This window comes from Proteus sp. STS61-E, from assembly GCF_040932335.1.
GTDB lineage: Bacteria > Pseudomonadota > Gammaproteobacteria > Enterobacterales > Enterobacteriaceae > Proteus > Proteus mirabilis_B.
The window spans coordinates 519,045-634,387 of record NZ_JBFQGE010000001.1; the positions used below are offsets into that span (position 1 = coordinate 519,045).

General features: G+C 36.6%; 103 protein-coding genes, 2 tRNA genes and 1 pseudogene (1 of these 106 only partly in view). 60 read left to right on the top strand and 46 right to left on the bottom strand.

All coding sequences use genetic code 11. The annotated features are described in order from the left end of the window. Positions 1 to 45 precede the first annotated feature (45 nt). From AB4J89_RS02455 to AB4J89_RS02465, 3 genes are read left to right on the top strand one after another with little or no spacing between them, the layout of a single operon-like run. The gene (locus tag AB4J89_RS02455; RefSeq protein ID WP_368467937.1) at positions 46 to 597 is read left to right on the top strand and encodes an NAD(P)H nitroreductase; all 552 of its coding nucleotides are present in this window, start codon (positions 46 to 48) and stop codon (positions 595 to 597) included. Between the two features lie 15 nt (positions 598 to 612). Continuing rightward, positions 613 to 1,656 carry a selenide, water dikinase SelD gene (selD, locus tag AB4J89_RS02460; protein ID WP_088495360.1) on the top strand — a complete coding sequence of 348 codons (1,044 nt, stop codon included), beginning with the start codon at positions 613 to 615 and terminating at the stop codon, positions 1,654 to 1,656. Between the two features lie 4 nt (positions 1,657 to 1,660). After that, positions 1,661 to 3,622: a DNA topoisomerase III gene (locus AB4J89_RS02465; RefSeq protein WP_088495361.1), complete on the top strand. Its 1,962-nt coding sequence runs from the start codon at positions 1,661 to 1,663 to the stop codon at positions 3,620 to 3,622. 63 nt (positions 3,623 to 3,685) lie between these two features. Here the strand turns inward: AB4J89_RS02465 and xthA are convergent, their stop codons facing one another. Next, the gene (gene xthA, locus AB4J89_RS02470) at positions 3,686 to 4,492 is read right to left on the bottom strand and encodes an exodeoxyribonuclease III (RefSeq protein ID WP_088495362.1); all 807 of its coding nucleotides are present in this window, start codon (positions 4,490 to 4,492) and stop codon (positions 3,686 to 3,688) included. 447 nt (positions 4,493 to 4,939) lie between these two features. On the opposite strand from xthA, the gene AB4J89_RS02475 reads away from it, so the two are divergent. Beyond that, a complete protein-coding gene (locus AB4J89_RS02475; protein ID WP_311754920.1) occupies positions 4,940 to 5,803 on the top strand; it encodes a LysR family transcriptional regulator in 864 nt (287 codons plus the stop codon). A gap of 33 nt (positions 5,804 to 5,836) precedes the next feature. Here AB4J89_RS02475 and AB4J89_RS02480 read toward each other — a convergent pair. The 3 genes from AB4J89_RS02480 to AB4J89_RS02490 all read right to left on the bottom strand — a co-directional run bounded on the left by AB4J89_RS02480 (position 5,837) and on the right by AB4J89_RS02490 (position 7,537). After that, a tRNA-Tyr gene (locus tag AB4J89_RS02480) sits at positions 5,837 to 5,921 on the bottom strand. A 255-nt stretch (positions 5,922 to 6,176) separates the two neighbouring features. Beyond that, positions 6,177 to 7,025 (bottom strand): formyltetrahydrofolate deformylase, encoded by an 849-nt coding sequence (gene purU / locus AB4J89_RS02485; protein WP_069368973.1) that lies wholly within the window; start codon positions 7,023 to 7,025, stop codon positions 6,177 to 6,179. Positions 7,026 to 7,063: 38 nt separating this feature from the next. Continuing rightward, positions 7,064 to 7,537 carry a YchJ family protein gene (locus AB4J89_RS02490; RefSeq protein WP_194950643.1) on the bottom strand — a complete coding sequence of 158 codons (474 nt, stop codon included), beginning with the start codon at positions 7,535 to 7,537 and terminating at the stop codon, positions 7,064 to 7,066. 149 nt (positions 7,538 to 7,686) lie between these two features. Between AB4J89_RS02490 and rssB the strand changes: the two genes are divergently transcribed. The 3 genes from rssB (at position 7,687) to AB4J89_RS02505 (ending at position 11,069) form a co-directional block, all read left to right on the top strand. Then, positions 7,687 to 8,706, top strand: a complete 1,020-nt coding sequence (gene rssB, locus AB4J89_RS02495; protein WP_088495364.1) for a two-component system response regulator RssB — start codon at positions 7,687 to 7,689, stop codon at positions 8,704 to 8,706. A 179-nt stretch (positions 8,707 to 8,885) separates the two neighbouring features. Beyond that, positions 8,886 to 9,794, top strand: coding sequence for a UTP--glucose-1-phosphate uridylyltransferase GalU (gene galU / locus AB4J89_RS02500; protein WP_088495365.1), 909 nt, complete (start codon positions 8,886 to 8,888; stop codon positions 9,792 to 9,794). Positions 9,795 to 10,061: 267 nt separating this feature from the next. Beyond that, positions 10,062 to 11,069 carry an NAD-dependent epimerase gene (locus tag AB4J89_RS02505; protein ID WP_368467941.1) on the top strand — a complete coding sequence of 336 codons (1,008 nt, stop codon included), beginning with the start codon at positions 10,062 to 10,064 and terminating at the stop codon, positions 11,067 to 11,069. A 231-nt stretch (positions 11,070 to 11,300) separates the two neighbouring features. On the opposite strand, the gene hns is transcribed toward AB4J89_RS02505, so the two are convergent. After that, on the bottom strand, positions 11,301 to 11,705 hold the full coding sequence (gene hns / locus AB4J89_RS02510; RefSeq protein ID WP_088495367.1) for a histone-like nucleoid-structuring protein H-NS: 405 nt from the start codon (positions 11,703 to 11,705) through the stop codon (positions 11,301 to 11,303). A 509-nt stretch (positions 11,706 to 12,214) separates the two neighbouring features. Between hns and AB4J89_RS02515 the strand changes: the two genes are divergently transcribed. Further along, positions 12,215 to 12,811, top strand: a complete 597-nt coding sequence (locus AB4J89_RS02515; RefSeq protein ID WP_023581977.1) for a thymidine kinase — start codon at positions 12,215 to 12,217, stop codon at positions 12,809 to 12,811. Positions 12,812 to 14,038: 1,227 nt separating this feature from the next. Here AB4J89_RS02515 and adhE read toward each other — a convergent pair. Next, complete coding sequence (adhE, locus tag AB4J89_RS02520) at positions 14,039 to 16,705, bottom strand: bifunctional acetaldehyde-CoA/alcohol dehydrogenase (RefSeq protein ID WP_368467944.1); 2,667 nt, start codon at positions 16,703 to 16,705, stop codon at positions 14,039 to 14,041. 514 nt (positions 16,706 to 17,219) lie between these two features. Here adhE and AB4J89_RS02525 point away from each other — a divergent pair. Further along, positions 17,220 to 17,864 (top strand): YchE family NAAT transporter, encoded by a 645-nt coding sequence (locus AB4J89_RS02525; RefSeq protein WP_088495370.1) that lies wholly within the window; start codon positions 17,220 to 17,222, stop codon positions 17,862 to 17,864. Between the two features lie 112 nt (positions 17,865 to 17,976). Here the strand turns inward: AB4J89_RS02525 and AB4J89_RS02530 are convergent, their stop codons facing one another. The 5 genes from AB4J89_RS02530 to AB4J89_RS02550 all read right to left on the bottom strand — a co-directional run bounded on the left by AB4J89_RS02530 (position 17,977) and on the right by AB4J89_RS02550 (position 23,025). Continuing rightward, positions 17,977 to 18,693: an ABC transporter ATP-binding protein gene (locus AB4J89_RS02530; protein WP_193775188.1), complete on the bottom strand. Its 717-nt coding sequence runs from the start codon at positions 18,691 to 18,693 to the stop codon at positions 17,977 to 17,979. Further along, a complete protein-coding gene (locus AB4J89_RS02535) occupies positions 18,680 to 19,516 on the bottom strand; it encodes an ABC transporter ATP-binding protein (protein WP_368467946.1) in 837 nt (278 codons plus the stop codon). The genes AB4J89_RS02530 and AB4J89_RS02535 overlap by 14 nt, the downstream gene beginning before the upstream one ends. Continuing rightward, a complete protein-coding gene (locus AB4J89_RS02540) occupies positions 19,509 to 20,339 on the bottom strand; it encodes an ABC transporter permease (protein WP_088495373.1) in 831 nt (276 codons plus the stop codon). Before AB4J89_RS02540 ends, AB4J89_RS02535 begins: the two co-directional genes overlap by 8 nt. Beyond that, positions 20,339 to 21,382, bottom strand: coding sequence for an ABC transporter permease (locus tag AB4J89_RS02545; protein ID WP_368467948.1), 1,044 nt, complete (start codon positions 21,380 to 21,382; stop codon positions 20,339 to 20,341). Before AB4J89_RS02545 ends, AB4J89_RS02540 begins: the two co-directional genes overlap by 1 nt. A 77-nt stretch (positions 21,383 to 21,459) precedes the next feature. Beyond that, positions 21,460 to 23,025, bottom strand: a complete 1,566-nt coding sequence (locus AB4J89_RS02550; RefSeq protein ID WP_088495375.1) for an ABC transporter substrate-binding protein — start codon at positions 23,023 to 23,025, stop codon at positions 21,460 to 21,462. A gap of 604 nt (positions 23,026 to 23,629) precedes the next feature. Here AB4J89_RS02550 and nirB point away from each other — a divergent pair. The 10 genes from nirB (at position 23,630) to AB4J89_RS02600 (ending at position 36,303) form a co-directional block, all read left to right on the top strand. Next, positions 23,630 to 26,176: a nitrite reductase large subunit NirB gene (nirB, locus tag AB4J89_RS02555; RefSeq protein ID WP_368467950.1), complete on the top strand. Its 2,547-nt coding sequence runs from the start codon at positions 23,630 to 23,632 to the stop codon at positions 26,174 to 26,176. Then, positions 26,173 to 26,517 carry a nitrite reductase small subunit NirD gene (gene nirD / locus AB4J89_RS02560; protein ID WP_368467952.1) on the top strand — a complete coding sequence of 115 codons (345 nt, stop codon included), beginning with the start codon at positions 26,173 to 26,175 and terminating at the stop codon, positions 26,515 to 26,517. The genes nirB and nirD overlap by 4 nt, the downstream gene beginning before the upstream one ends. Before the next feature lie 14 nt (positions 26,518 to 26,531). Next, positions 26,532 to 27,914, top strand: coding sequence for a siroheme synthase CysG (gene cysG, locus AB4J89_RS02565; RefSeq protein WP_368467954.1), 1,383 nt, complete (start codon positions 26,532 to 26,534; stop codon positions 27,912 to 27,914). A 651-nt stretch (positions 27,915 to 28,565) separates the two neighbouring features. Continuing rightward, positions 28,566 to 30,203 (top strand): ABC transporter substrate-binding protein, encoded by a 1,638-nt coding sequence (locus AB4J89_RS02570; RefSeq protein WP_088495379.1) that lies wholly within the window; start codon positions 28,566 to 28,568, stop codon positions 30,201 to 30,203. A gap of 270 nt (positions 30,204 to 30,473) precedes the next feature. Further along, entirely contained in the window at positions 30,474 to 32,111 is a 1,638-nt protein-coding gene (gene oppA / locus AB4J89_RS02575; protein WP_088495380.1) for an oligopeptide ABC transporter substrate-binding protein OppA, read from the top strand. Between the two features lie 79 nt (positions 32,112 to 32,190). Further along, a complete protein-coding gene (oppB, locus tag AB4J89_RS02580; RefSeq protein ID WP_069368989.1) occupies positions 32,191 to 33,111 on the top strand; it encodes an oligopeptide ABC transporter permease OppB in 921 nt (306 codons plus the stop codon). A gap of 18 nt (positions 33,112 to 33,129) precedes the next feature. Then, on the top strand, positions 33,130 to 34,038 hold the full coding sequence (oppC, locus tag AB4J89_RS02585) for an oligopeptide ABC transporter permease OppC (RefSeq protein ID WP_023581989.1): 909 nt from the start codon (positions 33,130 to 33,132) through the stop codon (positions 34,036 to 34,038). A 10-nt stretch (positions 34,039 to 34,048) separates the two neighbouring features. Further along, complete coding sequence (locus AB4J89_RS02590) at positions 34,049 to 35,035, top strand: ABC transporter ATP-binding protein (RefSeq protein WP_088495381.1); 987 nt, start codon at positions 34,049 to 34,051, stop codon at positions 35,033 to 35,035. Continuing rightward, positions 35,032 to 36,039, top strand: coding sequence for a murein tripeptide/oligopeptide ABC transporter ATP binding protein OppF (gene oppF, locus AB4J89_RS02595; RefSeq protein ID WP_088495382.1), 1,008 nt, complete (start codon positions 35,032 to 35,034; stop codon positions 36,037 to 36,039). The genes AB4J89_RS02590 and oppF overlap by 4 nt, the downstream gene beginning before the upstream one ends. Before the next feature lie 93 nt (positions 36,040 to 36,132). Beyond that, on the top strand, positions 36,133 to 36,303 hold the full coding sequence (locus tag AB4J89_RS02600) for a hypothetical protein (RefSeq protein WP_227719000.1): 171 nt from the start codon (positions 36,133 to 36,135) through the stop codon (positions 36,301 to 36,303). Between the two features lie 98 nt (positions 36,304 to 36,401). On the opposite strand, the gene AB4J89_RS02605 is transcribed toward AB4J89_RS02600, so the two are convergent. Next, positions 36,402 to 37,559 carry an aminotransferase class I/II-fold pyridoxal phosphate-dependent enzyme gene (locus AB4J89_RS02605; protein WP_311754911.1) on the bottom strand — a complete coding sequence of 386 codons (1,158 nt, stop codon included), beginning with the start codon at positions 37,557 to 37,559 and terminating at the stop codon, positions 36,402 to 36,404. A 159-nt stretch (positions 37,560 to 37,718) separates the two neighbouring features. Next, on the bottom strand, positions 37,719 to 38,594 hold the full coding sequence (locus AB4J89_RS02610; RefSeq protein ID WP_368467958.1) for a LysR family transcriptional regulator: 876 nt from the start codon (positions 38,592 to 38,594) through the stop codon (positions 37,719 to 37,721). Between the two features lie 205 nt (positions 38,595 to 38,799). Between AB4J89_RS02610 and AB4J89_RS02615 the strand changes: the two genes are divergently transcribed. Further along, on the top strand, positions 38,800 to 39,414 hold the full coding sequence (locus AB4J89_RS02615) for a LysE family translocator (RefSeq protein WP_088496022.1): 615 nt from the start codon (positions 38,800 to 38,802) through the stop codon (positions 39,412 to 39,414). 63 nt (positions 39,415 to 39,477) lie between these two features. Here the strand turns inward: AB4J89_RS02615 and AB4J89_RS02620 are convergent, their stop codons facing one another. Continuing rightward, positions 39,478 to 41,520 (bottom strand): choline transporter, encoded by a 2,043-nt coding sequence (locus tag AB4J89_RS02620; RefSeq protein ID WP_088495385.1) that lies wholly within the window; start codon positions 41,518 to 41,520, stop codon positions 39,478 to 39,480. A 209-nt stretch (positions 41,521 to 41,729) separates the two neighbouring features. Between AB4J89_RS02620 and betI the strand changes: the two genes are divergently transcribed. From betI to AB4J89_RS02670, 10 genes are all read left to right on the top strand, one after another. Further along, positions 41,730 to 42,332 carry a transcriptional regulator BetI gene (gene betI / locus AB4J89_RS02625; protein ID WP_194950621.1) on the top strand — a complete coding sequence of 201 codons (603 nt, stop codon included), beginning with the start codon at positions 41,730 to 41,732 and terminating at the stop codon, positions 42,330 to 42,332. A 24-nt stretch (positions 42,333 to 42,356) separates the two neighbouring features. Beyond that, positions 42,357 to 43,832, top strand: coding sequence for a betaine-aldehyde dehydrogenase (gene betB / locus AB4J89_RS02630; RefSeq protein ID WP_368467961.1), 1,476 nt, complete (start codon positions 42,357 to 42,359; stop codon positions 43,830 to 43,832). A gap of 39 nt (positions 43,833 to 43,871) precedes the next feature. Further along, positions 43,872 to 45,551 (top strand): choline dehydrogenase, encoded by a 1,680-nt coding sequence (betA, locus tag AB4J89_RS02635; protein WP_368467963.1) that lies wholly within the window; start codon positions 43,872 to 43,874, stop codon positions 45,549 to 45,551. A 367-nt stretch (positions 45,552 to 45,918) separates the two neighbouring features. Then, positions 45,919 to 47,169, top strand: coding sequence for a cytosine permease (gene codB / locus AB4J89_RS02640; RefSeq protein ID WP_088495389.1), 1,251 nt, complete (start codon positions 45,919 to 45,921; stop codon positions 47,167 to 47,169). Beyond that, the gene (locus tag AB4J89_RS02645) at positions 47,159 to 48,436 is read left to right on the top strand and encodes a cytosine deaminase (protein ID WP_311754906.1); all 1,278 of its coding nucleotides are present in this window, start codon (positions 47,159 to 47,161) and stop codon (positions 48,434 to 48,436) included. The genes codB and AB4J89_RS02645 overlap by 11 nt, the downstream gene beginning before the upstream one ends. Before the next feature lie 384 nt (positions 48,437 to 48,820). Then, positions 48,821 to 50,941, top strand: coding sequence for a hypothetical protein (locus AB4J89_RS02650; RefSeq protein WP_368467965.1), 2,121 nt, complete (start codon positions 48,821 to 48,823; stop codon positions 50,939 to 50,941). After that, entirely contained in the window at positions 50,919 to 52,841 is a 1,923-nt protein-coding gene (locus AB4J89_RS02655; protein ID WP_368467967.1) for a dynamin family protein, read from the top strand. Before AB4J89_RS02650 ends, AB4J89_RS02655 begins: the two co-directional genes overlap by 23 nt. Before the next feature lie 14 nt (positions 52,842 to 52,855). After that, on the top strand, positions 52,856 to 53,776 hold the full coding sequence (locus AB4J89_RS02660; protein ID WP_368467969.1) for a hypothetical protein: 921 nt from the start codon (positions 52,856 to 52,858) through the stop codon (positions 53,774 to 53,776). Positions 53,777 to 53,917: 141 nt separating this feature from the next. After that, entirely contained in the window at positions 53,918 to 54,136 is a 219-nt protein-coding gene (locus AB4J89_RS02665; protein ID WP_036912865.1) for a hypothetical protein, read from the top strand. A gap of 2 nt (positions 54,137 to 54,138) precedes the next feature. Beyond that, positions 54,139 to 54,483, top strand: coding sequence for a low molecular weight protein tyrosine phosphatase family protein (locus AB4J89_RS02670; RefSeq protein WP_088495392.1), 345 nt, complete (start codon positions 54,139 to 54,141; stop codon positions 54,481 to 54,483). 105 nt (positions 54,484 to 54,588) lie between these two features. On the opposite strand, the gene AB4J89_RS02675 is transcribed toward AB4J89_RS02670, so the two are convergent. The 4 genes from AB4J89_RS02675 to AB4J89_RS02690 all read right to left on the bottom strand — a co-directional run bounded on the left by AB4J89_RS02675 (position 54,589) and on the right by AB4J89_RS02690 (position 57,917). Next, positions 54,589 to 55,053 (bottom strand): HIT family protein, encoded by a 465-nt coding sequence (locus AB4J89_RS02675; protein WP_109393889.1) that lies wholly within the window; start codon positions 55,051 to 55,053, stop codon positions 54,589 to 54,591. A gap of 149 nt (positions 55,054 to 55,202) precedes the next feature. After that, positions 55,203 to 56,180 carry a porphobilinogen synthase gene (hemB, locus tag AB4J89_RS02680; RefSeq protein ID WP_072064069.1) on the bottom strand — a complete coding sequence of 326 codons (978 nt, stop codon included), beginning with the start codon at positions 56,178 to 56,180 and terminating at the stop codon, positions 55,203 to 55,205. A 401-nt stretch (positions 56,181 to 56,581) separates the two neighbouring features. After that, positions 56,582 to 56,944 carry a hypothetical protein gene (locus AB4J89_RS02685; RefSeq protein ID WP_088495394.1) on the bottom strand — a complete coding sequence of 121 codons (363 nt, stop codon included), beginning with the start codon at positions 56,942 to 56,944 and terminating at the stop codon, positions 56,582 to 56,584. Positions 56,945 to 57,692: 748 nt separating this feature from the next. Continuing rightward, positions 57,693 to 57,917, bottom strand: a complete 225-nt coding sequence (locus AB4J89_RS02690; RefSeq protein ID WP_269669713.1) for a DUF2594 family protein — start codon at positions 57,915 to 57,917, stop codon at positions 57,693 to 57,695. 276 nt (positions 57,918 to 58,193) lie between these two features. Here AB4J89_RS02690 and AB4J89_RS02695 point away from each other — a divergent pair, with 276 nt between their 5' ends. The 7 genes from AB4J89_RS02695 to AB4J89_RS02725 all read left to right on the top strand — a co-directional run bounded on the left by AB4J89_RS02695 (position 58,194) and on the right by AB4J89_RS02725 (position 62,803). After that, complete coding sequence (locus tag AB4J89_RS02695) at positions 58,194 to 59,078, top strand: NAD(P)H-hydrate dehydratase (protein WP_311754905.1); 885 nt, start codon at positions 58,194 to 58,196, stop codon at positions 59,076 to 59,078. A 142-nt stretch (positions 59,079 to 59,220) separates the two neighbouring features. Then, positions 59,221 to 59,649 carry a universal stress protein gene (locus AB4J89_RS02700; RefSeq protein WP_075674297.1) on the top strand — a complete coding sequence of 143 codons (429 nt, stop codon included), beginning with the start codon at positions 59,221 to 59,223 and terminating at the stop codon, positions 59,647 to 59,649. Positions 59,650 to 59,766: 117 nt separating this feature from the next. Then, positions 59,767 to 60,105, top strand: a complete 339-nt coding sequence (locus AB4J89_RS02705; protein WP_088495396.1) for a hypothetical protein — start codon at positions 59,767 to 59,769, stop codon at positions 60,103 to 60,105. A 66-nt stretch (positions 60,106 to 60,171) separates the two neighbouring features. Continuing rightward, positions 60,172 to 60,609, top strand: coding sequence for a universal stress protein (locus AB4J89_RS02710; RefSeq protein WP_088495397.1), 438 nt, complete (start codon positions 60,172 to 60,174; stop codon positions 60,607 to 60,609). A gap of 210 nt (positions 60,610 to 60,819) precedes the next feature. Further along, the gene (locus tag AB4J89_RS02715; RefSeq protein WP_368467974.1) at positions 60,820 to 61,233 is read left to right on the top strand and encodes a hypothetical protein; all 414 of its coding nucleotides are present in this window, start codon (positions 60,820 to 60,822) and stop codon (positions 61,231 to 61,233) included. A 302-nt stretch (positions 61,234 to 61,535) separates the two neighbouring features. Continuing rightward, entirely contained in the window at positions 61,536 to 62,339 is an 804-nt protein-coding gene (locus tag AB4J89_RS02720) for a threonine/serine exporter ThrE family protein (RefSeq protein WP_088495399.1), read from the top strand. Further along, the gene (locus tag AB4J89_RS02725; protein ID WP_088495400.1) at positions 62,330 to 62,803 is read left to right on the top strand and encodes a threonine/serine exporter; all 474 of its coding nucleotides are present in this window, start codon (positions 62,330 to 62,332) and stop codon (positions 62,801 to 62,803) included. Before AB4J89_RS02720 ends, AB4J89_RS02725 begins: the two co-directional genes overlap by 10 nt. A 4-nt stretch (positions 62,804 to 62,807) precedes the next feature. Here AB4J89_RS02725 and AB4J89_RS02730 read toward each other — a convergent pair whose 3' ends face one another. Further along, positions 62,808 to 62,990 (bottom strand): hypothetical protein, encoded by a 183-nt coding sequence (locus tag AB4J89_RS02730; protein WP_036912881.1) that lies wholly within the window; start codon positions 62,988 to 62,990, stop codon positions 62,808 to 62,810. 253 nt (positions 62,991 to 63,243) lie between these two features. Between AB4J89_RS02730 and AB4J89_RS02735 the strand changes: the two genes are divergently transcribed. Next, complete coding sequence (locus tag AB4J89_RS02735) at positions 63,244 to 64,227, top strand: endonuclease (RefSeq protein ID WP_088495401.1); 984 nt, start codon at positions 63,244 to 63,246, stop codon at positions 64,225 to 64,227. Between the two features lie 15 nt (positions 64,228 to 64,242). Here AB4J89_RS02735 and AB4J89_RS02740 read toward each other — a convergent pair whose 3' ends face one another. Further along, positions 64,243 to 64,686 (bottom strand): isoprenylcysteine carboxylmethyltransferase family protein, encoded by a 444-nt coding sequence (locus AB4J89_RS02740; protein WP_088495402.1) that lies wholly within the window; start codon positions 64,684 to 64,686, stop codon positions 64,243 to 64,245. A gap of 350 nt (positions 64,687 to 65,036) precedes the next feature. Here AB4J89_RS02740 and phoH point away from each other — a divergent pair, with 350 nt between their 5' ends. From phoH to AB4J89_RS02770, 6 genes are all read left to right on the top strand, one after another. After that, entirely contained in the window at positions 65,037 to 65,822 is a 786-nt protein-coding gene (gene phoH, locus AB4J89_RS02745; protein WP_088495403.1) for a phosphate starvation-inducible protein PhoH, read from the top strand. 478 nt (positions 65,823 to 66,300) lie between these two features. Further along, on the top strand, positions 66,301 to 66,891 hold the full coding sequence (locus AB4J89_RS02750; RefSeq protein ID WP_075670953.1) for a fimbrial protein: 591 nt from the start codon (positions 66,301 to 66,303) through the stop codon (positions 66,889 to 66,891). Positions 66,892 to 66,938: 47 nt separating this feature from the next. After that, on the top strand, positions 66,939 to 67,631 hold the full coding sequence (locus AB4J89_RS02755; protein ID WP_088495404.1) for a molecular chaperone: 693 nt from the start codon (positions 66,939 to 66,941) through the stop codon (positions 67,629 to 67,631). A gap of 13 nt (positions 67,632 to 67,644) precedes the next feature. After that, the gene (locus AB4J89_RS02760) at positions 67,645 to 70,155 is read left to right on the top strand and encodes a fimbria/pilus outer membrane usher protein (RefSeq protein ID WP_368467979.1); all 2,511 of its coding nucleotides are present in this window, start codon (positions 67,645 to 67,647) and stop codon (positions 70,153 to 70,155) included. Between the two features lie 11 nt (positions 70,156 to 70,166). Then, positions 70,167 to 71,246 (top strand): fimbrial protein, encoded by a 1,080-nt coding sequence (locus tag AB4J89_RS02765; protein ID WP_368467981.1) that lies wholly within the window; start codon positions 70,167 to 70,169, stop codon positions 71,244 to 71,246. Between the two features lie 12 nt (positions 71,247 to 71,258). Continuing rightward, positions 71,259 to 71,966, top strand: a complete 708-nt coding sequence (locus AB4J89_RS02770; RefSeq protein ID WP_127913592.1) for a molecular chaperone — start codon at positions 71,259 to 71,261, stop codon at positions 71,964 to 71,966. A gap of 88 nt (positions 71,967 to 72,054) precedes the next feature. On the opposite strand, the gene AB4J89_RS02775 is transcribed toward AB4J89_RS02770, so the two are convergent. The 5 genes from AB4J89_RS02775 to AB4J89_RS02795 all read right to left on the bottom strand — a co-directional run bounded on the left by AB4J89_RS02775 (position 72,055) and on the right by AB4J89_RS02795 (position 76,829). Continuing rightward, positions 72,055 to 72,900 (bottom strand): siderophore-interacting protein, encoded by an 846-nt coding sequence (locus AB4J89_RS02775; protein WP_088495406.1) that lies wholly within the window; start codon positions 72,898 to 72,900, stop codon positions 72,055 to 72,057. A 391-nt stretch (positions 72,901 to 73,291) separates the two neighbouring features. Next, entirely contained in the window at positions 73,292 to 73,675 is a 384-nt protein-coding gene (locus tag AB4J89_RS02780) for a DUF805 domain-containing protein (RefSeq protein WP_088495407.1), read from the bottom strand. Between the two features lie 680 nt (positions 73,676 to 74,355). After that, a complete protein-coding gene (locus tag AB4J89_RS02785) occupies positions 74,356 to 74,517 on the bottom strand; it encodes a DUF2474 domain-containing protein (RefSeq protein WP_088495408.1) in 162 nt (53 codons plus the stop codon). Further along, the gene (gene cydB, locus AB4J89_RS02790) at positions 74,498 to 75,505 is read right to left on the bottom strand and encodes a cytochrome d ubiquinol oxidase subunit II (RefSeq protein ID WP_088495409.1); all 1,008 of its coding nucleotides are present in this window, start codon (positions 75,503 to 75,505) and stop codon (positions 74,498 to 74,500) included. Before cydB ends, AB4J89_RS02785 begins: the two co-directional genes overlap by 20 nt. Continuing rightward, a complete protein-coding gene (locus AB4J89_RS02795) occupies positions 75,495 to 76,829 on the bottom strand; it encodes a cytochrome ubiquinol oxidase subunit I (protein ID WP_088495410.1) in 1,335 nt (444 codons plus the stop codon). The genes cydB and AB4J89_RS02795 overlap by 11 nt, the downstream gene beginning before the upstream one ends. 136 nt (positions 76,830 to 76,965) lie before the next feature. Here AB4J89_RS02795 and AB4J89_RS02800 point away from each other — a divergent pair, with 136 nt between their 5' ends. Beyond that, a complete protein-coding gene (locus tag AB4J89_RS02800; protein WP_088495411.1) occupies positions 76,966 to 78,381 on the top strand; it encodes a PLP-dependent aminotransferase family protein in 1,416 nt (471 codons plus the stop codon). Positions 78,382 to 78,495: 114 nt separating this feature from the next. Further along, positions 78,496 to 79,065: a HutD family protein gene (locus AB4J89_RS02805; protein ID WP_088495412.1), complete on the top strand. Its 570-nt coding sequence runs from the start codon at positions 78,496 to 78,498 to the stop codon at positions 79,063 to 79,065. Positions 79,066 to 79,121: 56 nt separating this feature from the next. Here the strand turns inward: AB4J89_RS02805 and AB4J89_RS02810 are convergent, their stop codons facing one another. Then, the gene (locus AB4J89_RS02810) at positions 79,122 to 79,733 is read right to left on the bottom strand and encodes a LysE family translocator (protein WP_088495413.1); all 612 of its coding nucleotides are present in this window, start codon (positions 79,731 to 79,733) and stop codon (positions 79,122 to 79,124) included. Between the two features lie 161 nt (positions 79,734 to 79,894). On the opposite strand from AB4J89_RS02810, the gene AB4J89_RS02815 reads away from it, so the two are divergent. Then, the gene (locus AB4J89_RS02815; protein WP_023582027.1) at positions 79,895 to 80,359 is read left to right on the top strand and encodes an Lrp/AsnC family transcriptional regulator; all 465 of its coding nucleotides are present in this window, start codon (positions 79,895 to 79,897) and stop codon (positions 80,357 to 80,359) included. Positions 80,360 to 80,612: 253 nt separating this feature from the next. Here AB4J89_RS02815 and bla read toward each other — a convergent pair whose 3' ends face one another. After that, entirely contained in the window at positions 80,613 to 81,509 is an 897-nt protein-coding gene (gene bla, locus AB4J89_RS02820) for a class A beta-lactamase (protein WP_368468423.1), read from the bottom strand. Positions 81,510 to 81,680: 171 nt separating this feature from the next. On the opposite strand from bla, the gene AB4J89_RS02825 reads away from it, so the two are divergent. Then, positions 81,681 to 82,559, top strand: coding sequence for a LysR substrate-binding domain-containing protein (locus tag AB4J89_RS02825; RefSeq protein WP_368468425.1), 879 nt, complete (start codon positions 81,681 to 81,683; stop codon positions 82,557 to 82,559). Between the two features lie 69 nt (positions 82,560 to 82,628). On the opposite strand, the gene lhgO is transcribed toward AB4J89_RS02825, so the two are convergent. The 10 genes and pseudogenes from lhgO to AB4J89_RS02875 all read right to left on the bottom strand — a co-directional run bounded on the left by lhgO (position 82,629) and on the right by AB4J89_RS02875 (position 92,005). After that, positions 82,629 to 83,831, bottom strand: coding sequence for an L-2-hydroxyglutarate oxidase (gene lhgO, locus AB4J89_RS02830; RefSeq protein ID WP_311754901.1), 1,203 nt, complete (start codon positions 83,829 to 83,831; stop codon positions 82,629 to 82,631). Between the two features lie 15 nt (positions 83,832 to 83,846). Next, complete coding sequence (locus AB4J89_RS02835) at positions 83,847 to 84,560, bottom strand: FadR/GntR family transcriptional regulator (protein ID WP_088495416.1); 714 nt, start codon at positions 84,558 to 84,560, stop codon at positions 83,847 to 83,849. Continuing rightward, positions 84,561 to 86,528, bottom strand: a complete 1,968-nt coding sequence (locus AB4J89_RS02840) for a TRAP transporter permease (RefSeq protein ID WP_102949495.1) — start codon at positions 86,526 to 86,528, stop codon at positions 84,561 to 84,563. A gap of 12 nt (positions 86,529 to 86,540) precedes the next feature. Further along, complete coding sequence (locus AB4J89_RS02845) at positions 86,541 to 87,575, bottom strand: TAXI family TRAP transporter solute-binding subunit (RefSeq protein ID WP_088495417.1); 1,035 nt, start codon at positions 87,573 to 87,575, stop codon at positions 86,541 to 86,543. 415 nt (positions 87,576 to 87,990) lie between these two features. Continuing rightward, positions 87,991 to 88,503, bottom strand: a complete 513-nt coding sequence (locus AB4J89_RS02850) for a DedA family protein (protein WP_088495418.1) — start codon at positions 88,501 to 88,503, stop codon at positions 87,991 to 87,993. Positions 88,504 to 88,751: 248 nt separating this feature from the next. After that, positions 88,752 to 89,393, bottom strand: a pseudogene (locus AB4J89_RS02855) (energy-coupling factor ABC transporter ATP-binding protein); the annotation flags it as partial. Further along, a complete protein-coding gene (locus AB4J89_RS02860) occupies positions 89,377 to 90,222 on the bottom strand; it encodes an energy-coupling factor ABC transporter ATP-binding protein (protein ID WP_311754900.1) in 846 nt (281 codons plus the stop codon). The pseudogene AB4J89_RS02855 and the gene AB4J89_RS02860, both read right to left, overlap by 17 nt. After that, complete coding sequence (locus AB4J89_RS02865; protein WP_193775157.1) at positions 90,213 to 90,917, bottom strand: energy-coupling factor transporter transmembrane component T; 705 nt, start codon at positions 90,915 to 90,917, stop codon at positions 90,213 to 90,215. The genes AB4J89_RS02860 and AB4J89_RS02865 overlap by 10 nt, the downstream gene beginning before the upstream one ends. 2 nt (positions 90,918 to 90,919) lie before the next feature. Continuing rightward, entirely contained in the window at positions 90,920 to 91,501 is a 582-nt protein-coding gene (locus AB4J89_RS02870; protein ID WP_368467989.1) for an ECF transporter S component, read from the bottom strand. 75 nt (positions 91,502 to 91,576) lie between these two features. Further along, positions 91,577 to 92,005, bottom strand: a complete 429-nt coding sequence (locus AB4J89_RS02875; RefSeq protein ID WP_075670997.1) for a PPC domain-containing DNA-binding protein — start codon at positions 92,003 to 92,005, stop codon at positions 91,577 to 91,579. 301 nt (positions 92,006 to 92,306) lie between these two features. Between AB4J89_RS02875 and AB4J89_RS02880 the strand changes: the two genes are divergently transcribed. Further along, entirely contained in the window at positions 92,307 to 94,802 is a 2,496-nt protein-coding gene (locus tag AB4J89_RS02880; RefSeq protein ID WP_368467991.1) for a sel1 repeat family protein, read from the top strand. Between the two features lie 70 nt (positions 94,803 to 94,872). Here the strand turns inward: AB4J89_RS02880 and alsS are convergent, their stop codons facing one another. From alsS to pth, 4 genes are all read right to left on the bottom strand, one after another. After that, complete coding sequence (gene alsS, locus AB4J89_RS02885; RefSeq protein WP_368467993.1) at positions 94,873 to 96,552, bottom strand: acetolactate synthase AlsS; 1,680 nt, start codon at positions 96,550 to 96,552, stop codon at positions 94,873 to 94,875. A 67-nt stretch (positions 96,553 to 96,619) separates the two neighbouring features. Beyond that, the gene (gene budA, locus AB4J89_RS02890; RefSeq protein WP_368467995.1) at positions 96,620 to 97,447 is read right to left on the bottom strand and encodes an acetolactate decarboxylase; all 828 of its coding nucleotides are present in this window, start codon (positions 97,445 to 97,447) and stop codon (positions 96,620 to 96,622) included. Positions 97,448 to 97,934: 487 nt separating this feature from the next. Then, a complete protein-coding gene (ychF, locus tag AB4J89_RS02895; protein ID WP_023582042.1) occupies positions 97,935 to 99,026 on the bottom strand; it encodes a redox-regulated ATPase YchF in 1,092 nt (363 codons plus the stop codon). A gap of 183 nt (positions 99,027 to 99,209) precedes the next feature. After that, the gene (gene pth / locus AB4J89_RS02900; protein ID WP_088495424.1) at positions 99,210 to 99,794 is read right to left on the bottom strand and encodes an aminoacyl-tRNA hydrolase; all 585 of its coding nucleotides are present in this window, start codon (positions 99,792 to 99,794) and stop codon (positions 99,210 to 99,212) included. 345 nt (positions 99,795 to 100,139) lie between these two features. Here pth and ychH point away from each other — a divergent pair, with 345 nt between their 5' ends. Then, on the top strand, positions 100,140 to 100,418 hold the full coding sequence (ychH, locus tag AB4J89_RS02905; RefSeq protein WP_088495425.1) for a stress-induced protein YchH: 279 nt from the start codon (positions 100,140 to 100,142) through the stop codon (positions 100,416 to 100,418). A 237-nt stretch (positions 100,419 to 100,655) separates the two neighbouring features. On the opposite strand, the gene prs is transcribed toward ychH, so the two are convergent. The 3 genes from prs to lolB all read right to left on the bottom strand — a co-directional run bounded on the left by prs (position 100,656) and on the right by lolB (position 103,201). After that, positions 100,656 to 101,603, bottom strand: a complete 948-nt coding sequence (gene prs / locus AB4J89_RS02910; protein ID WP_036912921.1) for a ribose-phosphate diphosphokinase — start codon at positions 101,601 to 101,603, stop codon at positions 100,656 to 100,658. A gap of 87 nt (positions 101,604 to 101,690) precedes the next feature. Then, positions 101,691 to 102,566, bottom strand: coding sequence for a 4-(cytidine 5'-diphospho)-2-C-methyl-D-erythritol kinase (gene ispE / locus AB4J89_RS02915; protein WP_088495426.1), 876 nt, complete (start codon positions 102,564 to 102,566; stop codon positions 101,691 to 101,693). Further along, a complete protein-coding gene (gene lolB, locus AB4J89_RS02920) occupies positions 102,563 to 103,201 on the bottom strand; it encodes a lipoprotein insertase outer membrane protein LolB (RefSeq protein ID WP_088495427.1) in 639 nt (212 codons plus the stop codon). Before lolB ends, ispE begins: the two co-directional genes overlap by 4 nt. Before the next feature lie 240 nt (positions 103,202 to 103,441). On the opposite strand from lolB, the gene hemA reads away from it, so the two are divergent. The 8 genes from hemA to AB4J89_RS02960 all read left to right on the top strand — a co-directional run bounded on the left by hemA (position 103,442) and on the right by AB4J89_RS02960 (position 109,977). Further along, positions 103,442 to 104,704, top strand: a complete 1,263-nt coding sequence (hemA, locus tag AB4J89_RS02925; protein WP_088495428.1) for a glutamyl-tRNA reductase — start codon at positions 103,442 to 103,444, stop codon at positions 104,702 to 104,704. A 28-nt stretch (positions 104,705 to 104,732) separates the two neighbouring features. Next, positions 104,733 to 105,815, top strand: a complete 1,083-nt coding sequence (prfA, locus tag AB4J89_RS02930) for a peptide chain release factor 1 (protein WP_088495429.1) — start codon at positions 104,733 to 104,735, stop codon at positions 105,813 to 105,815. Continuing rightward, positions 105,815 to 106,663, top strand: coding sequence for a peptide chain release factor N(5)-glutamine methyltransferase (gene prmC / locus AB4J89_RS02935; RefSeq protein WP_088495430.1), 849 nt, complete (start codon positions 105,815 to 105,817; stop codon positions 106,661 to 106,663). Before prfA ends, prmC begins: the two co-directional genes overlap by 1 nt. Next, positions 106,647 to 107,456 (top strand): invasion regulator SirB1, encoded by an 810-nt coding sequence (sirB1, locus tag AB4J89_RS02940; protein WP_193775190.1) that lies wholly within the window; start codon positions 106,647 to 106,649, stop codon positions 107,454 to 107,456. Before prmC ends, sirB1 begins: the two co-directional genes overlap by 17 nt. 57 nt (positions 107,457 to 107,513) lie before the next feature. After that, positions 107,514 to 108,368 carry a 3-deoxy-8-phosphooctulonate synthase gene (kdsA, locus tag AB4J89_RS02945; protein ID WP_088495432.1) on the top strand — a complete coding sequence of 285 codons (855 nt, stop codon included), beginning with the start codon at positions 107,514 to 107,516 and terminating at the stop codon, positions 108,366 to 108,368. A 7-nt stretch (positions 108,369 to 108,375) separates the two neighbouring features. Continuing rightward, entirely contained in the window at positions 108,376 to 109,305 is a 930-nt protein-coding gene (locus AB4J89_RS02950; protein ID WP_088495433.1) for a TIGR01212 family radical SAM protein, read from the top strand. 154 nt (positions 109,306 to 109,459) lie between these two features. After that, positions 109,460 to 109,597, top strand: coding sequence for a hypothetical protein (locus AB4J89_RS02955; protein ID WP_368468001.1), 138 nt, complete (start codon positions 109,460 to 109,462; stop codon positions 109,595 to 109,597). Between the two features lie 41 nt (positions 109,598 to 109,638). Further along, complete coding sequence (locus tag AB4J89_RS02960) at positions 109,639 to 109,977, top strand: hypothetical protein (RefSeq protein WP_368468003.1); 339 nt, start codon at positions 109,639 to 109,641, stop codon at positions 109,975 to 109,977. An 81-nt stretch (positions 109,978 to 110,058) separates the two neighbouring features. On the opposite strand, the gene dauA is transcribed toward AB4J89_RS02960, so the two are convergent. Both dauA and AB4J89_RS02970 read right to left on the bottom strand, forming a co-directional pair. Then, positions 110,059 to 111,759 (bottom strand): C4-dicarboxylic acid transporter DauA, encoded by a 1,701-nt coding sequence (gene dauA, locus AB4J89_RS02965; RefSeq protein ID WP_088495436.1) that lies wholly within the window; start codon positions 111,757 to 111,759, stop codon positions 110,059 to 110,061. A 580-nt stretch (positions 111,760 to 112,339) separates the two neighbouring features. Continuing rightward, positions 112,340 to 112,427, bottom strand: a tRNA-Ser gene (locus AB4J89_RS02970). A 316-nt stretch (positions 112,428 to 112,743) separates the two neighbouring features. On the opposite strand from AB4J89_RS02970, the gene ghrA reads away from it, so the two are divergent. Both ghrA and AB4J89_RS02980 read left to right on the top strand, forming a co-directional pair. Further along, positions 112,744 to 113,685, top strand: a complete 942-nt coding sequence (gene ghrA / locus AB4J89_RS02975) for a glyoxylate/hydroxypyruvate reductase GhrA (protein ID WP_311754895.1) — start codon at positions 112,744 to 112,746, stop codon at positions 113,683 to 113,685. Positions 113,686 to 113,886: 201 nt separating this feature from the next. Further along, on the top strand, positions 113,887 to 115,343 hold the 5' portion of the coding sequence (locus AB4J89_RS02980; protein WP_368468006.1) for a hypothetical protein. 1,432 nt of this gene lie beyond the right edge of the window; the window shows 1,457 of its 2,889 coding nt (coding positions 1-1,457); it begins with the start codon at positions 113,887 to 113,889; its stop codon lies beyond the right edge, outside the window.

Here is a 115,343-nt window from a genome sequence, read left to right on the forward strand (position 1 = left end):
AAGAATGGGATCTTGCTAAAATAAAATGCTGACAGGAGAATAAAAATGGATGCATTAACACTGCTTTTGAACCGCCGTTCAGCTTCCCGACTGACTACTCCAGCCCCTGATAGTGAAGCCCTCAATACTATTTTACAAGCCGGCATGCGCGCGCCTGATCATGGTGCACTTAAGCCTTGGCACTTTGTTGTGATGCAAAATGAAGGTATTGAGCGTTTTAGCCAATTACTGCATAAAGCGGCGGTGGTGGGTAATTTAGGGCCAGAAGTTGAAGAAAAAGCAAAAAATGCACCTTTTCGTGCCCCATTGATCATCACTGTTATTGCGAAAGTGAAAGATCATCCAAAGGTTCCTGAATGGGAGCAAGTTGTCGCTGCTGGTTGTAGTGTTCACGCAATGCAAATGGCGGCTGTTGCTCAAGGATTTGGGGGGATTTGGCGTTCAGGCTCTTGGACTCACGATGCAGTGGTAAGAGAAGGACTTGGCTGTGGTGAACATGACCAGATTATTGGTTTTCTTTATTTAGGCACGCCAGCCCTGAAAGCGCCAATGACGGTTTCTCCTGCTGATTTAACTGATTTTGTGACTTATTTTTAAAAAGGATGGCATGTTATGTCTGAAGCAATTCGTTTAACACAATACAGTCATGGTGCAGGTTGTGGTTGTAAAATCTCACCAAAAGTTTTAGAAACCATTTTACATAGCGAACAAGCTAAATTTCATGATCCTCATTTACTCGTCGGTAATGAAACCAAAGATGATGCCGCTGTTTATGATTTAGGAAATGGTACAGGTATTATCAGCACTACTGATTTCTTTATGCCAATTGTTGATAACCCTTATGATTTTGGGCGTATCGCTGCAACAAATGCAATCAGTGATATCTTTGCAATGGGCGGAAAACCTATTATGGCGATTGCTATTTTAGGCTGGCCTATTAATAAATTAGCACCTGAAATCGCGCGTGAAGTGATTGAAGGTGGTCGAGCCGCTTGTCAAGAAGCCGGAATTTCACTGGCTGGTGGTCACTCAATTGACGCGCCAGAGCCTATTTTTGGTCTTGCTGTTACAGGTGTCGTACCTGTGAGCAAAGTGAAGAAAAACAGTGAAGCTAAAGCAGGGTGCCAGCTCTTTTTAACGAAGCCTTTGGGGATCGGTGTATTAACAACAGCTGAGAAGAAAGGTCTGTTAAAACCAGAGCACCAAGGTTTAGCGACAGAAATTATGTGTCGCATGAATAAAGCGGGTTCTGATTTTTCTGATATCGAAGGCGTCACTGCAATGACTGACGTTACAGGATTCGGTTTATTAGGGCATTTAAGCGAGATCTGTGACGGCTCTGGTGTACAAGCTACGATTCATTTCTCACAAGTACCAAGATTACCAGAAGTAGAGTCTTATATTGAACAAGGCTGTGTTCCGGGTGGTACAGGTCGTAACTTTGAAAGTTATGGTCATTTAATTGGTGAGATCACTGAAATGCAACGTAAATTACTTTGTGATCCGCAAACATCAGGTGGCTTATTATTAGCAGTATTGCCTGAAGCCGTTGAACAAGTGAAAGAAGTTGCTTCACGTTTTGATATCGAATTAACTTCTATTGGCGAGCTAACTGCACCAGTAGCTGGAAAAGCGTTGATTGAAGTGACTAACTAACGTAATGAGATTATTTATTGCAGAAAAACCCAGCCTTGCTCGCGCTATTGCTGATGTATTGCCAAAGCCTCATAAAAGGGGCGATGGCTTTATTCTTTGTGGTGATAACCAGTATGTGACGTGGTGTGTTGGCCACTTACTTGAACAAGCTGAGCCGGATGCATACGACCCGCGGTACGCCCGCTGGTCGTTAGATGATTTGCCTATTATTCCTGAAAAATGGCAACTCAAGCCCCGAGCTGATGTTAAAAAACAGCTAGAAACCATCAAAACACTACTTAAGCAAGCAAAAGAAGTGATCCACGCGGGAGACCCCGATCGTGAAGGTCAGCTTTTAGTTGATGAAGTGCTTAACTATTTAAATATCAGCGAAGATCAAAGGAAACAGGCGCGTCGTTGCTTAATTAATGACTTAAACCCAGCGGCAGTGACGCGTGCTATTGATAAACTACGTTATAACCATGAATTTGTACCATTGTGTGTATCTGCTTTGGCACGAGCAAGAGCAGACTGGCTTTATGGTATTAATATGACTCGAGCCTATACGCTTTTAGGTCAACGCAATGGTTATCAAGGTGTATTGTCCGTGGGGCGAGTACAAACACCCGTATTAGGCTTAGTAGTTCGTCGTGATGAAGAAATTGAAAATTTTGTGCCTAAAGATTTCTTTGAAGTTAAAGCTCATGTTGTAACACCTGCCGATGAACGCTTTACTGCGATTTGGCAGCCAAGCGAGCACTGTGAACCTTGGCAAGATGAAGAAGGGCGATTATTAAATCGTAAGCTTGCAGAGCACGTTGTTGAGCGAATTAAAGACAAACCTGCCAATGTAACGGATTATCAAGATAAGCAAGAATCTGAAATAGCACCGCTTCCTTTTTCGCTTTCCGCGTTACAAATTGAAGCGGCAAAACGCTTTGGTTTAAGCGCACAGCAAGTCTTAGATACATGCCAACGACTCTATGAAACGCATAAACTAATCACTTATCCGCGTTCTGATAGTCGTTATTTACCTGATGAACATTTTGCGGGTCGTCATGCTGTTATTAATGCGATTAGCACACATGATGCAAGCCTATTACCGCAAGATACCTTAGATATTGATAAAAAGAATCGGTGCTGGGATGACAAAAAAGTTGATGCTCACCATGCGATTATTCCAACGGCAAAAACGGGTAATATCTCATTAAGTGAAAATGAGAAGAATATTTATTATCTTGTGGCTCGCCAATATCTAATGCAATTTATGCCTGATGCTGTTTATCGTAAATGCGTTATTGAACTTGATATTGAGAATGGCAAGTTTATCGCTAAAGCACGTTTTTTGGCGCAAGCAGGATGGCGAGTATTATTAGGTGCGAAAGAGCAGGATGCTGAAAATGATGGTTCTGCATTGCCAGTAGTGGCTAAAGGTGATGAGTTGCTGTGTGAAAAAGGGGAGATTGTTGAAAAACAAACGCAGCCTCCAAGACCTTTTACTGATGCGACATTGCTTTCTGCTATGACAGGAATTGCACGCTTTGTCCAAGATAAAGAACTTAAAAAAATCCTAAGAGCGACGGATGGATTAGGTACTGAAGCGACAAGGGCGGGAATTATTGAGCTGTTATTTAAGCGTGGCTTTTTGCAAAAGAAAGGGCGAGCCATTAACTCAACCCCAGCAGGTAGAGCATTAATTCATGTATTGCCAGATATGGCAACTTTACCGGACATGACTGCACATTGGGAATCGATACTGACGCAAATTAGTGAGAAGCAATTTAAATATCAAGATTTTATGATGCCATTAAATAACACCTTGATAGAGTTGATTACTCAAGCGAAACGTCGTCCGAATATTCAAGCTTTCAGAAATCTTCCCGCACCCGCGCATAATAAAAAGCGTAAGGCAGCGGCTAAAGGAAGTAACAAAGCAAGCGCGGCAAAAAATAAAGCGCAGAGTAAAGAAACAACAACGGATAAGTAAGCACAAATAAAAAGCACTTCCTTTGTTATCTCGGGGAAGTGCTTTTATTGAATTAAGGTTTAATTAGATTTTAAATTCAGCCCAAACGGGTGCGTGATCAGAGGGCTTTTCCATTCCTCGGATCTCGTAATCAATTCCTGTTGAAATACAATTATCCGCTAAGCAGCGACTTGCTAGAAGTAAGTCAATACGTAAGCCTCGGTTATCATCGAATCCTTTAGAACGATAATCAAACCATGAGAATTTATCATCAGCTTCAGGATGTTGCTGGCGGAATGTATCTGTTAATCCCCAACCCATTAATGTTGCCAGCCATTCACGCTCTTCTGGTAAGAAAGAACATTTGCCTGTTTTTAACCAGCGTTTCATATTATTTTCGCCAATACCGATATCTTTATCTGTTGGGCTAATATTTAAATCACCCATAATAAGTACTGGAGAGGTCGGTTTTAAGCTGGTGGTTAGGTAATTTTGCAGATCAGCATAGAACTTTTCTTTTGCTGGGAATTTAGTCTCATGATCACGGCTTTCACCTTGAGGAAAATAACCGTTCATGACTGTTAATAAACCCGCTGGTGTTTCGATATCAGCCATGATCATTCGGCGTTGAGCATCGTCATCATCACCCGGAAAGCCTTTACGCACTGCAACTGGCTTTTCTTTTGTGAGTAAAGCAACGCCATAATGCCCTTTTTGACCATGATAGAAAACGTGATAACCCAAAGCACCCACCGTATCTAATGGAAACATATCATCATGAACTTTCGTTTCTTGAAGTCCAATAACATCGGGCTGATGTTTTTCTATGATAGCTTCAAGCTGGTGAGGGCGAGCACGTAAACCATTAATGTTGAAAGAGACAAATTTCATGTGACTGTAACCATTTATATATTGAATAATAGGATGTCTTATACTAGCAGGATCATAAAATGAATGTAAGTCAATCACTGAAATGATGGCACGGCTTATCAAGAGAAAGATAAAATTAGATAAAAATAAAAGCCATTAAATAGAGTGTGCTAATTTAATAAAAATAATTAATTGCATAACAAAAAATATTAATTAAACAAACTAGAAACATAAACTAATCTTTGATAGAAGAATATAAGTATTATTATTCTTTATATGTGAAGAATGATGACATAATAAAAATAATATTGTAGTTATAAATTGTATTCATTAAAAGGAGGTGAAGGAATATTTATATAAAACTACTTTTATATAAAATTAAATTTTAAATTAATTAATCACTATTTTATTTACATTAAATGAATTGATGAAATTATTTTATTCTACACAGCAAAGGAATGGTGAATTATGTTTTTTTCTCGTAAGTTAGAAGCCTTTATGGCTGTAGTCGAAAATGGCTCGTTAAGTAAAGCCGCGCGTGTGATGAATCGCACGACACCTCCTATCGCTAAATCTATCAAAGACTTTGAAGCCGTGTTAGGAAAGCGTTTATTTAAGCGAGAAAAGTTTGGTATGAGTTTAACCCAAGAAGGACTTGAGCTTTATAATGATTTGAAATCACTTTATCTTCAGGAAAAAGAGATAACTAAAAAACATATCTCGGGGATCATAAACAATAGCATTCATGTTTATTATGATTGGGGAAAAAGCCAGTATTTAACTCAGTTTTATCAGGCGGCAAATAAAAATTATTCCCATATAAATATCATGCGATTTTCAAAAGAAAATTTTGAAGAAATACCTGACTATGATGGTAATACATTAATATTAAGCTCTGAAAAAATTATTAGTGAAAAATTTAGCCTTCTTCATAAAATAGAAAATAAACACTTAGGTATTTGTTGTCAAAAAATACTCGCGAATAGTGTGAATAATAATATTGATAGGCTTTTAAGTGAAAATATATGGTTATGTGATCCCGCATTATACAAGACAGCTAAGATAAAAAAATTAGAGAGTGAAATCGGGAATAGAGGAAAAACCGTGTGTGTCAGAATAATGGATGATCTTAATTGCTGTTTACGTTTTATTCAAACGCATCATTCTCTTTTATTAACTGACGAAAATCCATTGAAAAATGAGTTTGAGGCAGACTTATGCTTTATACCATTAACTCAACCTGAAATACGGTATAGCTGTTATATCTATAAATCTAAGTATCACTCAAGTGTATTGAATCGATTTTTGGATTTAATTGATAAAATGGAATAAAAAGAATTTTTAGAGAGTAAATCTAAGAGGAGATGGTGGTGGGAGAAGGATTCGAACCTTCGAAGTCTGTGACGGCAGATTTACAGTCTGCTCCCTTTGGCCGCTTGGGTATCCCACCAACATTAAATTGTTTTGCTGTCCGTGACAGCGGGCGCAATAATACCAAATACCTGAGATCTGTAAAGCGCTATTTTGCTAAAAATCGACTGACTGCTGTAAAAATGTGCGCATTGTTCAAGCTTTATGCGCTATCGTATTGATTTTAAGCAATATGATCCATATTAATAAGGGATAAAAAATAAACCGCGATATGCTTTATATCGCGGTTTACATTTAGATAGCCGTACTGTGTGCGTTATTAGTGACAGAAAACTTATAAAATGATGGTTCTGTTACCGTAAACGAAAACGCGTTGTGAAAGTACCCAATATAAAGCATGGCTAAGAACATTCTTTTCAACATCTCGGCCCGCTCTCATCATATCTTCAGCAGAAAACGTATGGTCAACATTAATCACATTTTGAGTGATGATTGGGCCTTCATCTAAATTATCATTTACGTAGTGTGCTGTTGCACCAATGATTTTAACACCGCGCTCATAAGCCTGATGGTAAGGGCGCGCACCAATAAAGGCAGGTAGGAAGGAGTGGTGAATATTAATAATTTGATTTGGGAAGTTTTGTACAAATGCTGGTGTTAATACACGCATATATTTTGCGAGCACAACGTAATCAGGTTTATATTGATTAATTTGTGCAATTAACTTCTCATCATGTTGATCACGAGTTAAGCCTTCATGGCTAACAAGATGGAAAGGAATACCAAATTGTTCTACTAAATGTTTTAACGTGTCGTGGTTACCAATGACAGCGGCAATTTCAACATCCAAATCACCAAATGCACTTTTCATTAATAAGTCACCCAAGCAGTGTGCTTCTTTTGTCACCATAATGACAATGCGACGACGGCCTGCAGTATTTAATTCGCGTTTTGAGCCTTGTGGTAAAGCATCATCTAAATCCGCAAGAAAGGTTTCATCATTAAAGATACCTTCCAGCTCGGTGCGCATAAAAAAGCGACCTGTACGATGATCAACAAATTCACTATTTTGAACAATATTTAATTGATGTTTGTAGCAAATATTCGTGATTTTAGCGATAAGTCCTTTTGCATCAGGGCAAATAGTACGCAGTATTTTTTTTTGAGTATTTTGGTGTTGCATGTATGGATAAATCCTTTCTTTTACTTCTGTGTTTGCAGTTATTTGATGTTATTTTCACAACATTTTTTGTATTTACGTCCTGAGCCACAAGGGCAGGGATCGTTTCGTCCCACTTTCGGTTTCACACCGTCAATATAAAACCAACAGTCATCTATTTTTAGAAAACGAGAGCGTTCATGTAAGTACTGTTTATCATCGGCATTTCTTTCAATAAAGCAAGCCGAGAATTCAACATATGCCTCATTTTTATTTGTGCTCGCTTGTGATGAGATAATATTAAGTCCAAGCCATTGTGTATTTGGAAAACCTGAAACTAATTCATCATGCAAGGATGCAACACGGCAAGAAGGATGCCACGACTTTATTAAGTAATCAGCATCATGTTTAACAAACGCGCTATAACGCGAACGCATCAATGCTTCTGCTGTTGGGGCGTTTTTTTGACCTAGATGGTAAGGCTCACAACAATCAGAATAGAATAATTGGCTATTGCAGGGGCATAAACTCGACAAAATAATGTCCTAACTCACGTTATCAGTATGACGATTTCCCATAGATTGAAAAAAGTAACGATTGGGAATAATTAACGTCAATGTTGAACTAAACTAATAATGTAGCGCTAATTAATCAGCATGTGAAACGATAGTTACCGGAGTCACCAATGAACAAAGCCTTAGTGGGTAAAAAAATCTTAATAATTGATGATGAGGTCGTTTTTCGTACCATGTTGACGGAATATTTCTCACATGAGAAGGCTTGCGTCTATACAACAGATAATGGCAGCCAAGCGTTATCTTTATTAGAGGGAGGATTGCTCCCTGATCTTATTTTATGTGATATCCGTATGCCAGTAATGAATGGACCCACTTTTTTGTGTCATCTTGAACAACGAAAATTGGCTATTCCTGTTATTGCTATTTCATGTACAGATAATATGGCTGAGATAGATGATATGTTGCGTTTAGGGGCACAAGAGATTTTCCTTAAGCCAATAACACATCTTGATAAATTAAAACAAAAAGTCATTGAAGTATTATGCCCTGGATTTTTTGAATCAGTATTAATAGAAGGTATACATTTAGAACCACTTTGGAATAGCTTACGAAAAGATACCCATTATATTCAGTCGTTCATAAAACAGATGCAACCTCAGGTTAAGCAAGTTGTTGCGGGATATTGTGTTAATTATCGTCAATTAAATGACATCGCTAAAATGGGTCTGTTATTTGATATTGCGGCTTTATCAGAAGATCAAATTATTTTCTATTGTGTCGATATATCAAGAGATGATGAAAATGGGCTTTTGGTTGCTTTACTCTTACGGGTTGTTTTTAATGATGTATTAAAATCATCAGAAAAAATGCGATCTTTACCAAGTATGTATAATATGTTGAATAAACTAAATAAAATGCTTAATGAGATTGGAGTGAAAGGACAATTTCCTATTACACTCGGTTATTATCATACTCAGAAAAAAAATATACTATTAGCATCAGCAGGATTAAAAGCTGAAATAAAAACAGAAAGTAAAAAATTCGAATTAAATAGTGGTATCCCCTTAGGCACATTGCAGCTTTTATATATTAATCAAGTAAAATGCGAGGGAACAAATTGGCAATGTAAAATTTGGGATAACACAAATCAGATTAAATTAATGTTTTCCCCTATCTATAAAAGTTAAATTTAGATTAAATAAAAACAGAATATCGTGCATATATTAAACATAAATGAAGAACTATCTCAATTAACGGGTAGGGCTCTGTTTATCCTTAGATATTAGCTGGTATACTCTGGCGATTATTTTTAATTGTACCCCTTCACATTTGAAAGTAGAACGGTACGAATTGCAGGAGAAGTATAATGTCATCAGCAGTGCGTAAAGTTAGAAAAGCGGTGATCCCTGTTGCTGGATTAGGAACAAGAATGCTACCTGCAACCAAGGCAATTCCAAAAGAGATGTTGCCTGTGGTTGATAAGCCTCTTATTCAATATGTAGTGAATGAATGTATTGCAGCAGGTATTAATGAAATTGTGCTTGTTACACATTCATCTAAAAATTCAATTGAAAACCATTTTGATACGAGTTTTGAATTAGAAGCGATTTTAGAAAAACGAGTAAAACGTCAGTTATTAGAAGAAGTACAAGGCATTTGTCCAAGCCATGTCACTATTATGCAAACTCGTCAGGGAATAGCAAAAGGATTAGGCCATGCCATTTTATGTGCTAAGCCACTAATTGGTGATGAACCTTTCGCTGTTATCCTGCCTGATGTTATTTTAGATAGATACAGTGCGGATTTAACAAAAGTTAACTTAAGAGAGATGCTTTCTCATTTTGAACGTTCAGGCGCAAGTCAAATCCTTGTTGAACCTGTTCCTGAAGATGAAGTCTCTAATTATGGTATTGTTGATTGCATGGGCGAAAATTTATGTCCAGGTGATAGCAAACCAATTACTCGTGTTGTTGAAAAACCTAAGAAAGAAGAAGCTCCTTCGAATTTATCTATTGTAGGGCGTTATGTGTTATCTGAAAGTATTTGGCCACTATTAGCGAAAACTGCACCAGGTGCCGGAGATGAAATTCAGTTAACTGATGCGATCGCAATGCTGATTGAAAAAGAACCTGTTGAAGCTTATCACCTACAAGGGAAAAGCCACGATTGTGGTAATAAACTAGGATATATGAAAGCATTCGTAGAGTATGGAATACAGCACGAAGAGTTTGGCGAAGATTTTACGCAATGGTTAAAATCATTAAAGATACAGTGATATAAAGTTTATTAATAATCATTTATATGGTTAATCTCATTGTATAATTCCTATAAATGCATGCTGCGTAATGAGCTGATTATTTTATGGGAAAAGCTAGATAAAGCGATTGTAAGAGATTAAGGTATGGCTCAATGCATTTAGTATTGGGCCATGTTGATTTCTGTAATGTATGACGATGTTAAGCGTTATGATGTTTAATCAAGGTGATATTAAGCATGATAGCGTTGACATAAAAATAAATTATTGGGTTATTTGAGTGATAATATGAAAATATTGGTAACAGGTGCTGCGGGTTTTATTGGCTATCATATGAGTCAGCGTTTAATCGGAATGGGTTATCATGTTGTTGGAATAGATAACCTTAATGATTATTATGATGTGCGCTTAAAAGAAGCTCGATTAGCTAAATTACAACAGCTAGAAAATTTCCATTTTGAGAAACTTGATATTGTTGACTCAGCAAAAGTGGCTCAATTATTTGCATCACACCAATTTGACCGAGTTATTCATTTAGCGGCTCAACCGGGTGTTCGCTACTCGATTGAAAATCCAATGGCATATATTGATGCGAATATCGTTGGTCATATTAATATATTAGAAGGATGTCGCCATAATAAAGTTGGACATCTTATCTACTCATCTTCAAGCTCTGTTTATGGTTTAAATCAGAAACAGCCTTTCTCAACAGAAGATAGTGTTGATCATCCAGTTTCATTATATGCAGCAACAAAGAAAGCTAATGAGTTAATGTCTCATAGTTATTCACATCTATATCAATTACCGACAACTGGATTACGTTTCTTCACGGTATATGGCCCTTGGGGTCGCCCTGACATGGCATTATTTAAGTTCACTAAAGCAATGTTAGCTGGTGAACCTATTGATGTTTATAACGGTGGCAATATGACACGTGATTTCACTTATGTTGATGATATTGTGGGATCAGTAGTTCGATTAGTTAATGTTATACCTGAAGCAGATGAAAACTGGACAGTAGAAAAAGGTGAAACGTCGTCAAGTTCTGCACCTTATAAAATCTATAATGTGGGTAATGGGCAACCGACTAAATTGATGGCATTTATTGAAGCGATAGAAAAATCACTCAATATTAAAGCTAAATTGAATTTAATGCCGATGCAAGACGGTGATGTTCTTTCTACTTGTGCTGATTGCCAAGATTTGTCTGAGACAATTGGTTTTTCGCCGAATACAGAAGTAGAATATGGCGTAAAACAGTTTGTTGATTGGTATTTAAGTTATTATAAAAATTAATAATATTAGTTTAATTAAATCAAAGAAAAAAGGAGCTATAAAAGCTCCTTTTTCATTATAAATAAAAATAAATAACGTAGTTATTACATTTTTTATTTTTGCTTACCTACATCTAATACAAACAACATCAGCACTATTAAAATTAAACGCTTGTTTAAATTAAATGAGGTAAACAAGAAAATACCCTTTTAAATAATTAAAAGGGTATTTCAAATAGAGTATTGACTTAAATTACAGCAGGAAATCGTCTAATGATTTGCCTTCTTCATCAATAGCACGTTTGATTACAGCTGGTGTACGACCTTGGCCTGTCCAAGTTTTAGTTTCACCATTTTCATCAACGTAAGAGTATTTAGCTGGGCGAGCTGCACGTTTAGCACGGCCAGTTTTATTAACAGCACTTGCTTCAAGTAAGTCTGTTGGATCAATACCGGCTTCTTCTAACATTTCACGGTATTTTTGTAATTTCTGAACACGTTCTTCTTCAGCTGCTTTTTCTAATGAGAATTCTTCACGACGCTCATTAACGACAACTTCGAGTTTCTCCAGCATTTCTTCTAAAGTTTCTAAAGAAGTTTCTCTTGCTTGTGCGCGGAGAGTACGGATGTTATTTAATATTTTTAAAGATTCGCTCATTTTCCTGGTCTCAAATAAATGTTGTTGGCTGATGTAATACTAATAATAGATTGCTATTTAAATTTCTGCAATACCTAAATACAAACCTTACGTAAAATTTCTTTTTTTTAAACTAATATCTCAACGAAAAAAATAATAAAAGTTGAGGCATCTTTAGTCAATAAAGGAAATATTAGTAAGGAAATGCATCTTTTAACTGATGATAGCGCTAATGCTAAAGAATAGAAAGCTTTGTTCATTTTTTTATAATAACGGACTTTTTTCTAAAAATGGAATCGGACTAACTTTCATACTTTAATAAAGGTATATCAAGGTGTGTTTTAATATGTTAAGTACTTATTAAAGCTATTTATTTTTTAAGCAAAAATTAGCATTAACAACGAACTTCATCTTTCGGCGGTATATCTAGAATAGAAATAAAGGTAATAAATATTTGTTATGGATAACTTGTAGATTGTTTATGTTAGACTGTCGCTCGTGAAAATAAACGCTATTTAAGGAGAGAGCTGATGGCTCAGCTTTACTTTTATTATTCAGCCATGAATGCTGGAAAATCAACATCTTTATTGCAATCCTCTTATAACTATAATGAACGAGGAATGCGCACATTGATTTTCACTGCGGCTATTGATACACGCTTTGCAAAGGGAAAGATTAGCTCAAGAATAGGATTAAGTGCGGATGCATTACTCTTTAGTGATGATATGAATATTCGTGATGTTATTGTTGCTGAGCATAACAAACAGCCTATTCACTGTGTATTGATTGATGAGTGCCAATTTTTAAGTAAGGCACATGTCGAACAACTTTGCGAAATAACGGATACCTATGATATTCCCGTTCTCACATATGGGCTAAGAACGGATTTTAGAGGTGAGTTATTTACAGGTAGTGCTTATTTATTAGCATGGGCTGATAAGCTCGTAGAACTTAAAACAGTATGTTACTGCGGTAGAAAGGCGAATAAAGTATTACGCTTAGATGATAAAGGAAATGTACTGAGTGATGGTGCTCAAGTTGAAATTGGTGGAAATGAAAAATATGTTTCAGTCTGCCGTAAGCATTATACACAGGCAACACTAAAAGGGTGTATTGAACAAGAGTAACCTTTTCATTTTCCCTCTTTTACTAATTTGTCAGAGTGAAAGAGGGGGATGAAATAAGAATTCAAATAAAGTGTTATATTACGTAATACTAAAAAATGTTTATATATTTTTAAATTTTAGCCAATTTATTGGCTTTTTTTATATCAAATTGCAGTGCGGTTGATTTTCTTCTGTGAAGATATGTTATTTTTTTATGGGAAAATTTATTTATTTCATCGATTTCATTATCATTAATCAAAAAAGACATAATCAAATATACGTAAGGTGTTTGTTTTGTGATGTCGATATTGTTTTTTACAAATGATAAGAGAAAGAGACATTTGATGCATTTATATTATTCATAGTTTAATAAAATTGAATAAAGATAGTCATAAAATACTAAGAAATATTTCTTTTATCTATGGTTGGTATAATGAAACATTTATATCGGGTTTTATAGATGCTGATTATGGGATGCTTAAGTTGTTATTGAATAAATAAAACACTTCGCTGTATGCCAGTTAATACGGATAAACAGGCTCCTTTCATACTCCTAAAGGAGTAATTTCTAAGTGGAATGCACAAATAGCGACCTTTATTACGTTATTACTTTAGCAGACTCAAGATAACAAACCTCATTTTGATAATATTTTATTGAAACTATGTTTCTTATAAATCCAAGATAACTAGAGATATAAAATATTTAGATTTCTATATTTTGATCACTAATTAATAATCAATGTGATTAAGTCTATTTATTTTTTATCAGATAAGAATAAAAGTACGATTGCAAATCGTAACGCAAACACAATGGTTTCAAATAACATTTCGTTATAGTCATTTTATGAAGGGAATAAGGTAAGAGTGAAATAATTATACCAACTAATGAAAGAGGAGAGGAGTTTGACAAGCCCTGTAATCACTCACAAGACACTTTTTATAATGCGGTAATGCAATGATGTAACTTAAGAGGTAAGTTGCTCAACGCCTTTTTTAGAGCCAATTATAAACATATAAAGGAAGGCACTATTTTTATAGTAAAAATTGAACCTATCAACTAAGTGTAAATACTTATTGTTTGTGACTAAATAGTGACTTACCTCGCCATATTCCTCAATCTTAAAAATCAGTAGCAAAATGTACATAGATAAATAAGAAGCCATAAGAAAACCCAGCCATAGGACTGGGTTTTTATTTAAGAACAAATAATCGAAATATTGAGGATCACACTAACACAGCGTGTTTCGATTATTTTTTACTGCTTTTTTTAGCAGGTTTTGTCTCTTCTTTCACTTCAACAACGGGATGTTCATTAAATTCACGACCGTAGTAAGAATCTAATAACAGTTGTTTTAGTTCAGAGATCAGTGGGTAACGTGGGTTAGCACCGGTACACTGATCGTCAAACGCATCTTCAGATAATTTATCAATTCTTGCTAAGAAATCACTTTCTTGAACACCGGCTTCACGAATAGAAGATGGAATTCCTAATGAAGATTTCATTTCTTCTAACCAAGCTAATAATTTCTCAATTTTAGCAGCAGTACGGTCACCCGGTGCTGAAAGTTCTAAGTGGTCAGCAATTTCTGCATAACGACGACGTGCTTGAGGACGGTCGTATTGGCTAAATGCAGTTTGTTTTGTTGGGTTGTCATTAGCGTTGTAACGAATAACGTTTGAAATTAATAACGCATTAGCTAAACCGTGAGGAATATGGAACTCAGAGCCTAATTTATGCGCCATTGAGTGACAAACACCCAAGAATGCGTTAGCAAAAGCGATACCTGCAATAGTTGCAGCATTATGAACACGCTCACGAGCAACAGGGTTTTTAGCGCCTTCATGATAACTTGCAGGCAGATATTCTTTCAGTAGTTTTAATGCTTGCAGTGCTTGTCCATCAGAATATTCGTTCGCTAATACAGAAACGTAAGCTTCTAATGCGTGAGTTACAGCATCTAAACCACCAAATGCACACAGAGATTTAGGCATATTCATAACAAGGTTTGCATCAACGATAGCCATATCTGGTGTTAATGCATAGTCTGCTAATGGATATTTCTGACCTGTTTCATCATCAGTTACTACTGCAAATGGTGTTACTTCAGAGCCTGTACCTGATGTTGTTGTGATAGCAACCATTTGTGCTTTCACACCCATTTTAGGGAATTTGTAAATACGTTTACGGATATCCATAAAGCGCAATGCTAATTCTTCGAAATGAGTTTCTGGGTGCTCATACATAACCCACATGATTTTTGCAGCATCCATTGGTGAACCACCACCTAATGCGATGATCACGTCAGGTTTAAAGCTGTTCATCTGTTCTGCGCCTTTACGCACAACGCTTAATGTTGGATCTGCTTCAACTTCAAAGAAGACTTCTGTTTCAACACCGAATTTTTTCAGTACACGAGTGACTTCATCAACATAACCATTGTTGAATAAGAAACCATCGGTCACGATAAAGGCACGTTTTTTACCATCAGTCGCAATCTCTTCCAGTGCGATAGGTAAACAACCACGGCGGAAGTAAATAGATTTAGGAAGTTTATGCCACAACATATTCTCTGCTCTTTTCGCCACGGTTTTAGTGTTGATAAGGTGTTTTGGCCCTACGTTTTCAGATATGGAGTTACCACCCCATGAACCACAACCTAATGTTAGAGACGGAGCAAGTTTAAAGTTGTATAAGTCGCCAATACCACCTTGAGATGCTGGAGTATTGATTAAAATACGAGATGTTTTCATCTTGTCGCCGAAGTAGGCAACATGTTCAGGGCAGTTATCTTGGTCTGTATATAAGCAAGAAGTATGACCGATACCACCCATCTCAACTAATTTTTCAGCTTTTAGCACGGCATCTTCAAATGATTGAGCATGATACATTGCTAATAGTGGAGATAGTTTTTCGTGAGCAAACGGCTCAGCTTCTGTTGTTTCTTTTACTTCACCAATTAAAATTTTGGTATTTACTGGTACTTCAATGCCAGCCATTTCAGCAATTTTTGTTGCAGGTTGACCCACAATGGCTGCGTTTAAGTTACCGTCTTTTAAAATGATATCTTGAACAGCTTTTAATTCTTTACCTGTCAGCATGTAACCGCCGTGAGTAGAGAAACGCTCACGAACTTGTTTATAAATGCTGTCAACAACGATAACAGATTGCTCTGACGCACAAATTACGCCGTTATCGAAAGTTTTAGACATTAAGATTGAAGCTACTGCACGTTTGATATCAGCAGAGTCATCAATAACAACTGGTGTATTACCTGCACCAACACCGATAGCTGGTTTACCCGAACTATACGCTGCTTTAACCATGCCTGGACCACCTGTCGCTAAGATCAGGTTAATATCATCATGGTGCATTAATGCGTTAGATAGAGCGACTGAAGGCTCATCAATCCAACCGATAATATCTTTTGGTGCGCCTGCTGCGATAGCTGCATTTAAGACGATTTCAGCAGCACGATTTGTTGCTTCTTTTGCACGAGGGTGTGGAGAGAAGATAATACCATTACGTGTTTTTAAGCTAATTAATGCTTTAAAAATCGCAGTAGAAGTTGGGTTAGTTGTTGGTACGATACCACAGATGATCCCAATAGGTTCAGCGATGGTCATTGTGCCATAAGTCAGATCTTCAGATAAGATCCCGCAGGTTTTTTCGTCTTTATACGCATTGTAGATATACTCAGAAGCAAAGTGGTTTTTAATCACTTTATCTTCAACGATACCCATACCAGACTCTTTAACAGCCAATTTTGCAAGAGGAATACGAGCATCAGCGGCAGCTAATGCAGCAGCACGGAAAATGGCATCAACTTGTTCTTGAGAGAAGTTAGCAAATTCACGTTGAGCTTTTTTTACACGAGCAACCAAATCATTGAGTTCAGTAACGTTAGTTACAGACATAAAGAGACTCCTGATAAAATGTTAAATTTTTTAAGCAAATTAGCCGTTTTCATCATAACTAATAAGAATAGCCTAGATAGATGATAGTGTGCTTATTTCAGTAATAATTATTAGAGGGCATAATTTGCTTAAAAAACTTAAAAAAAACAATAATAAAGACAAATATATTTTCGAAGTAACCCTCTTTCTTCGAATGATAACAGCTTACCATCTTTCTAATTAATTAACGTGATGCATATCACAAAATTGGCAAGCTGACACCTTTCAGCAAGGCTATTTATGAGAATGATTCTTATATGTAATAAATGTTCAACGATTTTTTTGTCGTACAGTTTATTTCGATATAAAATTAAACCACTAGGTTTTGATCGGTTTACAAGAGAATATTTTAGGTAAAAACTTGTTAACTAATAGAATTAACTGGTTTATTGATTTAAAGTAACGCGCATTTTTTGGAGTTACTCTATCTTTTATAGAATAATTCGCATGTTTATTAGCCAAGAAGGGGCTTTTCATGGGGTCACTGCTGGATTTATCCGGTTATATTAAATTTTTTGTCGGTCTTTTTGCGATTGTAAACCCAATTGGTATTTTGCCTGTTTTTATCAGTATGACGAGTTATCAAACTGATGCAGGGCGTAACAAAACAAACTTAATTGCGAATGGCTCCGTTGCAATTATTTTAGTTTCTTCTCTGTTAATCGGTGATTCTATACTGAGTATTTTCGGTATTTCTATCGACTCGTTTCGTATAGCAGGGGGAATGCTGATTGTTACTATTGCAATGACCATGATAAATGGGCGTTTAGGAGAAGATAAACAAAACAATCAAGAACGAAACGAATCCGCAGTACGTAATAGTGTTGCTGTTGTGCCTTTAGCATTACCATTAATGGCAGGACCCGGAGCAATCAGTTCTTGTATTGTGTGGAGTTCTCGTTGGGAAGGTTTTACTAACTTCTTAGGATTAGCCGCAACCAGTATCTTTTTTGCATTTTGTTGTTGGTTGCTGTTTCGCAGCGCAACACTTTTAGTGAAATATTTAGGGCAAACCGGCATTAACGTGGTTACTCGTATAATGGGCTTATTATTAATGTCGTTAGGTATTGAATTTATTGTGACCGGATTACGTTCTATTTTCCCGGGCTTATTAGTTTAAACACAGCGCAGAACACTTAAAAAAACAGTACGACTAAACAGTACTCTTAAAAAGAGCAGTATTAATAACGTAATACTGCTCGGTTCCTTTCTTTTATTTATTCTCTTTTATCTCAATCGAGACGATGTATTCCTTTTGATAACGCATCTCGATCATAATGTTGTGTTAATTCACCATTTTCCATTAATGCTGCTCTATCCGACATATGTGCGATAACATCAGCATCATGGCTGACAAGTAAATAAGTCATATTATGTTGTTTTTTCAGTGTGTTAAGCAGGTTTAAGATCTCGGCTTGCACTGACATATCTAGCGCTGAAGTTGGTTCATCTAACAGTAATAGTTGAGGTTGTAATAAAAGGGCTCTTGCAATGGCGACGCGTTGACGTTGTCCACCCGAAAGTTGATGAGGATAACGACTCGTCACATCGGCTGGCAAACCAACTTGGGCTAATGCCTGCTCAATTGTCTCTTTATCAAAAGGAATTTGGTGAATTTTTAAAGGTTCAGAAAACGCACGTTCAATACGGTGTTGAGGATGTAAAGAGGCGTAGGGATCTTGAAATACCATTTGTATATTACGGCGTAATGTCCCTTGAAAACGTTGTTGAGGTTTAATTGTTTGCCCTAGAAGCGATATATCACCTTGCCAATGAGACAATAATCCTGCGATCACTCGTAAAACAGTCGATTTTCCACAGCCAGAACGACCAATTAAGCTAAAGGTTTCGCCTTGTTGAACATGTAGATTGATCCCTTTTACAACGTGCTTTGCTTGTTTGCCCTGTTCGAATTGAACATGTAAATCATGAATATCAATTAGCATGATGTAGCCCCTTAAAATTAAGCGTTCTATCTAATACGGGCAATTGAGTGCCATAAGTGCTTGCATTAGGTCTACATGTCCAAAGGGTACGAGTATAAGGATGTGTGGCAGTCGGTAACGCTTTAGCATCGAGTTCATCAACTTGCTCGCCTTGATACATCACCATTACGCGCTCGCAATACTCAGCAACAAGGGGTAAGTCATGGCTAATCAGTAATAAGCCCATGTTACGTTGTTCACATTGAGTGGTGATCAGTTCAAGAATTTGATGGCGAAGCTGAGCATCAAGTGCAGATGTCGGTTCATCAGCAATTAAAATAGTAGGGTTATTAATTAGCGCAATAGCTATCATCGCTCGTTGCCCCATACCACCTGATAATTCACCGGGATAACGATAAATATTTTGTTCAGGTAATCCGACAGACAGCAGGGTATCAATGATAAGTTGACGCCTGTCTTGGCGTGAAAGCTTTTGATGTTGTTTTACGGTCTCTTCTACTTGCTGATAAATGGTTTTTACAGGATTTAATGCATAGCGAGGATCTTGTAATACCATTGAAATCGTATTACCACGAATGTTATTCCATTGGCGAGACGAAAAATCTAATAGATTATTTCCCTGTAAATTGAGTGTCTCTGTACTGACTTTTCCCGGTTGACGAACAAGCCCCATTAATGCACGAGCGGTCATTGATTTGCCAGAGCCAGATTCACCAACAACCGCTAAACGCTCTTGCCCCAAAGTAAAAGAGACATTATTGACAACTCTCGCCTTTGGAAAGTCGATACAGAGGTTGTTTACCTCAATTAACGGTGTTTTATTCATGGGTATCTCCCAATACATCACGTAATCCATCACCCAATAAATTAAATGCCAGACTGCTGATTAAAATTGCCGTACCCGGAATAGCCGCAACCCACCATTGATCAAAAATAACGGGCATACCTTCTGCGATCATCGCTCCCCATTCCGCCATCGGTGGGCGAGCACCTAATCCAAGGAAGCCCAATCCAGCTGCGGCGAGAATAATCACGGCTAAGTTCAGCGCTAAACGTACAATGGCTGACGGTAAACATAGTGGTAAGATATGTCCCCATAAGAGTCGAATACCTTTAATTCCCATCATTTCGGCAGCAGCAAGATAATCACTATTGCGTAAATGCTGAATTTCACTACGAGATTGTCGTGCATAAGCCGGCCATGCCGTTAAAGCCAGTGCTAATGCACCATTTAGCAGACCAGGCCCCAACATTGCGACAAAGGCGAAGGCGAGAATAAGAGAAGGCATCGACATCACAATATCAGTGAATCGCATTAAAATACGTTCAGTCCAACCACCGTAATACCCAGATAAAATCCCAATTAATAATCCTAAAGGTAGCGTAATAAGCGCCACTAGCCCCACTAAACCTAGCATTGGGCGAGTACCATAAATAAGACGAGAAAGAATATCGCGTCCGTAATTATCTGTGCCTAACCAATGTTCAGCATTGGGTGCTAATAAACGTTGGGCAGCATGTTGCCAATTCGGATCGTAAGGAGCTAACCAAGGTGCAAAAATAGCAATAATTAACAGGGCAATAAGCAACGATAAACCGATAAATGCGGAAGGCGAACGCGCTATTTTTCTTAAAAATGGAGATGACATTAGCGGAGCCTCGGATCAGTCAAACGAATAACGATATCGGTCATATTATTAATAAAGACAAAGCATAAACCGATAATTAAAGTACCGCCCATAATGGCTGTGGTATCACCCGCAAAAAGCGCTGTTGTGAGATATCGACCAATTCCCGGCCAAGAAAAGACCGTTTCTGTTAATACGGCACCTTCTAACATGCCAGTGTAAGACAAGGCGATAATGGTCATTAAGACACCACGAATATTAGGTAGTACGTGATAAAAAAGAATACGCAACTCACCAATACCTTTTGCTCTTGCTAACGTGACATACTCTTTATTCATTTCGTTTAAACAGGCTGAACGAGTTAAGCGAGTAATAGAAGCAAGGGCAAAATATGCTAATAAAGAAACGGGTAAAATAAGGTGTGATAACGCATTAAAAAAAGCATCTTTATCGCCAGCTAATAATGTATCAATTAGTGCAAAACCCGTTACGGGTTCAATAGTGAATTGATAGATATCGTCTAATCGCCCAGGACCTGCTGTCCATTGTAATGTGGCATAGAAGATCAATAGCAAAATCAAACCTAGCCAGAAAATAGGGACTGAGCTACCTAATAGTGTCAGAATTCGCAAAATAAAATCGAGCGGTGTTCCCACAAAACGCGCACACAAAACGCCGAATAAAATACCCAGACTAGCACCAATCAATAATGCAACAGTTGCTAATTCTAATGTGGCGGGAAAAGTCGCTAACAAATCATCAAGAACGGGTTGACCTGTAGATGTTGCTGTACCTAAATGCCCTTGCAACAGCGCTTCTACATAATGAAAAAACTGCATGTAGATAGGTAAATCCAGCCCTAACTCATGTTTTACTTGGTTATAGGTTTCGAGGCTTGCGTGATCACCAACAATTTGTAAGACAGGATCGACAGGTGAAAGAGCAGAAAGCGTAAAAGTGATGACAAGAAGCCCTAAAAGAGTCAGCACCAGAGTCAATATTCCTTGAACAAAGGTAATTAACTGACCTTTTAGACGAATAGGTAACGTCATAGCAGTATTCATACAGCAATAGCCTAGTGAAATGGCAAAAAATAGACCATCCACAGTAACATGACTGTGGATGGTTTCAGGAAAAAATATTACTTAGTTACTTTGTCATAATAGACCATATCTGCATTTAGACCTTGCGCATAACCGTTGACGTTATCGCGCATGACTATCTGATTTTTACCTTGGTCAATAAACACATAAGGTGAACTACGTTGTAACTCTTTTTGCATTTCAGTATAGAGCGATTGACGTTTTGTTTTGTCCGCTTCATTAAGTGCAGACAATGTTTGCTGGCTTAATTCCGGAATTTTCCAGCCATTTAACCAAGCCACAGTATTGGATTGCCCATCGTTATAAGCAAAGGCACTGGCATTTGAGTGCGCATCAAAATAATCAGGTATCCAAAAACGAATGGCTGCTTGATGCTGTTTAGCGCGCACACGGCTATACACTTGGCTACCTGCTGCGGGTAATAAATCGACTTGTACACCTGCTTGAGCAAAGCTTGCTTGAATAGATTGCGCCACAGTGATGTAAGGAACTTTATTCTCAACATCTAACGTAAAGCGTGCATTGGTAATACCCGCTTTAGCTAAAATTGCTTTGGCTTTTTCGGGATCAAAAGTGAATGGGTTATCTTTTAGTGCACCCGGCAAACCCACAGGTAAAAAGCTTTGGTGAATAAAATACTGACCACGCATTAAATCTTCAGTAATGCCTTTGTAGTCAATTAAATAACGAGAGGCTTCCCAAAATGCGGGGTTACTCAGCGCAGGGTTTCCGCTGGCGGTATTAAAAGCCATATAAACTTGTTCAGCAGAAGGAATATCTAAAATTTTGATACCCGCTTTACCCGCTAGAGCCGCCGTTTGGTCTGTACCTAAGTCACGCGCAATATCCGCATCACCTTTTTCAATTAATAAACGTCGTGATGCCGGATCAGGCACGTTTTTAATAATAATATTGGCGATTTTAGGTGCGCCAGTTGGCGAAAGTGGATTAGCTTCTAACACAATAGCTTGACGTGGTTGATAAGCACGCATTTTATATGCGCCACTTCCTGCTGAATTCATCTTCAGCCAGCTATTCCCAAAGTCATTATTTTTAATATGAGCGGAAACCAGTTTTTCATCAACAATAGAAGCAATTGGCGTTGAAAGGATATTTAGCACAACATCAGGGCTGACATCAGCAGTCCAGCGTACTTCTAATTCATTATCACTGACTTTTTTCAGCAGTGAATGAATGTTATCAGTTTTCCAACCCAACACATTTAGAATAAAAGCAGGTGATTTGTTCATGGTGATCGCACGCTGATAAGAGAAGATAATATCTTCAGGACGTACAGCGTTACCAGATGCAAATTTTGCATCTGGCTTAATTTTAAATACGATTGTTTTTTGTTCAGGGTTCGCTTGCCAGCTTTCAACTAAAATCGGTTCATTAATTTCTGGATTATCACGATTAGGTTGAACAATGCGTTGATATAAACTAGGTACAGTTTGAATACTGGATAGTTCATTACTTTCAGCAGGATCAAGGCTGACAATATCATCAAGCCCTTGTACCACAATTAATGTATTAGCAGGTGTTGCTGCAAATGCCGGTACGGAAAGGGCACCCACAACGAATAATGATAATAATTTTGCTTTCATGAGACGCTCCCTGAAACGGTGTAGCTAAAATCGTTATGTCAATAACTTATTAGAGCGTGTTAGCCTTTTATGGTCAATTTTTATTCGAATTAAAAGCATTTTAGGCAAGGCGATAAACACTAGCCTAGTGAACTAAGCTAGTGTTTATCAACGCAGAATAAAATGAGTAAAACGTCTTTTAATCGAACCTGTAAGGCAGCTTTCAACACTTGTTTTTATCTTAAGTGGACATTGTTAATGGCAATCAATGTCCATACTCGTTGAGTCGTTAGCTTTACTCGGTTTTCTTGCTGTAAAAATAAGCAAAAAAGGTTAACACGCTCTAATTATTATTACTTTGTGAAATTAACTTAGGCAAAACGTGACCAATGCGCAAAGTTTTAATTACGCTTACATATAACTCTTCGTTATAAGTAGCTAAAATTAATTATGGTAGAAGAATAATTAACCGCAAGAATATGATGATGAAATACTCCTTTAGTAGTAACTCATTGACTATTAAGTTGTAGTAGCTGAATTGATTAAGCTGTATTTGATATCCATCAATATCTCTTATGAGTAGTTTCGTATTTTAGCCTTAGAAATCTTTAAATCTGAGGCAAAAATGAGCAAGAAAACACTCGCAATCATCGGTAATGGTATGGTGGGACACCGTTATATCGAAGAGTTGATTGATAAAGGTGGCAATGAAGAATTTAATATTGTTGTCTTTTGTGAAGAACCTCGCGTTGCATATGATAGAGTCCATCTCTCTTCTTATTTCTCACATCACACCGCAGAAGAACTCTCCTTAGTTAAACAAGGTTATTACGAAAAACACCAAATAGACGTATTAATTGGTGAGCGCGTGATAACCATTAATCGTGGCGAAAAAGTGGTACACACTAATACAGGGCGTTGTGTCAGTTACGATAAATTAGTGATGGCAACAGGCTCTTATCCGTGGGTTCCTCCAATTAAGGGAAATAACTCACCGGATTGTTTTGTCTATCGGACCATTGAAGATTTAAACGCTATCGAATCCTGCGCACGTATTAGTCGTAAAGGGGCAGTGATTGGTGGTGGATTGTTAGGTTTAGAAGCCGCCGGTGCGCTAAAAAGCTTAGGTATTGAAACTCACGTTATCGAGTTTGCGCCAACCTTAATGGCAGAGCAGTTGGATACATTAGGTGGTGAGCAACTTAAGCGAAAAATAGAGCGTATGGGTGTAAAAGTGCATACCTCCAAAAACACCCAAGAAATATTATCAACTGGGGAAAATGCACGTAAAACACTGCAATTTGCAGATGGTACATCTCTAGAAGTTGATTTTATTGTGTTCTCCACAGGTATTCGCCCAAAAGATAAGTTAGCTCGTCAGTGTGATTTAGATATTGCCCCACGAGGCGGTATTGTTATTAATGATTATTGCCAAACAACAGATCCTGATATTTATGCCATTGGTGAATGTGCATCTTGGCAAAATAAAACCTTCGGTTTAGTAGCGCCGGGCTACAAAATGGCACAAGTTGCCGTTGATAATTTATTAGGACATCACTCTGTCTTTCAGGGTGCCGATTTAAGTGCAAAATTAAAACTTCTTGGTGTCGATGTGGGCGGTATCGGTGATGCTCATGGAAATCAAGCAGGATGTCGTAGCTATATCTATCTGGATGAAGGCAAAGAGATTTATAAACGCCTGATCGTTAGCGAAGATAATAAATACCTATTAGGTGCTGTCTTAGTGGGTGATACCGAAGATTACGGCAATCTCTTACAACTATCACTTAATACCATTGAGTTACCAGAGCACCCAGACTCTTTGATTTTACCGGCACATGCTGGAAGTAAGCCGGCAATCGGTGTTGATTCACTACCTGAAACGGCGCAAATCTGCTCTTGTTTTGATGTTACAAAAGGCGACATTATTCAAGCAATTGAACGAGGGTGTCATACAGTTGCTGCCATTAAAGCGGAAACTAAAGCAGGTACAGGGTGTGGTGGTTGTATTCCTCTTGTGACTCAAGTCTTAAATGCAGAATTAGCCAAACAAGGTATCGAAGTTAATCACCATCTTTGTGAGCATTTCCACTATTCTCGCCAAGAGCTTTATCATCTTATTCGTGTAGAAGGACTGAAAAGCTTTGATGAGCTGCTGAAAAAACACGGTCAAGGCTATGGTTGTGAAGTGTGTAAACCAACAGTCGGCTCATTGCTTGCCTCATGTTGGAATGAGTATATCTTGCGTGATGATTTAGTTTCTTTGCAAGATACTAACGATAACTTTCTCGCGAATATGCAAAAAGATGGGACTTATTCCATTATTCCTCGCTCTCCTGGTGGTGAAATTACCCCAGCAGGTATTATCGCTATTGGGCAAATCGCTCAAGAATACAATCTGTATACCAAAATTACGGGTTCGCAAAGAATGGCGATGTTCGGTGCGCACAAACAGGATTTGCCCGCTATTTGGGAAAAACTGATTGCCGCAGGTTTTGAAACAGGTCATGCCTATGCGAAAGCACTGCGTATGGTAAAAACATGTGTAGGCAGCAGTTGGTGCCGTTTCGGTGTTGGTGACAGTGTAGGTTTGGGCGTTGCGTTAGAACATCGCTATAAAGGTATTAGAACACCTCATAAGATGAAATTTGGCGTATCAGGCTGTACCCGTGAATGTTCTGAAGCACAAGGCAAAGATGTTGGTATTATCGCCACAGATAAAGGCTGGAACCTCTATTTCGGTGGAAATGGTGGTATGAAACCACGCCACGGAGATCTCTTTGCTTCTGATCTCGATGAGGAAACGTTAGTGCATTATATCGACCGCTTTATGATGTTTTATATTCGCACCGCCGATAAACTTCAACGCACTTCAGTGTGGTTAGATAATTTAGAAGGCGGCATTGAATATTTACGTGATGTCATTATTAACGACAAATTAGGCTTAAATGCACAACTGGAAAAAGAACTTAAAACCTTACAAGAACGCGTTGCTTGTGAATGGAAAGAAACAGTTGATTCTCCAAAAGCATTAAAACGTTTTGCCCACTTTATTAATAATCCAATGCCTGATCCGACAGTGCAAACGGTAAAAGAACGATTTCAACATCGTCCCGCACGTTTACATGAACGTATTGATATCAAATTGGTCACTGAGGAGGCGCAATCATGAGTCAATGGATAGCGGTTTGCCAACTAGATGATATTACTCCAGGAACAGGTGTTTGTGCGCTGGTGGAACAAGAGCACGTTGCCATCTTTCGCCCTTATTCTGATGCGCGTTTATATGCGTTAAGCAATATCGATCCCTTTGCACATTCTAGTGTTTTATCACGAGGATTAATTGCTGAACATGAAAATGAGCTGTATATCGTCAGTCCGCTAAAAAAACAGCATTTTCGTTTAACGGATGGTTTCTGCCTTGAAGATGAGAATTTCTCGATCATGCATTTTGATGTCAAGGTTGAAGGTAACACCGTTAGCGTGCGTAGCCGTAATGCATCATCACAATAAATAGGGGAACGAATATGGATTATTTTCCAATATTCTGTCAGCTTAAAGATAAACCTTGTTTATTAGTGGGCGGCGGTGAGATTGCTGAACGTAAAGCGAGATTGCTTATGGAAGCGGGAGCTATTATTTCTGTGATCGCGCCTTCATTTACAGGGCAGTTTATGCAATGGCACACTGAGCAAAAATTAAACTGTATCACAGGAATATTTAATGAGGTTCATTTATCTGGGAAATGGCTTGTTATTGCTGCAACAGATAGCGAACAAGTGAATCAACAGGTTTTTCAATCGGCAACAGAGGATCAGATATTTTGTAATGTGGTGGATTCACCAGAGCAAGCCAGTTTTATTATGCCTTCTGTTATCGATCGCTCTCCTATTGTGGTGGCGATTTCATCGGGCGGAAAAGCACCTGTACTCGCTCGTATTTTGCGAGAAAAAATTGAGCAGTTACTCCCTAATTATCTAGGTGCGTTAGCACAACTTGCTGGAAAGTTACGTGAGCAAATAAAGCAACGTTTTTCATCGATGAGTGCCAGACGTTATTTTTGGGAGCAATTCTTTGCAGATAAAACATTACAAGCGGAAATAGAAGCGCAAAGAGACGACGGTATTGAGCGACGTATTAGCGCACTGTTATCTGAAAATCAGCAACCTCAAGGCAGTGTTGTTTTAGTTGGCGCTGGGCCGGGTGATGCAGGGTTAATGACCATTAAAGGTTTACAGCAGTGCCAGCAAGCTGATGTAGTGGTTTACGATAGATTAGTGTCCGATGATGTTATGGCATTAGTTCGTAGAGATGCACAACGTATTTATGTTGGTAAGCAAACCGGTTTTCACTGTGTTCCTCAAGATGAGATTAACCAAATTTTAATCAAAGAAGCTACCGCAGGAAAACGAGTAGTGAGATTAAAAGGGGGCGATCCCTTTATTTTTGGTCGAGGTAGTGAAGAGCTAGAAGCCTTGATTGAACATCATATTCCATTTTCTGTGATCCCCGGTATTACGGCGGCATCAGGTTGTACGACTTATGCGGGTATTCCTTTAACACATCGAGATTATGCGCAAAGTGTTCGCTTTATTACGGGGCATGGCAAAGGGTTAAATGAAGCGCAGTGGCAATGTATTGCACAAAAAAATCAAACTTTGGTGTTTTATATGGGATTAAGCAAAGCCCTTTATATTCAGCAAATGCTACTTAGCCAAAACATGTGTGCGACGATGCCTGTCGCTATTATCGAAAAAGGGACGTTAACAACACAAAAAGTGATTGTTGGTCAATTGCGTCAATTGGCAGAGATGGCAGAAACAATGGAAAGCCCTGCACTGATTATAGTGGGAGAGGTCGTCTCATTGAATGAGAAGCTACAATGGTTTCAATCAAAGTCGGCTCAATAGCTGAAAAAAATTGAAGTTATTATTTAAAAATTAAAAACCTCTTTAATATTCGAGATGTATATTAAAGAGGTTTTTTATCTAACTCATAGAAATATAAATGAAAAATTTTTTATTTTTATTTCAATTAAACATTTAGATTAAATTTTAAAAATAAACAATAAAAGTGAATATTTAATAATCTATAAATATTTTTAAATTAGAATTATTATTCAGTCTAAAGATGAATTTATTGTTATTTATAATTAATTTCAAAGAGAAACTCTTTACAAACGAAGCATCATAAAGTTCTGCAAGTCGGTTAAAACCCATCCTAATTATATTAATTTTGTGAGCTAAGTAGGTTTTCTATCTATAAAACTTGCATGATGTTAATTTAATGTTTATTTGTTGTTTTGCCTTTCTCGATATGTATTTTTTATTTTCTCAAGATAGAACGCTAGAGGGCTTAATAAAGTTAAGTGATAAGAATACCGCATTAATTGACAAAATTTACGATAAGTGTAAAAAAGAAAGGTGTTGTTATCATTTTTTATCTCGTTAATATCAGCAAATATCTAAGAGCCACAAATATTACAATCAAAATTTAACAACGATACCTAACGTTAATTGAGCGACCCCGCTATAAATTATTGTTTATTAGGAGAGGTACCCATGAAAAATAAAGTTACGTTAAAAACAGTGTTTCCACTCAGTATTATGTCACTTGTCTTAACCTCCTTTTTTTCTCATGCCGTCACTCTTCCTGAAGGTACTATTCTGGCAAAACAACAGAATATTGTAATTAATAACGGAACTGAAGTTTCATCTCTTGATCCGCATAAAGTAGAAGGCGCACCAGAAACTAATATTATTTTAAATTTATTAGAAGGGCTGACTTATGTTGGGCCGAATGGTGAAAGTATGCCGGGCGTTGCACAACGCTGGGAAACAGATGATAACAAGGTGTGGACATTCTATTTGCGAGAAGATGCAAAATGGAGTGATGGCTCTCCAGTTACTGCTGAAGATTTTGTTTATAGCTGGCGTCGAGTAGTAGATCCTAAAACGGGTTCACCTTATGCCAGTTATCTCGAATATGCTTATGTTGAAAATATTGCAGATATTCTTAGTGGCAAAAAATCCCCTGAAACATTAGGTGTGAAAGCGATAGATCCTCACACTTTGCAAGTCAATTTAACCAAACCAATTCCTTATTTAATCGATATGGTCAGTCACACACCGTTGAAGCCCGTTAAAAAAGAGATTGTTGAAAAATACGGTGTGAATTGGACTCGTCCTGAAAACTTTGTTGGCAATGGGGCTTATGTTATTGAAAATTGGGTTGTGAATGAAAAAGTGACTTTGAAGCGTAATCCACTTTATTGGGATAATAAAAATACCATTATTGAACAAGCCATATTTTTACCAATAAGCTCTGAAACCAGTGATGTTAATCGCTATCGCAGTGGTGAAATCGATATCACTAATAGCGCAATTCCTCCTGCTCTTTATAAAAAAATGAAGCAGGAACAACCAAAGAATTTACATGTCACACCGTATTTATGTACTTTCTATTATGAATTAAATAATAAAAAAGCCCCTTTTGATGATCCGCGAGTTCGAGAAGCAGTAAAACTGACTCTTGATAGAGAAGTCATTGCTGAAAAAATAATGGGGCAAGGACAAATACCGGCTTATTCTTTTACACCTTCCTTTATTGGCAACGGTAATTTTAAAGCCCCTAAATGGGCTTATTGGACACAACAACAACGTAATGAAAGGGCGCGTGAATTATTAAAAGAAGCGGGATTCGATGGGCAAAATCCTCTGACTTTTACTTTGCTCTACAATACTTCAGAACAAAATAAACAGCAGGCAATTGCGGCAGCGTCAATGTGGAAAAAAAGTATTGGTGCAAATGTGACTTTGCAAAACCAAGAATGGAAAACGGCATTAGAAAATCGTAATCAAGGTAATTACCAAGTCGCAAGGGCAACGTGGTGCGCAGATTACAATGAACCTACCTCGTTTTTAAACTCATTTCTTTCCACTAGCAGCCTAAATACCGTCTTTTATCAAAATAATGATTACGATGATGCATTAAATAATGCCTTAATCGCAGTAGATAAAGGGGCTCGTCACCAACTCTATCAACGTGCTGAAGCCTTGCTAGACAAGGACTCGGCGATAGTGCCTGTCTATTATCGTGTCAGTGTTAGATTAGTTAGTCCAAAAGTGGGCGGATTTACAGGTAAAGACCCCTTTGATTATACGGACTTAAAGCGCTATTTTATAAAGGCAGATAACTAAAACTGGTAAATTATCGATATTCTATAGTTATGTGCGATTTGAATCATTAAAAGTCACTTAAAAAGTAGTAAAACAATAAAAAGCTACACAAAAAAGCTAACGGCATAAAAAATTATAATGCTATCAGGCAATTAAGCACTGATAGCAAATAAGCAAGATTGATTTATTTTTTGTAAAAACAATAAGTTGTGTAAACCGTTCTAAAACACAACTGAACATCACAGAATGGTTGTCTAACAACCAACTCACTAACTGGGAGTATTTTATAAGATGAGTAATTTAACTAAAAAGAGTGCGTTGGCGATTGCAATAAGCGCAATCTTTGGATTATCAGCATTAACGGCTAATGCTGCCGTTGTTCCAGACGGGGTAAAACTAGCTGAAAAACAAGTGCTTGTACGTAATAACGGCTCTGAACCACAATCGCTTGATCCTCATAAAATCGAAGGTGTTCCTGAATCTGCATTAGCACGTGATCTTTTTGAAGGCGTGACTATTGTTGGCCCAGATGGTGAAATTTTACCAGGCTCTGCAACTAGTTGGGAAAATAAAGACTTCACCGTTTGGACATTTAAAATTCGTGAAGGCGCTAAATGGTCAAATGGTGAGCCTGTCACAGCACAAGATTTCGTTTATAGCTGGCAACGTTTAGCTGATCCTAATACTGCATCTCCTTATGAAAGCTATCTGCAATATGCGCATATCGTAAATATCGACGATATTATTGCGGGTAAGAAAAAAGCCACAGAATTAGGTGTTAAGGCATTAGATAACAACACATTAGAAATCACTTTATCTGAAGCAGTGCCTTATTTACCAAAATTATTAGCTCACTCCTCCATGTCGCCAGTTAACCAAAAAGTCATTGAAAAATTTGGCGAAAAATGGACACAACCAGCTAACTTCGTCGGCAACGGCGCTTATAATTTAAAAGACTGGACAGTTAACGAACGTATTGTCTTAGAGCGTAGCCCAACTTATTGGGATAACAAAAATACCGTTATTGATAAAGTCACGTTCCTACCTATTTCATCAGAAGTCACCGACGTAAACCGCTATCGTGCGGGTGAAATCGACATGACATATAGCAATTTGCCGATCGAACTTTTCCAAAAACTGAAAAAAGAAATCCCAGATGAATTGCGCATAAGCCCATATTTATGTACTTATTATTATGAAATTAATAATGAGAAAGCACCGTTTAACGATCCGCGTGTTCGTGAAGCACTTAAGCTGTCAATGGATAGAGATATCATCACTTATAAAGTGAAAAACCAAGGTGATATTCCGGCTTACGGCTTTACCCCTCCATTCACTGACGGCATTAAAGAGAGTAAACCAGAGTGGTTTGCGACTTGGACTCAAGAACAACGAAATGAAAAAGCACGCCAATTGTTAGAAGAGGCGGGCTATAACAAAGCCAATCCACTGAAATTTAAACTGCTGTACAACACTTCTGATCTTCACAAAAAAGTGGCAATTGCTGCCTCTTCAATTTGGAAGAAAAACTTAGGTGCAGATGTATCTCTTGAAAACCAAGAGTGGAAAACTTTCTTAGATACACGTCACCAAGGAACTTATGATGTTGCACGTGCGGGCTGGTGTGCAGATTATAATGAACCTTCTTCATTCCTAAACATGATGTTGTCTTACAGCAGTAACAACACCGTTCACTATAAAAACACAGAATTTGATGCATTGATCAAAGAGTCTTTACGTGTGAAATCTGATGACGAACGTGCCGCTATTTATCAAAAAGCTGAAGGCGTATTAGATAAAGATTCGGCAATAGTTCCACTTTACTACTATGTAAACACCCGTTTAGTTAAACCTTATGTGGGTGGTTATTCAGGTAAAGATCCATTAGATAATTTACATACTAAAGACTTGTACATTATTGCTAAGTAATCGGGCGAGACCTTGTCTTTTTTAAGGCAAGGTCTTTTTATCGTCACGCCTGAATAGGTTTGTGTTATAGGAACGGGCAATGCTCAAATTTATTTTTCGTCGCTTTTTAGAAGCGATACCGACTCTATTTATTCTAATAACGATTTCATTTTTTATGATGCGCTTAGCACCCGGTAGCCCTTTTACAGGGGAAAGGAAACTTCCACCGGAGGTGATGGCAAATATTGAAGCGAAATATCACTTAAACGATCCCATTTATAAGCAATACTTCGATTATTTAATTCAATTGTCGAAAGGGGATTTAGGGCCTTCTTTTAAATATAAAGACTACAGTGTAAACACCTTAGTCGGTAAAGCATTCCCTGTTTCAGCTAAATTAGGGCTGTCGGCATTTATTTTTGCTGTCATTTTAGGTGTGGGGGCAGGCGTGATAGCCGCACTGAATCAAAACACCAAATGGGATTATACCGTCATGACTTTTGCCATGACGGGGGTTGTAATACCGAGTTTCGTTGTCGCACCACTGCTGGTTCTTATTTTCGCTATCTCGCTAAGGTGGCTACCGGCTGGTGGTTGGAACGGCGGTGCTGTGCAATATATGTTACTACCTATGATTGCGCTGTCGCTTTCTTATATCGCCAGTATCTCGCGTATTACCCGTAGTTCAATGATTGAAGTTTTACACTCAAACTTTATTAGAACGGCAAAAGCGAAAGGCTTGCCGATGAAAAGAATTGTACTGCGTCATGCTTTAAAACCTGCGTTGCTACCTGTTATCTCTTATATGGGACCTGCATTCGTCGGTATTATTACGGGCTCAATGGTTATTGAAACCATCTTTGGATTGCCGGGTATCGGACAATTATTCGTTAATGGTGCTTTAAACCGTGATTACTCATTGGTATTAAGCTTAACCATTATCGTAGGTGCATTAACGATTTTCTTTAATGCGATTGTCGATATTTTATATGCTGTTATTGATCCGAAAATTCGTTATTAATAGACACTGGAGCGCGTTATGTTATCACTGAAGGAAAACAGCGAAGCTCTGGGGAATTTCTCGGAGCAGCTAGATATTGAAGGCCGTAGTTTATGGCAAGACGCTCGTCGTCGTTTTATGCACAATAAAGCGGCTATCACGAGCCTCGTATTACTTTTCTTTATTTTATTATTTGTTATTTTTGCCCCAATGTTATCGCCTTTTGTTTATGACGATACAGATTGGGAAATGATGTCAATGGCACCTGATTTTGCCTCTTCTCACTATTTTGGTACAGACTCATCTGGGCGCGATTTACTCGTCCGTGTTGCGATTGGTGGGCGTATTTCATTAATGGTCGGTATCGCTGCTGCCTTTGTTGCTGTTATTGTGGGTACGCTGTATGGCGCAATGGCAGGCTATATTGGTGGACGTGTTGACTCTGTGATGATGCGTTTGCTGGAAATCTTAAACTCATTCCCATTTATGTTCTTTGTTATCTTATTGGTGACATTTTTTGGTCAAAATATCTTACTGATTTTCGTTGCGATCGGAATGGTATCTTGGCTCGATATGGCGCGTATTGTAAGAGGACAAACCTTAAGTCTAAAACGTAAAGAGTTTATTGAAGCGGCATTAGTCTGTGGTGTGTCATCACGTAATATCGTACTAAGACATATCGTACCTAACGTATTAGGTGTGGTGGTGGTTTATGCCTCTTTACTAGTGCCTAGTATGATTTTATTTGAATCCTTCTTAAGCTTCTTAGGTTTAGGAACACAAGAGCCATTAAGTAGTTGGGGAGCACTATTAAGTGATGGTGCAAACTCAATGGAAGTTTCTCCTTGGTTATTACTTTTCCCGGCTTCGTTCTTAGTTGTCACACTGTTTTGCTTTAACTTTATCGGTGATGGCTTACGTGACGCATTAGACCCGAAAGATCGTTAAGGAGAACAAAATGACAAATTCAACAAGCAAGTCGTTATTAAGTGTTAAAGATCTCAGCGTAACTTTCGGTACCGCAGATGGTGATGTTACTGCCGTTAATAAACTCAACTTTGAATTATCAGCAGGTGAAACCTTAGGGATTGTTGGTGAATCGGGTTCAGGTAAATCACAAACCGCATTCGCGTTAATGGGATTATTGGCTAAAAATGGTCGTACAGCGGGTAGTGCTAATTTTAATGGTCGTGAGATCTTAAATCTTCGCCAAAGTGAATTTAATAAAATGCGCGCTGAAGAAATATCCATGATATTTCAAGATCCAATGACCTCATTAAACCCTTATATGAAAGTGGGTGCGCAGCTTATTGAAGTATTAATGCTTCATAAAGGCATGAGCAAAAATGATGCTTATGCGGAATCAGTGCGTATGTTAGATGCCGTAAAAATGCCTGAAGCCCATAAACGTATGAGCATGTATCCTCATGAATTTTCAGGTGGTATGCGCCAACGTGTCATGATCGCGATGGCATTGCTTTGTAAACCAAAACTTTTAATTGCAGATGAACCAACAACGGCACTTGATGTGACGGTTCAAGCACAAATCATGACCTTACTCAATGAGCTTAAGAATGATTTAAATACCGCGATTATTATGATCACCCATGACTTGGGGGTAGTTGCGGGTATTTGCGATAAAGTATTGGTAATGTATGCAGGGCGTACTATGGAGTACGGCAAAGCGCGTGATATCTTCTATCAACCCTCACATCCATACTCTATCGGCTTGTTACAGGCTGTTCCTCGCTTAGACGGCGAAGATGAGCGGCTCGCTACCATTCCGGGTAATCCTCCTAACTTATTGCGTTTACCAAAAGGCTGCCCATTCCAACCTCGTTGCCAGTATGCAACAGAGCAATGCTTAACGAGTGAACCTCAATTAGAGCAATTTGCACAAGGGCGATTACGTGCCTGTTTTAAAGCAGTGGAGGAATTGGTATGACTCAAGCCACATTACAAGATAGAAAAGTTATTCTTGAAGTGAATGACTTAAAAGTTTATTTCGATGTTCAAGATAATAAACAGTGGTTTTGGCAACCTAAAAAAAGCCTCAAAGCCGTTGATGGTGTCACACTGCGTTTATATGAAGGTGAAACACTCGGCGTTGTTGGTGAATCTGGTTGTGGTAAATCGACATTTGCTCGAGCCATTATTGGATTAGTCAAAGCCTCTGGCGGTACAGTCACTTGGTTAGGTAATGATTTACTGGGAATGGGGAATAAGCAATGGCGAGATATTCGCCAAGATATCCAGATGATATTCCAAGATCCGCTGGCTTCCTTAAACCCAAGAATGACGATTGGCGATATTATTGCCGAACCGCTTAAAACTTATCATCCTAAAATGAAACAGGCGCAAGTGGTTGAAAAAGTCAAAGCAATGATGATGCGAGTCGGATTATTGCCAAACTTAATCAACCGCTACCCACACGAATTCTCTGGTGGACAATGCCAACGTATCGGTATTGCTCGCGCGTTAATTCTAGAGCCTAAATTAGTGATTTGTGATGAACCCGTTTCAGCATTAGACGTATCAATTCAGGCTCAAGTGGTGAACTTGCTGAAAGATATTCAAAAAGAGATGGGATTATCTTTGATCTTTATTGCGCATGATCTGGCAGTGGTAAAACATATTTCAGATCGTGTATTGGTGATGTATTTAGGACACGCGGTGGAATTAGGGACTTATGATGAAGTTTATCATCATCCATTACACCCTTATACCAAAGCGCTGATGTCAGCAGTGCCTATTCCTGATCCCGATAAAGAGCGTAATAAGCATATTGATTTATTAGAGGGAGAATTACCTTCTCCGATTAATCCACCATCAGGCTGTATATTCCGTACACGTTGTCCGATGGCTGATGAAGAATGTGCAAAAACACGTCCTTTATTAGAAGGGAGCTTCCGCCACGCAGTCTCTTGCTTAAAAGTAGATCCGCTTTAAGACTTCATTTATTTAAATTTAGTGACTAATGCCTGATATTTATCAGGCATTTTTTATGGGTAAAAGATAAAAATTTAATACTAGGTTGATTTTTTGCATCTCGAAATAACTTTGTGGATTGTATCACTGCGTCATATTTTCAGTGTAGGACAAGTTTGGGATATCAAAAATATGACAATCCCACAAGATTCAGCAACATTTAAATGGTCGGATGCAAGTGATCATCTTCCTGTTATTGCTGAATTAGAATTACAAGAGCAGTAATAAACAACACTAAATAAAAACGCCCTCGATATTATTTTAAAGGGCGTTATTCATCAACCAATAAAATAAGCAACCAATAAAATAAGCATTAAATCAGATTAAATCCAACCTTTAGCTCTAAAGGCTTTTAATGTAATGACGAAATAGCTCATCTCTTCTGGTGTGCCTAAAGTTAAACGACTCCAACCAAAAGCAGGCGGAAATTCACGACCAACCATAATATTCGCTTCTTTCATTCTATTTTGATAGGTTTTTACATCACCTTTAACTTTATGAAAAATAAAGTTTGCATGAGATGGTGCATATTCAATATTGAGCTCTTTTAATACATCCACCACTATCTGGCGTGAAACATCAATCGACTTACGGCTATATTCCACATAAGCCGCATCTTTTAGCGAAGCAAGTGCGGCAACAGCACCAGCAGTATTGGTGTTATCAATAGAAACAAAAGCATCAATTTGTGCAATCACTTCGGGTACGGCAACGCCATAACCTACACGCAGTCCTGCTAAAGCATAAATTTTAGAGAAAGTACGAGTAACAATCAGGTTTTTATAACCCTCTGCCACTAACGTAATAGCACTGACGAATGTAGGGGTAGAAACAAACTCGGCATAAGCTTCATCAATAATAAAAAAGACATTCTCTTTTGCTGACTTCACCCAACTCGATAAATCTGCACTAGGAGTTAACATTGCTGTTGGGTTATTTGGATTACACAAATACACCATGCTAATACCATCAAACTCTTGCGCTTTTTTCTGCATAGTTGCTAAATCGAAAGCTAGAGTATTATCAACAGGCACTTTAACGATTTTTACACCTAAAGGTTCTGCATAAAGTTCTGCATAGTTAAATGTCGGATCAGGAACAATAAGTTGAACTGCTTTACCTTCTTTTTGTGCTTTATTTGCCACAAATTGCACGGCTGCTTGAATTGTTTCAGATGAGCCGTTTCCCAAGGTGATGTGTTTATCTGAAAGTTTAAATTCTTTCCCTAATTCGCTAATTAATTCGCTACGCGCATCATCTGGATATCTAAATGCATTGGGTAAGGCATCGATAATTGCTTTTTGAGCGTTAGGCGACATGCCTAATGAATTTTCATTGAAATTAAGCAGTAACGGATTTTCTGCATTAAATACCAATTTATTTTTCAGTACTTCATTGGCATAAGCAGAACTTACAAAAGAACTTAATGATAATCCGCCAATAACAAGGCTTGATGATGTTAAAAATGACCGACGATTCATGTTATGTTTCCCAAGTAAATTATTCTATGTTTTATTAGTTCTCATAGATTACTAAAAAAAAGATAGAAGTAAATAAATATGATAAAAAAATAATTATTTATTCACTGCGTTCTTATGGGAGCAAACAGATAGTCGAGTATTTTTAAGATAAAAATAGGATTATCCCCGTGATCTTTCAGTCTCTATTGCACATTTTTCCGCTTCAGCAATGATCCAGTTTTTAAACTTATCCTGCTTTGAGTCGGGCATGATTTCGCTTGGAGAGAGCAAGTAGTAGCTTGAGTTATCTTTAACAAAGCCATGTGTGGCGATAAGTTGTTGATCTTTTAATTCATCTTGTACCATAAGAAAAGAGGCAATGGTCGTACCTAACCCAGCAAGGGTAGCCTGAATAGCAAGGTAAAAATGCTCATACTGACTGGTATGGGTATAAGTCGATTGTATACCTGAATATTGATACCAATCTTGCCAAGCTTGGGGGCGAGAGAGTGTTGTTAATTGCTTATTTGAATGATGGATATTATTAGGCTTTACAACCGCACCAATTAGCTCATTACATATTTTTGTTGCATAAATATTCTTATGCCATAAAAAATCATCTCGTCGAAATGCTAAATCGACACCTTCTTTATTGAAATCAATAGCGCCACCAGCGGCAACTAAATGCAACGTTATTTCAGGATATAAAGTATAAAAGTGAGATAAACGAGGAATAAGCCATTTCATCGCAATAGTGGGTTCACAAGAAACCACTAACACCGGATTATTTAAAGGGGAACACAGATGAGTGATGGTTTCTTCTAGCTGTTCGAAAATTGAAGAAGTTGTTTTATATAAATATCGACCCGCTTCATTTAAATAAACCGCGCGATTACGCCGCTCAAATAAAGGAATACCTAATTCATCTTCTAATAATCGTATTTGTCGACTTACTGCACTGTGGGTGACATGAAGTTGTTCTGCTGCACTCACAAAACTACCTGTTTGAGCAGCACTGTTAAAAAAGCGCAATGACGTTAAAGAGGGTGTTTTCATAAAGATAAGCGATAAAGTTGAGTTGTAAAAATAGATGATGAAAAGTCACAGATATACTGCAAGATAAATCGCTTTTTATTTTTAGTCAAGACAGCAAAATAGGGTGATTGGTGGTGAGCTAAATAGGTTTTTATTAAAAGAAGAACATATTTTATGTCACTTTTTATTACTTATTATTGATTCAAAAGTGAGAGTGAGAAGAACAATGAGTGAACTAATTGCTGTGGCGATGATTACAATATTGGCGGTTATTAGCCCGGGCCCAGATTTTGCTATGGTAACAAAAAATAGTTATTCCTATGGTGTAAAAGTAGGGTTAATGACAGCAATTGGTATTGCGGTTGGAGTACAAGTACATGTTTTTTACACTGTATTTGGTATCTCTTTTATTATTATGGGATCACCAACGCTCTTTTTTATTATGAAATTACTAGGTGTTGGATATTTAATTTATCTTGGGGTTAAATCGTTAACGAATAAAACACAACTGACCATTGAGAATGCAGTCAATTCAGCACCTAATATGTTCCAAGCATTAAGGGTTGGTTTTTTTACTAATGCTTTAAATCCTAAAACGATGTTGTTTGTTATTGCACTTTATACGCAAGTTGCCAACTTAAGTAACCCACTTTGGATAAACCTTTCTTATGGAATGTTTATCTCAATCGCCCATTGGGTATGGTTTAGTTGTGTTGCACTTTTTTTCTCCACTCCGCTTTTACGAGCTAAAATACTTTCTCATCAGCAAGTCGCCGATAAGATTATTGGGGTGTTATTAATTCTTTTAGGTGTGGGATTGCTGTTTATTTCAGTAAAATAGAAAATTAATCGCATAAAAAAGGAGATCAAATAATGATCTCCTTTTTTTATTTTAAGTGAGAATTTAATTTGATTCAGGGAACGTTAAGGTTGCCCCCGGTGCTTCACGACTAAGATGAATAAAATTTAGATGCTTTTCATATTGATCTAAAATATCTGTAATTACTTGCTCTTTGGTGTAATCCATTAAGTCATTTCCTTGGGAGCCTTCCCATAAATAAGTCTCTAAACGGTAATAATCTGATTTACCTCGACGAGCACGATAGGTAAATGCAGGCACTGAATATTTCTGTGGCCAAATTTGATAAACAAAGTTCTGCTCTTGGTCAAGATCGACCACAAGCTCTAAATGATGTAAGCGTTCATTATCTTCAATTGGGTAATAATTAAATTCGACTTTAGCTCCACGCAGTAAAAGCTCTTTAGCAACATCTTGCATTGCTGGCATACAGGTTAAATCTAACATGCGTTGTGTATAGGTCGTTCCCGGGAAATTCATAACCCGCCCTAAACGCTGTTTCCAATTCATCGTAGTATTACCATAAAGTGGTGCTGGCGCATTGGTATTTAGCGAACTAACACGTCTAAAATCTTCGACTTTTAATGATTTATAAAGTCCAGCCATAATAAAGAAAATAACAAAGCTAAAGGGTAATCCCATTATTATAGTTGTGTTTTGTAAGGCAGAAATACCATCCGCCATTAACATACCTAACGTTAATAAACCAATAGCAATAGACCAGAAAATGCGAAGCCAATTGGGTGCGTCGTTATTAACATGGCTTAATTGAGAGGTGAAATTGCCTAATACTAATGAGCCAGAGTCGGCAGAAGTAACATAAAATAGTAATCCCGTAATTGTGGCGACAGAAGCCGTTAAACCAAAACCTGGATAGAGTTCTAATAATGAATAAAATCCTTTTTCGGGCGCTTCCAATACTGTTTGTGCGAGTTCTTTATTGCCATGGATCACTTCATATAAAGCACTATTACCAAAAATAGATAACCATAGCAGCGTAAAAACAAAAGGAATAATTAAGGTGCCTATGACAAATTGTCGGATTGTTCGTCCTCTTGAAATACGTGCTAAAAAGAGTCCAACAAAAGGTGACCATGCAACCCACCAAGCCCAGAAAAAGAGCGTCCAGCTATTCATCCAATCTGTTGGTTTATCAAATGCAAAGCTATTTAATGTCATGCCTAAAAAGCGATTAGTATAATCACCGACATTTAATACCAGTGCATTTAATAAAAACTCAGTATCACCTGCAAATAAGATAAATAAAATAAGCCCCAATGCGAGAAGTACGTTGAGTTCAGATAAGATCCTGATCCCTTTATTAACACCTGATGTTGCCGAAATAACGGCCATAATTACAGATAATAGAATTAATCCACCTTGAACACCCAATCCTTGGGGCAAATCAAAAAGAACTTTTAAACCATAATTAAGTTGCACAACACCAATACCTAATGTTGTTGCAATACCAAAAATAGTTCCCAATACGGCAGCAATATCAACCGTATGACCTATTGGACCATAAATACGATTTCCAAAGATGGGATAAAGTGCAGAGCGTATGGTTAAGGGTAAATTATAACGATAGCTAAAATAGCCCAGAGCAATACCAATAAGTGCATACATAGACCAGCCCGTCAGGCCATAGTGGAATAAAGTCCACACCATCGACTGACGGGCTGCTTCTATTGTTTCACCTTCACCTGTTGGCGGTAACATATATTGAGTAATGGGCTCCGCCACGGAGAAAAACATCAAATCAATACCAATACCGGCTGCAAATAACATAGCAGACCAGCTTAAAACACTAAATTCGGGTTTCGATTGCTCAGGTCCTAATTTGATATTTCCAAAACGAGATGTGGCAACAAAAATAACAAAAACAATGTATAACGTTGCCGCTAATAGATAGTACCAACCAAAGGTTTTTGATACCCATCCCAGTGTTGCCACAATCCATTTATTTGCTGTTTCTGTCATCAAAATAGTGAAAAAAGAGAACGCCAAAATTAGCGTTGCTGAAGCGAAAAAAACAACAGAGTTTAGCTTGTCTTTCTGCGGTTTTTTTGTGCTGTTAAGAGTTGTCATCAGAAATTCCAAAAATTTATTTATCTAAAAGTTAAAAGTTGCATTCTTTGTTAACTAATTGAATTAGTTGCAAAGATTCAAATTTTCACAACGTCCTCCCATATCGATATGTAAATTAATTGTGATAAACAATAGTTAATATTGATTGAATGTTCAATTAAAAAAACGTTTAATAAAAGCGTCCAATGTATTTTTTAGGTCTTTAAATCATGCCGAAGATAGGAATGCAGTCGATACGTAAACAGCAATTAATCCAAGCGACATTAGCAGTTATTAATGAGGTTGGAATGCAAGAGGCGAGCATCGCATTGATAGCTCGAAAAGCGGGTGTATCTAACGGCATTATTAGTCACTACTTTCGTGATAAAAATGGATTATTGGAAGCCGCTATGCGTCATATCCAGTATCAATTGGGTTTTGCGGTGGCGATACGGCTAAGAATGTTAAGTGATGCAACACCTAAACAACGCATCCAAGCCATTGTTGAAGGTAACTTTGATACCTCTCAAACAAGTGAAGCGGCAATGAAAACATGGCTAGCTTTTTGGGCAAGTAGTATGCATCAGCCTAATTTAAATCGTTTACAAAAGGTTAATGATAGAAGGCTTTATTCCAATTTAAGTTACGAGTTTGGGCGCGTTCTTACTAAAGATCAAGCACGTATGGCAGCAAAAGGTTTAGCCGCATTAATTGATGGTTTATGGCTACGAAGTGCATTAAGTAATGCTCCATTTTCTCTTGAAGAGGCCAAAATCATTACTAATGAATATATCGATATGCAACTGACAAATCGGAGTCAAATAAAGACTTAATAAACTAATAATAAAGGAGAAACTATGCCAAACCCACCGTTACATAAACTCTATATTCATGGTGGATATGTTGATTGCGCACAACCTGAGTGTGAACAATTTGAAGCGATTAATCCGGCTAATGGTGAAGTGATCGCACATTTACAGTCTGCAAGTGAAGAAGATATCAATTGGGCTGTAGAGAGCGCAAAACAAGGGCAAAAAATTTGGCGTGCGATGACGGCGATGGAACGCTCTCGAATTTTGCGACGTGCTGTTGATATTTTGCGTGAACGCAATGATGAATTGGCTCATTTAGAAACCTTAGATACAGGCAAACCGCTATCTGAAACACGTTATGTCGATATTGTAACGGGTGCTGATGTTTTAGAGTATTACGCTGGCCTTATTCCAGCACTTGAAGGAGAGCAAATTCCGCTTAGAGAAACCGCTTTTGCTTACACTCGCCGTGAGCCATTGGGAGTTGTTGCTGGTATCGGCGCTTGGAATTACCCCATTCAAATAGCGTTGTGGAAATCTGCACCTGCACTTGCTGCAGGTAATGCCATGATCTTTAAACCAAGTGAGATGACTTCATTAACAGCATTAAAACTTGCTGAAATATACACAGAGGCAGGATTGCCAAAGGGTGTTTTTAACGTTGTTACAGGAAAAGCGAATGTGGGGCAATGGTTAACACAGCATCCTGATATCGCGAAGGTTTCTTTTACTGGTGGAATTGAAACGGGTAAAAAGGTGATGGCAAATGCTTCTGCTTCAAGTTTAAAAGAAGTAACCATGGAGCTTGGTGGAAAATCACCTTTAATTATTTTTGATGATGCAGATTTAGATACTGCTGCTGATATTGCGATGATGGCAAATTTTTATAGTTCAGGGCAGGTGTGTACCAATGGTACTCGTGTCTTTATTCCTGAAAGATTAAAACCTGCATTTGAAGCAAAAATTACAGAGCGCGTATCACGCATTAGGATCGGTTCTCCTCTTGAAATGGACACCAATTTTGGCCCACTGGTCAGTTTTCCCCATCTTGAAAAAGTCTTGAATTATATTGAGTTGGGCAAAGCGCAAGGGGCAAAATTACTTTGTGGTGGCTATCGCTTAGACGACGATAATTTTGCTCAAGGCGCTTATGTTGCACCTACCGTTTTCACTGATTGCACCGATGATATGAATATCACACAAGATGAAATATTTGGCCCTGTGATGAGTATTCTTAGTTATCAAACTGAAGATGAAGTGATTTTACGCGCAAATAATAGCGTTTATGGTTTGGCTGCAGGTCTTGTCACCAAAGATCTCACAACAGCTCACCGTGTAATTCACCAATTAGAAGCCGGAATTTGTTGGATTAATACATGGGGTGAATCTCCAGCAGAAATGCCAGTTGGCGGCTATAAACATTCTGGTGTAGGGCGTGAAAATGGGTTTGTGACATTACAAAATTACACTCAAATAAAATCCATTCAAATTGAACTTGGGGAGTTTTCATCCGTTTTTTAATCCATTCTTTTTTTGATGACTGAAACAGAGGAGATAACAATGGTCTATGACTACATTATTATCGGTGCTGGTTCAGCCGGTAACGTTCTTGCTACCCGCTTGACAGAAGATCCTGAAGTTACTGTGCTGCTCCTTGAAGCTGGAGGTCCGGACTACAGGTTCGATTTTCGAACACAAATGCCAGCGGCATTAGCTTATCCGTTACAAGGTAGGCGATATAATTGGGCTTATGAAACAGAGCCTGAACCCTATATGAATAACCGACGCATGGAATGTGGTCGAGGAAAAGGACTTGGTGGTTCATCGCTAATTAATGGTATGTGTTATATCCGTGGTAATGCGATGGACTTTGATGGCTGGGCTAAATTGCCGGGGCTTGAAGAGTGGGATTATTTAAGCTGCCTACCATATTTTCGTAAAGCAGAAACGCGCGATATTGGTGCTGATGATTATCATGGTGATAAAGGTCCCGTGAGTGTGACAACACCGAAAAAAGGCAATAATATTTTATTTCAAGCAATGATTGAGGCAGGTGTTCAAGCAGGATACCCAAGAACGATTGATCTTAACGGCTATCAACAAGAAGGCTTTGGCCCAATGGATAGAACTGTGACACCCAAAGGCCGCCGTGCAAGTACAGCAAGAGGCTATCTTGATCAAGCTAAAGCGCGAAAAAACTTAACGATTGAGACACATGCAACGACGGATATCATTGAGTTTGATGGTAAAAAAGCAATTGGTGTTCGCTATTTTTCAGGGGAAAACACCACGCCTCATCATGCCAAAGTCAATCGAGAAGTGTTGTTGTGTGCTGGTGCAATTGCTTCACCTCAAATTTTACAACGTTCTGGTATTGGTCCTGAAAAGGTATTAGACGAATTTAATATTCAGCCAGTACATGTATTACCCGGAGTTGGGGAAAATCTGCAAGATCACTTAGAAATGTATTTGCAGTATGAATGTAAAAAGCCCGTTTCACTTTATCCTGCTTTAAAGTGGTATAACCAACCTAAGATTGGTGCGCAATGGCTATTCCAAGGAACAGGAATAGGTGCAAGTAATCAATTTGAAGCTGGTGGATTTATTCGTTCAAGCGAAAAATATGCGTGGCCAAACATTCAATTCCACTTTTTGCCAGTCGCTATTAACTATAACGGAACCAATGCTGTAGAAATTCATGGCTTTCAAGCACACGTAGGCTCTATGCGTTCTCCGAGCCGAGGACGTGTAAAACTAACATCTACAGATCCTCATCAACATCCAAGTATCTTGTTTAATTACATGTCCACAGAACAAGATTGGGAAGAATTTCGCTCAGCTATCCGTATTACACGAGAAATAATGGCACAACCAGCATTAGATGATTATCGTGGTGAAGAAATTAGTCCAGGTAAACATATTCAAAGTGATGAAGAGCTTGATGCTTTTGTTAGAGAACGTGCTGAAACAGCATTTCATCCTTGTGGCACGTGTAAAATGGGAACGGATGAAATGGCAGTTGTCGATGGAGAAGGTCGAGTACACGGCATAGAAAACTTAAGAGTTATTGATGCATCTATCATGCCGCTAATAATCACTGGGAATTTGAATGCGACTACAATTATGATTGCAGAAAAATTAGCTGATAAGGTGAGAGGAATTAAATCTTTACCTAAAAGTCATGCTAAATATTATGTTGCAGATGATCGGCCTGTAAGAAAAACGAATCTAAGCATATAAATTATGATAGGCAAAAGAGGAGTGTAAATTCCTCTTTTGTCTTTTTATCATTATTTTTGCTTTGTTGATATTAAAATTATATAAAATAATTTAATAATTCCTTGCTTGGAATAAGAAAAAATACGGATATTTAATTTTTCATAAATATTTCTAAATGAAATGTCTTTATAAAACTCACGCAAAAGAATCAGCTAAATTCAAGTAATACAACGATTTCTCTCCTATTTATGTGATGAATATCAATTCTTAAAAAATGAAGCGTTCCATTAATTATCGTAAACAGACAACGAAAACGTTTGCATAATATTTTTATGTAGATAGAATTCGTCAGATTTTTTTGGCCTGGTGAAATTAATAGGGGGTTAAAGTGTCTCAGGACAACAATTATAGTCAGGGCCCAGTGCCCATATCCGCAAGAAAGGGTGGATTGGCGTTAACCTTTGTGATGTTGGGATTAACGTTTTTTTCAGCCAGTATGTGGACTGGCGGCGCTCTTGGTACTGGTCTTTCCTTTAATGATTTCTTCCTCGCAGTTCTAATTGGTAATCTTCTTCTTGGTATCTACACCGCATTTCTTGGTTTTATTGGTTCAAAAACAGGTCTTACTACTCATCTCCTCGCGCGTTACTCTTTCGGTATTAAAGGTTCTTGGCTTCCCTCATTTTTACTCGGTGGTACTCAGGTTGGTTGGTTTGGTGTGGGTGTGGCAATGTTTGCCATCCCGGTAGGAAAAGCCACTGGTATTGATATTAATCTCCTCATCGCCGTTTCCGGCATTTTAATGACCATCACTGTATTCTTCGGCATTTCCGCTCTCACTGTTCTCTCTATCATTGCTGTTCCTGCTATCGCAATCCTTGGAAGTTACTCTGTTTATCTTGCTATACATGATATGGGCGGACTTTCAACGCTAATGGCCGTTAAACCTACTCAACCATTAGATTTTAATTTAGCGCTGGCGATGGTTGTCGGATCGTTTATTAGTGCAGGAACACTTACGGCTGATTTTGTCCGTTTCGGACGCAACCCTAAAGTAGCGGTGGTGGTTGCCATTGTTGCCTTCTTCTTAGGCAATACATTGATGTTTGTCTTTGGCGCGGCGGGTGCTGCTTCACTAGGAATGGCAGATATTTCTGATGTGATGATTGCGCAAGGATTATTACTTCCAGCGATTGTCGTATTAGGCTTAAATATTTGGACAACCAATGATAATGCGTTATATGCCTCTGGATTAGGTTTTGCCAATATTACGGGTTTATCAAGTAAAAAGCTTTCAGTGATAAATGGTATTGTCGGTACACTGTGTGCATTATGGCTCTATAATAACTTTGTAGGCTGGTTAACCTTTTTATCTGCTGCCATTCCACCTATTGGTGGCGTTATTATTGCAGATTATCTGATGAATAAAGCGCGTTATAACACTTTCAATGTTGAAAAAATGCAATCAGTTAATTGGGTTGCGTTATTGGCAGTTGCAATTGGTATTATGGCAGGGCACTGGTTACCGGGCATCGTACCTGTCAATGCAGTATTAGGTGGTGCAATTAGCTACGCCGTGTTAAATCCAATATTAAATCGTCGTACAGCTCGACAAGCGGAGATAAGTCATGCTGGGTAAGAATATCGAACAAATTAATCATGCTCGTCTAGTTGGAAAAGATGGTTTGTGGCGCATTACGCTTAAAAACAACAAAATTGAAGCGATAGAGCCACAACCTGAAAATAATTTTCATCCTGAAGCATTAGATGCGCAAGGTGGTTTAGTTCACGCTCCTTTTGTTGAACCTCATATTCATTTAGATACAACACAAACAGCAGGGCAACCGAATTGGAATCAATCGGGAACATTATTTGAAGGTATTGAGCGTTGGGCTGAAAGAAAAGCACTGTTAACTCATGATGATGTTAAACAACGCGCATGGCAAACGCTTCAATGGCAAATTGCTAATGGTATTCAACATGTTAGAACCCATGTGGATGTTTCAGATGCTTCGCTAACAGCATTAAAAGCAATGCTGGAAGTAAAAGAAGAAATTAAACCTTGGGTTGATTTACAAATTGTTGCTTTTCCACAAGAAGGTATTTTGTCTTACCCTAATGGTGAAGCATTATTAGAAGAAGCATTAAAATTAGGTGCTGATGTTGTAGGTGCTATTCCACACTTTGAATTTACGCGTGAATATGGTGTTGAATCACTGCATAAAACCTTTGCATTAGCACAAAAATATGATCGTTTAATTGATGTTCATTGTGATGAAATCGATGATGAACAATCTCGTTTTGTTGAAACTGTTGCCGCTTTAGCACATAAAGAAAATATGGGCTCACGAGTGACAGCTAGTCATACAACCGCAATGCATTCTTATAATGGTGCTTATACTTCACGTTTATTCCGACTATTAAGAATGTCAGGCATTAACTTTGTGGCGAATCCTTTAGTTAATATTCACTTGCAAGGTCGTTTTGATGCCTATCCAAAACGTCGTGGTATTACTCGTGTCAAAGAGATGTTAGAAAGTAATATTAATGTCTGTTTTGGGCATGATGATGTCTTTGATCCTTGGTATCCATTAGGCACAGCAAATATGCTTCAAGTTTTACATATGGGATTGCATGTTTGCCAATTAATGGGCTATGGTCAAATAGATAACGGATTACAGTTAATTAGCCACAACAGCGCAAAAACACTCGCTTTAACGGATTATGGTGTTGAAGTAGGAAACAGTGCAAACTTTATTATTCTGCCAGCAGATAACGGATTTGATGCTTTACGTCGCCAAGTACCTGTGCGTTATTCTATTCGCCAAGGTAACGTTATTGCACAAACAGAGCCGGCAAAAACAGAAATTATGTTAGATAAGCCAACACTGGTTAATTATAAATAATCACATCATATTTTAGCGTAATAACAGAAATAGACTAAGGATGATCTTTATGGGTCATCTTTTTTTATTCTGTTTTATTAAGTTAAATTTTTAAAAAAAAATAAAAAAGATACCTCTTATTTGATTGGTTGAAACTACGTAATTCTATCAATAAATTTAAATACATGTTTTTTAAAACAGTAATCGTATTCTTTCCCTAATTTAAAATTACTATTTTATCTATATACGATATATTATAAGGTCACATTCGTTAAATATTTTAAGTAACAAAATACTTTGCCACTAGACAAAATAATGGCGGTAGCATCATCAATATCTTTAACAAAAAAATAACATTAGTCTGTTTTTTAGACTGATCAGCTGGTGAGAAATAGGCATAATAAAATGAAAATTAATTTATCTTTATTAAACGAGTTAAAAAAGGCATTAAATTTTACCTTATCAATTTATATTGAAAATAAGGCTTCTAAAGAAGAGATTGAGCATATTGTCAATGTAATTAGAAAAATAGAGCTCACGATTTTATTACAAGAAAAAGATATTTATGCGATTGGTGGAACTCAAGGTGCGGGTAAAACAACCTTGGTTAAGGAAATGTTAAATATATCAAATGACTGGCTAGAGGGTAATCCTGGGCGAGGTGAACAAGTCCCTTTATTTATTGAGCAAGTTGAAGATGAACAATTGACTGAACCTAAAGCTGTTTTTGTTTGTTTAGAAAAAGAAACAAGAAAAATTATAGAAAAAAATAATATAACCAAAGAAGAGTTAAAACAGGTATTGCAAGGTTGGAATGATTTCAATACTGAATTTAGTAATGAAAAATTAAGTATTCTCTACCCTAAATTATATATACCAAGTAGAAAAGCGTTTATTAAGGAAAAATTGAATTGGGTATTGTTGCCTGGCCATGAAAAAGAAAACTATAAAAATCATGTTTGGCAAAACCTGATGAAACATATTTTTGTGAATGCAAGTGGGATCATTATTGCGACAGATGGTGTTTTATTAGCTAACAATAACCAACAATATATTACACAAGATCTTTCCTGTTTTCTTTCTGAACGAAGCCCAATTATAGCAGTTACGAAAACCGAAAATATATCGCAAGAAGACAAAATACAATTAGCAAATACTGCATCGAGTGTTTTTAATAAAGAATATAATGAAAAAACTCATGAGATTAAAATAGATAATATCGTTTTAACAGGAAGTGGGAATAAAACGGAGTGGGCAACGCAGCTAGAAAAGGCTATTAATAAATATATTCATTCGACTTCAAAAATAGAAACGCATTTACTTGACGCATTTCAGACATTATTAGATGAAGATATCGAAAGAATATTATCAACAATTGATGATTTAAACAGCGATTGTAACCAAAAGCATGATGGAAAATTAGGTATTGTTGAGGAACTTTTAAATGAATTTGATGATAACGTCGAGAAATATAATACAAAATTACGCAAGAAACTAAAAAATAATATTCGTTATCATACACAAGCAGCAATAAATGCATGCGAAGAAAAATATAAAGAGGAAGAAGAGGGCTTTTTTAATAATCTTAAAATTTTAGGACGAAGATTATCACTGCAAGGGCAAGATATTCAAAGAGAAAGACTGAAAAGAGTTGAAGATGCTTGGAAAGAGAAATACAGTAAAAAAAATATTAATATTATTACTGGCAATGTGATAACCCATTTAAATGGTACAGAATTTAGACTGAATGGATTTATTACAAGTAAAGTCGATGACCTTCTGATTGAAAACCGAACAACATCAGTTAATCAGCTTTTAAACTATAGTAATAATACTATTGAAAATCTTCCTATAAAAGAAATGCCTCTAAAAACATTAGAAAGTTTTCTATATGGGAAAAAGCAAGATTTAGATGAAACACAAGCACAAGATAAAAAACTTGCAATGGCATTAATACCCGTACTTGCCATGGAATTTATGCGTGGAAATTTAATTCTTTCAGAAAAAAATGAAACGGATACCATTTATCCAAGTGAATGTAATCCTCAAACCTTTCTAGAAAAACTTTTTGATGGAACAGAACAAATCACACCAATCAAGAACTCAATAGCGGTATTGTTAGGGTTAGATCTGGCAGATGGTAAGTTAGATGGAAAATATGAACCTGAACCTGATACAAAATTTTCACCTATTGCTATTTTAGGAAAAGCTGCGGTAGCAATAACAGCTGCTTATACATTTTATCAATTAACATCCATTGTGAGAGAGTCGGATCAAGTTCAAATTCAATTTATTAAAAGTACAATGCTTAATTTTGAAACCAGTTATATACAACATGTTGTTAGCATTTATGCAGATGCAATGGCTGATTTAAGGGAAATTATCGAAAATAATCTAAAGCAACTTTATGATATTCCTGATAATTTGTCATTAAAAAGTGATATGGCATTAGCCAAAATACGTTTAGAAAGCATTCAAAAAGCACTTCAGGAACATTTAATCGATGCAACAAACATTTTGGCATGATATTTATTCCGAACGCTTATTATGGGCCGAAAATGCGTATCAAAGTTTTATTGAAAAATTTGACTCTGATAGGTTAATAAATACGCATTTAAATAATAAAAAGCAAGCATCAATTATTATTTATGGCTCTACACAAGTAGGAAAAACAACGTTTATATTAACGTTGTTAGGTGTTGATGAAAATAAAATTTCTCAAGTTGATAAAGTATTAAGGGCAGGGCAAACATTAGGTAATTCTGCAACTTCACGTTCATCTCGCTATCGGCGCTCTGATGATCAATATTGGCATTTTAGTCATAGAAAAAAGGGCGAAGAGCAGTTTAATGATGAAGAAGCATTATTGATATTAAAAGAGTTACGAATTCAAGTCGAAAAGGGTAAAACGAAAGAAATATCAACAATAGATGTTTTTATTCCAAATATTTACTTTATACCCGATGCTAATCACGCAGTCGATCTGCTTATTCATGATCTACCAGGAATTAATGCACGAAACAAAAATGAAAATAGCTATGTAAAAGAGCTTGTTGGAAATTATATTAGTGCTGCGGATATGATCTTTCTGGTTGGAAAAATTGATGGTTTAGGTTTTTTGAAAAATGAAGAACTAGATAATCCATTGTTATCAGCTTGGTATTTTAATTCGACAGTTTATAAAGTTATTTTAACTCATTGTTTTTCTAATGCATCGATAAAAGATAAAATCATTAATAATGATATCAACTCATTAGAATCGTTCAATGATTATATATTTGAACAAATCAATACAATGGAATTGAGATTACCTCAAAGTATTAAAGAACAACTATATCCTATTGAATGTGGTCGCAGTTGGAATAGTCTCATAAAAGGTAATGATAAATTTACAGAGAGAAGCATTCAGTTAAGGAAAGTTATTTTAAATAAATTATATCAAGATATTGAAAATTCAATGAATCCTTTATCACGTTTAAAAACCGGTTATATGTTGCCTGAGTATTTAAAACAACAAAGAGAAAAAGAAATTGAAGAGTATTATATTTATATAGATAAATTAACCAAAGAGATAAATGAAATAGAAGGGAAGATTGAAAATAAAAAAACGTATTATCGAGAAAGTAAAAATAAAATTGCAGAAATAAAAAATGAACTTGATGATATTTCTAAATCATTAAAAGAAAATAGAACAAAGAAAAATATATTTTCTTATGAAAATAATAAACTTGAACCTATTTGTTTTCAACCCATTGATTATCTCAGCAGTAGCAATAAATCAGTAGGAAATTTGAAAGCTTTTCTTTTAAATGAAAAGCAGAAGATAATTGATCGTTACAATGATTGGCTCGATTTTAATTATAAAATAATTGAAAGTACGAATGAACCAAATAAATATTTAAATGATTCGTTAGACTGTTTTTATTCTATATACCACAAGTTAGACGATTATACTATAGATCGCTATTTTTTTGATAGTAATTATGATAACGATGTTTCGTCAATACATTCCGCGATTAAGGATGCACAAAAGGAATTATTTGAAGCAACCCAATCAGTTATAGATGCTTTTCTTAATAAACAGAAAAAGAAAAAGAAAAACGAAGAACGATCAATGTCAAGAAAAATAGAGGAAAGTCAATATTTCATCACTAAAAATGAGCAACATATTTTCGAAAAAAAAGAAGAATTGTCTTCTGTGGACGAAGTGTTTAAATTTAAATTGTTACAACTCGATGAAAAAATTTCAAATAGTCGTTTTTTCAATATTCATATCTATAACTCATATAAAAAAAGAGAACTTGAATTAACTACTCTTTTTAAAAAGAGTGAAGGAAATAGAGAAAAACAACTTTCTTACCTTTTTTTAATTCGTATTTTAAGAAAAGATTTTTTATATATAAAAAATTTAGAACCTTTAATGTAATGAGATAATTCTTCATGAAAAATAAAATTAAAGATAATAAAAAAGATCCATCAGAAAGAATGCTCGATGAGCTTGTTCAAGATATTTTTGTTAGTTCTATTGATGATAAATTTAAAGATAATTCAAATATTTTGACGGAAAAGATTGATGAGTTAAGTTTTAATTTAAATGAAAATATAAAAGGAGTGAATAATAAAATTAGTTCACATAAAAAATCATTTGAAGCGTTAAATTCTACTACGAATGAAATAAAATCTTCATTAACTTCTATCTCTCTTGAAGAAGAAAAAAGGCATCAATTGGTTCAAGAGATTCTGAATAGCAAAACGGATGAAATAAATAAACAGGTAAATAAGTTACAAGAAGATGCTGTAGTTCAAAATGATAAAATCATTTGTAAAGTTAAAGAGAGTGATGTTCTGCTTGTTGAGAATAAGAAGAAGATATTAGAGAATATTAATCTTTTAAAAAATTACCTTGATACTCATTTTAATGAAATACGTAAAGAACTTATTAACAAAGCTGATGAAATATCATATGAACATAATGCTTATTTTGATAAAGAATTAACTCATCTTGCTGAAATACTCACAAGTAAATCAGAAGAACACAAGCACTTATTGGAATGTCATATTAATGATGGCGTTTATTTAATTGAAGAAAATATACTCCAATACCTGAAAGAACGTGATAGAAAAGTAGATGAAAAAAGTGATAAGCTTGGTAATAAAATTGAAGAAAAACAGTTAATTAGCAATGAGGTGTTTCTAAACTCTACTGAAAAGAGCAAGCAAGAAAGAGAAAATATCGTTGCTAAAATAGCTTATAATGATAAAAAGAGCAAAAATAGGTTTTTATGTTTAAGTATGTTCTTAGTTATTCAAACAGCTCTAATTATTTTTCTTATTCTAAAACAATATGGACTACTTAATTAAAAAGTAAATCTAACTATCTATAAAGATAAAAGTCATACTGTATTATTTAGTATCGAATTTAATTTCTATCATGTATTATACATATGGTTAGACCCTCTCCGTATTACTGCGGCTGCTATCCCTTTAATCTGAGAGGTTGTTATGTCTACACAAAGAGATCGTGGTTGGCGTCAATGTGTTAACCGAAAAAATAAACATCAAGAAATGGGTTGTTCACGAGTGATGTTTAAACCAGAAAAAAAATGGTCTAATTTATATACTCGATCACTTAAAATGACCAGAGCTGCGCAATTAGGAATTGAATACCCAAGAATTTCTCGTAGTCAGCGTCGATTAAATGCGTTATCTGATAGTGAGTAATGATGAATATCTTATTTATTTGCAGTAAAAATCAATGGCGAAGCCCAACCGCAGAACTGTTGTTTGCAGATAGAGAAGGCATTAATACACTTTCGGCGGGTACGCGCAAAGATGCGCAATGTGTGGTTGATAACGAATTACTTAAATGGGCTGATTTAGTGCTTGTCATGGAATCTAAACATTTAAATCGATTATCTGCACATTTTCCTGCAACCATGCGCTATAAAAAAGTGCATGTGTTGGGAATACCTGATAATTATCGCTTTAACGATCCGGCATTAATTGAACTCCTTAAACAGAAAGTTCAGCCTTATTTACCAATGGAAGCGAAGCTTTCAGCTAAATAATGCTTTTAATCTTGATAAAAAAACGCTCAGCTTAAAAAATAAGACTGGGCGTTTTTTATATCTGAAAATTTTATGTTTTTATAAAAAGAGCAGGTTAGGTTTTTGCTATTGGTTATTTTTTCTGATCAGTGCCGCGAGCTGTGCAAGCTCTTCATCACTTGCTCGTTCAAAATCGTGAGATGAAAGATAACCCGGATATTTATCAAAGAAAATCTTCTGCTTATTTTCAATAGGTGCCCATTTTGTCATATCACCAGTGCCATGCATCGGGCTAAGTTTACTATGAACATGATCAACCCCAAATCCTTCAAAAAACATTCCTGAACGCGAAACATCAGGGAATGTTTTATCTAAGATCTTTGCCACTTTTTTCGTCGCAATAACTAACAATGCTAAGGCTTCATCACTGAGATCAAAGGCATAACTTGGATAGTGTTTTTTAGGAATAACAACCGTAAAGCCTTTGGTATTCGGAAATATAGAAAGAAAAGCAAGGTGGTGTTCATCTTCCCAAATTTTATGGCAAGGGGCTTTTCCAGCAACAATTTGACAGAAAATACAATTATCCATCTTAACCTCCAAAGGGGCGGGGATCTCCTCCTGAGTTGCGAAGAGCAAAGGTGGAGGAGGATGTCAAAGTACTCATTATACTTCAAGTTGCAGCGTTCAATAGCCGTTGCCACTTAGCTGCATCTTGAATTATTCAGAGTATAAGGTGGTTAAAGTAGGTTTCTTTCAGCTAAATCAAGTGCGAAGTAAGATAGAATTAAATCCGCACCAGCACGTTTAATTGAACCTAAAGTTTCCATTACTACACGATCTTCATCGATTGCACCGGCTAATGCTGCAAATTTAATTTGAGCATATTCACCACTGATTTGATAAGCCGCTAAAGGTAATAAAGTACGTTCACGCACATCGCGAATAATATCTAAATAAGCACCTGCCGGTTTAACCATCAGCATATCAGCACCTTCTTGCTCATCAATTAATGATTCGCGGATCGCTTCACGGCGGTTCATTGGATTCATTTGATAAGTTTTACGATCACCAATTAAGCGAGAGCCTGCTGCATCACGGAAAGGACCATATAAGGCAGAAGCAAATTTAGTCGAATAGGAAACAATACCTGTATCACTAAATCCTGCTTTATCAAGAGCAGCACGAATAGCGGCGACTTGACCGTCCATTGCCGCAGATGGTGCGATAAAATCCGCGCCAGCTTGTGCCGCAGCAACAGCTTGAAGACCTAAATTATAGATAGTTTCATCATTATCAACATGTTCGCCATGTAAAACACCACAGTGACCATGTGATGTGTATTCACAAAAACAGGTATCAGACATGACAATCATTTCTGGTACTGCATCTTTACAAATACGAGACATGCGAGAAACTAAGCCATCACTTTTCCAAGCATCACTCCCTGTTTCATCAAGGTGATGCGATACCCCAAAAGTCATGACAGTTTTAATGCCTGCTTTTGCAATACGTTCAATTTCATAAGCAAGACGTTTTTCAGGAATACGAACGACACCCGGCATACTTTTAATAGGTTGGTAATCATCAAGCCCTTCTTCTACAAATATAGGTAGAGCGAGATCATTTTTAGTTAACGTTGTTTCTTGAAAGAGTGCGCGCAGGTTTTCGGACTGGCGTAGTCTTCTTAAACGCTGGATGGATTGTTCGTTGCTCACAATATCTCCTTTTTATGGCCAGTACTAACAAGTATTTACCGAGGTATTATAAACCTTAATATCGATAGATAGATACTCTATAATTGATACTCGTCATACTTCAAGTTGTAGCGTTGTTGGCTTCTTTCATTCGTACTAGTCACATACTAATGATACTCGTCATACTTCAAGTTGTAGCGTTGTTGACTTCATTCACTCGCACTAGTCACATACTATTGTATGCTCCTAGCGACTCATTCACTTGTCGCCTAGCTACACCTCGAATTATTTAGAGTATAGAGAGTTAGTTATAGAGAAAAAAGCGAAAGGAAAGAAGAACAAATGATGAAGAGGGGAAATAAAAAAGAGCAGGATAATTTCTACTCTTTAAATTGATTGTTACTCATTTTTTAATGAGAAGATTATTTTTTTTGCTCTTCTAATGCAGCAACCATTTGAATTTTGCAAGCTGCAACAATTTGAGTTAAACCGTCTTGGAATTCTGCGCGTGAGCCAATTTCAGATTTAGCTTCACGTAAAGAATTAACAACTTCAATAGCGCCTTCTTGGAATTGTGCTTCAGTTGCTTCTAATTTTGCAAAATCAAATTTCTTTGCATTTAGAGAGGCCATTGCATCTTTAGCAATTTTCTCTGCTGGCTCTTTTGTGTCATAAGCTTTAATTGAGATATCTTTAAAAGTATCGCAGTAATCATCAGCCATTTTTGTTGGGTTAGCAAAAGCAACAGCAGGTAATAATAGCAGAGATAAGAGAAGTGGTTTCATTTTAGCCTCATGTTTATTTTTTAGTACGTACTTATTGAGTGTAACATATAAACAGGAGTGACGATAAATCAGAATAAGTGTAAAAATATAAATAGTTAATATTTTTAATTCAATGGGTTTTAACCAGTATTGTTATAATTGTGTTTAGGGACAATAAGCTAGCATTTTTTGACTGAATAAAAGTTCACAAATTACAACAACTGAAACAACTCAAAATATAATAATATTAGGATTTATCTTTATTTACATTCCATAAGATAGTTTTTTATTTGTGTTAAAAATAACAAAAAATGCGTTTTAAATATAAAAGTGAGAATAAAAAAGAGTCAAATAACTATCTGTTAACATTAAGATAATTTGAACACACAGTGCTTAATAGATCGATTTCTAATCGTGTTAGTTATGACAAGAAGACTTTTAATACTGCTATTTAATTCAAATAACATTAAAAATATTAAACAAAAAGAAGTTTTGATAGCAATCCTTAGATGAAATTATCGAAAAGAAAGTAAACTCATTATCATTTAGGTGATATGAAAATAACTTAAATAGGAAAATCGAAGATGGGTAAAAGAGAAAAAAATCCCCTCTATAAGGATAGAGGGGTAGCTAAATGAATAAAGAATGGTTTATTTCGAGATTGAGTATATAGGAAGTTTGAAACTAAATTTTGTTTATTTGTGCAGCACAAAAAGTTTAGAAAATAGAATAAAAATATGTGCAAGTACTTAACTCGAAAATAAACATATTATTGGCGATAGGCTGTCTTAATTTGGCTAATTGTATTACGGAATGTCTCTGCTTGTTTTTCGTCATCAACTTCTGCAATTGCACGTTCAATATTTAAAATAACACGCCCAGCATCTGCTTGACCTAATGCTTTTAACATATAGGTGACTAGTGTTTTTAAACAAGCCACTTCTTCTGCTAATGTTTCTACATCTGCTTGTGTTTTAAACTTCTCGTTCATTATCTACGTTCCTTTGTCTTTAATTTATAAATCATATCAAGCTAGGCCATTAGAATAGCAAAGTCTCAGCAAGGTATGAATAGTGATAATGAAAGCATTTTATCATATTGAAATTGTTAGCATGATAAAGAGACAAAATAGCCAGTGATCCCATTTATTTGTTGAAATCACGCTATACTTTGAAAGTCATGTTTTGAACGTTAATACAATAGAATGTGGTACGGCAATCATTGCGAGCAATAAGAAAAAATGCAGAAAAAAGGAGGGAAGGAAAATAATATGAATGAAGAACAACTATTACAGGCGATCACTCATTATCCCGCACTTTATCAGCGTAAATCAGGAAATACACATAAAGGAACATTTGGCACATTAGGCATTGTAGGTAGCGCAGAAGGAATGAGCGGCGCGATTGTATTAGCCGGTAAAAGTGCATTGAAAGCAGGATGTGGAAAGGTATTTCTTGGTTTTGCTCAGCCACAACTTCCCATTCCTTTTATTGATAGTGCGCCAGAGCTTATGCTCAAAACAGCACTGACATTGATAAATCAACAAGATATTTCTGCTTGGGCGATTGGATGTGGATTGGGATTATCTGCAAATTCTGAAGAGGTCTTATCAATAGCTTTAGCGCAACGTAATGAAAATATACCCTATGTTTTTGATGCGGATGCATTAGTGTTAATGGCTAAATTAAAATCAGAACTCTCGCTTAATCAGCATTGTGTATTAACACCACACCCTAAAGAAGCGTCTATTTTGCTTAATTGCACGCTAAATGATATCCAAAATAATAGAGAAGAAGCGGCGAAAGAAATTGCGAAGCTTTATCATTGTTGGGCAATAATCAAAGGTCAAAATACGGTAGTGACATCTCCGAAAGGGGAATTAACGATTAATACAACGGGTAATAGTGGATTATCAACCGCAGGGAGTGGTGATGTGCTAACAGGTGTTATGGGCAGTTTTTTAGCGCAAGGAATGGCAATGTCTGATGCGGTGAAAAGTGCGGTTTGGATACATGGAATGGCGGCGGATATTTTAGTCGAAAAAGGTATTGGGCCAATAGGATTAACTGCATCAGAATTGATTGATACTATCCGAAATATTCGCAATCAAATATGGGCATTGACACAGCAACATAATGCAAACTATTTTGAATGATCACTTTTATTTTTTAGCTTAACGTATTAATAATTAAAGTAGGTTTATATTAAGATTAGGTTGTTTTTAGTTAATTCACTCACAGTAATCTTTGGGTTATTGCGATAGGATTAAGGCAAATGGAGAGTTGAGAGGAGTTATTATGTATAAAACGATTTTAGTGCCTATTGATATTGTAGAAGAAGAGTTAACCAGTAAAGCGGTACGACATGCTGTGTATTTAGCAAAAGAAACGGGAGCTAATTTACATTTAATTCATGTTCTTCCTATCTCTTCAGCAATCATTAATGCATATTCATTGGGTTATCCAGAAATTAAAGATAAAGCGACAGTGAAAGCAGAGAATGATATGCAAATGTTGGTAGATTCGGTGGATTTACCTGCTGAAAAGGTCGCTTATACGGTTACTTTTGGCTCACCTCGTGATGAAATTTTAGTCACAGCAAAAGATATTCATGCAGACTTAATTGTAATTGGTTCACGTAGACCTAATATTAGCACTCATTTATTAGGTTCAACGGCTGCGGGTGTTGTTCGCTATGCTGAAATTTCAGTGTTAGTTGTTCGTTAATATATTACTAATATGCTATGAGCACCCCTCATAGCATATTTTTTAGTTTTTTGCGTAGCTTATCTTATTTATTCAATAAGCCGTTTATCGAATAAACAGTCTGGAAAGTGGATAAGAATGGAAAAATTTACCAAAGAACTTTTAAGGCTCGATCATTTTATTCTACGCATCTTACGCTATTATGTAATAGGCTCTATTTTCTTTTTCTTAGGATTATTACCCGGCGTATTAGGGTTTTATTTAATTGAAGGACATAGCTTTATGGAATCTTCATTAAATGCAATCTCTATGTTAAGTGGTCAACCGGTAGAGCCAGCACCTGCAACCCCAACAGGGCGCTTTTTTATTGCAATTTATGGTTTGTTTCTTCAGTGTGTTTTTATTTTATCAATTGGGCTTGTAGTGACACCTTTTATTCATCGACAATTGCATAAATGGCATCTTGAGGAAGATTAAATAAGCAAGCTGTGGGATTAACGCTACAATAATAAACAGACAATAATCTGATAATGAGGAGTTGCTATGTACAAGACAATTCTAGTACCTGTTGATATTTCAGAAGATGAGTTAACAACTAAAGCCTTACAACACGCTGTTTATATTGCTAAATTAGAGGGTGCAAAACTGCATCTTTTCCATGCCATTCCTGATATTTCACGTTTCTCTATTAGTTATAGCTATCATTATGACATGCTCAGTTCTTTTGCAAATAAAGCACTTGAGCGTGTACAAGAACAACTGCAAGAATTAGCTAATGGCATTGATTTGCCAAATGAACAAGTTGAATTTTCAGCCGTATTTGGTTCTGCAAGAGATAAAGTTTTAGAACTTGCTGAAAAAATTAATGCAGATTTAATTGTAATAGGTTCTCGTCGTCCTAGTATTTCAACACACCTATTGGGTTCAAATGCATCAGGTATTGTCGCTTATGCTAAGCAATCTGTTTTAGTTGTTCGCTAAAATTTTTATAAAAGTTAGAAAATAGTATGCAACCCCTAGATCTCGATTTAGGGGTTTTTTATTTTTAAATTTAAGCATTGTCATTTTAAATTGATATGTGAGTGCGATTGCTTATTAATGCGGTTTTATTTTAAATACTCGGATCTTCATTGATTGAGAATGATAGTCATTCTAAAGTGGGGCGATTGTTATTAATTAGAGATGAGTATTATGTTGAATAATAAAACTTTTACCGTTATGGGTGTTGAGCAATTTCCTGTTATTACGATGAAAATATTTCCAGAAACACTGGAAGATGCCAATAACTGGACTGCTGAAATGGGTATTGTGCTAAACGAAAAAAGAAAATTTGTTCTGGTTTACCCTTCCTTCAATAAAAAGGACAAAGAGCATAAAAAAGAAGATATGGAGGGGATGAAAGCGGTTAGACGCTGGCTTAAAGAGGGAAAAGCGCTTCTTAGTGAATATTGTGCTGGTATGATAATGACCGCCGATCCACAAAAAAATGATAAAGAACAACTGGTACAACTCTCTTCTGTTATTTCTGCGGTTTATGGTGTTCCGGTATTTGTTGCAGAAACTCTGGGTGAGTCGTATATTCAAGCTAATGAATTAGTGAAGTAATTAAATCTTATTAATTTCTTTAATTAAGAAGATTTATAAAGCACTTGTATGAGTGCTTTTTTATTAAAACAGTGATAGCTATTTGATGATGAGAGTTAAAAATAAGAATGGGTATTTTATCATTGTGCAATATTTTTCTATGACAATATTTATGACCATCCATCTATAACATTGATCTACCTACAGCCTTAAATATTTTATTTGTTCATAATAGTATTGAAAGATAATAGAGCGAGAAACGAGCTATGCTGATAAACTTTATATTAGCAATGGCTCGTTTTTGATTAAAACTAAGGCATAGTATGGATAATGAGATAATGGCGGATTGCACTGCCATTTCACAAGATAAACAGCGTGAAATTACCAAGTTATGTATTCAAACTGCGTTGTTGCTATTGCAACATGGCGCAGAAAGTATGCTGGTTGAGCAGCTTTCAACCCGTCTAGGTTTAGCTTTAGGTGTACATCAAGTCGAAAGTGCAATTTCTGCTAATGCAGTAGTATTAACCACGATTGTTAATGGGCATTGCCAAACATCAACACGTAAAATTGTCGATCGCGGTATTAATATGCATGTTGTCACTGAAGTGCAGCATATTGTTATTTTGGTCGAACATCACCTTGCAGATATTCATGAAGCAAGAAAACGCTTTGAGCATATAAAGCCGTTACGTTATCCACGTTGGGCGATTATTTTTATGGTTGCCTTATCTTGTGGTTGTTTCTCTAAATTAAATGGCGGTAATTGGGATGGCTTTTTAGTTTCAGCCATTGGTGGTGGTCTTGGTATGTTTGTTCGCCAAGCATTAACACATCGCCAAATGAACCCATTAATTAATTTCTGTATTACTGCATTTGTGGCGACTTCAGTCTCAGGTCTATTATTAAAGCTCTCTTATTTTCAAACTACGGCGACTATTTCAATGGCTGCCAGCGTTTTATTACTTGTTCCCGGATTTCCTTTAATTAATGCGGTTGCTGATATGTTTAAAGGGCACGTTAATACAGGCTTAGCGCGTTGGGCAATGGCAACAATGCTAACATTGGCAACCTGTTTAGGGGTTATTTTAGCCATGGCGGTATGGGGGTTAAGAGATTGGGCATAATAACGATACTTCTCACCCTAATTGAAGATATGATCTTAGCTGCTATTCCCGCAGTGGGTTTTGCGATGGTATTTAATGTGCCTTCAAGGGCATTAAAATATTGCGCACTATTAGGAGCGATAGGACACGGCTCTCGTACTGTTTTAGTGATGAGTGGGATGAACATTGAATGGGCAAGTTTTTGTGCTGCCATTTTAGTGGGTTGCATTGGTATTCAATGGTCACGCTGGTGGCTTGCACACCCTAAAGTCTTTACTGTTGCTGCGGTTATTCCGATGTTCCCCGGAATAAATGCATATATAGCGATGATCTCAGTAGTGAAGTTAACGCAAATTGGTTATAGCGCGGAAATTTTTGAAGCTTTAGTTACTAATTTCCTTAAAGCTTCATTTATTGTCGGTGCGCTCTCTATCGGGCTATCCTTGCCGGGATTATGGTTATATCGCAAGCGTCCGAGTGTATAATGACTTACATCGCGTGTTGTAATGAGTTTAATGTAATATCCAGTTCATTTTTGTCAGAAATAATAATTTGAATTCGTAATTTATTCTCAGATTCTAAACTAGCATGCGCTTTAACATCTTCGTTATTCGCATGCTTTTTTGTTATCTCGACTAATTCGTCCATCAAATTCAGCATATTCTCATTCATTTTTAAATTTCTCCAAATCATTGATGGACTAAACCATAGCAAATCCCTTTTGTGTTAATGTCGAGAATAACGGCTTTTTCTATCACCATTCACGCTTATTGTTTTATTTTTTATACAAAAAATAGCAAGAAAGATTGCCCAAAATAAATAAAAAAAAGGTAAGATTAGGCTAAATAAAAATAAGATTATCAGTTGGTTATTAAAGATAATTCTTATTGGGTTTAATAAAATAAAGAGTAAGGCAGATACCACTTTGAGAAAAATATTACACTATACCGCGGTTGTGTTGGGTTTGTTTTTTATTACGCTAAATGTTCAAGCGCAAGCCCCTGAGAATTTTACAAAAGCGAAAGAGATAGCAAAAGAACGTATTTATTATGATCAAAATCAAAAGTCACAAGGCACTATTTATTGTGGTTGTGATTGGGAATGGGTAGGTAAATCTGGTGGGCGTGTTAATTTAGCCAGTTGTGGTTATAAAGTCAGAACCCAACAAACAAGAGCAGAACGTATTGAGTGGGAGCATATTGTTCCTGCATGGGTCTTTGGTCATCAACGCCAATGTTGGCAAAATGGAGGCAGAACGAATTGTGTGAAAAACGATCCTGTATTTGGCAAAATTGAAGCCGATCTACACAATTTAGCGCCATCTATTGGTGAAGTTAACGGGGATCGCAGTAATTTTAGTTTTGGGCAATTACCAGCACAAGCACCTTATCAATATGGTCAATGCCGTAGCCGTGTTGACTTCGCGTCACGTACTTTTGAACCTCGTAATGAAGTTAAGGGACAAGTAGCAAGGGTTTATTTCTATTTACATGATCGCTATAACCTCTCTATGTCACGTCAACAACAACAGTTATTAATGGCTTGGGATAATGCTTATCCACCAACAGCGTGGGAAAAAGAGCGTGATAACCGCATTGCTCGTATTGTTGGATATCATAATCCGTTTGTGACGGGTGAAGTGAAGTGGCAATTAGGACATAAAAATAGTGGTGCCGGATTATCTGCAACAAATAATGCGCCAGTCACTAAAGCTAAAACTGAAACGCCTAAACAAGTAAATACATCACAATCTGAAGAGATTAAAGGTAATGTTAATAGCAAGATCTATCATTTTGCACATTGTTCTGGTTATAAAACAATGTCAGATAAAAATGCGGTTTTGTTTAAAACAGAGAGTGAGGCAATTAAGGCAGGTTACCGTTTAGCTAATAACTGTAAACAGCCTTAATCGTAATTATTTAGGTCACATCCAGCGACGAACGTGGCGACAATATTGTTGCCACGCTTGCGGAAATAATTCACTTAAGATTTTCTCTTCACGTACTATCGTATAGCGATCAGTAATAAAGTAAAACGCGATTGCTGCCCCTAAAAATCCCCAATTACCAAAAATAAAAAATAACCCGATACTGATATCTAAAAAACCAAGATACATAGGATTACGGCTTATTTTATAAGGACCACTTGTCACTAATTGTCGAGGTGTGTGATTAGGATTAGGAGACGTTTTTTGTTTAATAAAAAAGGAGAGGCAATAAAAAAGCCAGATCCCAGAAGTCGTAATAGTGAGTAAACCGAGATAAAAAAAGAATCCCATTTTGAGAGAGCCAGAATGAAGTTCAAAACCAATAAATGGAATGAGGTTAAGTAGTAACCAATAAATAAAAGGTAATCGTAAGAAATTCATTTACTCCCCCTGAAATAACACTTATTGTTATTTTTATGTTAAGTCCATCTCGTTATAAATCATCTTAGTATTGAAAATATTTTTATTTTGTCATTATACTGTCATAAAGCTTCGCTAATTTTCACTCTAACTCCATGATGGGGAATATGAATGATAGAAGCAATGGAAATATCTCGTTACTCACAGAAAACCGGCAACAACCGTTCATTGATGTTTAATGTTCAGGATTGTGACCGGTTTTTTTGTTTTTTGCGACTAAATAGAGTCTGAAGGGGATTCACCGGTAAGTGAATGGAATAAAAACAGAGATGTCGATGACTTTTTGAAGACTAACAAGGGTAAATACCACTATGAGTAGACAAAAAGCAGCAACACGTTTACGCCGAGAAAATAAACGCACCTCACGTAAAGAACAACGCAATGGGGCACATCGAGATAATGTTATGGTTTTACCGGGATTTGGGGATATTGATACCATTGGTATGGCGAGAGAAAAGCGTGATGAACGAGTGTTATCTCCTCGCAACGAAGCACAGCGCCAGTATATGAATGCAATTAAGCATCAGAATCTTATTTTTGCCACAGGAGAAGCTGGCTGTGGTAAAACCTTTCTTAGTGCCGCAATGGCTGCGGATGCTTTAATTAATAAAGAAATAGAACGTATTATTGTTACTCGACCAGTGTTGCAGGCAGATGAAGATCTCGGTTTCTTACCCGGCGATATTGCTGAAAAATTCGCACCGTATTTTCGCCCTGTCTATGACGTATTAGTGAAACGCTTAGGTGCTTCATTTTTACAATATTGTTTACGACCTGAAATTGGTAAAGTTGAAATTGCACCTTTTGCTTATATGCGAGGGCGTACTTTTGAAAATGCATTTGTTATTTTAGATGAAGCGCAAAATGTTACGGTAAATCAAATGAAATTATTTTTAACCAGAATGGGCGAAAATGTCACCGTTGTGGTTAATGGCGATATTACCCAGTGTGATTTACCTGCTAGTGTACCGTCTGGATTAGCTGATGCACTGATTCGATTTGAAGCTAATAATCGAGTGGGCGTGATTAAATTTATGCAGGAAGATTGTGTGCGCTCTACATTATGTCAGCATGTATTAGCTGCTTATAATGATTAAATAGAGCATGGGAAATTTTGTATGAAATTAAAAAGGTCACATATTAATGTGGCCTTTCTCTTTATTTGTTTTTTATTTTTATAATTAAGCTGTTTTTTTAATTTTGTTTTATATTAATTATCTTTTTTATTAATTATGGAATGCTTAAATAGAATGAAAAATTTCAAAATAAAATAATTTATTTGTAAGTGTTCTTTTTTTGATTGGTTATTAATAAATTAATTGTTATTGTTCTTTTGTTTACAATATTTCTATTAAATAGTGATGTTCAAATATAAATACATTTATATATTAACTAATAGCCTAATTAAATTTGACTTAAATCACGTATTTTAAAAAATAGATAAATTTGTTTGTTGGTTTTTTAAATTATTACTAATATCAAATTGACTAGGGTCTTTTGTTACCTCTAGTTAATGATGGCAATAATAGAATCTTATTTTTGCTAATTAAATATTTATCTATTCTGGAGTTATATATGTTTAAAAATAAACTCCCACTGTCATTATTATCAGTGGCTATATTGTCGTCGTCGGCATTTGCCGCAACCAACAGCGCAGGGGGGATCATTTCTTTCTCTGGTGCTATTAGTGATACCACTTGTACAATTAATGGGGGAAATAGTGCGGACTTTTCTATTCTATTAGATCCTATTACCGTAACGGATGCTGGAACAACGGCAAATACTGTTATTGCCAAAAATCAAAAAGAGTTTGCTTTGACATTCTCTGATTGTGCTCCTGCATCTACTCCAAGTGGAAGTAATTTAAAGATACATTTCTCATCTGCAAATACTATTTCAACAAGTGGATTATATTTAGTTAATGATACTTCGAATGAAAATGATCCATTAGTTGCAAAAAACGTGGGCTTTAGTTTATCAACACCAGCTGCACCAACAGTTGCTATACCACTAAATGCCACCTTTGATACAGGTATTAAAGGCGATAAAACAGCGCCAGATTCAGATACTCTACGCTTAATTGCCAGTTACTATAAAACAAATGCGACAGCGGCTAAAACAGGGCCAGTACACTCTAACGTTATTTATACAGTATCTTATTTATAATATAAAAAGCCAGACTCAATGGGTCTGGCTTTTTTGGGGTGGTTATAATGAAAAAATTAATATTCCTTTTAATTATCTTGATATTACCCTCGACTGTATTAGCCAATATCATTATCAATGGTACTCGCGTTATTTATTATGAAGGTGTTGATAGTGTTAATATCCAATTGACGAATAATGGTGATTTAGCTTCTTTGGTACAAAGTTGGATAGATGATGGAGATGTAGACTCAACACCAGAAAATGCAAATTCACCTTTTTATTTATATCCACCAATTGTCAAAATAGCAGGAAGACAAGGACAAACTCTAAGAATAAAAAATTCCGATGAACAACAGATAAGTAATGTTGAAAAAGCCTATTATTTAAATATATTAGATATTCCTGAAAATGCACAAGCACTAAAAGGAAAAAGTTATTTACAATTGGCGATGAGAACAAGAATTAAAGTTTTCTATCGTCCTACTGCATTAACAGATGATCCTGAATTAGTGAATGAAAAAATAACTTATCAATTAAATGGTAATAAGGTTTTAGTTAAAAACAACTCACAATATCATTTCACTATAGCTTCTATTTCTACTGAAGAAACGCCACGTATTACTCTTGCTGATTCTGAAATGATCCCACCGTTATCTTCTCGTGAGTTACCATTAATTAATAAATTAAAAAATAATTCCGTTGTTGTTATTTATGTTGATGATTTTGGTGTTTATAAATCACAGAATATTAAACTCTAGTCGAGATAACATCGTGAATAATCCAAGATATCTCTCAATCCTTATTTTTTTAGGAATACAACATTATCCTCAAAATCTGTACGCAGAGGGATTCGATACATCTTTACTTGTTGGAAATTCAAAGAATGGAGATATTTCACGATTTTATATTGACGACAAAATTCCTGAAGGAAAACAACTTGTCGATGTTTATGTCAATCAAGTATGGAAAGGACAATTTGAAATAAATGTAATAGGTGAACACGCAGAGATTGCTTTTGAAACCATGGATGTAAATAAACTTGGCTTAAATCTATCGCTATCTGCGAAACAAAAAATTGCACAGCAAAAAACCATACTATCAAATGAATTGGCAAAAGGCGTGACGTCGGTATTAGATGTTAATAAATTAAGGCTTGATATTAATGCTCCTCAGATTTCAGTGAAACAATCAGAAGTAGGGTATGTTGATCCAAGTTATTGGCAACACGGCATTTCTGCTCTGATTTTATCTTATAATTTAAACTACTATAACTATAAAGAAAAAAAAGGAAGTAAAAGCAATAACGAGAGTTTTTTTGCCAATATTAATTCAGGTGTGAATTTAGGTGCATGGCAGTTTAGAGATGAATCTAACTACTCTTATTATTCTCATGGCAAAAGCCAATGGAAAAACAATACGCGCTATGTTTATAAGGCATTTAGTCAAATAACTTCAGGATTAACAATTGGTGATTTTTATACACCAGTGGCACTTTTTACCAGTATTCCCTTTAGAGGGGCATCACTGGCAACAGAAATGGGTATGCTCCCTAATTCGAGTCAAGGATTTGCGCCCATTATTCGTGGTGTTGCACAGACGAATGCACTAGTCAGTGTTTATCAAAATGAAAATCTAGTTTTTCAAGAAAATGTGCCTCCGGGTGAATTTTCCTTTCGAGATATTCAACCCACTGCGGGAGGTGGTGATCTCTTAGTAGTTATTCAAGAAGCGGATGGGAGAAAGGTCTCTTTCACTGTGCCGTTTTCAGCCGTTCCTGATATGTTAAAAGAAGATGTTTATCGTTATAACGTAACGCTAGGTGAATCACGAATTAGTAATACAAATTATCGACCTAAATTTGCACAAGGTGAGTTTCATTATGGTCTTAATAATTTAGTTACTGTTTATGCGGGCGGTATTGTTAGTGAAGATTATTACTCCGCATTGATAGGCAGTGGTTGGAATTTTAAATTTGGGGCAATTTCAGCAGATATAACACATGCAACTGCAGATTTACAGACAGGTAAAAAAACAGGGCAAAGTTTTCGTCTTGCTTATAGTAAATATATGGATGCGACATTAACCAATTTAACATTGGCTGCTTATCGTTATTCTACTCGCGATTATTATAGTTTTGTAGATTCAATTTATGCTCATGACAACTATAAAGCTTGGAAAGATTATCAAAATGATATTGCTCAACAACAAAATAATAATGCAGTATCCGATCTTGATTTATCAACATTTGACGCATTAAGAGGCTCTAGAGCAAAAAATACGTTTACAATAAATTTAAATCAATACTTAGGTGGTCAGCGAGGTGTTATTTTCTTATCAGGTACTCATCGAAATTATTGGAATACAAATGAAAGTAATCAAGAATATCAATTTGGATATTCTAATAACTATAAAGATATTGCTTACAATCTTTCCATCTCAAAGTTAAGAAATTACGATAATAAAGAAGAAACTCGTTATTATTTTAATATTAGTGTGCCAATTTCATTTTTTGATAAAAGAGCCAATATTAACACTTCAATTTATGCAGCTGATTCACGTTATCAACAATCTACACTCAGTATGAGTGGAACGGTGGGTCAAGATGATTTAATAAATTATACAGTAACAGGTTCAAATCAAACAGGCGGTAATAATTTAGTTGGTACTAATGTGAGTTATCGTCATCCTTATAGCACATTATCGGCTTCTTATACGGAAGCAAATAATTATCGCCAAGGTGGATTGGGCACTCGAGGGACGGTTGTTGCTGTACCTAGTCATATCGTTTTTTCAGGTAATACGGGGAATACCTATACTCTTATCGAAGCACCTATGGCCAATAATATGATGGTTAATGGAAATAAAGCCACTTTGACCAATCATCAAGGAATAGTATTAGTGACTAATACTATCCCTTATCGTACAAATAATTATACTTTAACAAATACAGAAGTACCTTCAAATGCCGAGATTGTAGGAAATACAACTCAGATAGCTCCATATCTAGGTGCAGTTAATTACCTCACATTAACAACGGATAAACGTAAAACATTCATTATTAAAGCATCTTTAGAGAATAATGAGAGTCTGCCTTTCGGTACGGAAGTTTTAAATAATAAAAAAGAGAGTATTGGTTATGTGGGACAATCAAGCGTGCTTTATTTAAAAAGTGATGAGCTACCTTCTTCACTTTTTATCAAATTAAATAAAGCCGAAAAAATGGAATGTATTGTGGATCATTTAATAAATACGATGGATAAAAATCGTAATATCTGCAAATAAAGGAAATTAATATGAAAAAATCGGTCTTTATATTTTTATTATTAATCGGAGCGATAAGCCAACAGGCTATTGCTAATTGTAAGCCTGATAATACGATTACTGCACCAAATATTAATTTTGATTTATCTACTGATTTAAATGCGACTTCAACAACAGTAACAAAAATGAATAGAACAACATTTCCTGGTACTTTTAAATGTACAACTAGAGGACTTTTATTTCCTAATACAGTAGGGCTTGCTTCTCCTTTTGCTGATAATCGAGTAGGGACAATAGGATTTAATGGAGGAAAACAATTTGTCTCTATTACATTAACGGCATTAGAAAAAGATAATGTGACGAATATAGATGCAGGAACACATCCAGCATCTCTTTTGGATACAAATTTTACCTTGAGATTTACATTACTGACGTCTAAACCATCGAGTAATTATACGGAGGTCAGTGGAAGTACTGCAATTGTTAATCCTGTTATTTTAGCATCGGATGCATCAAGTGTTGGGTTAATTCAGTGGTTACTTAATATTGTTATTAAACTTGTTCAATTCTTATTAACGTGGCAATGGCCTGTCGATCAAAATGATATTTTTTTACAGCCAATGCAAATTACTTATAATCCTGTAATGACAACGTGTAATTTCTCTAATGCAGGGCTGATTGTTTCACTTCCTTTAATTAGCGTAAAAGATGCTAAAACGGTAGATAAAGCGGGATATACTCCTTTTACATTAAACTTTACTTGTCAAGATTTCTTGAGTGGCTCAAAAACTTCTCGAAATATTAAGATGTTTTTATCAAGTCAAAATTTATTGTCTACAGATAAAACCGTGTTAACTAATACGACAACGCAAGGGGTTAGTGGTATCGGATTTCGTTTAGTAAAAAGTGATAATATTACAAGTCCGATAACCTTTTCTGACAATATTACAACGCAAGGTAGTGCGACTAGTATTTTCAGTGTTAACCAAGGTAACACCTTATCTTCTGCCTTTTCGATTAACATGGGAGCTTATTACTATCCTTATAATGCTAACTCAGTTACCCAAGGGAAAATAACAAGCACAGCAACATTAGTAATGTCTTATGACTAAAGAGCGTACCTAATGAAAAAAATAATGAATGCTACTTTTATTTTATTATTTATTCTTATAACGCCGACAATAAAAGCGAGTGTGGTACTTGAACGTACACGTCTAATTTTTCCTATGGACAAATTAACACTGTCATTGCAAATTTTTAATCACAGTGAACAACCAACATTAGTTCAATCTTGGATAGATGATGGCGATATTGAATCAACCCCTGAGACAACAACGGCTCCTTTTATTGTTATCCCTCCTATAATGAAAGTTTCCGCTAATGGAGGAGCGCAATTAAAAATACAACAATTAGACAATAAGTTGCCTCAAGATAGAGAGTCTATTTTTTATCTTAATGTGCTTGATATTCCACCTAAACCGAATAGTGGTGAAAACACGAACACGTTGCAATTAGCATTACAAACTCGCATTAAGCTTTTTTACCGCCCTAAACAACTTGAGTTAACGAGTAGCGCTATTTTTAAACAGATTGAGATTATAAAGGAACAGCAGAATTTAGAGATTAGTAATCCTTCAGCTTATTTTTTTACGATTTCAAAAATATATACAGAAGAGAATAAAGAGCAATCTTTAATTCAGACCACAATGATAGCGCCGTTTTCAAAACAGAAAATTGAATATAAAGGACGAGTTGATAACAACCAAGTCATTACAGTCATCTATCTAGATGATGATGGAAATTATCAGCAAGATAAGAAGAATATACATTGATTACATTTTTATAATAAAAAAGGCTGCATATTATTGAGGGAGCTAATATGCAGCCTGCACAGCCAACGCTTGATCTTTAATTTATTACTCAGCTTACGTCTTCGTTATCCATAACATGGTGACGTTCAGCGTGATAGCCCTCTTCGTCATAACCAAAACGCCAATAAGGAATGGCATAAATCAGACTACGATCGTAACCGTTATCACGGCGAATATGGCGTCTTAATGCACGAATAATTTTGTCTTCACCCGCAATCCAAAATGCCACATCTTCAGCAGGTAATTCCCATGACATAAATTCATTAATTAAGTTTTGAGTTTGTTCTTCAACTGAGCCAATCAACCAGATTATCTCTAAGCCGCTAGGATGTTTAATTTCTTGGCGATGAGTTTCGTCTTCTACTCGTATAACAACTTTTCCTTGAACATTAGGCTGCATGGTTTCAATTAAAGCCACTAAAGCAGGTAATGAACTTGGGTCCGCTGCCATATAGTAATGTGACGCAGGTGCTAATAAAGGATCAGGGCCACCCGGATTAGTGATCCCAATATAGTCGCCTTGCTTAGCATTTAGCGCGAAATGAATAGCAGGGCCTGCATCGTCATGTACGGCAAATTCAATATCTAACTCTTTTTGCTCAGGACGAATAGCACGAACACTATAAGTACGTACAATCGATCTTGGTTCACCTTCAGGCCATTTAGGACCTTTTTCAGAAAAGCCTGGCACGGTTGGTTTAACTTGGCCTTCTAAAGGTAAGAATATTTTTAAATGTGCACCCGCAGTATCTGCTGGGTAAGTATCTAAATCATCACTCGTAAAGGTGATACAGCGCATTCCCGGTGTAACATCAGTAATACGTTTTACTTGAACTAGGCGAGGAGGAGCTGGTTTATAAATATTTTTTTCTTGAGGTGTTTTTTGGTTACTCACGTTTTTTTACCTGACTCATTTAATTGTTTTATCGACGTAGATATTATCATTTTCAATTAATAATGATAGTCATTATCAACATTAACATTGATTTAGTAAAGGAATGCGTATTTTTTACTTATATAGTGTGATTAGGTTCAAACTAGCAATAAGGAAAAAGCTTAAAGATCAACGCAATAAACATAGTGTAATAACTTGATGGTATTAATTAGAAAAGCTAGAGGTAAATAAAAACACTAAAGTACAATGCGGTAGGATGTATTAGTATTCTTTTATTTTAAGAGAGGAACGATTTTTGATGGTTAAAACAAAGGTAGGAAAATCAATTAATACAGTGAGTAAACTAAATAGTTATACACTCACTGTATTATTATATTAATTCAGCAATAGATTAAGCTTTAGGATCTGGGCCGAATCTGTTGTCACCTTTAGTACCTTCAAGGCACATAAAGACAAAAACAATTAATCCACCAACAGCAGGAATAAATGCAAGTAAGAACATCCAACCTGATTTATCTTGGTCGTGGAAACGACGAATAGTTACAGCAAGGCTAGGTACGATAATAGCTAAAGAATAAATACCGATAATAATACCTACAATCGAACCTAATGAACTCGTTTCACCAGTGTTCATATCTATTGATGACATTAAAATAGCATATAGAACAGTAATAATAATGGTATTTACCAGAGTAAACATCCAATATTCTTTTCTGCGAGCACGGCCTGAAAAGTTAGCGTAATTATTTTTAATGACTTCCAAATACCAATTCATGACTTCATCCTTAATTTAGTAGCAACAATACGTAAGCCTAGTGTAAGTGATCTTTCTTAGCAATTAAGATAATTCTAAATTATCAAAATATGTATTTTGAACAGATATTGTCCATTACCCACATTCTTAATAGGGAGTGGATTTAATTTTTGAATTAATCATATGGGCATATCTAAATGACTCATTTAGCGTGTCTTTATAGAATAATACAGATATGAACCCTCTAGGCTGCGATATCATAATTACTTTGGAAGCCTAATTCAACATTCATTCTATCTTATTTCTAGAGAAGATGGCTTTTTATAGGATTGTTTATATCTTTATTTATCGTAATAAATGCATAAAAAAGATTTTATCTCTTACCATTAATCAAAAATGATGTATTTGTAGTTATTTTAGCAAAGAGTTTGATTTAAATTTAGTTAATCATAGAAAAATGAAAATATTTACTTTTGTGCTTTCTTTTCCATTTTCTTTTATCGCAAAATAATTAATATAAATTAGCCATTAAAAGAGCATCTGATAACAATAGGCTAATGTGTAATAATACTAAACAGTAACCCATTATTTTAAATAAAGATAAAAGGGCTGAAGATAACTTCAGCCCTTTCTTTACTTTTATTTTATAGCTTACCGTACTTGGTACTCTTCAATTATATATTGCTGTATGCACTTTACCTTTACTTGACTTTCATTCCGGCTAACGTCATTAAAAAACGAAAGAGAGAAGAAACCGCGAATAAGGCTAAAACACTACAAAACCAAATAGTAATCAACCATCCCCATCTTTTTAATAACGAGGGTTTGCTTTGTATTTGTGGATCAGTGATAACCTTCTTCATAATTTGTTTTTCCTCTGAAAACGTAATAACTCCAGAATGTGTATACGAGAATAATTGGAATAATAAACAGTGCGCCAACTAGCATAAACCCTTGGCTTTCTGGCGGTGCGGATGCTTCTACAAAACTAATTGCAGGTGGAATAATGTTAGGCCAAATACTGATCCCTAATCCTGCAAAACCTAAGAAAATTAAAGCTAGTGCGCCAAAGAAAGGCAGGTAATGCCCCTGTTTTTTCACTGAACGTAAAATTAACCAAACGCTATACAATACTAAAAGAGGAACAGGTAAAAAGAAGAACAGGTTTGGTAATGTGAACCAACGTTCAGCAATTGTAGGTTGTGCTAATGGTGTCCATGCACTAACTGCTGCAATGACTGCAAGCATAACAAGTGTAAGAGGTTTTGCGACCTTATATAGACTCTGCTGTAAATGACCTTCGGTTTTCATAATTAGCCAGCCACATCCTAATAACGAATAGGCGATAACTAATCCAAATCCACAAAAGAGTGCAAAAGGGGATAACCAATCAAAATAGCTACCCGCAAAGGCGCGATTAACAACAGGCAAACCTTGAACTACGCTACCAACGACAACGCCTTGCATAAAGGTGGCTAAGATAGAGCCAAAGATAAATGATTTATCCCAAAAACCTTTGTGGTTGTCATCGGCTTTAAAACGAAATTCAAACGCGACACCACGAAAAATTAAGGCAACAAGCATTAATGTTAGAGGCATTGCTAAAGCATCAAGAATAACCGCATAAGCCAATGGGAAAGCGCCAAATAATGCAGCTCCTCCTAGGACTAACCATGTTTCGTTGCCGTCCCATACAGGAGCAACAGTATTCATCATTAAGTCACGATCTTGGTCACTTTTAATAAATGGATAAAGCATACCGATACCCAGATCGAAACCATCCATGACAATATACATTAACGTACTAAATACGATAATGACGAACCAAATAACTGGTAAATCAATTCCCATGATGAACCTCCGGTGTACCTTTACGGATCAGTTTTAACATATAGGCATATCCAACACCGAATACAGAGCTATAAACAACTAAGAAGATCAGCAAGCTTATACTCATATGCATTTCGCCGTGTGCAGATACGGCATCTCGAGTTCGCTGTATGCCATAAACAACCCAAGGTTGACGCCCTACTTCTGTTGTAAACCAACCGGCAAGAATAGCGATCAGCCCTGAAGGAGCCATCAAAAAAGTTAAGCGTAAGAAAGCTTTAGATTCATAAAGTTTCTTTTTATATCGCAGCCATGTTCCCCAAACACCCACTAAAATCATTAACATGCCAAGGCCAACCATAATGCGGAAAGACCAGAAGACGATAAGTGAGTTAGGTCGATCTTCTTTAGGAAACTCTTTTAATGCTGGAACTTGTTTTTCTAAGCTATGAGTTAAGATCATGCTGCCAAGATAAGGGATTTCTATTTTATATTTCGTTTCTTCAGCATCCATATCTGGCATACCAAAGAGAATTAACGGCGTTGCTTCTCCGGGTTCATTTTCCCAATGACCTTCGATTGCAGCGATTTTTGCGGGTTGATGTTTTAAGGTATTTAAACCATGGACATCACCAATGAGTGCTTGAATTGGTGCTAAAATTAAAATCATCCATAAAGACATTGAAAGCATCTTTTTCATAGCGGATGTTTTATTGCCTTTGAGCAGATGCCATGAGGCAGATGCGGCAATAAAGAAGGCAGATGCAAGGAAAGCGGCAACACCCATATGAGCAAGGCGATAAGGGAATGATGGATTGAAAATAACCGCGATCCAATCTACGGGAACGACTTGGTTATTTATAATTTCAAACCCTTGTGGTGTTTGCATCCAGCTATTTGAAGCCAAGATCCAAAATGTAGACATTAATGTACCTAATGCCACCATACAGGTTGCAAAAAAGTGGAGTTTTTCACCTACTTTATTCCAACCAAATAGCATTACACCTAAGAAACCTGCTTCTAAGAAGAAAGCAGTAAGAACTTCATAAGTGAGTAAAGGGCCTGTAATTGAGCCCGCAAAATCAGAGAAAAAGCTCCAGTTGGTTCCGAATTGGTAGGCCATAACCAAACCAGAAACAACGCCCATAGCAAAGTTAACAGCGAATATTTTTGACCAAAAATGGAATAGCGCTAAATAATCCTTATTGCGAGTTTTTAACCATAAACCTTCCAAGACGGCTAAAAAGCTAGCCAGTCCGATAGTAATTGCAGGGAAGATAATATGAAAAGAAACTGTGAACGCAAACTGGATACGCGCCAAATCAAAGGCACTTAACCCAAGCATAAAAACCTCGTTATATTGATATAAAAATGTAAATAGCAGGTAAATCGTGTGGATTAGTAGACCATATGACAGTAAGCTATAATAGTGACAATAAGTTTAAAAATGACTATAACAGTTTTGAGGTAAACAGTTTTATATGACTCGATATGAACAGCTTGCAGCGCAAATACGCCAACAAATTGAAGATAATATCTGGCAATCTGGCGACCGTTTACCTTCATTGCGGGATACGGTGAAACAATCAGGTTTAAGTTTAATGACTGTTTTACAATCGTATCAGTTATTAGAAAGCCAAGGATGGATAACTGCGCGACCACAATCAGGTTATTACGTTGCACATCGTAATACCCGTTTTGGTCAAGTAACAGCCAGCAAAGGGCTACACATGAGTGAGAATGTTGAAATAAGCACATCTATTTTCAATGTCCTTCAAGCGTGTAAAGATCCTGAAATTATTCCTTTTGGTTCCGCTTTCCCCGATCCCAGTTTATTTATTCAGCCTAAATTAAGTAGTGCGTTGGCTTCTGCCGCAAGACATTTAGCCCCCCAAAGTTCGGTGATCAACTTACCTCCGGGAAATGAAAAGTTACGCCGTAACATTGCACAACGCTATGCATTACAAGGAATTCATGTCTCCCCAGATGAAATTGTGATTACTGCTGGTGCAATGGAATCATTAAGTTTTAGTTTGCAAGCAGTCACCGAACCGGGTGATTGGGTTGTGATTGAGTCACCTGCATTTTATGGCGCATTACAAGCTATTGAACGTTTGCGATTAAAAGCGATTGCCATTAGAACAGATCCTGTAACAGGAATTTGTTTAGATGAACTCGAAAAAGTGGTTGAGCAATACGATATTAAAGCCTGCTGGTTGATGAGTCATTGTCAAAACCCATTAGGTGGAACGATGCCTGATGAGAATAAAATAAGGCTGGTGGACATATTAGCGAAGAAACAGATAACGCTAATCGAAGACGATGTCTATGGCGAACTTTATAATAGTCAGAAAGCACCGATGCCAGTAAAAGGTTTTGATAAAACAAATAGCGTTTTACATTGTGCTTCTTTTTCCAAATGTCTTGCACCGGGATTTCGAGTGGGTTGGGTCGCCGCAGGAAAACATGCAACAAAAATACAGCAGTTGCAAATGATGAGTACAGTTTCTGCCAGTATGCCAACACAGCAAGCCATTGCCGATTATTTATCACAAGGTGGTTATGATACGCATCTTCGCCGATTAAGATTATTGTTAGAACAAAGGCGTTATCGGATGTTACAAGCGATACAAACGCATTTACCTGAAGATGTAAAAGTGAATATTCCATCAGGAGGATATTTTCTCTGGTTAGAGTTTGAATCAACATTTGATGCCAATAAACTCTATCACTTTGCATTAGAAAGAGGTGTCAGTATTGCACCGGGTTCAATGTTTTCCACCAGCTCTCAATTTAATCATGCATTTCGTTTAAACTCTTCTTTTCAATGGAATAGTCGTACTGAAAAAGGAATGGAAATTATTGGTGAGGGATGCAGAAAATTACGACGTAAATAGCTGACGTCAGCGCACATTTTTAAAAGTTAGCTATTGATTTATTGACGGTAATCTCCAATGATTAATCCTTAACCTCATTATCAGACTGATAGCCAGATATTGCAGGAGGATACAATGAAGCTACGTTGTTTTGATCAACAAGAGTTACCGTTTATATCGTGGAATAATCAAAAAGGTACAACGCAAGAAATTGTGTGTTGGCCGGTTAATAATGATTTTTCATGGCGAGCGTGTTTAACCTCCATCGAAGAGAATAGCTCATTAGGACAATTTCCTGACATTGATCGGCAAATGGTGCTATTAGAAGGTAATGGCATCAATTTAAATAGCCCCGGTTTTCTTAGTCATTCCGTTACAGACTCTTATCAGCCTTTTGATTTTTCAGGTGATATCCATGTTCAATCTGAACTTATTAAAGGCAGCGTAAAATGCTTAAATATTATGGTGCGTCGGACGTGCTGGAAAGCAGAAACGACCTTAGTAACACGGCCACTTATTTTACCTAGTTCTCATGCAGGATTAATTTATGTCACTCAAGGTGAATGGACTTTAATGGGCGCAACTTGTCAGAGTTTATCAAAAGGACAGGGTGCGTGGTGGTTGCCTGATATTCGAGAAGGTGAAATAAGACCGTTAACCGCAAATTGCCAATTATTATGGGCAGATATTCGACCACTTAAATAGAGGCATTTTTGTGGTCAAATACTGACTAGAATAATAAATAGTGCTTAGGATTAAGGCTAATTTAAAGCCAAATTAATAGCTGCAAAAGTGAGTAATCCACCTGCAATGCCATCGTTATAGCGGCGACGTTTTTCACTTAAACCGCCTTTTAAGCCAATATAAGCAAAAAAGGTGCCTAGCAGACCATAAATAATTAAGCAAGTCGTGATAAATATCCCAGATAACAGCAATGATTGTGTTGCTACATCATTATGATTATCAATAAAGTTTGGTAAAATAGCGAGATAAACGAGTAGTCCTTTAGGATTAAGAAAACTGGTTAAAAAACCTTTACGAAATAGATGTGAGGTTTTTGAGGCATCTAGGGCTAATTGACCTTTTTTGCAGGCAGATATCAACATCTTGACTGCAAGATAACTGATATAGAACACACCAACCCATTTGAGTAAATGAAATAAAATGGGTGATGCTGATACTAAGGCAGCAAGCCCTAACGCACTCAGTGATGCATGGGTTAAATAGCCTGATATAACGCCAGTATTGGCAATCCATGCTGATTTCATACCGCCTGATAGCCCTTGGGATGAGATAAAAAGAATATCGGGCCCAGGTGTGCAGATAAGCGGTAAAACAGTCAGTGCGAATAATAATAAAGTGTTAAATTCCATCTTTTCACCTGATAGAGATAGTTTAAGAGAAATATCGTTTTTGCTGTGAAATTTAGCGGAAAGATTATATGATGTTTTCGAAAAAATCGGGTTGCTTTGTTGCTAACAAAAAGAATTAATTGGCAATAAAATTCCACAAATAGAATTAAGGTTAATCTTTGATGTCAATAAAATTAGATAAGATAGATAAACATATTTTGCAGGTGCTTCAGCGTGATGGCAAAATCCAGAACATTGAGCTGGCAAAAGAGGTTGGACTCTCACCTTCTCCTTGTCTTCGTCGTGTGCGTTTACTCGAAGAATCTGGTGTGATCACTCGTTATGTTGCTGTATTAGATGGCAGTAAGGTTGATGCAGGGTTATCTTTATTTGCAAGAATTTGGTTTAGAGCGCAAGACGCTGAAACTATTGAAGAATTTGTAAAAGCTATCAAGGTGTTACCTGAAGTGGTTGAATGTCATTTAATGGCTGGCGAATGTGATGCTCTTATTCGCATCGTTACTAAAGATTTAGCAACGTATCGTCGTTTTCATGCCGATTATTTAACACAAATTCCAAGCATCCAAAGTATAAAAACAGAAGTACCAATGGAAACGGTAAAAGTGAGTTTTGCTTTACCACTTTAATTTTCTAAACATTTAGGTTTGGTTAATTTTAAATCATCACACGATATTTTTAATAGAGAAAGCCTCTAGTTAATTTAAACTGTCCAATAAACTGGGGTCAGTTCAAATTTAACGGAGGCTTTTTTATTACAGTCTAATTGTTTATCTGCATGTTATTTCACTGATAGTATTTTGTGTATGGTTGTAATAATAGAGCCAATTAATAGCTCTATTATTCTATTTAATTTTTTATCTAGATTATCAATAAAGAAATTTATTTTGTTTGAGGTGAATTAGATATCTCTTTTGTTACAATTTCAGCAGCTTTAGCAATAATATCTTTACGGTATTTTGCATCTTGTTCTTGTTGTGTGAAATAAACGACTAAAATTAATGGCGTATGGTTTTCAGGCCAGATAACGGCAATATCGTTAGTTGTACCATAATCACCACTACCGGTTTTATCCCCAACAACCCAGTGTTTCGGTAAACCCGCTTTAATACTGTTATCACCCGTTGTATTACCTTTTAACCAAGTAACAAGTTGTTGACGCTGAGATTGACCTAGTGCATCGCCTAATGTCAGTGCTTGAAGACTTTTAGCCATCGCAATTGGAGAAGTAGTATCACGAGGATCACCATGAATTGCTGTATTTAATTCAGGCTCTTTACGATCAAGGCGATAAGTGACATCATTAATTGAACGTGCAAATTGAGTGACTTTGGCTGGACCGCCTAAATAATCTAATATCTTATTCATTGCTGTATTATCGCTATATTGCAATGTAGCAGCACTTAATTCAGCCAGCGTCATTCCTGTTGTTAAATGTTTTTCTGTAATAGGGCTGTAAGCAACTAAGTCAGATTTTTTAATCGTAATATTCTTATCTAATAATCCGGCTTGTTTTTCACTCGCTTTTAAAACGGCGGCAACCGCCATAACCTTACTTGTACTTGCCATCGCAAAGCGTTCTTCACCACGGTATGTTATTTGTGAGTTATCTTTGGTGTTGATTAATGCCACGCCTAAACGACCTTGGCTATATTTTTCCAGCGTATTTAATTGCTCTTCAATTGTATTATTGTTGTCAGCCCATAGCATTGGAGATGCTAATAGAGATATTAATGAAACTGCGATCGCTGCTGTTTGGCGAAATGTTGTTTTAAACATGGTCATTGTTGCTCATATTAAGTTAATAAAGAAAATCTCAATATAAATAGACAGTTATTGGGTAGATATAGAGCCGTTTATTTATAGGGTGCAATATCCTATTTAATTGATTTATTGACAATCGATAATAAATCACCTTAGCTTATAGAAAATCTAATGGCTAAGAATATTATGCGAACACATCTCCCCCTAAATGCACTGCGTGCATTTGAAGCTTCAGCAAGACATCTTAATTTCACCAAAGCGGCATTAGAGCTGTATGTCACTCAAGGTGCTGTTAGCCAACAAGTGAGAATGTTAGAAGAGCGGCTTGGCGTTATTCTTTTTAAGCGCTTACCTCGAGGTTTAGAAATGACGGATGATGCTCAAATCTTATTTTCTGTATTAACAACGGCTTTTAGTGATATTGAGCGTGTATTTAAACAATTTGAACGCGGTGAATATCGCGATGTTGTTTCAATTGCAGCTGTCGGTACATTTGCGGTGGGGTGGTTATTACCTAGGTTGGCCGAATTTAGGCAGTTATATCCAAGAATAGAAGTGAATTTAAGAACAAATAATAATGTGGTCAATTTGGCTACTGAAGGATTAGATTTTGCTATTCGATTTGGTGAAGGTTTATGGCCATTAACTCATAACAAAGCATTATTTTCTGCACCATTAACGGTATTGTGTTCATCGGGTACGGCGAAACGTTTACAACATCCAACTGATCTAATAAATGAAAACTTGTATCGCTCTTATCGAGAAGATGAGTGGTTGCAATGGTTTAAAAAAGCAAATATGTCGCCTATAAAAATAACGGGCTCTATTTTTGACTCTTCACGCTTAATGATTGAAAGCGCTATTTATGAAGGAGGAGTTGCATTAGCACCAGCAAAAATGTTTTCAAGAGAAATTGAAAATGGTCAGTTAGTGCAACCCTTTAAAATAGAAGTTGAAATGGGAAAATATTGGCTAACATATTTAAAATCAAAGCCAATGACAGCATCAATGGAAATATTTCAGCAATGGTTAATGAGTGAAGCGCTAAAAGAATGCAGTGAGTGATATAAAAATAAATAGCACTGATTAATTTCAATGCTATTTGTTATTTTTACTCGAAGTATATTTTTTCAATTACAAAGAAAAATGCTCTTTTACTATTTCTCTGCCTATTTCAATAGACGCAGTTGCCGCAGGTGATGGGGCATTACAAACATGCAGTGAACGTTTACCTTTTACAAAATGGAAATCATCTACTAATTTCCCTTCACGAGTTAATGCTTGGGCTCGAACACCAGCAGGACCCGGATGAATATCTGCTTCACGTAAATCAGGAATGAGTTTTTGCGCATTCGCAGTAAATAATTTACGTGAATATGAGCGGCGAAGCTCTGCCATTCCTTCACCTAAATAATTTCCAGCAATTTTCCAAAATCCTTTATAAGTGAGAACTTCGGCGAGATCTTTTAAGTTAATGTCGCTTTTTTTATAACCTTCTCGCTTAAACGCTAATACCGCATTAGGTCCAACGTCACGATGCCCGTTATACATGCGTGTAAAGTGTACACCTAAGAAAGGAAAATCAGGATTAGGAACAGGGTAGATCAAATGATTTACTAAGTAGTTTTTATTAGCATTAAGCATAAAATATTCACCACGGAATGGGACTATTTTCATACCTGTGTCATAACCTGCCATTTTAGCAATACGATCACTAAATAAACCGGCACAATTAATTAACCATTTGCCTGTAAATTGGTTATTAGATGTTGTAATAGTGACAGTATCATCGGTTTCATTAATTGCTGTAACCGCTTGCCCAAATGCAAATTCACCGCCACGAGATTGAATAATTTCAACGTGTTTTGCTGCAATTTCAGGGTAATTCACAATACCTGCATCGGGAACTAATAAGGCAGCAATACCATTGACATAAGGCTCTCTGACTTTAAGCTCAGCTTCAGTCATTTTGATCACTTCAAGTCCGTTTTCAATGCCTCGTTGATAGATATTTTCTAATGCTTGTAACTCTTTTTCATTGGTAGCAACAATGACTTTGCCACAACGATCATAATAGAGATTATGTTGTTGGCAAAACGCATACGTTGTGATGTTGCCTTGTTTTGCCAGCCTAGCTTTAAGGCTCCCTGGTGTGTAATAAATACCTGAATGAACAACATTACTGTTATGCCCACTTTGGTGAACAGCAGGGCCAGATTCTTTATCAATCACTAGTAATTTCAGCTCAGGTTGACTCTCTTGTAGTGCACTTGCAACCCCTAATCCGACTAATCCCGCACCAATAATAATCACGTCATAAGTCATAATATTATCCATTTTATAAATTTTAAATTAACAGGGTTCTTGTTGTAAGCGCTTTAATTTGCCACGCACATTGGTTAAATGAAGACGCATTCTATGGCTTGTCTCATCGTGATCTTGTTGGCGTATTGACTCAAGAATTGCCTCATGTTCTGCAATTACTCGTTCAATTTCAGTATCTCGTCCTTTGTTTTTACTTAACGAATACATTAATACACCAAGGTAGAGTTCATGTAAGTTATCTAAGATCCGGACAAAAAAGGGATTATGTGAGGCAACCATAATCGAACGATGAAATTGATAATCTTCTTTATGACCAATGCTTTTGTTTTGCCTTGTTGCCAAAACAAAAGCGTCGTGGGCGTTTTCGATAGCGCGTAATTCTTCTGGTGTTCGACGTAAAGCGGCAATAGCTGCCGCTTCATGTTCAATGACCTCACGCATTTCAAGCAGCGAATCTATCTCTTCAGGGCAAGCAATTTCCATAACTAATGGCTCATATTTACTGAGTATAGAATGGTCAATGACACGGCGACCGCCCCCTTGGCGTGAAGTTACAATGCCACTGGCTTCTAAGACACCTAATGCTTCTCTGATGGGGACTCGACTGACGCCAAAGGCGTCAGCAAGTACATTTTCAGAGGGTAACTTTTCACCAATAGGGTAAGTCCCGTTACTAATATTTTGCTTTATCTGCTCAAGAATTTGATGCGACGCTTTTTGGCGTGAGATCTTTTGTATCATCTAGTTTTCTCCAGATGCATGTCCCATATTGGCTAATTGCTTTTTAGACCGTAATAAATGGAATGCACCGGTTAATAGGATCAAGGCGACACCTAAAAGGTCGGTATATAAGCCCGGTTTAATCATTAGAATTGCCGCTGCTGCAAATGCAATACGCTCAAACCACGTTGTTTTAATCATCCAGAAGTTTGCCGTTGCGATACTTAGTGCATAAATTCCGATTAATGCACTAATAATCATTAATCCAATAGAAAGTACACCTAAATTATCACCTTGCATCAATAAAGCAGGGTTATAAACTAAAATAAACGGAATGATAAACCCGGGAAGTGCTAAACGAACCGCATCCCATGATGTCTGCATTGGATCAGCTCTTGCAATACTCGCTGCGGTATAACTTGCTAATGCCACTGGTGGTGTAATATTGGATAAAGCACCAAACCAGAAAACAAAGAAGTGAGCAGCTAAAGGCATTACACCCGCTTTAATTAAGATAGGTGACACTGTAACGGCTACAACAATATATAATGCCGTTGAAGGTAAACCCATACTTAATACAATACACACCAGCATAACGACTAATAATATCATCCATAATGTGTTATCTGTCATTGAGACGATATTAAAGGCCAATGTTGCACCAATACCCGTCATTGTAACAACACAGATAATGACACCTATAGCAGCACAAGCGACAGTCACTTGAACAGATCCACGAGCCGCTTCAGCTAAGGCGTCAGCCACTTTAGTTAATGTCATACGGACTGATTTATCAGGCGTTATCCAACTTGCAACAATAATAGTTAGAATACCTAAGAAGCCTGCATAAATAGGTGTTTTACCCACTAATAAGGTGCCAATAACAATAACTAAAGGCAGTAATAATAAACCACGTGCTTTTAATACCGCTTTAACTTGTGGAATATTCTCTTTACTTAAACCTTTCAATCCTTGTTTTTTGGCTTCGATATCAATCGCCATAATTAATGCTGCGTAATACAACAACGCTGGAATAATCGCGGCAATAACAATCGTGGTATAAGAAATGCCCAAAAAGCCCGCCATAATAAATGCAGCAGCACCCATAATAGGTGGCATTATCATACCGCCCGTTGATGCAGTTGCTTCTACGGCACCCGCAAAGCGAGGTGTTAATCCTATGCTTTTCATCAAAGGAATGGTAAAAGTACCGGTTGTTGCTACGTTGGCGACAGCACTTCCACTTAATGAGCCGGTTAATGCAGATGAAATAACAGCAACTTGTGCAGGACCACCACGGCGACGCCCCGCAAGAGCAAGTGCTAAGTCATTAAATAGCGCCGTTGCGCCACTTACACTTAAGAACGAGCCAAAAAGAATAAAGACAACAATTGCCGTCGAGGCTGTTGAAAGGGTGATCCCAAAAATACCTTCACTGGTCATAAATAAGCGGTATAACAATCTTTCTACAGAAAATCCTGCATGACCGAAAATACCCATAAAATACTGACCAAATAAAGCGTAGATAATGGCAAAAGTAGCAAGTCCTGGAATAAAGTAACCAGTGGTTCTTCTTGCTGCTTCAAACAGTACAATAATTCCTAATATAGCCATGACATAATCAGTCGTATTTGGAATGCTTTTTCTCACAACATGAAGGTCGACATAATTAAAGAAAAAATAGCCATAACTGATTAATGTTAAAGCAATAAAAAGATAATCCCATCCATTAAATTTAGGCGTTGAAAAACGCTTAGAGAATGGAAACAAAATAAAACCTAAAATTAAAATACCGCTAAGAAAAATAGTATTACGATAAAACTCTTGAGTATTTGATAATGCGTTGGAATAAATAGCATAAAGCGAAATTAATATTGCAAGAGTCGTGGTAATTTTCAGGTAAATACCTGCAAGTTGGCGATTGCCGGAGCTTGCTTCTTTATCTAATGCAGGTGGCTCTACCGGAGTTAGGTGGTCATTGTTAGTCATAACTCACTCCTGTTATTTATTATTAGTCTGCGTTTGAGCTTCTGGTGGAATAAGATAATCAGGGATCTCTAGTCCGATTTCTTTGTAGTAGCGGTAAGCCCCTAAATGTAATGGTACAGAAACGCCTTTTAATGCATTTTCTGTGGTGATGTACTTGGCTGCACTATGAACTTGATGAACTTCAGGCAGGTTCTCAAACATAGTTTTTGTCAGCTCATAAACTAAATCATTATCAATGCTGGTTGTGGTCATTAAGATATTAGGTTGAGCAATAGTATTGACCATTTCAGTTTGACGAGGGTAGGTGTTGGCGGGTATTTCAAATCGAAACCATGAATTTGCCACATGATTGATATCATCAAGTTGCTTATCGGTGACTTCGAGTAATTTTGCACTGACACCACTTGCGTACATATCCGTTACCGCAGAAGCTGGGACGCCAGCAGGTAATGCGCCACCATCAAGGCGACCATCTCGCATAGCAGAAACCGTATCTCCATAGCCAAGGTATTCTGGAGTGATATCTTTCTTAGTTAAATTAACGCCTTTAAGAATAATAATTGTAGATTGTTCGGTGCCGCTGGCTTGAGGGCCAACTGAAAAACTTGTTGCACGAATATCGTCTAATGTGCCTGTTTTCACTTTGTTATTCATCAATACAAAGTGTTCGACATTCGGCCATAACATAGAAATTGAGCGTAGATTTTTTTCTGGTTTACCTTCAAAGTTACGCACACCTTCGTAGGCTTCTACGGCTAAAAGGCTTTGTAATATTGAAAGTTGAGCTTCATTCTTCTGCATTAAATAGATATTTTCTATTGAACCAGCAGAAGATTGTCCAGTTACTTGAACGCCTCTATCCTTAAGATGCGTACTCCATACGTTTGCTAAACCCACTCCCATCGGATAATACGTTCCTCCTGTTGAAGCGGTTGCTACAGAGAGAAATTGTTTATTCGCATTCTCTTTTTTGCCGATTACTGCTAATGAGACAACAGCAATAACAGCAACAATACCGATGGCAAGCTTTGTTTTTCTTATTCTCATGATGTTGTTCCTGTACATAAAAACGCAGGTGAATGTTTCACACCAACTTGTATACAACATGACAACTTTTATAGAAATAAGGAACGTTAAGAAATTGTGAAGTAGCGTAATGAAATTAAAACAAGAAAATAACAATTTGTGATCAACATAGTAATTATGCAATTTTTAATCATAATTATGGTGATAGTGATAAAACACAAAAGAAAATATCAATAACTTGTTAGAGAAACGATAAAACGAGCTAAAAAACAACCTATTTATCGATAATAAAAAATAAAATGAAAAAAACAGAGGGTCAGAAAATCGTTAAATAATTCGATGAAAAAGAGGGTAAATAGACCATTTTTAGTGTTAAGAGGATAAATAAAGGTTAGCAATAAAGTTTGGTAGTAAAGCTTAGTCGTAATTAAAACGCTTATAAGGCAATGGAAAGCACGCCTGTTGCAATCAGTACAAACATAGCTGACCAAATTAATGCAGAAATAGCACTAGTAATATAAATACCGTATGTGGGTAGTTTTAATAGACCGGCACTAAACGGTGTTAAATAACGAAATACAGCGAGGAATCGAGAGATAAATAAAATATAGTGTGTCTTATTTTTTAATAACTGCTGAACTCGATTAATTTTTGATTGATAACGCTTAACCCATGCTTTAAGTCGAGGAAATCGATAGATAGAGCGGCCTAATTCATAGCTAATAATTGAGCCTAATAGAGCGCCACAACTGGTTGCTAGCCAAAGAAAGATAGGAGAATAAAGAGGCAAACAGGCACCAAAAATAAAGATCAACATTAAAGATGCAGGAGGTAAGAATGAAGAAATACCAATAGTCGATTTTCCTGCTGTGATTAATGTAATGGAGAGAAAAAGCGTAATGGGAGATAAATGACCCAAAGAGTCTAATAGAGTGTGAATAATTTCCATTTTATTATCTCCAGCAACAAAATAAACAACAACAAACGCGAATAATAGAGAGATAAGCCTTAAGATTATTATGGGTTAATTTTATGATTTTTATTCATTTCAACTAACATTTTAGCCCATTCAATGGGGGAGTTTTTAGTTGGTAATTTTAGTTTTTGGCTTAATGAGTATAGCGTAGGTGCAGGTATATCTGAAAGGGATTGCAGTGTTGAGCTCATTAATACCTTTTCAGGTGCGCCATCAGCAATTAATTTACCTGAAGATAAATGGATAACTCGCTGAAAATGGCGTGCAGTGAAGTCCAGATCATGGCTAATAGCAAGAACAGATGTCCCTAATGTTTTTTGTACTTGAAGCCAATTCTCAAAACAAGCCAGCCAATGTGCATCAAAATCGCGAGTAGGTTCATCAAGCAGTAATATTTTAGGGGATAGAATACTTAAACTGGCGACGGCAACCATTCTGCGCTGACCTGCATGTAAATCTAAAGGATGAACATCAGCGACATCACTTAAACCACAAAGCATTAATGTTTCATCTAAACGTTTTTTAGTCTCATCTTTAGAAAACTTGCGTTGTTTCAGACCAAAAGCGACCTCTTTTTCTACTGTATTATGAAATATTTGTCGTTCAGGCTCTTGAAATAATACACCAATATATTGGGCTCGTTGCTCCGCTTTCATTTGAGCTAATGACTGATTGTTGAGTTTTACCTCACCTTCATTGGGTGTTAATAACCCCGCAATTAAACGTAATAAGGTTGATTTACCCGCGCCATTATCACCAACGAGCGTTATCCACTCACCTTGATTTAATGTTAAAGATAATTGAGAAATACAGGATGGAACATCTTCACTCCAACGATAAGACACTTTATCCAGCTGTAGCATAAAACTCCTTAAAAGCCTTAAGCAAAGCTTTATCGTTATTTACAATATTTTTGTTCCAATAATGGTTTTCAACTAACCAATTTAAAGCTTGCCATGAATCAGGGGCATTAATTGTTGAAAATAAGAAAGGAAATATATCTTCTAAGACGCCTGTTGCTTTTGTTTTTCCTGCTTCTAACAATAAAAATTGTTCACTAAGCGTTATTGCAGGTAATAAGCTACGTTCAAAAATAATCACACTACATTTATGTTCTTTTGAATATTGTTTTATACGTTGTTGTAATTGTTGTGTTGCATTAGGGGTTAAACGACTGAATGCTTCATCAAGTAATAATAATTTTGGGTGCATGGCAAGGGCACTTGCAATCACAACTCGCTGAGCTTCTCCGCCTGAAAGTGTTGAAGGATGACGAAAACGTAAACTGTCGCATTGTGTTAATCCCATTGCTTCTTTTACACGAAATCGAACTTCATTATCGCTTAACCCTAAGTTTTCAGGACCAAAAGCAATCTCTTGTTCTACAGTAAAAGCACAGCCTGAGAGCTGTAGTTGGGGGGATTGTTGAACGAGTTGTCTTCCGGGGGCTAGCGACACTAATCGGCTTTTATCTAGAGCAATATTTTGTACAATTCCCAAGCCTTGTACTGAACCTGTTAATAAATCGGGATACCAACCTGCTAGTAATTGGGCAAGAAGACTTTTTCCACTGCCATTACCTCCCAAAACAACAAGCCACTCTCCTTGTTTTAATTGCAAATCGATAGGGCCGATAATCGGTTGCTCATCGCCTTTAGGGGTAAAACTAAATTGCTGAAGACTTAGTACCATAGCCAAATAGCCCCTTCAACAAAGATAAGCAGTAAAATAAAATGGCGTAACATTTCTTGTAGTGGTGTATCGGCAGGAGGAGAAAGCGTAGTACGTTTTGCAATAATACGAAATCCTCGCATATCTAATGCGGCACTACGAATAGTTAAGTCACTTAATACATGGCTAATAAGTGGTAGGATAATGGCAGGTAATGTTATTAGACGTTGCCAAAATGAACCATCAAGAGGTACACCTCGCGCTAATTGTGCTTCTCTTATATTGTGTAATTGTTGGCGTAATTGTTCTACAAGTAACAAAGGTCCTGCTAATAAATAGGAAAGGCTCATAGGTAGGCGGCTAGCAAATAAGGCTCTAATAAATTGTTCGGTTGAAGTGTACTGCAACCACAATTGAGCACCGCTTATTATTGCTAATAATCTTAACCAAAGTGTTATTGCCATAGTTTGTTTACTGGTATCTAAAATGCCACCTGTTAACCAATACGCAAGCCAACCGCTATGAACTAACCATAAGCCTATTGCCATTGGGATCATCAACCATGCAATAAAGCGCCAACGCCAGCGAGAGTCTTTCCAAAGTAATAAGCTAATAAAAGTACCACTGCTGATAATCAGCAGTGGTAAGCTTAATGATAAAAAAAGCACACTAGCACTTAGCCAAAGCCATAATGCCAGTGAGGTGAAGGGATGCATTATTAGCGAACCTTAGCCATTGCAGGGAAATTACGTTGTGTTCTTTGTGGTAATTGACGTACTAATAACCAAGCAATAATTGCTGATAATATTTTATCGGCGAGATTTGCACCTAATACAGTAATTGCAACAGATTCAATAAGCCCTTCACCAACAGCATGAAAATAAGCGACAAAGAAATCTGCGCCACTTCCAGTTGCACCACCAAATAAATAAGTACGAATTGGAACAGCGACAATCATCAACGCTAAAGTAATGACAACGCCTGAGCCAATAACGCGAATTAAAGAGCGAAAACCACCTGCACGCGCTAATAAACCTGCACTTAATCCTATCATCATGGCAACGGGTGCAAATGCGGCGGCGATTGGACCACTAATTAACCCCCATAATAGATTGGTTAATAATCCAGTAAATAATGCAACCCACGGACCACCTAATAATGCACAGATAAGTGTACCAATAGAGTCTAAAAAGATAGGAAGTTTGACCATTGAGGTGATTTGACCACCGATCATATTTATTGCAATAGAAACAACAATGAGCACAAGAGTACGGCTCGAAATTTGAGGAGTTGTAGACATAGTTTAAAAACCTTTACAAAGGATAGTTACTATTGGTTTTATTATTTTGCGTCAATAACGCTTTTGATAAAAAGGCTATTTACGCGGTGTGATGACCAACTCCTCATAACCAGAGTGCTCACAAGGCTGACGGCTAAAAGTCACTTGCTCTAACTCACCAATAACGAGCTCTAGCGTCGTGCGCACTGTACAGCCTGGCATCATATGTCCACCACACATTAATCCATTTTCATCTGAAACTGCTAAATGCAAATGTTCACCTTGGTCATCTAACGTCCCAATCAGTGAAACAATTTCAAATTTACCTGTAAGATAGCGATTTTCTTCGCGGCCTGCAAAACGTAATACCACATCTGTTAAACTCCCCACACAACCTGCAATAAATGCCGATTTCAGATTTTGTTCTTTAATAATCTGCCGTAATGCCATAATCACATCCTCGTTAGGGAGAAGGCGAAGTGCAATAAATCGGGCATGAGAAGAAAGATGAGGTGATTGTAGCATGGGGTTATCCTAAAGATTAAATAAGGCAACGATTTGAATTTATTAGCCAATTAGATATTAATCGATATTCACTAAGTCTAGAATATCTCTTCTTCATTATTCACGGAATATGTTAAATAGGGAATAGACAGCCTACGCATTTTTAATGAAAAAGTGTTTGCTACATAAAGAATTGGTAAGTTATCGATTGACTGGTGTAAATAGAAAAATGACACTTAAGTTAAATAAATCAGAGTCCATCATTATTGATCTATGGCGGTTGATTATTTAAAAGTAAATTATGTAACGTAAAAGGATAATTATGTCTCGTAAAATGAAAAATATACTTATACTTATTTCATTAATTGTTATTGTTTTAGGTTTATATTTCAAAAAAGATAAAATTGAACCGGTGCCAGATGAAGCTAGCAGAAATGCAGAATATGCATTAATACCTATCGATGGCGATCACTCTTTGGCAGAAAAAAAGGCAACACTTGAAGAGTTAGAAAAACTAGCTAAGACAGGAAATAAAGAAGCTATATATCAATATTTAAATAATCCAGATTCCCCTAAGAGATCACTAAAAACAGAAGCTCTTATAAAGCCTTTTATTGAAAGCAAAGATCCTAAAATGATGTATTTAAAATATACATTAATAAGAGAAGATATTAATCTACTTCTTGATGCGGCAAATGCAAATTATCCGGATGCGGTATATCTTCTTTATCAAATTTATAATGGTGATAAAGAGAGCGATCTTCTCAGAAAAGATGTCTTATTAGCTAAAGTATATTTAACGTTATCGGCAGATTTGGATCATCATGATGGATTAATTAAAAAAATTGAGGATTTAACTCAAAATAATAGTAATAACTCACCATACTTTAGTGAAACACTTAAAAAATATATAGATAAGCTTTTAGAAAAATATCCTGATTCTTATCAAGCGATGCTAACCATTGCTAATGTTTATTCAAATCCCAAAAGTAGCTTTTATGATCCTGATAAAGCCTTTGAGCTAGTAAATTCAGCTTATAAAATACAACCGTCTCCAGAAAGTAAACTAAGCCTTGCGAAGCTATATGCTAATGGTGAGGGAACAGTACAAAATTTGAAAAAAGCGGTTAATTTCTTACAAGAAAATATCAGAGATAATAAATTATTAGATGAGAGTCAACATCTATTAGTCAGGATCTATTTTGAGTTTGATGTTTCAGAATATATCGCAAAAGAGCACATCGTTGATATTTTAAAAGAGAGTGTGAATAAAAATAAAGCTAACACATTTAATCAAGATTATCGCCTCGCACATTATTACGCTGATATACTTTTAGAACAAGATGCCATTAAAAATAAAGAATATGCTTTTTCATTGTATAAAAAAGCAAGTTATTACACTTATGCAGCTTATCTTCATCAAGCCATTGCAATCATGAAATATAAAAATAGAATAAATAATGATGTTTTTATTTATGTAATTAAAGCGCTGGAAGATGATTTGGAAAACGGGATACTCACTAAAAAAGAGCGAAAAGAAGGCTATGATCTTCTTTTGAAATATGGAATGAATTCGCCAAGAGTAATTGATTTTATCGTTGAACGTTCTTTGTTTGACGAGGAAGTTAGAACGCAAGTTCAACCTTTATTAAATAAAAATATAAATCTAGCATTTAAATATACAATAAGAAATATTATTTATGAAAATTCTGCTAAAAAACTTAATGAAGAAAAATTAAGAAAATATTATAAAGATATTTTTAAATTGGCTGAGTTAGGTTCTACTGAAGCAATGCAATTTATTGTCACAACAAGATATGTTGATGAAAATATGCTTGGAAGGCTTTATCATGATCATAATTTTGATAATTTAACCAATATTACCGCTAAAGAACGTTTTGCTTGGCGTCATAAATGTGCAAATTTGGGGAATAATATTTGCTTAAAAGATTTATCCTTAATTTATCAAGAAGGTAAAGAAGGCATTCAAAAAGATGCAGTAAAAGCACAAGAATATGAAAAGCGCATTAGTATTGATTTATCTAGCCCTGAATTAGAATTGTATGAAATAGTGACAAGAACCCGTGAGGGAAGAGATAATGATCTTAATCGTTTAATGAAACAAGAAGAGAGCGATAAGAAACTACTTGAATTAGCAAGGTTTTACTCTTATGAAGATCGCCAAAAAAGCTTTACTTATGCTGAAAAAGCCTATGATTTAGGAAATAAAAAAGCGAGCAAATATCTTTATAATTACTATATGGAAAGCATTTGCGAAGATAAAGATAATATCAATAAAGCGGCGAACTATTTTAAAGAATGGATAGAAACAGAAAAACCTCGTAGTAACGAATTTACCTATAATAGCACTAGAATAATTGCTGACTATTATTTAGAGGCACCTTGTTTAGTTGAGCAAAACTTAGATAAAGCCATTGAGTGGTATCAATTATCTTTAGATTACCCATTCGGTATAGATAATCGCATCTATACGGAATTAAATAAAATATACTCCAATGGGCTGGATAGCGTAAGTCAAGATCCTGCAGTAAATATATATGTTTCTACATTAAAAAATCATAATGACTATATTGTAGATATGAATGTTCGATTAGGAAAAATGAGTTTCGCGGAGCCTTCTTTCTCAAAACTTTATGAAGCATATCTGTTTAAAGGTGATGCTAAAGAAGCATACTATTATGGTTTATTAATGAATAGAGATGTGAGTAACGTCGCTATGTTCTATTCTTTATCAGAGAATGAGCGTAAAAATATTGAAACTCGCGTCACTGAATATTTAAATCAAAATAAACAGTAGCACTATATTAGAACGCCCTCAATAGTATTTAATATTATTGGGGGCTTTTATCTAATTAGTTTAGAATACACTAAATAATTAAATTATAATTAATATGTTCCATTAATTTAGCGTTATCTCGATAATCAACAGGAATAGCAAGAACTGCGGGGCCATCAACAGCCATTGCTTCATGTAAAACGGTACGTAATTGAGATGCACATTCAACAGAAAATCCTTTAGCGCCAAAAGATTCGGCATAACGTTTAAAATCAATTGCTCCAAATTTTACGCCAGAATAACGACCATATTTTTCTTGCTCTTGCATTTCGACCATATTATAAGCGTTGTCCACCCAGATAATATGCAAGATATTGGTATTTAAACGAACTGCGGTTTCTAGCTCCATAGACGATTGCATAAAGCCACCATCACCAGAAACAGAAATAATTTTATCGGATGGTCGAACAAAAGAAGCGCCAATTCCCCAAGGTAATGCAACGCCCATTGTTTGTTGTCCATTAGAAATCAGCATTTGTCTTGCTCTAAAACTATAAAGATAACGAGCGAGCCATATATGAAAACTTCCCATATCAATACAGAGTGTTACATCGTTATCAATAATATTTTGCATCTCATGGATGATGGTTAAAGGGTGAATAGGAGAACCATGTCGAAAATAACTATTTTGTTGCAGAATTTCTCTTTGGTGACGAATTTTCTCTAAAACCTGACGAGTATTATTTGAGAGTGTAATTTGAGATGCAGATTGTTTAGCAAAATAGTGAGTTAAATTATCAATTGTTAATTTAATATTGCCTGTTAATTCTAAATCAGGGCAGTAAGCTAAATCAATTTCAGCGGGGATCTCGTCTATATGAATAATATTGGCATTATTATGATTCCATAATGACGGCTCATATTCGATAGGGCTATAACCTAGAGTGATTACTAAATCAGCGTGAGATAATAACTCATCACCCGGTTGATTATTAAATAAACCAATACGACCTGCAAATAAAGGAAAATGGCGTTGAGCAATCGCACCTGCCGATTGATAAGTGCCTACAATCGGAAGAGGGCAAATATCAAGTAGCTTTTGTAATGCTAATGCATTTTCAGGGTAACTAGCTTGTAATCCTAATAAAATAACGGGGCTTTTGGCATTCAGCAGTAATTTCACGGCTTCTTGGATGGCGTCATTATTTGCGCTACCAATATTGGATTTTGATTTAGGCACTAATATTGGGCTATTAACTTCATTATTTAAAATATCCATTGGAAAAGTTAAAAAAGCGGAGTCTGGTCTTCCTGATTCTGCATGGCGAAAGGCATTAGCCATAGTTTCGGAAATTGATTTTGAAGAATCAATTTCAGCACAAAATTTAGTAATAGGATTAAACATGGTCACGGTATCCATGCTTTGATGAACCAGTTTTAGTCTATCAGAGGATTTAACTGATCCTCCCAACGCAACTAATGGATCACCTTCAGATGTTGCTGTTGCAATGCCCGTTGCAAGATTAGAGCATCCTGGACCCGACGTTGCGATAGCCACTCCCGCTTTGCCCGTTAAACGACCAACTGCGGCAGCCATAAATGCGGCGTTAGCTTCATGACGAACAACCACTGTTTCAATGCTAGAATCAACAAGAGAATCAAATACACGATCAATTTTTGCACCCGGAATACCAAATACTTGTTTAATGCCATGTTGTTCTAATTGTTTGACAACTAAATCTGCACCACATTTCCAATGAGGAGTATTCATATAACCTTCTTTGATTTTGCAAGTGAATAAAAAATTGGATTGAGAATAAAATGACGTGATTTTTAAATTAATTTTCGGCTTGTTCTATTGCTTGATGGAGGTTGTCTGGCATTAAATTAGCTTGTAGAAAAGCTGACTGGCTGGGTAAATCAATAGTAAGGCGAGAAATGATCCCGATTTGTAATATGCCCTTTTTTAAGTAGTAATCAAGAACGTGCCCACCACCTTGGCGTTGTTGATTAATATAATGCTCATGAAATCCCGCAACATTTATGCCTTGAGTAAATTGTGGGGATCGAAAACCTGCAATAATTCCTGTTTCATTGTGAAAGGTGAAAATAGGCTGATTTTCGATAGCTTCCAACATTGGGCGGTAGGGCGGCTCTTGACGAGGCACTGTGCGTGTTTTAACTAATTCAAATTCACCTTCAATTTTGATTGCACAAAACAAATTATCGGAAGGAACATACTGATTAATTACATTGTGTATTTCTTTTTGTGATGCACCATAAGAAAAGTGATGTTCAATATCACAATTGAAAAATGTCATTACAGCAAAAGGAGATTTTTGAGAATTTAATGCTTTCCGCGCACTACCATCAGAGCGTAGCTGAAAAACATTACTGTCGAATGCAACTAATTCACCATCAAGTTGATTGAATGTTCCTAAACCAAAATCACCATGCTTTAATAAATCAGCAATAGTAACCTCACTGTCATATACACCCGCAATTAAACTACTCATTAATGAATTTTGATAAATAGTACATTCGGGATGATTATTAATATAATTATTTAAGTTGTTTATTATTTCTTGCCCACATTGGCAACCACTCTCTTTATTCTGTTTAATATCGCTATTATCTCGCACGTTATATTTAAGACTACTATTCATAATAAAATCGATCCTTATTGAATAAAGACAGTCATTAGTTGACTATCAAATTTATTATCAATCCAATTCATAAGTTTTTCAAATGTTTTAATTGTTATTGAATAATGGGTGATAGTTATTTATTTGAAAATTAAATATAGATTACTGTTTTATAGTGATTTAATTTATTCGATTTATTGATTAAAAAATTAGTTTAATAAAGTATATTTTTATTGATAAGCTGTTTTTATTAGATGTATGGTGATGGTGATAACTAGGTGAGTGTGAAAAGCATACACTTTACGACGAATTAGTTATGGATTACTGTGAATTAATCTATTTAGGGAAGAAAATGGAAGAAGTATTCTTAATGATAATATCTAAATTTGAAATGGATTTTTAATTAGGGAAAGTACATGAAGTACATGAAGTACATGAAGTACATATATATATAAAAAAACCCACGAATGACCGTGGGTTTAGCAATTATATTTAATATAAGTAATTATTAAACATTAAATAAGAAGTTCATTACATCGCCATCTTGAACGATATATTCTTTACCTTCCGCACGCATTTTTCCTGCTTCTTTAGCGCCTTGTTCACCACCGTAAGTGATAAAATCGTTATAAGCGATAGTTTGAGCACGGATAAAGCCTTTCTCAAAGTCAGTGTGGATTTTACCTGCCGCTTGTGGCGCTGTTGCACCTACTGGGATTGTCCATGCACGTACTTCTTTAACGCCAGCAGTGAAGTAAGTTTGTAAGTTCAGTAGTGCATAACCAGCGCGAATTACACGGTTTAAGCCAGGCTCTTCAATACCTAAATCTTGCATAAACTCTTCACGCTCTGCATCTTCTAACTCGGCAATATCTGCTTCGATAGCGGCACAAACAGGAACAACTACAGAGCCTTCTGCTTCTGCAATTTTGCGAACAGTTTCAAGATATGGGTTATTTTCAAAACCATCTTCATTAACGTTTGCAATATACATTGTTGGTTTTAACGTTAAGAAGCTTAAATAACGAATAGTTGCTTTTTCTTCTTCAGTTAAATCTAAAGCGCGTAACATGCCTGCGTTTTCTAAATGCGGTAAGCATTTTTCTAACACTTCCATTTCTGCTTTAGCAATTTTATCGCCACCTTTTGCTTTTTTCTGATTACGGTGCATTGCACGTTCACAGGTATCTAAGTCAGAAAGGGCTAATTCAGTATTGATGGTTTCGATATCTTCAGCAGGATCAACTTTACCTGCAACGTGAATGATATTGTCATTTTCAAAACAACGAACCACATGACCAATCGCTTCAGTTTCACGAATATTTGTTAGGAATTGGTTACCTAAACCTTCACCTTTAGATGCACCTTTTACTAAACCTGCGATATCAACAAATTCCATTGTTGTTGGTAAAATACGCTGTGGTTTAACAATTTCAGCTAGTTTATCTAAGCGAGGATCAGGCATTGGAACAACACCTGTGTTTGGCTCGATAGTACAGAATGGGAAGTTGGCTGCCTCAATACCTGCCTTAGTTAAGGCATTAAACAGTGTAGATTTCCCTACGTTAGGCAGACCGACGATACCACATTTAAATCCCATAAACGTTCACCTTGTCACATAAAACAACAGGAGGGAGTATTCCTGTTGTGTGCTGTTAAAAAAATTTGGCGCTATTATAGAGCAAATCCCTGTTTGATTAAATCATCAGGGATTAATCGCACAAAATAAGAGGGGAGCTTTACCCTCTGAATATTAAAATTACTTAATTTATCAATATAATGATTACGCTTTAAAGCTATGTAAGCGGTTTATTGCTTTCTCATAACCATCACGCATTAAAATGTCTGTGCATGAAAGTGCTTCATCAATAGCGTCATCAATCAATTTTTGTTCACTCATTGGTGGTTTACCTAATACAAAACCAACAACTTTATTTTTATCACCAGGGTGACCAATACCAATGCGTAAACGATAGAAGTTTGGATTATTAGAAAACTTACTTTGAATATCTTTTAAACCGTTATGACCGCCATTGCCACCACCTAACTTCATTTTGACAACACCGGGCGGTAAATCGAGTTCATCATGTGCAACTAGAATTTCATTAAGCTCGATACGATAGAAATTCGCCATTGCCTGTACCGCTTTACCACTTAAATTCATAAAAGTTGTTGGCACTAATAATCGAACATCATTACCGTTCAAATTAATGCGAGCGGTATAACCAAAGAATTTACTCTCTTCTTTTAGAGATTGTTGATGACGTTGAGCCAATAAATCAACATACCAAGCACCCGCATTATGGCGAGTCTGGGCATAATCTGCACCGGGGTTTGCTAACCCGACGATAAGTTTAATTTTACTCACAATAGCCTTTCACTGTTATCGTCTTAAAAGAAAGGGCATAGTTTACCTGTCTAAGCTCAGAAGCACAAAATAGATTACATAGAATGTTTTTTGGGAATGATGTGTAGAGGAAATATCACCTTTTTGATTTAACAAAAAGAGCGGAAATGACAAAATCGGCGTTATTTTCTTCTTTTGAAAGACAAAAACACATTTTTTGTTAAGAATTGTCAATAAATTTCGGAGCGATGTGATCCCTTCGACAATAACTTCTTAGTATTTATGGCTATAATAACTGCAAAGAACAAAAGGTTATTCGATGTATTTTGTTGTTGAATCGTCTGACGACGCGCTTGGAGGTGCAACATGAAATATAAACATGCATTTGCAGTTGGTAATTTATGTATGGCTACGGGGATGATTGTTATGCTCGGTAGTCTTGGTTATACGCTTCTTACTCATATTTTCCCATTAGGACTTCCTGAGTTTTTATCAGATATCTCTTTAATGGGGATCTTTATTGGTGCTTTGGTGTGGTTAGCAGGCGCCCGCATTGGTGGTAGAGAAACAATCGCAGAAAGATATTGGTGGTTACGTAACCATGATGAGCGTTATCGTCGTCATGACAATCACCGTTATCCATAATGTTGTTATCACAAATAAATATCAGATTAGATAACAATAATAATGAAGTTAATAACTGATATTAAGTGAATAATAGTTGTCATTATGCGTTGTAATACACACCTATAGACCCGTTTAATAATAACGGGTTTTTTGTTGCCTAAAATTCTTACTCTAGAAAATAGCAACAAAAAACCCGCTATAACAAACGCTATAGCGGGTTTAGTTATCTCAAATTGCAATGAATGTTATAACAAATTAATGTTCAAACATCGCAGAGATTGACTCTTCATTGCTAATACGGCGAATTGCTTCAGCCAGCATGCCAGAAAGGGTCAATGAGCGGACTTTATTTAATGCTTTGATTTCTGCTGATAACGGAATTGTATCGCAGACAACCACTTCATCAATAACAGAGCTTTTGATGTTCTCAACAGCATTACCAGAGAAGATTGGGTGAGTCGCGTAAGCAAATACACGTTTAGCACCACGTTCTTTCAGCGCTTCAGCTGCTTTACACAATGTACCGCCTGTGTCGATCATATCGTCAACAAGGATACAGTCGCGGTTAGCAACATCACCAATAATATGCATAACTTGAGAAACGTTAGCGCGAGGGCGACGTTTATCAATGATAGCCATATCAGTGTCATTCAGAAGTTTAGCGATAGCACGAGCGCGAACAACACCGCCAATATCTGGAGAAACAACAATAGGGTTGTCCAAATCTTTTTGAAGCATATCTTCTAAAAGGATTGGGCTGCCGAAGACATTGTCAACCGGTACATCAAAGAACCCTTGGATTTGTTCTGCGTGTAAGTCACAGGTTAAAACGCGGTCTACGCCTACACTAGATAAGAAATCCGCAACAACTTTTGCCGTAATAGGAACACGGGCTGAACGAACACGGCGATCCTGACGGGCATAACCGAAGTAAGGAATAACAGCAGTGATACGACCAGCGGAAGCTCGACGTAATGCGTCAACCATGACCACTAATTCCATTAAGTTATCATTAGTAGGTGCACAGGTTGATTGAATGATAAATACATCACCACCACGTACGTTTTCGTTGATTTGCACACTGACTTCACCGTCGCTAAAACGACCTACAGCCGCGTCTCCTAGGCTAGTGTAGAGTCGGTTGGCAACACGTTGAGCCAGTTCCGGGGTTGCGTTACCAGCAAAAAGCTTCATATCGGGCACGAGAAAAACCTCAGGCTTGCGTCCAGAGAGAGATATTGTTGACCAGTAAAGAACGTGTTTATGAACATAAGGTTTGTAAACATCATCCTACGGGTGCAATAACACAGGTATCCTTGAGCGGAATAAATGCAGAGGAGAAATGTTGACGCCTTGCGCTACAAATCCATGCACCCACTCAGGGGCGTTAACTAACACTTCACTAGCGGCAACTTGTGAGTCGAACTCGCCGAACACACAGGCACCTGTCCCAGTTAAGCGTGACGGTGCATATTCTAACAGCCACGAAAGCAGATATTCAACCTCACGAAAACGTTTTCTTGCGATCATTTCACAGTCATTCTCGAACGGAGCCTTTAATAATGCGCCAAGAGAGCGAATAGGAGAATTACGTTTTAATTCTGGATCTGTGAAGATTGTCGGTGTTGGAATGGAAATTCCGGGGTGTGCGACCAAATACCATTGCTCTTTTGGCTCTGCCGGGGTCAAAATTTCACCAACGCCTTCGGCGAACGCTGCATGACCTTTTACAAAAACAGGAACGTCTGCGCCTAAACTAACGCCTAATTCGGCTAAGGTTTCGTCACTTAATCCGGCTTGCCAATGATAATTAAGTGCAATTAATGTTGTTGCTGCGTTAGATGAACCTCCACCTAAGCCACCTCCCATAGGAAGTTTTTTATCAATACTGATATCTGCACCGTGATACTTCAAAGGAACATTATGTTGCTGGCAATAATCACGAAGCAATTTAGCGGCTTTAATAATTAAATTATCTTTATCTTCTACGCCATCAATTGGCGTTAAGATAGTTAACTGGGTATCATCACGAGGTGTAATGGTGAGTGTGTCGCCATAATCTAAAAACTGAAATAATGTTTGTAAATTATGATAACCATCAGGGCGTTTTCCCGTGATATAGAGAAAAAGATTTAATTTGGCAGGAGAAGGCCAACTTAGTGTCATTGCTGTATATCCCAGTTATCCATTTTTAATTTGATAGTGCGTTCACCTTGTTTTAACTCAAGGCGTTGTGGCAGGTTAGGTGTGGTACTTGAATCATAAGCTTGGTAAGTCACAATCCAATCGCCTTCTGGTGCAGGTAATGTGACAGATTTTAATAAGTGATTAGCATCTAATTCGAAATCAGTTGCGTCACCCGGTAAACCAACAAGCCAAGCACGTAGATTTTTGAGTGGAATAAGCATACCTGTGAGTTGGTAAATCATCTCAGCAGGATTATCGCTATAATATTTTTTACCATTATTATCGGTAACTTCAATCACACCAGGCATGACATTTAAATCGAGTTCTGTTGTGCCTAAAGGATTGGTAAGCAATAAGCGATAACGCTCATCAGCTCTGTCTTGCCAATAGAATCGGGCATAGGTTTTGTTTGTATCTTCGATATAAGCAAAAGCGCCTCGGGTTTCATATTGTGAAATTTTCTTTAATGCTTGTTGGCGAGCTTGCCATTGCACATCGTTATCAGATGCCGAGCCTTGAGTCTTTATCTGATTTAGATTACAGGCACTCAGCAACAACGCCGTTAGCGGGATAAGGCGCAGGAGTTGTTTGGTTGAAAAAAAGCGTGAACGCATAGCTGAGACATTCCTTTAATTCGTTATTAGTTGAAAAAAAGAGTATCATAAACCTTATGATATAACGATATTTCGTTAAATTGTGTATAGAAATCTCCTATCACTCAAGTAAGCTCTTTTATTGAATCTGTTCATCAAGTAGAATGGCGGAAATGAAGAGTCCATACTAAATGCGCTGTTTTAGGTTTACACTAAGTCAAGTCGCGAGGCGGTATTTATTCATAACTCGATATAGTTGATATGACGTTATTAGCATTAGGTATTAATCATAAAACAGCCCCCGTAGCTTTACGTGAGAAAGTCTCTTTTTCTCCCGATACCATGGGTGATGCCTTGAATAACCTCTTACAGCAACCCGCTGTCAGAGGCGGTGTTGTGCTGTCTACTTGTAACCGTACTGAGCTCTATCTTAGTATGGAAGACAAAGAAAATAGCCATGAACAGCTTATTCGCTGGTTATGTCAATATCACCAAATAGAGCCAAATGACCTGAAAAGCAGTGTCTATTGGCATCAAGATAATCAAGCTGTCAGCCATTTAATGCGAGTGGCAAGTGGTTTAGATTCTCTCGTATTAGGTGAACCTCAAATTTTAGGGCAAGTTAAAAAAGCCTTTGCCGATTCTCAAAATTACCACTCGCTCTCTTCAGAGCTGGAACGCTTGTTTCAGAAATCTTTTTCAGTTGCGAAAAGAGTGAGAACAGAGACACAAATTGGTGCTAATGCGGTTTCTGTTGCTTTTGCGGCTTGTACATTAGCGCGTCAAATCTTTGAATCGTTATCTTCTTTGACTATTTTATTAGTGGGGGCAGGCGAGACAATAGAGTTAGTCGCTCGCCATCTTCGTGAACATCAAGTCAAAAAAATCATTATTGCTAATCGAACAAAAGAACGTGCTCAGCGTTTAGCAAATGAAGTTGATGCTGAAGTTATTACATTATCAGAGATTGATGAATGTCTTGCACAGGCTGATATTGTCATTAGTTCTACGGCAAGCCCATTACCAATTATTGGTAAGGGAATGGTTGAAAGAGCGCTTAAAAAACGCCGAAATCAGCCAATGTTGCTGGTGGATATCGCAGTTCCTCGTGATATAGAACAAGATGTCGAAAAGCTTAATAACGTTTATCTTTATAGCGTTGATGATTTAGAAGCGATAATTCAACATAACCGTGAACAACGCCAAGCTGCTGCGGTTCAAGCAGAACATATTGTCCAGCAAGAAAGTGGGCAATTTATGGATTGGCTACGAGCACAAGGTGCTGTGGGTGCAATTCGAGAATATCGAGACAGTGCTGAAATGTTACGTGCAGAAATGACAGAAAAAGCCATCACATTGATACAAAACGGAGCGGATGCAGAAAAAGTCATCCAACAGCTCTCGCATCAATTGATGAATCGTCTTATTCACACACCAACAAAATCTCTTCAACAGGCCGCCAGTGATGGTGATATTGAACGCCTGAATCTATTACGTGAAAGTTTGGGTATTACCCATAATTAACTTTGTCTAACAGGATCTTAATCTACGAATGAAGCCTTCTATTGTCGCTAAGTTGGAAGCTCTACAAGAGCGTTATGAAGAAATTCAGGCACTTCTGTCAGAAGCCGATGTTATTGCCTCTCAGGAGCGTTTTCGTGCGCTTTCAAAAGAATACTCTCAATTAACTGACGTTACGGCTTGTTTTAGCCAATGGCGAAAAGTGCAAGACGACATCGAAGCAGCAGAAATGATGCTTGATGATCCTGAAATGAAAGAGATGGCACAAGAAGAGCTGAAAGAAGCACAAGCATTAAACGATGATTTAGAACAGCAGTTACAAGTGCTGTTACTGCCTAAAGATCCTGATGATGAATTTAACTGTTTCCTTGAGATTCGTGCGGGAACAGGGGGAGATGAAGCGGCATTATTTGCGGGTGATTTATTCCGTATGTATAGCCGTTATGCAGAATCACGTCGCTGGCGTATTGAAGTCATGAATGCTAACGAAGGTGAGCATGGTGGCTACAAAGAGGTTATCGCCAAAGTGGTTGGCGATGGCGCTTATGGTGTATTGAAATTCGAATCAGGCGGTCACCGTGTTCAACGTGTTCCTGAAACGGAATCTCAAGGTCGTATTCATACTTCTGCTTGTACGGTTGCCGTCTTAGCTGAAGTGCCAGAAGCTGAATTACCTGAAATCAGTCCAAGTGACTTACGTATTGATACATTCCGTTCTTCAGGGGCGGGTGGTCAGCACGTTAATACCACCGACTCTGCTATCCGTATTACACATATTCCAACAGGAATTGTGGTGGAATGTCAGGATGAGCGTTCACAGCACAAAAACAAAGCCAAAGCGATGTCTGTATTAGGTGCACGTATTCGTGCAGCTGAAATGCAAAAACGCCAAGAAGCTGAAGCTTCTGAACGTCGTAATTTATTGGGTTCTGGTGACCGTTCTGACCGAATTAGAACGTACAACTTCCCGCAAGGTCGTGTAACAGATCACCGTATCAACCTCACGTTTTATCGCTTAGATGAAGTAATGGAAGGAAAATTAGATCCATTAATTCAGCCTATCGTCACTGAATATCAAGCGGATCAGCTTTCTGCACTTTCTGAGTTGAATTAATGAATTATGAACAATGGCTGCGAGAAGCAGCCTTGCAATTAATTGAAAGTGACAGCCCTAAACGTGATGCTGAAATTCTACTTGGGTACGTGACACAACGTACCCGTACTTATTTAATTGCCTTTAATGAAACGGTACTTTCGTTAGATGAGTTAGAACAATTATCGCAATTGCTGACTCGACGTATTAAAGGTGAACCTATTGCTTATTTAGTCGGTGAAAGAGAGTTTTGGTCACTGCCTTTAAAAGTCTCACCTGCAACATTAATTCCTCGCCCAGATACAGAATGCCTTGTTGAAAAAGCCTTAGAAAAACTACCATCAGAGCCGACTCGTATTCTTGATTTAGGAACGGGAACAGGGGCTATTGCGTTAGCAATGGCATCTGAACGCCCAGATTGCCATATTATAGGTGTGGATTTTCAAGCTGAAGCTGTGGTATTAGCGCAAGAGAATGCGACCAACTTAGCATTAAACAACACTGAATTTATGGAAAGTTGTTGGTTTAGTTCACTCTCTGGGTATCAATTTGGTATGATAATCAGTAATCCTCCTTACATTGATGAAAATGATGAGCATATTCATCAAGGGGATGTTCGTTTTGAACCTTTAACCGCATTAGTTGCTGGCAAAAATGGTTTTGCTGATATCGAGATTATCATTGAAACTGCTCGTCAGTTTTTAACTGATAATGGCTGGGTATTACTGGAACACGGCTGGCAACAAGGCGAAGGGGTACGCAATATTTTTATTGATAAGGGTTACTGCTGTGTGGAAACTTTCCGTGATTATGGCGGTAATGAGCGTGTGACAGTAGGTCGTTGGAATTATGATAGAAACCATAGCTGATTACGAATTTAATAAAGCCCCTTTAGTTAAGGGCATGATCCTTATCTCTCAGGCTATTCGACCTGATTTTCCGACCACTTCTGTTGGTTATCAACTCGCGCAGTTAGTTGAACAGGCAGAAGCTGAAATTCCCCAACAAGGAAATACCAAAGAGCAGATAGAAGCACTGCTAAAACTGTTTTATAAGCAGTGGCACTTTAGTGGTGCAAGTGGCAAATATTGCCTTTCTGATACGTTATGGTTAGATAAAGTATTAGCGACACACGTCGGCTCTCCTGTTTCACTGGGTTCGATTCTTATTTATATCGCACAAGCGTTAAATTTACCGTTAGTCCCGGTTATCTTTCCTACACAACTGATCATCAGAATAGATATTCCTAATGAACAACCGCTATTTTTAAATCCAATAAATGGTGAATATCTATCGCAACATACCTTAGAAGTTTGGTTAAAAGGGAATGTAGGCGGTGCCTCCGTATTATTAGAGGCAGATTTAGAAGAATCAGAATACAGTTCTATTATTCGTAAGCTTTTGGATACATTGAAAGTTTCTTTAATGGAAGAAAAGAATATGGAGCAAGCATTAAAAGCCAGTGAAACGGTGTTAATGTTTGATCCTGAAGATCCCTACGAAATACGTGATCGTGGACTTATTTTTGCTCAGTTAGAGTGCAACCATGTGGCGATTTCTGACTTAAACTATTTTGTTGAGCAATGTCCTGAAGATCCTATTTCAGAGATGATCAAAATCCAAATTCATTCGATAGAACAAAATCCTATTGTTCTACATTAAAAATTTAAGAAACGTACTTAATTAACACAGTACATTACAAACAGTATAGGGATAAATATGCAACATAAAGTGGTGAATATTGGTGATATCAAGGTAGCAAACGACCTGCCATTTGTGCTTTTTGGTGGCATGAATGTATTAGAATCGCGCGATTTAGCCATGCGTATTTGTGAGCATTACGTCACTGTAACTCAAAAACTGAATATTCCTTATGTATTCAAAGCTTCTTTCGATAAAGCAAACCGTTCTTCAATCCACTCTTACCGTGGTCCGGGTTTAGAAGAAGGGATGAAAATTTTCCAAGAGTTAAAAGAAACTTTTGGCGTTAAAATTATTACTGACGTTCATGAAGCAGCACAGGCTCAACCTGTATCAGAAGTGGTTGATGTTATTCAATTACCTGCATTTTTAGCGCGTCAAACTGATCTTGTTGAAGCGATGGCTAAAACTGGCGCTGTGATCAACGTAAAAAAACCTCAGTTTGTAAGCCCAGGTCAAATGGGAAATATCGTCGATAAGTTTAAAGAAGGCGGTAACGATCAAGTTATTCTATGTGATCGTGGTAGTAACTTTGGTTATGATAACTTAGTTGTTGATATGTTAGGCTTCCATGTCATGATGCAGGCATCTCAAGGCGCACCAGTTATTTTTGATGTCACCCACTCATTACAGTGTCGTGACCCATTTGGTGCCGCATCAGGCGGACGTCGCGCGCAAGTTGCTGAATTAGCTCGTGCAGGTATGGCTGTTGGTCTTGCTGGATTATTCCTTGAAGCTCACCCAGATCCAGATAATGCGCGTTGTGATGGCCCATCAGCGTTGCCACTGGCAAAATTAGAGCCTTTCTTAGCTCAAATTAAAGCGATTGATGAAGTGGTGAAAAATTTCCCAGAGTTAGATACCAGCAAATAAAATTGTTATGCAACTGCATACAGTAGTGAATATGTTCGGCGCTGATCTTCAGCGCCGTTATCACGAAAAAATTCATAAAATCACCCTCCATGGCGGTTTCAACTGTCCTAATCGAGATGGCACATTAGGGCGAGGTGGCTGTACTTTCTGTAATGTCTCTTCTTTTGCTGATGAACAAACGCAATATCATTCGATAGAAGAACAAATTGCGTTACAAGCCAAAAATATTAACCGAGCACATCGTTACCTCGCTTATTTCCAAGCTTATACCAGCACTTATGCCGAAGTAGAATACTTACGTACTTTATATGAAACCGCGCTATTACAAGCCGATATGGTAGGGTTATGTGTCGGAACTCGGCCAGATTGTGTCCCTGTTAGCGTTTTGGATTTATTGCAAGGTTATCGCGATAAAGGTTATGAAGTATGGTTAGAACTTGGTTTGCAAACGGCTCATGATAAAACATTGAAACACATTAATCGTGGGCATGATTTTCAATGTTACCAAGCGACCACTCGTGAAGCTCGTCGGCGTGGTTTAAAAGTGTGTACGCACCTTATTGTTGGACTGCCACGAGAAGATCATCTGCTTAATATGCAAACATTAGAGCGTGTGGTAGAAACAGGCACTGATGGGCTTAAATTACATCCTTTGCATATTGTTGAAGGCAGTACGATAGCTAAAGCATGGAAAGCAGGACGTATTAATGCATTGACGCAAGAACAATATGTTTATACCGCGGGTGAGATGATCCGCCATACTCCTCCTGAAATGATTTATCACCGTGTGTGTGCTAGCGCCAGAAAACCCACCTTATTAGCTCCTGAATGGTGTGAAAATCACTGGTTGGGAATGAATGCACTTTATCAAGATTTATTAAAAAAGGGTGTGCAAGGAAGCGGGATTGGTAATGCGTTTATTCCTAATTCTAAATAAGCCATATTAAAAAATTACCGCACTATATACATTTCAAATCTGAATGTTTTTTTAATTTATATTAAAAAATGCAATTGACTTTCTCCCAATATAAAATAGGTTGTAACTTTTTTAATCATATTGTACGCTTTCAATGTGTACATAGGAGGCAGTTATGGCTCAAACACTCGTAGAAAATAGTGAGAGAGTATCAATTCGTATTACGACAGAAGATAAATCACTGCACTTAATCAATTCTTGTATCGCCACGCAAGACAGGATCATGAAAATGGTAGTTCTAAAACTTATTTAGCCATCAATAGTAGTAATAATGCCATTATAGGTTATTACAGCTTGTGTCCTGCTTCTATCGAGTTTGAAAAAACACCTGAAATGATTAAACGTGGTTTAGCTCGCCATGATATTCCTGTTTTTAGACTTGCACGATTAGCGACTGATTTATCGGTTCAAGGAAAGGGGCTAGGAGGACAATTACTTCTTACAGCAGGAAAGCGTTGTCTTGCAGTAGCAAGTGAATTGGGAGGTGTAGCATTGCTTATAGATGCAAAAAATGAACGAGTAGCTAATTGGTATATTAGCTACGGTGCTGTGCCACTATTGGATTCATCCCTATCTTTATTAATTTCTTTTAAAACAATTTATACTGCACTTACAATGGCAAACAAAATATAAATTATGAAATATTAAAATAGCCCTTAATTAAATAACTTAAATTAAGGGCTAAATAAATTTTATATTAATTGTAATAAATAACTACTGAATTAATTCCAAATCATCCAGTGCTTTTTGTAATGAAGGATAGAAATTAAGTTCTCCTTCAATAGGCGTGACTCTTGCTCTTGCCAGCGTTTTTAAAGGCTGGAAAGGAATATCACAAACAATCACATGGGTATCATGTTTAACATCAGTGACAAAATGCTGGAATGCATGTAATCCACCGGCATCTAATACAGGAACAGCATCCCATTGCATAATAACGGTTTTATAACCTTTACTACGTTCACGTAACTCATTAAAGATACGCTCTGCGGCGGCAAAGAATAATGGGCCATTAACACGCACAACTAATAATTGTTTATCATCATCAGTATAAGGGGATTCAGTTATTTTGGTCATATTGGCAATACGACGCATAAATAACAGTGAAGCCAACACAATACCGATAGTAATGGCAATAACCATATCAAAGAGAACGGTGAGCGATAAGCATAATACTAAGACAATAATATCGTCTTTAGGAGCGTGTCGAATAAGATCAATAACTTTACGCGCTTCACTCATATTCCATGCAACAATTAACAGCAGTGCGGACATTGCGGCTAAAGGTAAATAAGAAAGAAAAGGGGCTAATACAAGTAAAGTTAGCAACACCAATAACGAGTGAACAATAGCAGAAACAGGTGATGTTGCACCTGCACGCACGTTAGCAGCGGAACGTGCAATCGCTGCGGTCGCTGTAATACCACCAAAGAAAGGTGCGACAATATTACCAACACCTTGTCCGACTAACTCATCATTAGAGTGGTGTTTTTTGCCAGTCATACCATCAAGCACAACCGCACATAATAGTGATTCGATAGCACCTAGCATTGCCATTGAGAAAGCTGCGGGTAATAAAGCAGAAACAGTGCTCCAATTTAATTCAAGTGATGTACCTGAACTTGGTAAATTCCACGGTAAAACAAACTGGGGCAAAATAGGTGGAATACCTTGCCCAGTTGTTCCGTTAGGAAGCATATAACTAAATTGCGAGCCAATTGTTGCAACGTCATGACCGAACATATTCACAATACCCATTACTGCTGTACCTGCGATTAAAGCGGGTAAGTGTCCGGGTAAACGTAAATTCAGCTTAGGCCAATAAATTAAAACAAACAGTGTTGTCAGACCGATAAGCGTATCACCAAGATGAATAGTCGGTAATGCAGAGCCTAGAGCAATCACTTTATCAATATAGGTTTCGGGCACATGCGCTAATTCAAGACCAAAAAAGTCTTTTACTTGCATGGTGGCGATAGTGATAGCAATCCCTGAAGTAAATCCAAGTGTTACAGAAACGGGAATATACTCAATAAGCTTGCCAAAGCGAGCTAATCCCATAACCACTAAGATAACGCCAGACATCAGCGTAGCAATCAATAAGCCACTCAAACCAAACTGTTGTGATACAGGGTAAAGGATCACAACAAAAGCGGCAGTAGGCCCTGAAACGCTGTATCGCGAGCCACCAGAAACAGCAATAACTATACCGGCAATAGCTGCGGTATAAAGACCGTATTGCGGAGGAACACCGCTACCAATTGCCAAAGCCATGGCTAAAGGTATCGCGATAATTCCGACGGTGATCCCTGCAATAATATCTTTTAATAAACGCGCAAAAGAGTAAGGCTCTTTTACACATGCATCAATAAATGCACTAAAGGGGCGAACCCGGTTAACTTTATGAGTTTTCATTTAGGATTAAACCAAAATAAGAAGTCAGATGCCGAATAACGGCGATAAGGAAAAGAGAGGATATCGCTTTTATTCGCTGATAATAATGTGATACATCAAATTATTAATGTATATCTTAAAGCTTAGTAAAAATAAAATCAATTAAACTAATAAGTTAACCTAAATAGATAATGCAATGTATCTTATTGTATTTATTCTGTTGCTTGCTTGAAAATAAAGTTTAAATTTATTTTAAAATTATAAAAAGCGTTTTATTTTAGAATAAATGTCGTTTAGAGATAGGGTAATAAAAATCTTTTTACGTCATAAAAATCGGATAGACATAAATAACAACTACATAAGTTGTTTTGATTCATTAAAATTAATAATCTTTGATTATTAAGTGATGAGAAATTATTAAATAAAACGATTAAGCAAAAAATAAAATAAAAAATGTGTTGTATACTAACAATAACATCATCAAAAAATGAAGGGTTACTGGATATAAACGAGTCGGTGAAGAGCAAACAAGACTAAGAGATTGGAAATTTCGGACAAAAAAATAGAGCCTAGTTAAAAAACTAGGCTCTATCTTAGAATATGGCGGTGAGAGAGGGATTCGAACCCTCGATACGTTGCCGTATACACACTTTCCAGGCGTGCTCCTTCAGCCTCTCGGACATCTCACCGTATTGTCGTTGGATATGCACTTAACATCTCTCAACGGGGCGCTACTATATGGAAAAGGATCATAGGCGTCAACAGCTAAATGCATTTTTCCCTTAACTTTTGTATCAAGCAGTCAAATAAAAAACAATATGCACAAATGCTAGGCAAATTATGTAGTAAAGCAATACCAATATGGATTGTTGCATTGAAAAGAGATTTAAGAATTTCGTTAACTGGTTAACATTCTCAACATTTTTATTAACAACTTATTCAAAGAGACTTGAAATCAGAACGTAACCCTCGCACCCTATGATAAAAATGCTGGAGGAAGGCAAAATGAATATTATTTATTATCATCCTTTTTTTGACGCAGATACATGGATCAATGGTATGAAGGCACGTTTGCCGAATGCCAATATACGCATTTGGGAACCTGGCGATAATCAACCTGCTGATTACGCTATGGTTTGGCTTCCTCCTTATGAAATGCTAGCCAGTCGCAATCACCTTAAAGGTATTTTTGCCTTAGGGGCGGGAGTCGATGCTATTTTAAAACAAGAACAACAAAAGCCGGGTACATTACCAACTGGCGTTCCTGTTATGCGTTTAGAAGACACCGGAATGGGGCTTCAAATGCAAGAATATGCGATTGCTAAAGTGATGTATTACTTTCGTCGAATGGATGATTATAAACGCCAACAATCACAACGCTTATGGAAACAACTTCCTGCGCATTCTTATGATGATTTTGTTATTGGTGTTTTAGGTGCTGGAGCTTTAGGTGGGAGTGTTGCGACTAAACTTGCTGAACTTGGTTTTAAAGTTCGTTGCTGGAGTCGCAGTGAAAAACAAATTAAAAATGTTGAAAGTTTTTATGGTAAAGAGCAACTCAATGATTTCCTCAAAGAGTGTAATTTACTAATTAACTTATTACCTTATACGCCAGAAACGCATGGTATTTTGAATTTTTCACTCTTTGAACAACTTAAACCTTCTTCTTATTTGATTAATTTGGCGCGGGGTGCGCATTTAGTTGATCAAGATTTATTAGAAGCGATAGATCAAGGGCATATTGCTGATGCGACTTTGGATGTTTTTGCTCAAGAGCCATTAGCAGGAATGCACCCATTTTGGACACATCCTCGCGTTTCTATTACGCCACATATTGCAGCCTTTACAATTCCTAATATCGCAATGGATACGATTGTTGAAAATATCCAACGAATTGAAAAGGGTGAAGCACCTTGTGGTGTGGTTGATATGAAAAGTGGATATTAAAACGATTTAATACCTTTTCTAATTTTATATAATAGGCAATAAATTTTAGTTTATTGCCTATTTTTTTTGTCCTGACTTTCAAAAAAAATCATTTTTTCTGTTATTTATATAATGTAATAAAAATCTGGTTGTAAATAGATATCTCTTACAGTTTATCTTATTGATTATTACCTCATTCTTTTTAAAAATGAGATATAAATAATGAGTGAAATAAAAATAATTAACAGTACGATTCATCCTACCGATACTTTTAGTAGCAAGAAAAAAAAGACCAATGTCGTTGGAATAAATAATAGTAATAATGAGTATAATAAAAAAAACGAAGTGAAAAAAAAAGAGAAAGAATTTAGTTTAAATAATGCAAATAATTATGTGTATTTAGGTTCAACTAATATGTCACTTCTTAACAATATGGGGGTCACACTGACAGATGAAGGCTCATTAATGTTAATTAAAGGGAAAACGTATGATTTATTTACTGGTTTGTATCAAAAGCATATAAAGAATGGATTTAAATATAGTGTATTTAATATTGAATCACAAGCTGACGAAAATATTAAATTTAAAGAACTTTATGTCGATTCTCAAGGTAATTTAATTGGGCGAAAAAGATATGAAAATAAAAATAGTAATGAGTTTTATAAAATTAAATTTAGTAAAATAGAGAAGAGTTATGATTTAAAAGATAATTTATCAAATGAAGCTGATAGCGAAATTATTATAAAATATGAGAAGTATACGCCAGAGAATCGATTTCAGCATGATTTGTCAAGTATAAATAATATTGTTGAACAAAAAGAGAATAATGTTTTAAAGCTAAATAGAGAAGGATTAGATATAACAATAGAAGTTAAAGATAATCAACTTTTCACAACGGGATTACCCGCTACCCTAATTGCTAAAGGAGATGAGGTTGATGGCGACATTTTATTAAAAAAACATAAAATCAAACTACCATTAAAAGAAAAAGATAAAATATTAGCAATTAAGCCAATACTAAATCAGGTTCAACTTGTTGTTGATAAAGGTGATAAAATAAAAATATATTATCTTGATCCTCTAAATATTTTTGCCATTAAAGATTATCAATATGAAGTAACACGGTTAAAACAAGAGCCGCCTTTATCTTTTTATTCAATGGTAGGTGAAAATAATTACAATAATTACCATTCAGGGCAACCCTTTTCGACTCAAACAATAGGTAACTTTAGTAGTCGGCATATTCCTTTTGTTTCGTCATTTATTGATAATGCAAGAATTCATATTGATAAAGCTAAGCAGCAGTATGCATTAAAAAAATATGGTGCAATGATAAAAAATATAGCTAAAAGTATTGATCCTGGGTTTAGAGGACTAATCTCTAATATTAAAGGTTTAACAAATACATCTATTTTACCTAGTAAAAACAAAAATATAGCTTTTTATGGGGCAAAAGAGAATATACATAAAAGTTATAATGTATTAAATAGAGTTATTAAAGGAGTAAATAATGGTATAAAACAAGGTGAAATAATTTACACATTAGTTAAGGAATTAAAAAATAATGAAAGCATTACTATTAATCACGAAAATGATATTCGTGCATTTTTCGGTATTAATGTATTTAACTTGCCCGCTAATGTGGGGGTAAATGCTTTTGTATTAGCTAATTATGCAAA

Excerpts from the sequence above, each read along its gene's own strand:
- AB4J89_RS02545 (WP_368467948.1), bottom strand. The coding sequence starts at position 21,382 with ATGAATACTGCTATGACGTTACCTATTCGTCTAAAAGGTCAGTTAATT.
- AB4J89_RS02950 (WP_088495433.1), top strand. The coding sequence starts at position 108,376 with ATGCAACTGCATACAGTAGTGAATATGTTCGGCGCTGATCTTCAGCGC.
- ghrA (WP_311754895.1), top strand. The coding sequence starts at position 112,744 with ATGAATATTATTTATTATCATCCTTTTTTTGACGCAGATACATGGATC.
- AB4J89_RS02865 (WP_193775157.1), bottom strand. The coding sequence starts at position 90,917 with ATGCATCCCTTCACCTCACTGGCATTATGGCTTTGGCTAAGTGCTAGT.
- AB4J89_RS02755 (WP_088495404.1), top strand. The coding sequence starts at position 66,939 with ATGAAAAAATTAATATTCCTTTTAATTATCTTGATATTACCCTCGACT.
- galU (WP_088495365.1), top strand. The coding sequence starts at position 8,886 with ATGTCATCAGCAGTGCGTAAAGTTAGAAAAGCGGTGATCCCTGTTGCT.
- AB4J89_RS02540 (WP_088495373.1), bottom strand. The coding sequence starts at position 20,339 with ATGTCATCTCCATTTTTAAGAAAAATAGCGCGTTCGCCTTCCGCATTT.
- alsS (WP_368467993.1), bottom strand. The coding sequence starts at position 96,552 with ATGAATACTCCTCATTGGAAATGTGGTGCAGATTTAGTTGTCAAACAA.
- hemA (WP_088495428.1), top strand. The coding sequence starts at position 103,442 with ATGACGTTATTAGCATTAGGTATTAATCATAAAACAGCCCCCGTAGCT.
- betI (WP_194950621.1), top strand. The coding sequence starts at position 41,730 with ATGCCGAAGATAGGAATGCAGTCGATACGTAAACAGCAATTAATCCAA.
- selD (WP_088495360.1), top strand. The coding sequence starts at position 613 with ATGTCTGAAGCAATTCGTTTAACACAATACAGTCATGGTGCAGGTTGT.
- AB4J89_RS02805 (WP_088495412.1), top strand. The coding sequence starts at position 78,496 with ATGAAGCTACGTTGTTTTGATCAACAAGAGTTACCGTTTATATCGTGG.
- prmC (WP_088495430.1), top strand. The coding sequence starts at position 105,815 with ATGAATTATGAACAATGGCTGCGAGAAGCAGCCTTGCAATTAATTGAA.
- AB4J89_RS02730 (WP_036912881.1), bottom strand. The coding sequence starts at position 62,990 with ATGAATGAGAATATGCTGAATTTGATGGACGAATTAGTCGAGATAACA.
- AB4J89_RS02525 (WP_088495370.1), top strand. The coding sequence starts at position 17,220 with ATGGGGTCACTGCTGGATTTATCCGGTTATATTAAATTTTTTGTCGGT.
- AB4J89_RS02620 (WP_088495385.1), bottom strand. The coding sequence starts at position 41,520 with ATGACAACTCTTAACAGCACAAAAAAACCGCAGAAAGACAAGCTAAAC.
- AB4J89_RS02605 (WP_311754911.1), bottom strand. The coding sequence starts at position 37,559 with ATGAATCGTCGGTCATTTTTAACATCATCAAGCCTTGTTATTGGCGGA.
- AB4J89_RS02740 (WP_088495402.1), bottom strand. The coding sequence starts at position 64,686 with ATGAATTTCTTACGATTACCTTTTATTTATTGGTTACTACTTAACCTC.
- AB4J89_RS02750 (WP_075670953.1), top strand. The coding sequence starts at position 66,301 with ATGTTTAAAAATAAACTCCCACTGTCATTATTATCAGTGGCTATATTG.
- cysG (WP_368467954.1), top strand. The coding sequence starts at position 26,532 with ATGGATTATTTTCCAATATTCTGTCAGCTTAAAGATAAACCTTGTTTA.
- AB4J89_RS02590 (WP_088495381.1), top strand. The coding sequence starts at position 34,049 with ATGACAAATTCAACAAGCAAGTCGTTATTAAGTGTTAAAGATCTCAGC.
- AB4J89_RS02955 (WP_368468001.1), top strand. The coding sequence starts at position 109,460 with ATGGCTCAAACACTCGTAGAAAATAGTGAGAGAGTATCAATTCGTATT.
- AB4J89_RS02835 (WP_088495416.1), bottom strand. The coding sequence starts at position 84,560 with ATGATACAAAAGATCTCACGCCAAAAAGCGTCGCATCAAATTCTTGAG.
- AB4J89_RS02785 (WP_088495408.1), bottom strand. The coding sequence starts at position 74,517 with ATGAAGAAGGTTATCACTGATCCACAAATACAAAGCAAACCCTCGTTA.
- AB4J89_RS02475 (WP_311754920.1), top strand. The coding sequence starts at position 4,940 with ATGTTTTTTTCTCGTAAGTTAGAAGCCTTTATGGCTGTAGTCGAAAAT.
- AB4J89_RS02655 (WP_368467967.1), top strand. The coding sequence starts at position 50,919 with ATGCAACAAACATTTTGGCATGATATTTATTCCGAACGCTTATTATGG.
- AB4J89_RS02770 (WP_127913592.1), top strand. The coding sequence starts at position 71,259 with ATGAAAAAAATAATGAATGCTACTTTTATTTTATTATTTATTCTTATA.
- AB4J89_RS02550 (WP_088495375.1), bottom strand. The coding sequence starts at position 23,025 with ATGAAAGCAAAATTATTATCATTATTCGTTGTGGGTGCCCTTTCCGTA.
- AB4J89_RS02465 (WP_088495361.1), top strand. The coding sequence starts at position 1,661 with ATGAGATTATTTATTGCAGAAAAACCCAGCCTTGCTCGCGCTATTGCT.
- AB4J89_RS02675 (WP_109393889.1), bottom strand. The coding sequence starts at position 55,053 with ATGGATAATTGTATTTTCTGTCAAATTGTTGCTGGAAAAGCCCCTTGC.
- betA (WP_368467963.1), top strand. The coding sequence starts at position 43,872 with ATGGTCTATGACTACATTATTATCGGTGCTGGTTCAGCCGGTAACGTT.
- AB4J89_RS02860 (WP_311754900.1), bottom strand. The coding sequence starts at position 90,222 with ATGGTACTAAGTCTTCAGCAATTTAGTTTTACCCCTAAAGGCGATGAG.
- ychF (WP_023582042.1), bottom strand. The coding sequence starts at position 99,026 with ATGGGATTTAAATGTGGTATCGTCGGTCTGCCTAACGTAGGGAAATCT.
- AB4J89_RS02665 (WP_036912865.1), top strand. The coding sequence starts at position 53,918 with ATGTCTACACAAAGAGATCGTGGTTGGCGTCAATGTGTTAACCGAAAA.
- nirB (WP_368467950.1), top strand. The coding sequence starts at position 23,630 with ATGAGCAAGAAAACACTCGCAATCATCGGTAATGGTATGGTGGGACAC.
- nirD (WP_368467952.1), top strand. The coding sequence starts at position 26,173 with ATGAGTCAATGGATAGCGGTTTGCCAACTAGATGATATTACTCCAGGA.
- dauA (WP_088495436.1), bottom strand. The coding sequence starts at position 111,759 with ATGAAAACTCATAAAGTTAACCGGGTTCGCCCCTTTAGTGCATTTATT.
- AB4J89_RS02780 (WP_088495407.1), bottom strand. The coding sequence starts at position 73,675 with ATGAATTGGTATTTGGAAGTCATTAAAAATAATTACGCTAACTTTTCA.
- AB4J89_RS02710 (WP_088495397.1), top strand. The coding sequence starts at position 60,172 with ATGTACAAGACAATTCTAGTACCTGTTGATATTTCAGAAGATGAGTTA.
- hns (WP_088495367.1), bottom strand. The coding sequence starts at position 11,705 with ATGAGCGAATCTTTAAAAATATTAAATAACATCCGTACTCTCCGCGCA.
- adhE (WP_368467944.1), bottom strand. The coding sequence starts at position 16,705 with ATGTCTGTAACTAACGTTACTGAACTCAATGATTTGGTTGCTCGTGTA.
- oppA (WP_088495380.1), top strand. The coding sequence starts at position 30,474 with ATGAGTAATTTAACTAAAAAGAGTGCGTTGGCGATTGCAATAAGCGCA.
- AB4J89_RS02870 (WP_368467989.1), bottom strand. The coding sequence starts at position 91,501 with ATGTCTACAACTCCTCAAATTTCGAGCCGTACTCTTGTGCTCATTGTT.
- AB4J89_RS02850 (WP_088495418.1), bottom strand. The coding sequence starts at position 88,503 with ATGGAAATTATTCACACTCTATTAGACTCTTTGGGTCATTTATCTCCC.
- AB4J89_RS02800 (WP_088495411.1), top strand. The coding sequence starts at position 76,966 with ATGACTCGATATGAACAGCTTGCAGCGCAAATACGCCAACAAATTGAA.
- AB4J89_RS02700 (WP_075674297.1), top strand. The coding sequence starts at position 59,221 with ATGTATAAAACGATTTTAGTGCCTATTGATATTGTAGAAGAAGAGTTA.
- AB4J89_RS02715 (WP_368467974.1), top strand. The coding sequence starts at position 60,820 with ATGTTGAATAATAAAACTTTTACCGTTATGGGTGTTGAGCAATTTCCT.
- kdsA (WP_088495432.1), top strand. The coding sequence starts at position 107,514 with ATGCAACATAAAGTGGTGAATATTGGTGATATCAAGGTAGCAAACGAC.
- AB4J89_RS02880 (WP_368467991.1), top strand. The coding sequence starts at position 92,307 with ATGTCTCGTAAAATGAAAAATATACTTATACTTATTTCATTAATTGTT.
- AB4J89_RS02695 (WP_311754905.1), top strand. The coding sequence starts at position 58,194 with ATGAATGAAGAACAACTATTACAGGCGATCACTCATTATCCCGCACTT.
- lhgO (WP_311754901.1), bottom strand. The coding sequence starts at position 83,831 with ATGGATAATATTATGACTTATGACGTGATTATTATTGGTGCGGGATTA.
- prfA (WP_088495429.1), top strand. The coding sequence starts at position 104,733 with ATGAAGCCTTCTATTGTCGCTAAGTTGGAAGCTCTACAAGAGCGTTAT.
- AB4J89_RS02845 (WP_088495417.1), bottom strand. The coding sequence starts at position 87,575 with ATGAGAATAAGAAAAACAAAGCTTGCCATCGGTATTGTTGCTGTTATT.
- AB4J89_RS02795 (WP_088495410.1), bottom strand. The coding sequence starts at position 76,829 with ATGCTTGGGTTAAGTGCCTTTGATTTGGCGCGTATCCAGTTTGCGTTC.
- bla (WP_368468423.1), bottom strand. The coding sequence starts at position 81,509 with ATGTTTAAAACAACATTTCGCCAAACAGCAGCGATCGCAGTTTCATTA.
- AB4J89_RS02720 (WP_088495399.1), top strand. The coding sequence starts at position 61,536 with ATGGATAATGAGATAATGGCGGATTGCACTGCCATTTCACAAGATAAA.
- AB4J89_RS02705 (WP_088495396.1), top strand. The coding sequence starts at position 59,767 with ATGGAAAAATTTACCAAAGAACTTTTAAGGCTCGATCATTTTATTCTA.
- lolB (WP_088495427.1), bottom strand. The coding sequence starts at position 103,201 with ATGCGTTCACGCTTTTTTTCAACCAAACAACTCCTGCGCCTTATCCCG.
- AB4J89_RS02645 (WP_311754906.1), top strand. The coding sequence starts at position 47,159 with ATGCTGGGTAAGAATATCGAACAAATTAATCATGCTCGTCTAGTTGGA.
- AB4J89_RS02660 (WP_368467969.1), top strand. The coding sequence starts at position 52,856 with ATGAAAAATAAAATTAAAGATAATAAAAAAGATCCATCAGAAAGAATG.
- budA (WP_368467995.1), bottom strand. The coding sequence starts at position 97,447 with ATGAATAGTAGTCTTAAATATAACGTGCGAGATAATAGCGATATTAAA.
- ychH (WP_088495425.1), top strand. The coding sequence starts at position 100,140 with ATGAAATATAAACATGCATTTGCAGTTGGTAATTTATGTATGGCTACG.
- phoH (WP_088495403.1), top strand. The coding sequence starts at position 65,037 with ATGAGTAGACAAAAAGCAGCAACACGTTTACGCCGAGAAAATAAACGC.
- cydB (WP_088495409.1), bottom strand. The coding sequence starts at position 75,505 with ATGGGAATTGATTTACCAGTTATTTGGTTCGTCATTATCGTATTTAGT.
- AB4J89_RS02670 (WP_088495392.1), top strand. The coding sequence starts at position 54,139 with ATGAATATCTTATTTATTTGCAGTAAAAATCAATGGCGAAGCCCAACC.
- AB4J89_RS02515 (WP_023581977.1), top strand. The coding sequence starts at position 12,215 with ATGGCTCAGCTTTACTTTTATTATTCAGCCATGAATGCTGGAAAATCA.
- AB4J89_RS02875 (WP_075670997.1), bottom strand. The coding sequence starts at position 92,005 with ATGCTACAATCACCTCATCTTTCTTCTCATGCCCGATTTATTGCACTT.
- AB4J89_RS02570 (WP_088495379.1), top strand. The coding sequence starts at position 28,566 with ATGAAAAATAAAGTTACGTTAAAAACAGTGTTTCCACTCAGTATTATG.
- purU (WP_069368973.1), bottom strand. The coding sequence starts at position 7,025 with ATGCAACACCAAAATACTCAAAAAAAAATACTGCGTACTATTTGCCCT.
- ispE (WP_088495426.1), bottom strand. The coding sequence starts at position 102,566 with ATGACACTAAGTTGGCCTTCTCCTGCCAAATTAAATCTTTTTCTCTAT.
- AB4J89_RS02610 (WP_368467958.1), bottom strand. The coding sequence starts at position 38,594 with ATGAAAACACCCTCTTTAACGTCATTGCGCTTTTTTAACAGTGCTGCT.
- AB4J89_RS02765 (WP_368467981.1), top strand. The coding sequence starts at position 70,167 with ATGAAAAAATCGGTCTTTATATTTTTATTATTAATCGGAGCGATAAGC.
- AB4J89_RS02815 (WP_023582027.1), top strand. The coding sequence starts at position 79,895 with ATGTCAATAAAATTAGATAAGATAGATAAACATATTTTGCAGGTGCTT.
- AB4J89_RS02650 (WP_368467965.1), top strand. The coding sequence starts at position 48,821 with ATGAAAATTAATTTATCTTTATTAAACGAGTTAAAAAAGGCATTAAAT.
- rssB (WP_088495364.1), top strand. The coding sequence starts at position 7,687 with ATGAACAAAGCCTTAGTGGGTAAAAAAATCTTAATAATTGATGATGAG.
- AB4J89_RS02535 (WP_368467946.1), bottom strand. The coding sequence starts at position 19,516 with ATGAATAAAACACCGTTAATTGAGGTAAACAACCTCTGTATCGACTTT.
- AB4J89_RS02455 (WP_368467937.1), top strand. The coding sequence starts at position 46 with ATGGATGCATTAACACTGCTTTTGAACCGCCGTTCAGCTTCCCGACTG.
- betB (WP_368467961.1), top strand. The coding sequence starts at position 42,357 with ATGCCAAACCCACCGTTACATAAACTCTATATTCATGGTGGATATGTT.
- AB4J89_RS02505 (WP_368467941.1), top strand. The coding sequence starts at position 10,062 with ATGAAAATATTGGTAACAGGTGCTGCGGGTTTTATTGGCTATCATATG.
- AB4J89_RS02840 (WP_102949495.1), bottom strand. The coding sequence starts at position 86,528 with ATGACTAACAATGACCACCTAACTCCGGTAGAGCCACCTGCATTAGAT.
- xthA (WP_088495362.1), bottom strand. The coding sequence starts at position 4,492 with ATGAAATTTGTCTCTTTCAACATTAATGGTTTACGTGCTCGCCCTCAC.
- oppF (WP_088495382.1), top strand. The coding sequence starts at position 35,032 with ATGACTCAAGCCACATTACAAGATAGAAAAGTTATTCTTGAAGTGAAT.
- oppC (WP_023581989.1), top strand. The coding sequence starts at position 33,130 with ATGTTATCACTGAAGGAAAACAGCGAAGCTCTGGGGAATTTCTCGGAG.
- AB4J89_RS02615 (WP_088496022.1), top strand. The coding sequence starts at position 38,800 with ATGAGTGAACTAATTGCTGTGGCGATGATTACAATATTGGCGGTTATT.
- AB4J89_RS02685 (WP_088495394.1), bottom strand. The coding sequence starts at position 56,944 with ATGAAACCACTTCTCTTATCTCTGCTATTATTACCTGCTGTTGCTTTT.
- oppB (WP_069368989.1), top strand. The coding sequence starts at position 32,191 with ATGCTCAAATTTATTTTTCGTCGCTTTTTAGAAGCGATACCGACTCTA.
- AB4J89_RS02810 (WP_088495413.1), bottom strand. The coding sequence starts at position 79,733 with ATGGAATTTAACACTTTATTATTATTCGCACTGACTGTTTTACCGCTT.
- AB4J89_RS02825 (WP_368468425.1), top strand. The coding sequence starts at position 81,681 with ATGCGAACACATCTCCCCCTAAATGCACTGCGTGCATTTGAAGCTTCA.